A 115,343-nucleotide genomic window follows, 5' to 3' on the forward strand; every position below is an offset into this window, starting at 1 on the left:
CCAATACTGTAATCTCTTTGAGTACGCTTTTCCTTTTTTAATTCTTGATCTTTCATAATATAAGTTGAGTAATTGTCAACTTATTTCAGGACGGGACAAAAAAATAAAAAAAGCCTCATCAGTGATGAGGCTTTTGTATGTATTGTAAATAATCTTATTAGATTGTTTGTTCCTGTAATTGAGGTCCTGAAGCAATTAGTTTTTTACCTGCTTCAGTATCACAGTACTGCTCAAAGTTTTTAATGTATCTTGAAGCAAGATCTTTTGCTTTTTCTTCCCACTCGGAAACATTCGCGTAAGTATCTCTAGGATCTAGGATACCTTCAGAAACATTTGGAAGTGCTGTAGGAATTTCAAGATTCATGATTGGAACCTGAGTTTTAGGAGCGTTATCAATAGAACCGTCAATAATAGCATCAATGATTGCTCTTGTATCTTTTAAAGAAATTCTTTTTCCTGTACCGTTCCAACCTGTGTTTACTAAATATGCTTTAGCACCATGCTCTTTCATTTTACCGATCAATGTTTTAGAATACATTGTAGGGTGTAATGTAAGGAATGCTTCACCAAATGCAGGTGAGAAAGATGGCTGAGGTTCTGTAATTCCTCTTTCTGTTCCGGCAAGTTTTGAAGTATACCCGCAAAGGAAGTGGTACTGAGCCTGATCTTCATTCAGGATAGAAACCGGAGGAAGTACTCCGAAAGCATCTGCTGAAAGATAAACAATCTTTTTAGCGTGCCCTGCCTTAGATGGCAATACAATTTTGTTGATATGATAGATTGGATAAGAAACTCTTGTATTCTCAGTGATTGATCCGTCTTTATAATCTGCTACTCCATTGTTAACAACAACGTTTTCAAGAAGTGCATCTCTCTTGATCGCTCTGAAAATATCCGGTTCTTTTTCTTCTGATAAATCGATAACTTTAGCATAGCATCCTCCTTCATAGTTGAATACTCCGTTATCATCCCATCCGTGCTCATCGTCACCGATAAGGTATCTTTTTGGATCTGCTGATAAAGTAGTTTTACCTGTTCCAGAAAGACCAAAGAATAAAGCAACATCACCTTCTTCTCCTACGTTAGCAGAACAGTGCATTGAAGCCATACCTTTCAATGGAAGGTAATAGTTCATCATAGCAAACATTCCTTTTTTCATCTCACCACCATACCAAGTACCACCGATAATCTGTAGTTTTTCAGTAAGGTTGAACATGATGAAGTTTTCAGAATTTAATCCTTGAGCTTCCCAGTTTGGATTCGTCGTTTTAGAACCATTGATTACAGTGAAATCAGGCTCTCCGAAGTTTTCAAGCTCAAAATGAGAAGGGCGAATGAACATATTGGTAACGAAATGTGCCTGCCATGCCACTTCAACAATAAATCTTACTTTAAGTCTTGTATCAGCATTTGTCCCGCAGAAAGCATCTACTACATAGATTTTTTTTGCCTCCGCCAGCTGATTCATCACTAGTTCTTTACAAGACCCGAAAATTTCTGAAGTGGTAGGTAGGTTTACTTTACCATCCCAGAAAATTGTATCTCTTGTAACATCATCCTGAACAATATATCTGTCTTTAGGTGAACGACCTGTGAAAATTCCTGTTTTTACCGATACCGCGCCAGATTCTGTAAGCTCAGCTTCCTCAAATCCCTGATTTTCAGGAGAAACTTCAGCCTGATACAATTCTTCATATGAAGGATTGTATACGACTTCATAGTTTCCTTTAATCCCTAATTTCTCTAAATCCTGGATGATTTTAGTGTTTTTCATTTTACTTATATTTTCTATTTCTTTATTGAGTTCAACAAAAATAATATTAATTATTTGTTAAAGGTGGTTTAAATATACTGATATAAGTCAGAATCACAAATAAAAAAAGGGGCTTGTAATTTATTGATTATAAATTAATTATATCTTGCCATTCAAAAACACTAGTAAAACCCTTCTCCCAAAAATAGTCTTTATAGTCCCCAAATTTGGCACTCATCACGAAATCTCCACCCCATGCCCCCAAACTTTTTACAAAACAAGGGCAGTCTGAGAATAATCGTTCTTTAACTGTAGGAATTTCAAGGAAATCGGAAATTTTTTGCTCATGAATCATCATTAGCTCAGAAAAATTTTGCAATTCATTGCATAACAAAATTTTCTTTGTGATATCTGAAAATTCATTCACCAGTTCCGGAGATTTCTTTTTTGACTTGTAAAAACGGATTCCTTCTCTGCTATCTTGCTTTTGATTTAAGTGAATAAAAATCAATTCATTTTTAAAAGGAGGATTGAAAGTTACCTTCTCATATTTGATTTCCGGTTTACTGCGGAAAAGGACTGCGGATTTTTCTTTTGCGACCGCAATATCGTAGCCACTTCCTCCTAAGCTGATTGAGTTCAAATAAAAAGGATCGATTTCGGACCATTCTGCCAGGTTATTCATTAAGGTAGAACTGCTTCCCAGCCCATAATCTGCAGGAAACTGAAGATTTGTTTTTAAATGGTAAGTACAATCGTTTTTGAATTTTATATCGGAAAGCTGCTGTACATTCTTTAAAGTTTTTAGAATAAACTCAGCGCTTGACGGGATGTTGGCTTCAAGAATCTGCCAATTTTTATAGTCTATGACAACTTTTAGCCATAATTGGTTCTGATGAAAAGCTTCCCAAAGAATCAGGGATTTGCCGTCATTTTTTTCATCAAAAAAAAACTCTTGTCCAAGCTTGGTAGGTACCGCCAGGACAAGAGCTCCGTCTATCGCGAAATATTCTGAAGTAAGCATAAGCTTGCCCGGTGAAAATATCGCGTTCATATTTTTTTATTTTAGATTGCAGAAACAGCGTCTACAGATCCGTCAATTTTTTTGATCAGCCCCTGAAGGGTTTTTCCAGGTCCAACTTCTACAAAATTAGAAGCACCATCTTTGATCATATTCTGAACAGACTGTGTCCATTTTACAGGACCAGTAAGTTGATCAATAAGATTTTGTTTAATCTCATCAGGGTTTGTCACCGCTGTAGTAGTAATATTCTGATATACAGGAATCGTAGCTTTTCTGAATTTTGTTTTCTCAATAGCTGCAGCTAATCTTTCTTGTGCCGGCTGCATTAATGGCGAATGGAAAGCTCCGTTTACAGCCAGTAATAAGGCTCTTTTTGCTCCTGCTTCTTTCAATTTAGCACAAGCTTCCTCTACTGCAGGTGTTTCTCCAGAAATTACCAATTGCCCAGGACAGTTATAATTGGCAGGAACTACAATTCCATTGATTTGAGCACAGATTTCTTCCACTTTAGCATCTTCCAATCCTAAAATTGCTGCCATTGAACTTGGATTTGCATCACAAGCCTCCTGCATAGCCTTAGCTCTTTCGGATACTAATTTCAAACCATCATCAAAAGATAAAACTCCGTTAGCTACCAGTGCTGAGAACTCTCCTAAAGAGTGTCCTGCCACCATTTCAGCTCCAAGACCGTTTACTGCTTTTAATGCTGCTACTGAATGTATAAAAATTGAAGGCTGGGTAACCTCTGTTTTCTTAAGATCCTCATCTGCTCCGTTAAACATAATGGAAAGAATATCGAAACCTAAAATTTCATTGGCAGATTCCATCAGATCTTTGATATCTTTTCTAGAATCATACAATTCTTTTCCCATTCCTACGAACTGAGAACCCTGCCCAGGAAATACAAGTGCTTTCATGTACTGAATTAAATATTATGCAAATATAACTATATTGTTAACAATATACTGTTAAAGAGATATAAATCATTTATGGAACCAATCTGATTACTCTGTATCCAGTATTTACGTAAGCTCCGTTGGCTTTAGATTTTACAAACTCAAATTTTGTTGCAAGCTGGGTCTGAACTTTATTCATCTGCTTAAAGATCTCTCCTTTTTTATTTTCTCTGGTCAGCATATCATTCACCACATCAAAACCTACGATGGCATATTTTGGAGGTGTTTTACAGTATTTTGTTTTATAGGCTGCCAGGATTTCTTTTTCAAATCCTCCGTCAGTATTGATCTTTCTGTCCATCAGGTACACCAGGCTGGCCTGGCTCAGGTCATCCACTTTCTTTTCAAAAATTGGAGAATAGAATAAACTGAAAGCTTTCACTCCCTGTACTTCTTTAGAAAGAGCAATCATTCTGTTGGCAAAAGCCTCTCCCATGCTATCATTATCATTGGCCAGGACTGCAATAACCGGGGCAGATTGCCCAGTCATCATATTCTGATCCAGCTGAATTTCTGCCGGAGAATTAACAATAACAACATTTGGATTTTTAACAGATTTTTCAAGACCTGCTTTAATATAGTTAGCATTTTCTTTCTTAGCATCTGCCACTATATATATTTTCTGATCTGAATATACTCCTTTTACTTCTTCAACAATTTTATCAGCATATGTCTGATTGTTTGTTTCAACAATAATCAGGTTGCTGTAGTTGTATAATTCAGGAGAGTTAGCAAATGGTGCTACAATTGGAATTTTTTGATTTTTGGTAAAATCCAAGACATCAATCACATTAGACTTAAAGAATGGTCCGATAATCAAATCGGTATTGTCCGGATTGATCTGTGTCAGAGAATTTTTAAATGAAGCCTCGTTTCCGGAATCCACTATTTTAATATCCAGTTTCTGACCACCTCGTGCGTTTCTTTCAATAGCCAGTTTAGCTCCGGTTAGAAAGTCTAAAGCCATTCCCCGGTACTGAGTTTCGTTGGTACTGTAACCAAACGGTAACATCAACACCACACTCAAAGCATCTCCGTTTTTCTTTACATAAGCAGGATCCTGCTTTTTGATTTTTAAAACCATTCCGGATTTCAATCCATGTGAAAGATCCGGGTTCAGAGCGATCAAATCATCGATACTCACTCCAAATTTATTAACAATAGAGAATACAGTATCTCCCTGCTGAACAGTATAGGTTACATAATCATCTCCTACAACCACATTGGATGAAGAAGATTTTTCGTTTCCTGAATCTATTTTTGTTTTTGGATTGACAGGTTCAGCAACGGTATCCGTATTTGATTTTTTTATTTTGATGGAATCTCCAGGTTTTAATCCTTTTTCTTCTAATCCAGGATTTAAAGCAAAAAGATCCTGTTGAGTGACTCCAAACTGTTTCGTTATTCTGTAATAATTATCCTTAGCCTGAATTACATATGTTTCCCCTTCTACAGCTACAGCTGGAGGAGTTACAGTAACTTCTTTTTCTACTGGAGTCTCTACCGGTTTTTCAGTAGCAATAACCTGCTGGCTGTCTCCATATTTTTTTATGCTGGCAAGAGGTAATGTGATCTCATCTCCGATTTTCATATGAGAATCCAATTCAGGATTCAGTTTTCTTAAATCGGTTTCAGAGATTCTGTACTGCTTGGTAATCCCATAGATCGTTTGCTTTGGCTGTAAAACAATTTTTCCAAGCGAAGCATTCGTATTGGTTTTTACTTTTTCGGCTACGGCAGTTTTGGTAACAACCGGAGCAGTTACTTTATCTGATTTTATTGTCAAAATATCTCCAATAGCCAATTTGCCGTCCTTAAACTTTGGGTTTAGCTTCAGCAATTCATCTACAGTTATTCCATACTTTTTTGCGATGTTGTAAGGGTTATCACCTTGTACAACCGTATGAGATTTTTGAGCTGAAACTCCCAAAACCATACATAAACTAGATAGAATAAAAAACCTCTTTATCATATTCGATAATTATAATTTACAAAAATACTCCTTTAAAATTAAATGGCAACAATTATTAATTTGGATTCTTGAACCACCATTTCTTCCAAACAATTTTCAAGCCATGAATATCCTTCATCTGAAAAGAATGTACTAAAGTTATATACCCTTTCCTGCCATGTTTTAGAAGGATGTACACTTAAGAACAGATTCTCAAGCCTCTCCAGCAATTCTCCTTGTTTAATTTTTTCAGCATGAAGCAAACGTTTTTTCATTCTTTTAAATGATTTCAACTGTCTCACTTCTTCTGCATTCACAAGGTTTCCGAAAGATTTCTCCGTGATAGAGGCTGTTGCTTTCAGTTCTGAAAAGCTACGAATTAAAAGTTCTTCCTTTTCATCCAGCAACTTTAAAATGGTATTATCATTTAAAATTTTACGGTTGGTAATGATGGTAAAGTTCTGAAAAAAGTCTTCTATACTAAGGTCCAATTTTTCAATTTTCCCCAGTGTTTTTTCTTTCAGGAAAAGCATTGAATTTCTTGGAATCAGAATAGGAAAAGGAATATTAATTGCAGAAAAATAGTCTTTAAGCTCCAGCCAATACATGATTTCGGCATTTCCTCCAATATAAGCCAGGTTTGGCAATACTTTTTCCTGGTATACAGGTCGCATCAAAGCATTAGGACTGAATCTGTCAGGATGATTTTCAAGTTCAGTCAATATTTCTTCCTGTGTCAACTGAATATCTGTGTCTACAATACTATATTTTTGACCGTTATATTCAATCCTATCTCTTGTTTCGGTAAGATAGAAAAGATTAATATCCCGAGGATTTACCTGTACTTTTCCGTATTTCTCCGTGAGAAAATCGACTTTGCTTTTTGAAGTTTTTTGTAAACTGCAGTGGAGAAGCTCATCTTTAAAAACATCTTTAATCTGATTCTTTAATTCTTTAGAATCTCCATCCAAAATCATAAGGCCCCACTCTGAAAAAAGACGATTAACTAATGTTTTAATAGCTTGTGTCAGGGTATTTCCTTGCTTATAGGATTCTTTCAGCATTAAGATCAGCTCGGTACCGAAAACAGAATCTTTAAATTCTTTTTCAAATTCCGAGATAAAAAAGGTATCGGTGATCTGTATTCTTCCTACAGCCCCTCCTGATTTCTCGTGGGTTTCGTAGTAGTTACTTTCAGTTTTAAAATGATTGATCTCCGCAAAATCATGGTCTTCCGAAGCCATCCAATATACCGGTACAAAATTAAAATCCGGAAAATTTTCTTTCAGGTAAGTACACGTCTTAATTGTCTGTAGAATTTTATAGACAAAGAAAACAGGTCCCGAAAATAAATTCAGCTGATGACCGGTTGTAATGGTAAATGTATTGGGAAGTCTGAGATTATCCAGATTTCCCTTTTGTTTTGAAGAAAGCTTGAGATCTGAAAGCTGTTTTTCAAATACATCATAAAGTATTTCCCTCTGCTCGGGTAAGAATAATTCTTTCTTTAGTTCGATCTGATTTCTGAAATGATCTAAAGAAAATGTATGTTTCTCAAAACCCTCAATTTTCTGATTCAAAAAATCTTTTACCAATTGAGGAATGCTTTCTATATCGTTAAATGATATTTTATTAATTGTTTTCAACTTGTTTTGTTTTTAGTTGAACAAATACCACACAATTCCGATATTCAACCTGAAGTCATATACGGGGTAATGCGGAAATGCATATGCTTTGTTACTGGAAATAACAGTTCCCATCTGTTGTCCTTCGATAAAGAAGAACATTTTTTTGACTTTCATATTTACATAAAGGTCTGCAATAGGCTGTCCACCGATGGAAAATGAATTTGCATCAGGCAAAATATACTCATTAAGAATTGGAAAATAATCTCTGGATGCAAATTTAGAGAAGTAATAGACCTTAATTCCTGCCTGAATTTCAGCAGCTTTTTTAAATGCCTGAGTCTGAAAGAAGAAATTAGCTCTTCCGATAAAACTTGGCATCGGAAGCAATTCTTTATTCGTTAATGCATTTTGGAAATGCAGTCTCGTATTTAAATGAAATTTGCCATAGCTGAAGGTTGCATCTCCTCCGATCTGAGAAATGTTCAATGAACTTTCACTTTGTTTTGGATTAGCGTTGCTGTCAAAATAAGTATAGTTATCAATTCTGAAATAGTTTGCGAAAATTTCCGTCTTGAACCACTTCAAATTAATGCTTCCTCCAATTTCCATGACAGACTGATTCTTGGCATTCTCAAGATAATAATTATACTTACCGTAAACTGAAGTGTTTAATAAATAATTAAATGAAGGGTAAGCACTTTGGAAGTTTACTTTTGCGTTGACAAAATAATCTTTTATAGGTTCAAATTTCAGATTGTTCGTCGTTTTAAGATAGCTTTTAAACTGGCTTCCGTTTGAAAATTCTAAAAATGAATTCAACTGTATTTTATCCAAAAGTTTTACCTGCAAATTTCCGACAGCCCCAATCCTGTTTTCTTTAAGCTCATTAGGAAAAGCTACCCCATTGGCAATAACAGTGTTATTAATTCCAAATTTCAAAATCTGATAACGAACCCCTGCATCCAGTTTGAATTTTTCATTATTGAAAACCAAACTTACCGTATTGCTGAAATTCTCTGAATATTTTTTAGTTGCCAAAGGAAACCCATTGACCAATTCTGTGGGCTCTTTATACCAATACTGCTCCAGAGCTCCCTGGTTATAATAATATTTGTTTCCCTGATGAGAAATGGTATGTCGTATGCTGAATGGGAATTTTTCTGCATTGAATGGCGTGAATTGATGACTCAAATAGTATCTTCTATAGGCAAACTGCGAGCTGCTGGAGGCCAAATTAACCTGCATATTTTGCCTGTTATTAGAATTACTGTCTCCATTTTGAAACAGATTATCTTCTACCAGCCCTCCACTTTCCTGATTATTTACATTCTGATGAAGATAATGGGCAAATAGCTCATAGTTTCCACTTTTTGAAGTATAATGTCCTGAAAATATTGTGTTGTTATTTGCCGCTAAGGAATTCCTATAAAATCCCTGAGAGCGCAATCCCATATACTCAATGGCAAAATTGAATCTTTTCCCAATATTCTGGGTATAGGTTGAATTTAATGCAGCACCGTTTTTCATTGCCGTATGATAAATGAATGAGGCGGTAGGTGTTTTTACATCATAATATTTCACATCGTTAGCTCCCAGAATCATGTAAGATTTATTGGAAGGCAGCAAAGATAAATTCTGCTCGGGATTCACCTCAAATACAAGCGGATTAAAACCTGCTCCGATGTTAGCCGGTTGAGCTCTTCCAAAATTATCACGGTTGTTGTACTGTGAAAAAATATGGGTCTTATCAAAAGTCATTACCGTATCAAAAACTTTTTTTTCTGAAAACTGGGTTTGGTATTGATAATCGTTGATGGTAGGTTTAAAAATTTTTAAGGAGTCTTTTTTCCCGGAGTCTATGACCAGGGTATCTTCTTCTTTTTGAGTTGATTTGTTAGGATCTGTTTTATCAACAACCTGAGCTTTGCTCACAAAACCAAAGAAGATGAGTATGAAAAGGATGTACTTCATTATTCATTATTGTACAGCAAAAATAAGAAATAATAAGAAATAAAAGAGGCTATCTCAAAAATGAGATAGCCTCTGCTATAGAATTGTACGATAATTAATAATTGTCGTTTTGCTTAATATTAGGATTAGCCTGGATCGCTGTAACAGGGATCGGCCATTGCCATTTATAACTTCCAGCGTCAAGAGTCTGCTTAACAGCCGGTGCTCCTGTACCGTCAAAAAGATCTCCTTTACCTGATCTCTGAACAGAAAGACCTAATCTTTTCAGGGTGTACCATCTGTCATTTTCAAAGGCAAGCTCTAATCTTCTTTCTTTCAGGATAGCATCTAAAAGAGCCTGTCCTGCTTCCGTTCCCGGAGTAAATGAAGAATGTCTTTCTTGTCTTAATTTATTCAATAAAGTAAGAGCCTGTGCAGGGTTACCTGTTTTGTAATACGCTTCTGCAATATTTAACAATACTTCAGCAGATCTCATGTACTTAATAGGTACCACATTAGAAGGACCTCCGTTACCAGCATATTTTGTTACGTGATTATATTTTCCACCACTGTATACACTGGTTGTAAAATAGGTAGATTTTCTTACATCATCGGCAGTATATGCAGTATATAAATCATAATCTACCACAAATTCTGATCTAAGACTAGGTACTGCCTGATTGTATGCAGATCCTACAGTATTATTAGATTCTGCCGGAGTATTAGACACCTGGAACAAAACACCATCAGTAATCCTGGATAACCCTTCGTTTTCTTTCCAAATTCTGTTAAAGTTATCTAATGTTGTGATACTTGGTGAAAGACCTAACGCTAATTCTCCATATTTGATTGTATTAGCGTAATCTCCTTTATAAAGGTTTACTCTTGATAATAATCCATAGATTGCAGCCTTGCTCATTCTTCCTTTATCAGCATCATTCTGTGTAATATTATCAGCCGCAAATAATAAATCTGCTATGATTTTATCATACACCTGTTCAACAGTAAGATTTCTGGAAGCCGTATTATTTAATGGAGCATATTTTTCTGAATAATAAATTCCAATAGAATTTTTAGCTCCTGCAGATTGTGTAGGAATTTGAGAATATGCTCTTACAATATCGAAGTGAACGATTGCTCTCAATGCTCTCGCTTCTGCTTCTATATTCATTTTTTGTGCACCTGACAATACTCCGTTATTGATATAGGACAACACAAAGTTTGTTCTGCTGATTGCAAGATAAGCTGCACTATACAATCCTGTTGTCTGAGGATTATCTGAAGAAAACTCAAAATTTGAAGCCGCAAAGTTTGAATTTCTTCCTGAAGCCGTACGAATCAAATTGTCAGTAGTAAGGTCACCCATAATAAGCTGGCTACCAGTATCACTGTTATAATATCCAGCTCCTTTAAGGGCAGTATATGCACCATCTAAAACCTGTCTGAATGATTCAGGTCTGGTCATTGCCTGCTCCTGATCTTCATTAATTGACGAGATTTGATCTAAATTTCTATCACAAGACGTCAACGTAACAATGGCCGTTAACGCAGCTAAACTTATTTTTATTATATTCTTTTTCATAAAGCTATTCAATATTAAAATTCTAATTGCAACCCTACCAGGATTGTTCTTACAGCTGGGTAAGTATAAAGGTTGTATGATCCAGGAACAAATAATGCAGTAGATTCACCAGATCCTACTGAAACTTCAGGTTCTCCGTGGAATTTAGTTACAGTAAATAGATTCTGTCCCTGTACATATGCTCTAAGCTTGTTGATAGGTGATCCTTCTCCAAGGAGTTCTTTATCAAATGTATATCCTAATGTAAGAGATCTTAATCTTAAATAATCATTTTTTTCAATCCATTGATCAGAATCGCGCATACCGTTTGAATCTACTTTCTGGAACACATTGGTATCCCCTGGGTTTTGCCAAACATTAGCAGCAGATTGTGCCATGTTTCTCCCTGCAACAGCAAGAGTTGGATCAACAGCAGCAGCGTACATATTGTTATAAGTATATCCTCCCAGCTTGAATGCAAAATCTGCACTGAAATCAAGTCCTTTGTACTGAACTGTAGTTCCGAATCCACCAAAACTTTTTGGGAAAGGAGATTTGTCTGTAATAGGAACTGCGTTAGAAGCGCTGTACACGTTAGTTACATTTCCTGCCTTGTCATAATATAATGCATCTCCGTTATTTGGATCTACTCCTGCGAATCTCACATTGTAGAATACATATGGAGCTTCACCTACTTTAAGATAAGTATCACCTAAGTTTCTTTCAGTTTGACCATCTGCTAACTTATCAAGAGTTGATTTCTGGAAAGAAATATTAGCATGTAAATTCCACTGGAAATCTTTCTTTTTGATGATATCTGCACTAAGTTCAACTTCAAGACCTTTCTGAGACATATCTCCCGCATTGATATACTGGTAATATCCTCCTTCCTGCTTATCTAAAGGTACAAGCTGTACAAAATCTTTTCTCTTGTTCTGATATACTTCAACAGATCCACGGATTCTTCTGTTCATCATGGTGAAATCTACCCCCAAGTTAGTAATCGCATTGGATTCCCATTTAAGATTTGTATTACCGATGATATAACTGCTTTGCGCAAATGTACCAGGATAAGAAGCACCATTAGCACCATATAAACCGTAGCTGATATTGTTTACGTTATAATAATCAGGAAGAGTTCCGTCATTACCTGTAGTACCATATGATCCTCTAAGCTTTAAGTCATTGATAAAGCCTCCTTTCATAAATTCTTCTTTCGCAATATTCCAAGCAGCACTTGCAGACCAGAATACACCGCTCTGATTATTTGCTCCGAATCTTGATGAAGCATCTCTTCTTAATGATCCTGTTACAAGATATCTACCTTCATAGTCATAATTTAACATCCCTGCTAAACTGAATAATGTATTTCTAACCTTAGTTCCCGTAAACGTATTTCTTTCTGAAGGTGTAGTAATAGAAGGAACGTTTAATACCGGAGATTTCAATCCATAAGCACCACCATTCAGTGTTTCAGAGAAGTTATCGTTATATTCTATAAATCCTAAGAAGTCAAAGTTGTGACTTCCGTATGATTTTTTATAGTTGATTGAGTTATTCCACGTATAGTTAAACTGATAGAATGAATTTTTGTTTAATGCTCCTGTAGGAACTTTGTTTGTCGTTAAATCCAGATTTGATCCTTTTTTCAACCACTGAGTTCCCATAAACCAATCAAAAAGTCCGTTGAAATTGGTTTTAAATTTCAGACCATCGATAATTTTATATTCCGCAAATAAGGTTACCGGAATTCTCAGTCTCTGATCATCCAATCTGTAGTTACGAATCTGCTCTACAACATTGGACCCTGCTCTCATGGTTTGATTATAACTTCCATCCGGGTTATAAACAGGCTCATATGGAGCATATTTATACATTGCCCCAAATGGGTTTTGTGTATTGTTTCTATCTCTGAAGTTCTGAGTTTCCTGGTATTGAACTCCAAGGTTAATTCCAACGTTCAGTTTTTCACTCAGCCTATTGGTAAAACCGAAGTTACCTGTATATCTTTTAAGTCCGTCAATATCTCTGATGATCCCATTATCAGAATCATATCCTAATGAGTAATAAAAAGTACTTTCTTTAGAACCCCCTTGTGCACTGAACAAATAAGACTGAATAGCAGAAGGCTTTAACAGGTCTTTTTGCCAATTATGATCATATGCAGCAAGTCTATCCATCTCTTGCTGAGATCTTGGCTTAAATCCTAAATACCCTAGTTGATTCTGAAAGCCCATTAGCTCTCTTGAATTCATCATGGTATAATTATTGTCCTTCAATCTTTCACTGAAACCAAATTTAGTTTCAAATGAATAACGTGTTTTTCCAGCTTTTCCGGCCTTTGTAGTCACTACAACAACTCCATTGGCTCCTCTTGCACCATACTGAGCAGTAGCTGCAGCGTCTTTAAGAATTGAAATAGATTCTACGTCTGCAGGGTTAATTGCACTGAATTGTCTTGCTGTCATGTACATCCCGTTCACCACATAAGTAGGATCTGTAGAACCACCGACACCACCAATACCTCTTACCTGAATTGTCGCAGCGGCACCTGGCTGTCCGGTACTACTTTGTACAAACACCCCTGAAGCTCTACCTTGTAAAGAGTTACCGATAGAAGTAGTAGGGCTGTTTCTTCTGATTTCATCTCCACCTACTACAGCCTGAGCCTGAGTAATTTCATCCGCTTTCTTCTTCTGATACCCTGTAACGACTACTTCTTCAATCTTCGTTTCATTTGAATCAGAGTCTTTTGTTGTTTTTTGCGCAAAAGCTGTTTGCCCTAAAAAAAATAAAGCCCCAACACTTAATACTCTTAGTTTCACATTCATATTAACAAATTTTATTAATAAATTTTAAGGCGACAAATATGTTAATAAATATTAACATTCACAAGCTTTTGCCCTCTACAGGCCGTTTCCGACACATTAACCCTGTTTTTTTTATTGAAAAAAAATTTTAACTATTGATAATTTATGTTAATTATTTTTTGCAATACAATAATTTATTAAGAAAAAAATAAATATAAATGATGCTTTTGACGATTATAAAATTTTTTGAAATATTATGCGTTAATTAATAAAATCCTAAGACAGATTAAAAACAAAAAAATATATACTTTATTTATAGCATAAGAAGAAATTAAAAACAAAAAAACCTGCTTTTAGCAGGTTTTTCTTTTTTTGAATAATTAATTATTATTAATAACCAGGATTTTGTTGAATACCTGGATCAATATTAATTGCCTCTTGAGGAATTGGCCACTGCCACTTATGGCTTGAAGCAGGAAGGCTTAGCATTACTGCAGGATTTCCAGCACCATTTGATTCTGGTCCAAAGTTAGATCTTTGAATTGGAAGACCAAGTCTCTTTAATGTAAAGAATCTGTCCGTTTCAAATGCCAATTCCAGTCTTCTTTCCAGCATAATTGCATTCCAAAGAGTTTGTCCGGCTTCTGCACCAGGTACAAATCCAGTATATCTCTGCGCTCTTAATGTATTCAATAATCCTAAAGCTCCGGCTTCATTTCCTTTCTTAAACATTGCTTCTGCAACATTTAAAACAACTTCAGCAGTTCTTAAATACTTCACATCTACCGCTTCAATTGGCTTATTAGCAGCCTGCTTGTATTTAATAACGTTATTATAGGTTTTTGTAAGAAATGGAGAAGTCATAATATAAGCGCTTTTTCTAATATCCGTAGGAGCAAATTTGGTATAAAAATCATAGTCTACTACATACTCTGATTTAATTTGTCCGCCAACAGTTTGATTATAAGCCGTACCTGTTTTGATATTTTCAATACCTGAGTTAAGTATTTTAAATAATACTCCGTCACTTGACGTGTCATTCCAGATATCTTTAAACGTGATAATAGTTCCTACATTTGGGCTTAAAGCTAAAGCTTTTTGACCCCAAAGAATAGCATTATCATAATCACCTTTGTACAAATATACTCTTGATAACATCCCTTGGATAGCAGGTTTTGTAAGCTTACCTGCATTACTACCACTCTGCGTAATATTTTGCTCTGCAAAAAGCAAATCAGCAATAATTTTATCATATACCTGATTTACATTCAGGTTTCTGGGAACCATCTGGAATGGATCAAACTTTTCTACATAGGCAATACCTATCGAAGTACCTGCATCAGCAGATTGCGTAGGGATCTTACAGTATCTTCTTACAATATCAAAGTGAGCTATGGCACGAATACCTCTTGCTTCCGCCTCAATATTACTTCTGAATGCACCTGGTGTTAGGTTTCCAAGTTTATCAAGAACTACATTAGCCCTTGCAGCCACTGCATATCCTGCCCCAAAAATAGAAATAACTGAATTATTATCTCCCGCAAAATTGAAATTATACGCATCATTATTAGATCTTCTTCCCTGAGGATTCTGAATTAAGTTATCCGAAACTACGTCAGGAACAATGATCTGACTGTAGTCCTGTTGATAATATCCCGAAATCTTAAATGCATCATACGCATAGTCCACACCTTTTCTAAAATCATTTTCAGATTGATAATAGTTTTCTAAAACCAATCTATCATTTGGCATAACCGTCAATTCATCTGTACAAGATGCAGCGGTAAAAGCCAACGATGCAAATAATACTATTCTTACTATATTTTTTTTCATGATAAAATTGAATTAGAAGTTAACTTGCACTCCCATTAGGAATGTTCTTGTATTTGGATAATTGTATAAACTGATAGACCCTGGAATAAACGCTCCATTTGCTTGCGTTTCAGAAGCTAAAGCAATTTCAGGATCCCCTGTATAGTTAGTCCAAAGCGCTAAGTTCTGACCAGAACCATATACTCTGATGCTATTTACAGGAAGGGACTCACCTAAGAATTTCTTATCGAAAGTATATCCGATCTCTACTGATCTCAATCTTACAAAATCTGTTTTCTGTAAAAATGCATCTGTAGATTGAAGCCCATTAACATTTGGCTTAGGTAATACATTGGTATCTCCCGGTTTCTTCCAGTAATTAAATGCATCTGTGCTTAAGTTTTGATTATACGCAGAGAAGTCAGAAAGGTTTTGAGCCATAATATTGTAGCTATATCCTCCAGTCTGGAAAGAGAAATCTGCATTTAAATCAAATCCTTTGTATCTGAATGTTGTTCCAAAACCACCATACGCACTTGGCAAAGTAGATTTACCTGGCAAGAATTGCGCGTCACTTGAATTGTATACATTGGTAACTGAACCATCCAGTTTGTAATACAATGCATCTCCGTTCGTAGGATCTACACCTGCACTCTTCACCATTTTAAATATAGTAGGTTCGTCACCCACACGCATAAATGTTGTACCATCTAAACTAAGCTGAGTATTACTTCCATACAGACTCTTTACATTATATTTAAGCATGGAAATATTTCCTCTCACAGACCAGTCAAAATCTTTACTTCTGATGATATCAACATTTAGCTCAGATTCCAATCCTTTAATTTCAATATTTCCCGCATTGGTTACACTTGACATTAAATACCCACCTCCTGTGAATGGAGTATTACCAATTGCATATAGAAAGTCTTTTCTGTTATCCTTAAATACCTCGGCAGTTAATTTAATTCTGTTGTTCCACATCACAACATCCACCCCTAAGTTTTGAGATTCTTTTCTCTCCCACTTAAGATCGTTATTCCCAACAAAATTAGAAGGACCAGAGGTTGGATCCGTACCATAATCACCAGAAACTACAGAAATAAGGTTTTGGTAATCTAAAAGAGCAGATACGTTACCTGTTGTACCAATACTATATCTGAATTTAATATCATTGAAGAAAGGAACATCAAAGAAAGATTCTTTTGCTACATTCCATGCTGCTGAAGCAGACCAGAAGTTACCATATTTTTGATTTGTTCCTAGTCTTGAATTTCCATCTCTTCGGATAGATCCTGATAATAAATATCTGCCAGCATAGTTGTAGTCAATAATTCCTAACAAACTTACAAATCTTGTCGAGGTTGTGTTACCTGTAACCGCAAATGGAGTAGAAGCAGAACCAACATCAGTAACATCAGGTCCTAACATTACTCTTTTCGTTCCTGATAAACTTCCAAAATCCTCCTGATTATATTCAAACATTGCAACAGCAGAAATTTTATGCTGTCCAAAAGACTTTGTAAAATCCAATCTGTTGTTAAATACATAACTCCAGTAATCACTTCTCGTATCTCTAATACTTCCATCAGGGGTACCATATACTTTAGCAATCTCGGAACCTTTTCTAACTATGTATTTATTTTTTCTAACATCATAGATACCTCCGAAAGAGGATTTAAATGTAAGCCCTTTAAAAAATTCATAGGTACCAGACACTTGTCCTGTCAATCTTGTTCTCCAGTCTGTAGTTACCTCATTTCTTCTAAGGTCAACTGGGTTAATAGAGTTTGTGGTCGGATTAAAAGAACCATTCGAATTATAGATAGGTTCATATGAATTCAATGTATAAAGTGAATAAAATGGACTTAATGCATTATAAGAATATCTTTGATCCTGTGTTTTAACGTTAGTAACACCAAAATCAAATGCTAATTTCATCTTGTCAGAAACCTTTTGGTCAAAATTAAATCGACCACTATATCTTTTAAAACCATCAAGTTCCTGTAAGATACCAGAATCTGTATCATATCCTAAAGAGGCATAGTATGAATTAGTATCACTCCCTCCTCTTACCGATAGATTATGATATTGTATGCTAGAGTTTCTTAAGATATCTTTTGACCAGTCGTGATCCTGTGCCATTAATTCCGCAGCTTCTGCAGGTGTATAAACTGGATTAGGATTCACTCCCACTCCGGACATCTCATTCTCAAACTGAATTTTCTGAGCAGTATTCATCATTGTGAAGTTGACATCTTTTGGCTTATATGCAAAACCAAATCTTGTATCATAAGTGATCGCCGGTTTTCCTGATTTACCTCTTTTTGTAGTAATCACCATAACACCATTCGATGCTCTAGATCCATATTGGGCAGTTGAAGCTGCATCTTTCAACTCCGTAACGCTTTCAATATCTGAAGCCGGAATCGAGTTGAACTGACGTTGAGTCATATAAACACCATCCACAACAAACAATGGATCTGATGCTCCTATAGTAGCAGAAACATTGACAGCTCCTCTAATTCTGATAGATCCTGGCTCACCTGGCTTACCAGAATTGGTAGACACCTGCAAACCTGACATCTTACCCTGAAGCATGTTTGTAATACCGGTACTTGAAGCTGACATTCTAGTAAGCTCATCACCGCCCACTACCGAAACAGCTTGGGTAATTTCTTCTCTTTTCTTCTTTTGTACCCCAACTACAACAATCTCATCAATTACTTTAGTTTTTGCTGTATCTTTTTTTGTTGTCTGTGCAAAAGCAGTTTGCCCCAAGAAGAACAAAGCCCCTACACTCAATACACATAGTTTAACATTCATATTAACAAATTTTAATATATTTTAGCAACAAATATGTTAATAAATATTAACACTAGCAAATTTTTCACATTGATAAAATAGTACATTTTTAACAATTCACACAACATTGAGCTTAAATTATAAACATTTAATAATTTTTAACGTAAAAAAATATATAAAAATTAAAATACATTCAAAATATCACATGTTAAACAATTAATTCACAGTTTATTTTTTTTTATTTATAATGGTTCTAAATTATTTTGTTATTAAAAACCGCTTTTTTTGAAGATAAAATGACTACAAAATAGCAAATTATCCTTCCTGACACCACGTTTCCAATACATTACATAAAACCACAATCATCAGCAACAAAACAAAAAACAAGAATATCTGAGAAAAACAAAAGGAATAAATACAAAATAATGAAACCTAATAATTCACCGTATGGTTAGCTATAAAAGCAAGTTACGCCATTCAACAAGCATAAAACCGACTCATTCCGCTTCATCTATCCACGCTCATCGATTAAATAAAAAATAAATCAATAAGCAATTTATGGTTTATAAAATTAACTACACCGATTTCATTTGAAACAAAATAGCACAAAAAAAACTGCCGTTTCTCTGAAACGGCAGTTTTATAATATATCTATTTATGATATTATTTTAGCTTCTTTTTAACAGCTACTTCTTCATAAACTTCAAGAATATCTCCGATTTCAATATCGTTATATCCTTTCAGGTTCAGACCACATTCGTAACCTTTGGTTACTTCCTTCACGTCATCTTTGAAACGCTTCAAGCTTTCAAGCTCTCCGTCAAATTTAACAATACCATCTCTTAATACTCTTACTTTAGAGTTTCTGGCTACTTTTCCTGAAAGAACCATACAACCTGCAATTGTTCCAACCTTAGAGATTTTAAATACCTCTCTGATCTCTACATTACCGATAACCTGTTCTTTAATTTCAGGAGAAAGCATACCTTCCATAGCTTCTTTCACTTCTTCTATCGCTGCATAAATTACAGAATAGTTTCTGATCTCAATTTCTTCTCTATCTGCAAGATCTTTAGCATTTGCACCAGCTCTTACGTTAAATCCGATAATGATAGCATCTGACGCGGCAGCCAAGTTAACATCAGATTCTGTAATCTGACCTACTCCTTTATGAAGGATATTAACATTAATCTCACCTGTAGATAATCTTTGTAACTGATCAGATAGTGCTTCCACTGAACCGTCCACGTCACCTTTCAGGATAATATTTAATTCCTTAAAGTCTCCTAAAGCAATTCTTCTACCTAATTCTTCAAGTGTAGTATGCTTCTTCGTTCTGATCGAAAGTTCTCTCTGAAGTTGCTCTCTCTTATTAGCAATAGTCTTAGCTTCACTTTCATCTTCATATACCTTAAACTTATCTCCCGCTGTTGGTGCTCCGTCTAATCCTAGAATAGTTACAGGAATAGATGGCCCTGCCTCTGTAAGGTTTCTTCCTCTCTCATCAAGCATTGCTTTTACCTTACCGTGGTTTTTACCAGCTACTACATAATCTCCAACTCTTAAAGTTCCGGTCTGTACCAACATAGTGGCAACATATCCTCTTCCTTTATCTAATGAAGCTTCGATAACAACTCCCTGAGCATTTCTATCCGGATTAGCTTTTAAATCCAGCATTTCTGCCTGAAGTAATACTTTCTCCAATAGAACATCCATATTGTTACCAAATTTTGCAGAAATTTCCTGCGCCTGAACATTTCCTCCCCATTCTTCTACAAGGATATTCATCCCTGAAAGCTGTTGTCTGATATTATCAGGGTTTGCACTTGGTCTATCTACTTTGTTTAATGCGATAATCATTGGTACTCCTGCTGCCTGAGCGTGAGAAATAGCTTCTCTTGTCTGAGGCATTACATCATCATCAGCTGCAATTACAATGATAGCAATATCCGTAATCTGAGCACCTCTTGCTCTCATCGCGGTAAATGCTTCGTGACCTGGTGTATCTAAGAATGTAATTCTCTGACCGTTTTCCAATTTCACATTATAAGCACCAATATGCTGTGTAATCCCTCCGGATTCTCCTGCAATTACATTTGTTTTTCTGATGTAGTCAAGTAATGAAGTTTTACCGTGGTCAACGTGTCCCATTACCGTAACGATTGGAGCTCTGCTCACTAAATCCTCTTCATTATCAACTTCATCTTCGCCTTCGCTTTCTTCAAGATCAGCATCAGAGAATTCAATTTTATAACCAAATTCATCTGCTACTAATAATAAGGTATCAGCTTCCAATCTCTGGTTCATGGTAACCATTACCCCTAATGAGAAACAAGCAGAAATAACTTCTGTTGGCGAAACATTCATTAAGCTGGCCAATTCACCTACTGTAATGAATTCCGTTACCTTAAGAGTTCTGTCTTGTGCTTCAAGCTCTTGCTGACGCTCATCCTGCTCTCTACGGTACGTTCTCTTATCTTTTCTGTGTTTAGCAGATTTAGACTTACCTCCTTTGTTAGTAAGTTTTTCAAGAGTTTCTTTAATCTGGTTTTTAACTTGTTCGTCAGTTAATTCAACTGGCATAACTCTTTGACCAGGTCTGTTGTTTTGGCCTCCTTTCTTGAAGCCACCACCTTGACCCTGACGGTTTCCTCCACCTTGGTTGTTTCCAAAACGGTTTCCACCTCCCTGACCACCTTGTCCTGGGGGACGGTTTCCTTGACCTCCCTGACCTGGAGGACGGTTTCCACCTTGTCCGCCATTGTTGTTATTCTGACGGTTTCCTTGGTTTTGACCACCCTGGTTGTTATTATTTCCAGAATTCTGATTATTCCCTTGGCCTTGTTGATTATTATTCGGACCGCCGGGTTTTTCAATTCTTTTTCTTTTCTTTTTTGCTCCAGAACCTGGTTTTGGCGCAAACTGAGTTAAGTCTATCTTTTCTCCAACGATCTTAGGACCGTCAAGCTTCTGATAAACAGTCTCAATCTTTTGTGGTTCCTGAGACTCCGGTTCAGCCTCAACTTTAGGAGTTTCCACTTTTTTCTCCTCTACAACCGGTTTTGGAGTTTCTTTTATTGGTTCCACAGGTTTTACTTCTTCTTTTTTCTCCTCCATTTTTGGTTTGTCTTTTTTCACAGGTCTATTTCTAGATTCTATCTGAGACAAATCAATCTTATCCAAAACTTTAAATTCCTGCTTTTCAGGCACTGTTTTCACTTCCGGTTCTTCTTTCACTATTTCTTCTTTCTTTTCTTCAACCGGTGTTACTACAGGAGCAGCAGGGGTTTCTTCAACTTCAGGTTTACTAGGTTCTAAATCTATTTTACCTAAAATTTTAGTTTCTGGTTTATTAGCTTTAGCTCTTATCACTTCAGGGGTTTTCTTTTCTTCAATTTCCAGCTTTTCTTCCGGAACTTTAGTAATCACCACCTCATGGGAAGCTTTTCGCTGTTCGCCATCCTTGGCAAACTCAGCTTCCAATGCAGAATATGCCGCTTCTTCTAATTGAGCGTTAGGATTGCTTTCAACTCCAAATCCCCTCGATTGTAAAAATTCTACTAATCTGGACATCGAAATATTGAATTCCTTAACCGCTTTATTTAATCTAATTTTTGGCATTTATATTATTTACTGTTTTTTAATTTTTAAAATTAAAGTATTTCCTTTTTACTGTTTATTAAAATTTATTTAAATCTTAATCTTCAAATTCCTCTCTCAGAATACGTTTTACCTCTTCAATTGTTTCTTCTTCAAGGTCAACCATATTTAAAAGACTTTCAGTTTCTTTATCCAATACTGATTTTGCAGTTGTAAGTCCTACTTTTCTAAATTCATCCAAAATCCACTGCTCGATATCGTCATTGAATTCTCTTAATTCAACATCGTCATCCTCGCTAGCTTCTCTGTATACATCAATCTCATATCCTGTCAACCAAGAAGCCAGTCTGATATTTTGACCTTGTTTTCCAATTACTTTAGAGATTTCCTCAACCGGAGTATATACCAATGCATAGTTAGTATCCTCATTGATTTCAATCTTATTAATTGTAACATTTCCTAAAGCTCTCTTCACCAAAATCTCAGGGTTTTTAGACCACTGAATAACATCGATGTTTTCATTTCTCAACTCTCTTACAACCCCATGAATTCTAGATCCTTTCACACCTACACAGGCACCTACAGGATCAATTCTGTCATCATAAGCATCTACTGCAATTTTTGCTTTTTCTCCAGGAATTCTAACGGCCTTTTTCAAGATGATTGTTCCGTCCTGAATTTCAGGAATTTCCAGTTCTAGTAACTTTTCAAGAAACTTAGGTGCAGTTCTGGAAATAATAATCTGTGGTTTAGAACCTTTAAAGTCTACTGTTTCAACAATAGCTCTGATATTCTCACCCTTTTTAAAGAAGTCGGATGGGATCTGATTTTCTTTCGGTAAAATAAATTCATTCTCTTCATCATCCAACAAAATCACGTGCTTATGACGGATGTGGTGAATCTCTCCTACAACTATTTCCCCGATTTTATCTCTAAACTGTTCATACAGCATTGCATTATTATGCTCCTGAAGTTTTGTAGCCAAAATTTGCTTTAGGGTAAGAATATTTCTTCTTCCTAACTGTGCAACAGGAATTTCCATTGTAAAGTCTTCTCCTACTTCAAATGTAGGATCTATTTTTTTAGCCTCAGAAATTTCAATCTCCAGATCATCGTCTTCAGACATTTCGTCTTCTACAATTGTTTTATTTAAAAATATCTGAAAATCTCCTTTATCAGGGTTTACAATCACATCAAAATGGTCATCTGAATCAAATCTTTTTCTCAAAAGTGTTTTCAGTGAGTCTTCAATAATTGCCATAAGATCAATCTTACTGATCCCTTTTTCGTCTTTAAAATCACCAAAGGATTCAATCAACGCTATATTATCCATCTATTCTTTTTTCTTTTTTAAAATTTAATTACTGCCAATGCTTTTTTGATCTCAGAGTAAGGAATTTCTTTCTCCTCCTCTACATCAACCTTCCCTTTTCCGATATCCTTCGGCTTGCGATACCGTAGAACAAGGGTGATCTTTTCTTCATCTACTTTAGATAATTCTCCTTCAATTTTAGAAGAGTCCTCCAACATAACCTCAATCTCTCGTCCTAAATTCTTCCTGAACTGTCTTGGGATAGACAACGGCTCACTAAGTCCTGCAGACATCACCTGAAGGCTAAAATCATGCTCCTCACGGTCCATATTGAATTCCACCGCACGGCTTGCATCAAGGCAATCTTGCAAAGAAACTCCATTGTCACCATCTAAAATCACTGTAATGTCATCCCCTGCAGAAAATTTAAGATCAATAAGAAACAGATCTTTTCTGGTCTCAAGGAATTCATTTAATAATTCTTCAATTCTTTTTCTAAACTCCATACATTGTTTTATCTTGATTTATAGTACGAAAAAAGGCTTTCTTTCGAAGCCTTCTCATTTTTCCCGTAAATCCATTGCAAATATACGCTTTTTTTCTAAAAAAGCAAAATTATCTTATTATCAAGCAAATAGCACAAATTCTATTTACATTAAATTAAACGAGCATATGAAAGTATTTTTATTATTTTTGTCTTGAATTTTAAAAACCAAACATTTTGAATATAACGATTGTAGGAACAGGTTATGTAGGGTTAGTTACAGGAACTACTCTGGCAGAACTTGGCAATTCAGTATACTGTGTTGATATTGATGAAAAAAAAGTTGAAGGTATGAAAAACGGTGTAGTTCCCATCTATGAGCCGAACCTTGAAGAAATGTTTCTAAGAAACATCCAATCTGAAAGATTATTTTTCACTACCAATCTTAAAGAGGCCTTAGATAAAAGTGAGGTCATTTACCTGGCACTGCCTACCCCTCCCGGTGAGGATGGATCAGCAGACCTTTCCTATGTTCTCCAGGTAGCCAATAATATTGGTGAGATGATGACAGAATACAAAGTTATTGTCAACAAAAGTACGGTACCCGTAGGAACTGCTGATAGAGTAAGCAGCGTCATATCTTCCAAAACAAACATTCCTTTTGATGTAGTTTCAAATCCGGAATTTTTAAGAGAAGGTTTTGCCGTGGAAGACTCCATGAACCCATCAAGAGTGGTTGTAGGAGCAAGCTCCGAAAGAGCTAAGGACATTATGTCTAAAATTTATCAACCCTTTACCAATACTGGGATTCCGATCATCTTCATGGATGAAAAATCATCAGAACTTACTAAATATGCCGCTAATTCATTCTTGGCAGTAAAAATTACTTTCATGAATGAAATTGCCAACTATTGTGAAAAAGTAGGTGCAGATGTAGACAAGGTAAGACTGGGAATGGGAAGCGATGACAGAATCGGACACCGGTTTTTGTTTCCGGGTATCGGCTATGGGGGAAGCTGCTTTCCTAAGGATGTAAAGGCACTTATCAAATCCGGAAAACAGGAAGATTTCAACTTCCAGATTTTGGAAGCTACAGAAAATGTAAATACGACACAGAAGGTAATTCTGGTTTCTGAGATAGAAAAATATTTCGGAGGAAATATTAAAGGCAAGAAAATTGCTATATGGGGGTTAGCTTTTAAAGCCAATACGGATGACATTCGGGAAGCCTCCTCTTTAGATAATATTGCCCTGTTATTGGAAAAAGGAGCTGAAATCATAGCTTATGATACTGTGGCAGAAAGCAACGTACAGAAACTTATTGGGGATAAAATACAATATGCAAAAGGAATGTATGATGCTCTGGAAGATGCGGATGCCCTATTCATTTCCACAGAGTGGCCTGAGTTTAAAAATCCTAATTTTGAACTCATGTCGAAAAAAATGAAGAATAAAGCTATTTTTGACGGTAGAAATATGTATCCGCTAGAAGTTCCTGAGCAGAATGGATTTTACTATAAAAGTATAGGAAGAAGAACAATTTTAAAATAGACAAAATGAAAAATATAATTATTACTGGAGGCGCCGGATTTATCGGTTCACATGTTGTAAGAGAATTTGTAAAGAACAACCCGGATAGCATGATCATCAATCTTGATGCTCTTACTTACGCTGGAAATTTAGAAAACTTAAAGGATATTGAAAACGAACCTAATTATATTTTCGAAAAAGCTGACATTACAGAACCTGAAGAGTTAAGAAGGGTTTTTGAAAAATACGATCCTGATGCGGTGGTACATTTAGCAGCAGAAAGTCATGTAGACAGAAGTATTACAGACCCGATGGCTTTCATTAACACGAATGTAAACGGAACAGCCAACCTTCTTAATCTTTGTAAGGAATTCTGGACTTTAAACCCGGATCATACCCATGGAAGATTTCCGGATGAAAAAAGAAAAAACTTATTCTATCATGTATCTACCGATGAAGTATACGGTAGCTTGGGAGAAACAGGATTCTTTTTAGAAACCACATCTTACGACCCACAATCTCCCTATTCTGCATCAAAAGCAGCGTCTGACCATCTGGTAAGAGCTTATGGTAACACATATGGAATGCCTTTTATCGTGTCGAACTGCTCTAATAACTATGGTCCCAATCACTTTCCTGAAAAGCTGATTCCTTTATGCATTTCAAACATCATTAATGAAAGACCTTTACCTATATATGGTGATGGAAAGTATACAAGAGACTGGCTCTTTGTAATTGATCATGCCAGGGCTATTCAGCAGGTATTCAATGAGGCAAAAACAGGAGAAACCTATAATATCGGAGGATTCAATGAGTGGCAGAATATTGATCTGGTAAAAGAACTTATCAAACAAATGGACGCTAAATTAGGAAAGCCTGAAGGTCATTCTGAAAAACTGATCACTTTTGTAAAAGACAGACCTGGTCATGACAAACGTTATGCTATTGATGCTACCAAACTTAATAAAGATTTGGGATGGAAACCTTCAGTAACATTTGAAGAAGGTCTGGGAAAAACGATAGACTGGTATCTTGAGAATAAAGAATGGCTTGAAAATATAACCAGCGGAGATTACCAAAAATATTACGAAAAACAATATAACTAGTATCCATACACCAAAGGAACTACGTATGAAATATAATCAGACCACTCTTCTATATATTCTATTAAGAAGATCTAAAAGAGTCTGATTCTATTTTATAAAAAGCATAGAAAAACAGGTTGAAAATCCCTGAACTGGTGATTTAAAATCATACAGACTATGCAGTAGAGAACATAAAAAAATAAAAAGATGAAAGGAATCATATTAGCCGGAGGATCCGGAACAAGACTATACCCTTTAACCATTGCGGTAAGCAAGCAGCTAATGCCTGTTTACGATAAACCCATGATCTACTACCCTCTTTCCACGCTTCTTTTAGCAGGAATTAAGGATATATTGATCATTACTACTCCTCACGATCAACCTGGATTTATCAAGCTTTTAGGTGATGGGTCCCAGATAGGATGTAATATAGAATATGTTGTACAGCCAAGTCCGGACGGGCTGGCACAAGCTTTTATTCTCGGTGAGCAGTTTATCGGCAACGATCCCGCAGCATTGGTTCTGGGTGATAATATTTTCTACGGTTCTGAGATGGGAACTTTATTAAAAAACAAAACCAACCCTGAAGGAGGTGTTGTTTTCGCATACCATGTAGCAGACCCGGAAAGATATGGTGTTGTAGAGTTTGATGATGACTTTAAAGCAATATCTATTGAAGAAAAGCCTTTACAGCCGAAGTCAAACTATGCCGTTCCCGGTTTATATTTTTATGACAACAGTGTGGTAGACATTGCTAAAAACATTCAGCCATCTGCAAGAGGTGAGCTGGAGATCACAGATCTAAACAATGTTTATCTAAGCCAGGGAAACCTTGAAGTAGGTGTACTGGACAGAGGTACTGCATGGTTGGATACAGGAACTTTTGATTCCCTTCATGATGCTTCAGAATTTGTAAGTGTTATCGAAAAAAGACAAGGCTTCAAGATAGGATGTATTGAAGAAATTGCTTTCAGAAATAAATTCATCAATGAAGAAAAGCTACTGGAAACAGCGGCTAAATATGGCAAAAGCGGCTATGGTGAGTACCTGAAACAGCTTATCCGTAAATAATAAAACAATTTGTAAATCCCACACACTATTGGCTTTATGGCCAATAGTTTTTGTTTATAACAACAAATATCAATATATTAGTTGTTGATTTTCGTTTTTATGTGAACAATTATTCATAAAACGAAGAAATACGGTAAGAATTAATTATTATAAATTTGTAAAAACTTACACAGATGAATGAACCACAGCAAAAGTGGACAGAAACAATTGAAACCAATCACTCTTTATTTGATATCCAGCTTAAAGAAGTATGGAGGTATAAGGATCTGATTTATATGTTTGTCAAAAGAGATTTTATATCAAGCTTCAAACAGACTATTTTAGGACCGATCTGGTTTTTTATTAATCCTATTTTAACCACAATCGTATATCTGGTTGTTTTTGGTGCTATTGCCAAACTACCTACAGATGGCGCTCCACCAATTTTATTCTATCTCGCAGGTGTTACTCTCTGGAATTATTTTTCAGCATCATTACTGGCTACCTCAAGTACATTTTTAGGAAATTCGGCAATTTTTGGAAAGGTATATTTCCCTAGATTGGTCACTCCCTTATCAATTATTATTTCAAACTTCATGCGTTTTTCGGTACAGTTTTTACTGTTTCTTCTCGTATGGGGGTATTATCTAAGCCAGGGAAAGGTACATCCTAACATATGGATTCTGGCAACCCCTTTTCTTATTGTGTTGATGGCTTTTTTTGCACTGGGTGTCGGAATGATATTTTCAGCACTTACGACGAAATATAAGGATCTCAGTATGCTTCTAGGATTTGGAATTAGCTTATATATGTATGCTACTCCTGTTATTTATCCTACCTCAGCTTTACAGGGGATCTTTAAAAAATTAGCTTTCTATAATCCTCTTACAGGCATATTCGAATGTTTTAAATACGCATGGCTGGGGGTAGGTAACTTTTCACCATTAATGCTGGGTTTCAGCACAATAATTATCATCATTCTTTTACTGATTGGAGTAGTTGTTTTCAATAAAGTTGAAAAAACTTTCATGGACACAGTATAAAATGACAATTAACAATTTATTAATCAAAAATCAATTAATATATGCTGGCTTTAAAAGCAGAAAATATATCAAAACAATATCGCTTGGGGCAGGTAGGAACTGGTACATTATCTCACGACCTTAATAGATTTTGGCACAAAGTAAGAGGGAAAGAAGATCCTTATCTGAAAATTGGTGAAGCTAATGATAGAACTACAAAAGGGGAATCTGAATATGTATGGTCTCTTCGTGATATTAATTTTGAAATTGAACAGGGAGATGCTGTAGGAATCATTGGAAGAAACGGAGCTGGAAAATCAACTCTCTTAAAACTTTTAAGTAAAGTAACCAAACCTACCACCGGTAAAATATATACCAATGGGAGGATCGCCTCTCTTCTAGAGGTAGGTACGGGATTTCATCCTGAAATGACAGGACGTGAAAACGTATTTTTAAATGGTGCCATTTTAGGAATGACCCGAAAGGAAATTAAAAGCAAATTTGATGAAATTGTAGACTTTTCCGGGGTAGAACGATATATTGACACTCCTGTAAAAAGATATTCCTCAGGAATGTATGTCCGTCTCGCTTTTGCAGTAGCAGCCCACTTGGAATCTGAAATTTTAATTGTAGATGAAGTTTTAGCTGTAGGAGATGCTGATTTCCAAAAGAAATGTCTTGGAAAAATGGGAGATGTTACGAAAGGAGAAGGAAGAACTGTTTTATTTGTAAGCCACAACATTCTTGCTGTAAAAAAACTTTGTAATAAAGGAATCATTTTAGAAAACGGACAGTTGGCATTTGATGGAAATATTGACAAGGCCATTAAGGTTTATAATAGTGAATCTTTAAACAGGGATACATTTATGAAATGGGAAGAAAATGATGCTCCGGGAAATAGCTTAGCTAAAATCCTATCCATTAAAGCCTTCTGTGGATCCAATGAATTTAATATTAATGAAGATATCACTCTGGAGTTTGATTTTATCAATTTTGTTCCAGGTCAAAAACTGAATATTTCATTTTCTGTTTTCACCGAAGATGAAATCTATGTCCTATCATCTCCAAACATTTACAGACCGGAATACAGTGCTGGAAAACATACTTCTTACTGTACAATTCCCAAAGATTTACTTAATTCCGGGGTATACTACATCAGTGTATTACTTGTTGGAGAAAATTTTACGATTATCACTGAATTAGACAAAATAATCAGATTGGAATTAAAAGATGTATTGGAAGGCAGAAGCGATTATATGGGACGATGGAATGGCGTTGTACGACCAAAACTAGAATGGAAAAATGATTGATCGCGTGAAAAATTTTTTCCGGTCTAAAGAAAAAGTAGATCTTCTTCTTTATGATTCTATATTTCCAAATCCACTTTCAGGATTTAGAATGGCTGAATTTTTGGCTCTTCTCAGTCATTATCAACATTCTAAAATTATTGTTAATCCCACCGATTACGAAGTAGTAGGCCAACCGGATTCTCAGCATTTACTAGACTTAAAAGCGTTAGAAAAAAATTCAGAATTAGTATATCACAAGACCCGATTGGGTTCTGTAGCAGATATATTACATTATGATGCAAAACTTTTCTATTGTGTTTTTCTGAATGTCATATATGATTGTTTGCCATACCTGGAAAAAAATAAAACGGATTTTATTTTCACACTATACCCTGGCGGTGGCTTTAATACCAAAGATGAGTCTTCATTACAAAAATTAAAGAAGGTATTAACCTCTCCTTTTTTTAAAGGAGTGATTGTAACGCAGGAATTCACACGAAATTTCATCATTGAAAAATTGGACTGTCCACAAAATAAAATTCATTACATTTTTGGAGGAATTATACCCCAAAATTCAATCGATATAAAAAGAGAACGGGTTTATAAAAAAGAAGATTCACTGAATATTTGTTTTTGTTCAGCAAAATATATGGCTCAGGGACTTGATAAAGGGTATGACATATTTATTGATGTAGCCAAGATGTTGCTTAAGAATAATTACAATGTGAAATTTAGTGTTATCGGAGGATTTGATCAGGATGAAATACCTCTTGGTGAATATTCTAAAAATTTTATCTTTTACGGCTATAAGAAATATGATGAGCTATCTGAAATCTTTTTAGAACAAGATATAATTATTTCTCCCAACAGACCATTTGTTTTAAATGATGGATCTTTCGATGGCTTTCCTCTGGGAGCGGTTGTTGAAGCAGCCTTAAATGGAGTCATTCCGATTCTAACCGATGAGCTTCAGCAAAATTCCCATTTTACAGATAATGAGATGATTATTATTAAACCTGAAGCAGAAGCAATTTTCCATTCTATTGAAGGTTTGATTAAAAATGAGAAAATTGTACATTTAATGTCAAATAATATTCAGTCGAAAAGTAAGAAAATATATTCTCATGAAAATCAACTCAATCAAAGATTAAAAATTTTAGACATTTATATATGATTAGTGTAACCCAACCTTTTCTTCCTCCACAAGAAGAATATGAAAAATATTTAGATGGCATCTGGAAGCGTAACTGGCTCACTAATATGGGCCCTTTAGCCAGCCAGTTAGAAATGCAGCTTAAAGATCATCTTAAGCTCAACCATTTGCTTTTTGTAACCAATGGGACAGTAGCTTTACAAATGGCTCTTAAAGCATTAGAAATTACAGGAGAAGTTATTACAACTCCATTTTCCTTCATAGCAACCACAAGCACTATTGTATGGGAAGGCTGTACTCCTGTTTTTACAGATATAGATCCTAATTCTTTATGCATAGACCCTTCAAAAATTGAAGATGCAATTACAGAAAAAACAACGGCAATTCTTGCTACCCATGTTTATGGCAACCCCTGTGATGTGGAAGCTATAGAGATTATTGCAAAAAAACATAAGTTAAAAGTGATATATGATGCAGCTCATGCTTTTGATGTAAAAATAAATGGCAGATCTATTTTTGAATATGGTGACATTTCAACATGTTCATTGCATGCAACCAAGCTTTACCATTCTATTGAAGGAGGTTTGATAATTACTCAAAATGCTGATTTACTTAAAAAACTTGCCTCTATCAGAAACTTTGGTATTTCAGGATATGACTCTTTTTCAGAATTAGGAATCAATGGCAAAAACTCTGAATTTCATGCTGCGATGGGATTAGCCAATCTGAAATATATTTCTGATATACACGAAAAAAGAAAAGCATTAACAAGACTTTATGATGAAAAACTGAAGGGATTGAAGGCTTTCAGACCGCGCTGGCATCAAAAAGCTAATGAAAATTTCGCTTATTATCCCATTATTTTAGAAAGTGAGGACTTGTTGTTAAAATTAAAAGCGGAACTGGATAAAAATGAAATCTTTACCAGAAGATATTTCTATCCTAGCTTAGCTTCAGCACTACCTTATCTTTCCAAACTAGAACTTCCTATAACCGAAGACATTTCAAAAAGATCTCTTTGTTTACCTTTATATTATGATCTGACGTTTGAAGAAGTAGATTTAATTTCAAGATTAATTTTAAGAATACAAAATAATTAATTTATGCTAATAATAGGAGCTAAAGGTTTTGCAAAAGAAGTATTAGAAGTTTGTCATCAAAATTCAGAGCTGGACAACCTTGCATTTTATGATGATGTCAATGATGATGTTACCGGTAAGCTTTATGATAAATTTCCAATATTAAAATCAATAGAAGAAGCTGTAGAATATTTTAAGTATACTGATAACAGATTTACTATTGGCATCGGAAATCCTGTTCTTAGGGAAAAGCTTTATAATAAATTTACAGAAATAGGAGGTATTTTTACTTCCACGATAGCAACAACAAGTATTATAGGACATTATGAAAATGTTATTGGTGAAGGATGCAACATTATGCAAAGCACAGTCATTACTAATGATGTTAAAGTTGGCAAAGGAGTAATTATTAATCAAATATCTTCTATAGGACATGATGTTTCTATAGGTGATTTTGTTGAAATTTGTCCCAATGTCTCAATATCCGGAAACTGTTTTATAGGAGATAAAACATTTATTGGAACCAACGCTGTTGTTCTTCCGAAAGTTAGTATTGGAACCAACGTAATTATAGGCGCAGGTTCTGTAGTAACTAAAGATATTCCAGACCATTGTACAGCAGTAGGGATACCTGCCAGAATACTTACTAAAAATTAATATAATGTCAGATCATCCTTTGGTAAGTGTTATTATGATTACTTATGGTCATGAGAAATTTATTGAACAAGCTATAAGCAGTATTATACAACAAAACTATGATGGAAACATAGAAATTATCATAGCTAATGATCACTCACCCGATAATACTGACGAAGTAATAGTGTCTTTTTTAGAAAAAGCCAAGATTCCTGAGAATTTTATTGTAAAATATACCCGACATGAAAAAAACAAGGGAATTATGCAAAATTTTTCATGGGCACTTACTGAATGTCGGGGCAAATACAATGCAATTTGTGATGGTGATGATTACTGGATTGATCCATTAAAGATTCAGAAACAGGTAGATTTTTTAGAAAAAAATCCAGATTATTCCATTCATAGCGGTCTAGCACAATTATTAGACAATGGAAATCTGACTACTTTTATTGGAAATCCACTTCGTAAAAAAACATATGAAATAAAAGATTTTTTTTCGAAAAACAATTTGATTTCCTGCACATGTATGTTTAGAAAAAACAAAATAGACTTTCACTATCTTGAAAATATTTATTTTGGAGATTGGATGGTTTATATAAATACCTTAAACTCATTCCCAAATTCTAAAGCATATGTTTCGGACGAATGTTATTCTGTTTATAGGGTTAATGATATGGGAACAATGGCACAAATAACCGGAATAGGAAATGATGAAAAACACTTTTCACAAATTTTAAGAATACAGCAACTATTTAAAACACGATATACCCCTGAAGATGTTAAATTGATTAACAGATATACATTGAATTTATACGTGTATTATCTGCTACATCACCAGTTTAAAAAAATGCTCACTACAGTTTTGAAAAACTTCAAACTTGTCCGTTTTAACTTTCCAATACGTAAATATCTTTCTTATTTCCGCTATAGAAAACACTTATCAACTCCTAATTAAGTCATTTATGTCCCCATTAATTTCTGTCATCGTTCCATGTTACAATCAGGCTATCTATTTAGATGAGTGTCTACAATCTGTATGGGATCAAACCTATACCAATTGGCAATGTATTATTGTCAATGATGGCTCTACTGACCATACAGAAAAAACAGCAAAAAAATGGATCGAAAAAGACAGCAGATTCATATATGTGTACAAAAAAAACGGAGGCTTATCTTCTGCAAGAAATGCAGGATTGGAAAAGGCTTCAGGAGATTACATTCAGTTTTTAGATTCTGATGATACTATCCATTCGGAAAAGTTTACAAAAAGCCTTTCCTCTGGAACAGAATATTCATTAATGGTAAGCCAGTTTACTATTTACAAAAACCAAACACACTATCCCGGTTACAATCGTGTTAAACAGGACTTTTTAACATTTGAGGGTATTGTATTCGGATGGGATTTAAAATTTAGCATCCCTATTCATTGTTCCTTAATCTCAAAAAACTTACTTGATGGATTTCTTTTTGACACATCTTTAACAAGCTGTGAAGACTGGCTAATGTGGATTTATGTTATGAAGGACCATCCAAAAGTACTTCTCCTAGAAGAACCTCTAGCCCATTACCGTAAAGAAGACAGCAATAACAGTATGTCCTCTGACCTTCATAAAATTCTTCATCAAAGAATAAAAATTCTTCCGATACTGAAGAAATTATATGGTGATGATCTTCATGACAGGTTGGCTTATCACATCATTGAAGTTCGCTCTTCACAATTTATACAGATGAGGAACGAATTTAATAAAGTAACCGGAGGTAAGGTCATTTCCGGCTATCTGGCTTTAAAAAAATATTATTATAAACTTTTTCAGAAAAAATGATTCTATCTGTAGCCCTCTGCACCTATAATGGTGAAACATATATCGCAGAACAGCTGGAAAGTATCCTCAACCAGGAAAAACCGGTATCTCAAGTTATCATCTGTGATGACGGTTCTACTGATGGAACATTGAAAATACTCTCTGAGTATACAGCACATTTTCCAGACATTATCAAGGTCTATCAAAACCCAGAGAACCTGGGTTATATAGGAAACTTTGAAAAAGCAATGAGTTTATGTACTGGAGATCTTGTATTTTTATGTGATCAGGACGACAGGTGGTATAAAAATAAAACTACAGTTATTACCGATAGATTTGAAAAAAATCCCAACATTAACATTATTTCTCATAATATTAAACTTTTTGGTAAAGCCATAGACAGTACAGAAGAGACAACCTATTGGGATATAGAATCAGTTAACCCTGAACAATTTAAACATCCTAGAGATATCATAAAAAGGATATTATACCAGGGAAATATATTTCCAGGAATGAGTATCGCTATTCGAAATACATTCCTAAAGGCTCATCTTCCGTTAAAAAAAATTAATCCGGTTATTATCCATGATTACGAGCTTATGCTCGTAGCCTCTAACAAAGATTCAGTATGGGTAGAAAAAAACATTTTAGGCCAATACAGAATCCATCCGAAACAAAATATTGGATACAAAACTTTTTCCCATTTTAAGAATGAAAAAGAAGCTCTATCCCGCGATTCCCTTTTTACAGTATTCAAGAGATTCTCCTTTGTAAAAGAAACAATCGCTGGACTTAATTTAGATCCATCACTGGAAAACGGATATAAAGCATATTGTCTTCAACAATATAAAAACTATCTTAAAAATCTCCCCCTTTTGGAACGCTGGATAACCAAAATGAAAATGAAATACTATTTTCATATATTTGATTATCTGAAATAACCTATTGGTAACCATAGATAGTAAAATTGTTCCCCAGCCCAACACAATTAATGAAAAGAAACAGCATATGATTATTGGCAACGGTATTATAGCAAATGCAATAAAATCTTATGATACAGCAGATATTGTCTTTTTTGCATCAGGAGTTTCAAACTCCCTGGAAACACGAACATCCGAGTTTGAGAGAGAACTTTCTCTTTTAAAAACAGTACATGAACAAAATAAAGAAAAAAAAATCATCTATTTTTCTACGTTGAGTATTCATGACCAATCCAAACAGGAAAGTCCCTATGTCATTCATAAAAGAAACATTGAAGATTATATAAAAAATAACACTGAAGATTATGTGATTTTGAGAATTGGTAATATAGTGGGTAAAGGAGGAAATCCCAATACGCTTTTTAATTTTCTTAAAACACAGATCACGAACGAAACTGAATTTGCAATCCATAGCAAAGCCAGAAGGCTGCTTTTAGATATAGAAGATATTTCCAGGTTCTTAGAATCACGATGTTTACAAGCGTCCAATAAAATTATCAATTTTTCATTTCCATACAATTTTGATTTAAAAGAAATTGTCATGGCTATTGAAAAAGAGACCCGTCAAAAAGCTCGTTATTCAGAAGTAGATGAAGGGGATTTCTACAAAGTAGATTTTGAAGAGGAAATAATGACATTCTTTTCGGGGATTAGTCCAGAAAATTATCTTGAAAAATTAACTCGAAAATATATTTAAAATGCCTGTTATTCATGTAATTATCGTCACATATAATGCCATGCGATGGGCAAAAAGATGTTTTTCAAGCTTAGAAAACTCTTCATTGCCAATACGATGTATCGTCGTAGACAATGGATCTACAGATGGTACACAGGACTATGTTAAAACCCATTTTCCAAAAGTAGACTTTATACAGTCTCCCAAAAATTTAGGATTTGGAAAAGCCAATAATCTAGGTATTGAAAAGGCATATAAAGAAGGTGCAGAATTCTTTTATCTGATGAACCAGGATGCATGGCTTTATCAAGACAGTATGGAAAAAATGCTAGATATTTATTATCATCATCCTAACAAAGACGAAATTGGGATTATCAGCCCTTTTCATATAGATGGCTCGGAAAAATATCTGGATATTTTTTTAGATCAGTATATCGCTAAGAACTATGAAAAAACCAGACTGATTTCTGATCTTTATTTTCAGACATTGAAACCTTTTTATGAAATCCAATTTGTGAATGCCGCCCACTGGCTGTTACCCAGAAAAACAATAGAGACCGTAGGTGGTTTTAATCCTTACTTTTTCCATTATGGAGAAGATAATGAGTATGTGAACCGCATTCATTTTCACCAGCAGAAAGTATTGATTGTTCCCGGAAGTAAAGTGGTACATGACGGTGTTCAATCACTTAACAAAATAGATCGTACAAAGTATGAAGATGTCCGTATTGAAGTCAATATTATGAATCCAAATCTGCCCAATGCTCTTGAACTTGAAAAAAGAGCCCTTAAACAAAGCATGCTTAAAAATATCATGACTGGCAATATCAGTAAGTATAAACAGCTTTCAAAGAAGTATAAAAAAATTTCCAGAGACGGGGAAACATTAACGGAATTACGGAATCAACTGACCCAGAAAGGTAGTACTTTTCTTAATCTGTCGTAAATTAGCCAATACAAAAAATGAAAATTAATGATGAAAAATAAAAGCCTATGTGTGGAATAGCAGGAATTATAAGCACTAATGCCAGAAATTATCAGGAAGAAATCAAAAAAATGACAGATTCTCTGATACACCGGGGTCCCGATTCTTCGCATTATGAACTTTATGATAATGCAGTCTTAGGCCATCGCAGGCTCTCCATTATAGATTTATCTGAAAATGGAAAACAACCTATGTTTTCTAATACCAAAGATGAATGTATTGTTCTCAATGGAGAAATTTACGGATATCAGGATATTAAAAAGGAATATACCGAATATCCTTATCATGGAGAATCTGATACAGAAGTTATTCTTGCCATGTATCAGAGGAAGCAGGAAAACCTGATCCATGAACTTCCGGGAATGTTCGCGTTTGCCATTTGGGATAATCAGAAAAAACAATTATTCTGTGCCAGAGACCGCTTTGGAGAAAAACCTTTTTATTACGCGATTGGAAACAATAACGAATTTATTTTCGCTTCGGAGATAAAGGCAATTCTTGCCTCTGGTCTTATTCAACCTAAGGTAAGCCCTGACGCCCTCTCCCACTATCTTCAGTATGGATATGTAAGTACCTACCAAAGTATTTACAGTAATATATATACTCTACCTCCTGCCCATCAGCTGATCTGGAAAGAAGGGAAAATTAGTGTATCCCGTTATTACAGTTTACCGGCAAAAGACAGAACGATTAGTCTTTCTGATGCTAAAGAAGAATTTTTGTATCTCCTCAAAAATGCAGTAAAAAAACAGCTTATTGCAGACGTAGAAGTAGGAAGTTTTCTAAGCGGCGGATTGGACTCTTCCTCCATTGTAGCATTGGTAGATGAATTTCTACCTCAGCAGACTACCATCAGTTTTGGATATGACCATAAAGATAACGAGCTGAAATATGCTAAAGAAATTGCAGATAAATATAAAACCAACCACATAGAAGTCCATGAGAAAAAAGAGGATCTTGTCACTTCTCTATTAAAGATCACTCCTTTTTTTGATGACCCCTTTGCAGATGCTTCCTTTATCCCACATTATGAGATCTGTAAAGCAGCTAAGAAGAACCTTACTGTAGTCTTATCCGGAGATGTAGGAGATGAGCTTTTTGGCGGTTATCATTTTTATACCGTTGAAAACAAAATGAAGCAGCATTTCAGTTATAAAAATATAATGGCTCAATTTGGATTAAAATTATATCAAAAGCTGAGAACCACTTCTTTCATTACTCAAAAGAACATACAATATAACTCTATCCTTGATTTCCATTTGAATGCTGTAAGAAACGACTTTAATAAAGGAGAGCGTGGGCACCTCGGTATTTCTTCAGACTATCTGCAGCCTTACAGTTTCGCACCGGATACAGACTCGCTCAATGATATTATGAGAACAGATCTTGAAAACTATGTTCCCGCCAATATGATGGTAAAATCTGACAGGATGGCTATGGCTAATTCATTGGAAGTAAGAACCCCGTTTCTTGATCTGGATTTTGCCGAATTTTGTATACAGCTACCCGATCAGTTGAAATTAAGCAATACCAATGACAAGATTATTCTTCGGGAAGCTATGGGATCATATTGGACTGAAACCATCAGAAAACGTCATAAACAAGGATTCGGATTAGGGGTAAAGAATTGGTTTGCCGAAGAAAATCTCATGAACTTCTCCAATGACATGCTAAAAAACCCTAATCATAAAGTATTTAATTTTATTGATTTTAAAGCAACTCAAAGCTATCTGAATAAAGATGAGAAACACTGGAATCTTTTGCAACTTGCCCTTTGGGCAGATAATAACCAATCTGTACTATAATGCTTGATATTTCTGTAATCATCCCTGTATATAATGCTGCTGAATTTTTAGAAAAATCAGTCATCTCTGCATTACAATTTGAAGAAGTTAAAGAAGTTATTTTGGTTGAAGATAAATCAACCGATGATTCTCTGGAGATCTGTAAACGAATAACGAAAGAACATTCAAGGGTTAAACTTTTTCAGCATCCTGACCAAGAAAATCATGGAGCTGCAGCTTCAAGAAATCTGGGAATTGAAAAAGCCGTAGGAAGCTTTATCACATTCTTAGATGCAGATGATTATTATCTTCCAAATAGGTTCGATGCCGAGAAGACGATCTTTAATGATTCAAAAATAGACGGAGTTTTCAACGCCGTAGGCATTGAATATCTTACAGAAAAGGGAAAACAGGAATTCCAGTCTAAATTCAGTGACAATACACTTACTACCGTCAATTATCCTGCCGAGGGAAAAGAAGTATTCAGAGGACTTTTAGGTTTTACACCGAAAACTTTCGGTACATTCTTCCACCTGAATGCATTAACAATAAAAAAGGCTGCCCTTGAGAAACATTCTTTAAAGTTCAATAAAGTTCTGCGTGTCCACCAGGATTCCGATTTCATCATTAAGCTGGCTTACCACTGTTATTTAAAGTCCGGTATTATAGATCAGGCTGTAGCGATGAGAGGCATACATGATGACAACAGAATTACAAAGATTATAAGGTATTCCCCACAATACAATCAAAGGCAGTATCTTTTCTGGAACTCTTTGTACGAATGGTCTAAGCCATTGCCGTTAGAACCGGATTATGCCCAGCATATCTATCTGCAGAAAAAAGCATTTGAGCTTTCTTCAAAAAAAGGATTTTCAAAAATGACGAGCTTATTGGCCGCTGTTCTTAAAAACCCCAATATATTGCGGACAAAATACAGATTCACCTATTCTCATTGATAGATCTCAATACTCTTCAAATAGTAATAAAATATTAATATTCTGTCTAAAAGGAGTAAGAGATTACTTAAAAATACAAAGCCTCTATTCATATATTTATAGAGGCTTTATGTTTAATATCCGATACATAAAAATTATTTTATTAACGAGATTCACCCTGCTCAGATAATAAGAAATTACATTTTAAGGTTTATTATATTCAAAAAAGCAAATATTTCATTATATCATAATACTAAGGATTGTAAAACTAGAATTAAAAGCTTAAATTTCGTACTTGAAATGGCAGTGTAAAAAAACACAATTAATCTATTATAAAAAGATGAAATGAAGATTTCAGTAGTTATTCCCGTCTATAACGCCGAAAATTATGTCCTTCAGGCAGTGGAATCTGCTCTTCAGTTTGATGAAGTTTATGAAGTAATTCTCGTTGAAGACCAGTCTCCGGACAATGCACTTCTTGTATGTCAGCAGATCGCTGAAAAATATGGTAGAGTACAGCTTTATCAGCATCCGGATAAAAAAAATCACGGAGCGGGCCCAAGTAGGAATTTGGGTATAGAAAAATCAACCGGAGATTTTATTGCATTTTTGGATGCTGATGATTATTTTCTCCCTAATAGATTCGATGCAGAAAAAGAGCTCTTTAAAAATCCAAAAGTAGATGGTGTATATGGAGCACTTGGTGTTCATTACTATTCTGAAAAAGCAAAAAAACAATACTACAGTTTATTCGGAGACAGGCTTACTACTGTTTATAAAAAATATGACACATACAATGTTTTCCTGGGACAGCTTCACATGCTTGGAAGTTTTGGGTTGTTCAGTATTGATACCTTAACAGTCCGCAGAGAGGCATTGGCAAAAAAAATGAATTCGTTATTCCAACCTCATCTGAGAATGCATGAAGACACCGAGTTTCTACTTCGGCTGTCTTATTACCTTAATCTATATCCCGGAATCATTGATCAGGCAGTAGCAATACGGGGCGTACACGAAAATAACAGAATAACGAAAATAAATTCACGGGTAATAAATCCTGCCATATCAAGAACATTGCTTTGGAAAGAGATCAAAACATGGTCAGAAAGTGAAAATGATATTTCTGAAGAGGTGAGACTTCATATTGACAGAATGTATCGCAGCTTCGAGATTGCAAAAGCCCCGGTATTCAAAAAATGGGGGATGATTATCAAATATCTGTTTACAGATTATAAAAGTATAAGATCCGGCCTTTATAATATTAACTTCAGACATTCACTGGTCTGATGGGTGATCCCGGGACGTTCATCTCATTTTACAGACCTATATCTCCACTTTTTTAATTATTTTTTAAGCTACAAGTCTTTATATTTGATTATCTTGCAACATACAAATGATCAAAAAAATTCAGCTAACAAAAAATGAAAATTTCTGTAATAATTCCTGTTTATAATGCCGAAAAATTTGTTTCTCAGGCAGTAGAATCAGCCCTTCAGTTTGATGAGGTACATGAAGTCATTCTGATTGAGGACAGATCTCCAGACAACGCACTGCAGGTATGCAAACAACTTATTGAAAAAAACGACAGAATAAAACTCTATCAACATCCTGATAAAGGAAATCATGGTGCCGGCCCTACCCGAAATCTGGGAATACAAAAAGCTACCGGAGATTTTATTGCTTTTCTGGATGCGGATGATTATTTCCTTCCCAACAGATTTGATGCCGAAAAAGAACTTTTTAAAGATCCAAAAGTAGAAGGTGTCTACGGAGCGCTTGGCGTCCATTATTATACTGAAAAAGCAAAAGAACAGTACTATCCTGTATTTGGGGATAAACTGACGACAGTACATAAGAAACATGGTCCAAAAGATGTTTTTCCAGGGCAGATTTATCTGTTAGGAAGCTTTGGACTGTTCAGTATTGATACCTTAACAATACGAAGAGATGCTCTGGTAAAAAAAATGAATATTTTATTTAAAGCCAGTTTGAGACTCCACCAGGATTCTGAATTTTTATTTCGCCTTTCCTATTATCTGGACCTGTATCCGGGTATTTTAGATAAAGCGATAGCCATGAGAGGAGTCCATGAAAACAACAGGATTACCCAGGTAGATTCAAAGAAGATCAACCCGGCTACCACCAGAGTTCTTTTATGGCAGGAAGTTGATAACTGGGCAAAAAATGAAGAGACAATACCTGACCATATCAAGCTTCATATTAACAGAATGTACAGAAGTTTCAGGATCGCAACAACTCCTGCACCTCAAAAATGGGGAGTGATTCTAAAGCATTTGATCTCTGACTATCCGAGTATACGTTCCGGTATTTATAATATTAATTTCAGAAAAAATTTATTTTAGCGTTTCCCTATTTTGATAGAGTCTGCCATTCTGGAAGTAAAAATTTTGCTTGAATTCCGGTACATATGGTTTCCGTCAGTATACATATACGTTTCGCTCTCCTCTGAAAAATCAAAAAATTTCACATTCTGTTTTCGTGAAATATCCTGTAATAGCTTGCTGAAATGGGGAAATTTTTCATTTTCAATCGCCATAATGCCTTTAGAAGCAGGAATCCGGACCAGATACACCGTTCCTTTAGTTCTTAAATAGTTAATTATCTCATCAAAAGCTCTGAGACGTTCCTGCGACAACTCGGCTTGTTGAGCCAATGCCTGATAGAACACTTCTTTTTTGGTAGTTCTGGCAGCCACAGAATCTTTATGCATATTCACATTAATTTCCATCCATCCGTCTTCATGAAGAAATGAATTGGATTTCCCGACTGCATCTACTCTTTCCGTGTATATTTTGAACCAGCTTCTTGTATAATGTTTTAGCAGGTATTCATAATTGGGTGATCTGTCATAGGTGTACACATCATTCAGCGGAGAATGCTCTTCCGGAAAATCTTTACTGTTCTTAATATTTTTATCCAATGATAAAGTCCATGGACTTACTGTCAGAATGAAAATTCCATTTTTGGTCTCAGGGTCCAACTTCCGTTTTAAAGCTTTAAAGTAGATCTGTCCATAGGGTGACTCAACAACATTGAGAGAGAAATTATCAAAATCCCCGGAAAGTTTCTTTTTTAAAACACTGGGTACAACGGCCTGTGATCCCCTGGAATCCCCCAAAATAATATTCTGGGGCTTTTTAACCGCAAAATGCATATAATTATCATCAGTATTTCCGTCAGCATAACTTCCAAGCACAGCAAATACTGCCACTACTGCCACAAAATAAGGTCCTATTTTTATTAAAAACTTCTTCATGCTAAAACTGAAAATAAATAAATTCATTATTCCCGAAATTGGCATAACGGAGAATGATATAAATAATAACCATATAAAAAATACGTCTCATCCATGGATTGAATCTTTTTATTTCTAATCCGTGAAACCTTTCTCTATTAACCCACTCTACCACAAGCATAAACCCAATCAGCGCCAGGATTTTCACAGGCAATGAATGGGGCAAAGCAAAAATTCCGGTACTGCAAATTCTCTTTATATAATCTAAAGCTTTGGTTACAGATTCTGCCCTGAAAAAAATCCAGGCAAAGCAAGCCGCTAAAAAAGTAATAAAGATTTGGAAACACTCTTTAAAGGAAGGTAATAGCTTTCCCTGTGCTGCTACTTCAATATTCTGACGGTTTTTATTCATTATCAGAAGAGGCATAAAATACAGGGCATTGAGCCCTCCCCAAATAATGAATGTCCAGTTGGCTCCATGCCAGAATCCCGAGACAAGGAAGATCACAAATGTATTTCTGATCTTCATAGAAAGTCCTCCTTTACTCCCTCCTAATGGAATATACAGATAATCCCTGAACCATGAAGAAAGTGAAATATGCCATCTTCTCCAGAATTCGGCAATGTCTCTTGAGAAATAAGGAAATGCAAAGTTTTTCAGAAGCTCTATTCCAAACAGCCTGGAAACCCCTAGCGCTATATCTGAATATCCGGAAAAATCACCATAGATCTGGAATGCAAACAATACAGCTCCTATTACTAAATTTCCAGGGCTTTCCGTCTGATAGTTTGTAAAGATCTCATTCACTAAGGGAGCACAATTATCTGCAATAACCATTTTTTTGAAGAACCCCCAAAGTATCTGACGCATGCCATCCACGGCCTGGTCATAATTAAATATCCTTGTTTTTTGTATTTGAGGTAATAGATGGGTAGCCCTTTCTATCGGACCCGCTACGAGAAGAGGAAAGTAGCTGACAAATACGGCATAATCTGTAAAATTACGTTCCGCTTTAATCCTTTTTTTATAAACATCTATCACGTAAGAAAGTCCATGGAATGTATAAAATGATATTCCAACCGGAAGGATAATTTTAAGAAGCCAGACATTCGCTTTGAAGCCTAATCCTCCAAGAAGTTCGGCAAAGCTCCCAACAAAAAAGTTATAATATTTAAAAAACCCCAGAAAGCCGAGATTGATAACAATACTTAATGTAAGCCAAAATGTAGCTTCCCTTTTATTTTTACTGTTTTCAATCTTAATACCTGAAAGATAATCCAAACCAATAGAAAACATTAGCAAAAAAAGAAATCTCCAATCCCAGCATGCATAAAAATAAAAACTCGCTAACAGCAACAACCTGTTTTGATGCTGAAATTTTTTATTGAAAACAAACCAATAAAGACAGAATACAATTGGTAAAAAGATAAGAAACCCTATTGAATTAAATAACATATTGCCTTTTTAGAAGTTATTGATATTTAAATACCTCCCATAAATCAATAAGCCATCTATATCGATGTTATTTTTTGGGGGAACATTTTTTATTTCGATCATTATGAGTGTTTTAAGTTACATAAAAATAAATATTCTCAACTAATTTTTATTTTTTTAAGATAATCCCTGAGCGGTTTTTCAATAAACTGATAAAATAAAGCAGAAGTAATAATAAGAACTCCCATATAAATCCAGAATATAGTATCAATCCCCAAATTATACTGTTCCAGAATTTCCCTCAAGATATATAAAACAGGGATATGTGTTATATAAACAGCATAGCTTGCTTCCCCTAAATACTCTAAAGGTTTTAATGAAAATATTCTGGTCAGTGTCCCATTATTTTTCGATATCAAAATGATAAGCGGAATAAACAACAGTGCCATCAAACCATTATGATAGAAAAGAGGTACAAAGATCAACGCCAATAGTATCAATAAGAAAATGACAATGACAGGAACATCATAATTCTTCTGCTTATGATTTTTTACAAAAAACAGCCCTGCCAGGTTTCCTACCAGAAATTCATTAATATGCATCAATGGGAAATAATACAGCAGTTCATGACTTTCCGTATGAGGTCCTTCATAATATAAAGAACCAGCATAAAGACTACAAAATACCTGGGTTATAACCCAGATAATGACCGTAATCACCCAGACACTTTTATTTCCTTTAGAATAAAAATGGTTATAGAGTAATGGAAAAATAAGATAGAACAAAAACTCTACAGAAATAGACCAGCCCGGAAAATTCAGGATCATAGCCTCTCCGGGAATCCAGCTCTGAAGCCCCAACAGGTATAAAAAAGCTTTATAAAAACTGAAACCTGAATATCGGGTGATCAGATAAAGTAAAAGCCCCAATACATATAATGGATAGATTCTGGCAAACCGATTTTTGTAATAATCAAAATAGTTGATCCTGTCTTTCTTATGATAGGCTACGATCATGATAAAGCCGGAAAGAATAAAAAAATAGCTTACCCCTACGTTCGCTTTCAGAAAAACATTAGAAATGTAATCTATTTGGTATAGAAACATATCTTTATTAAAATGGGAAATGACAATAGCCATAGCCGCAAGAAACCGGGTAAATGTAATCTGGGTTATCTTCATAAAAACGGCCAAACAGTCATGTTATACATTGTATTTAATGTTTTTTATCCAGAAACCTTACTATATTTTTATTGCTGTAAAAAAGAATCATGAATTATTTTCATTGAATAACCTCTTATACACGCCGTTCTCCATCTTAAAAAAAGAAGGAACAAATTGTCTACTGTACTGCTTATTTAATAAAAACGCCAATATATTTTCCTTCGTATTCTACCACTGTAGTTTCAATATTGTTTTTTTCACAAAAATCCTGATAAGCAGAGTTATCGCCAATATCGTCACTGATAAAAACTCCTCCTTCTCTCAGATGCTTGTAAAGCTCATCATAAGCCCACATCCTGCCATTATAACTCTTATCGGAATCATAGTGGAGAACATCAAAGATCTTATTTTCCGTGAAAATCTTGGGTAAGGATTCCTTGTCTGCAAAACGGAATAATTTCCAACCTCCTTTAAGGTTTTCCGGAACTACATATCCTACATATTGATCACCATCCTGTGCCAGGTAAGGCATATCTGAACTGTATAATGTTCCGTTTCTTTTTACCAATGATAAAAGCGTAGCCAATGAAGACCATCCATAAGCTACTCCAGTTTCTACTACATGCTGAGCTTTAGTAAACTCGCAGGCATAGTAGATAAGCTCTAAAGCTCCTGGCCCACCCATTTTTACAGGGCAAATCCTTTCTTTTTCTGCTGCTGCAGCTAAAACTTCCTGGTAATTGTTACGGAAAGCATCTATTTCAAGCCCAAAAAGCTTAGAAACGGCTTCTTTTTGTGATACTGCTCTTCCAGCGGCCCAGGAATTGGTTTTGTCTTTTCCTTTAAAGGCATTGCCTCTGTTTACAGTATTTTTAATAATTTTCCGGCCCAACTCCGGATAAAGATCAGGTCTTTTTAAATACCCGATAAATGTTTTGAGAACTCTAGTTATTTCACTCACTGTGTTGCCTTTAATTAAAGCAAAAATAAAGATTTTTTTTCATTTATCTAAAAACAGGCTATATTTGTGTAACTCAAAGTGAAAAAAAAAGTTACAATATGCTTTATAATTTTTTTGAAAAAATTCAAAGAAAAAAACAACTGTCTTCTTTAAAAAAGCACCCTAACGTATTTTCCCAGAATATAAGGATTGGTGTAGGCAATCATTTTGTCCTGGATAAAAACTTGAAAAAAGTGAATATTGGGCAGTCAGCAGATTTTAGAAACTATATTTCTATTCTTGTTTTAGAAAATGCCTCTTTACAGATAGGGACTGATTTTTTTATGAATAACTTCTGTTCAATTAATTGTATGGAACATATCTCCATAGGGGATCATACATTATTTGGGGAAAATGTAAAACTCTATGATCATAACCATTGTTATGAAACATCTCCTGAGTTTAAAGTATATCCATCAAAGTTTAATAAAGCTCCTATAAAAATAGGCAGCAATTGCTGGCTTGGAAGTAACGTAACCGTTCTCAAAGGGGTAACAATAGGTGACAACTGTATTATTGGTGCCGGATGTACTATTTATCAGGATATTCCTCCCAATACACAGGTAATCAATAAGCAGGATTTAATTTTAAATCCGCTCTAAAATACCAACACAGATTTTACATAGAATGAAGAAGAAAATCTCCATTATTGTACATAAATTTTTCAGATAATGTCAGAAAACGAAAAAATAAAAGTTCTTTTCAGACACCGGTCTATGGAAATGGGTGGTGTGGAAAAAGTTATATTAAGCATGCTCAATAATCTAAACCCTGATAAATTTGACATCACAGTATGTCTTAATCTCAATCAGGGAGAGCTTAAAGACGAATTTCCCCACCATGTAAAAAAGGTATACCTTGCCGATGGTAAAGAAAGCTTTTCTCAAAATGCACTAATCCATAAATTTCAACTTATCCGCAGGAGGTTAAAACTTTCGCGTGCTTTAAAAGATCACAAAATTTCTGATCGTATATTAGGAAACAAAAAGTTTGATATTGAAATTGCTCCTACTTATGCGGCATTTTCGTCGGTTATCAATTCCAGCAATAAAGATTCAAAAAAAATAGGTTGGTTCCACTCTGAGATCAATGTCCCGGGCATGAAACCTTTAGTTCCGGATATTCTTGAAAATTTCCCACAGTTTGATCATATGATTTACTGCTCACAAAAGATCAAGGATATTATGCATCAGTCTTATCCGGATCTGCAGTATCCCGCTGAGACTGTTGTAATCAATGCTATTCCGATAGAGGAAATTAAAAAGAAGGCAGAAGAAAAAATAGAAGACTTTCCACAGGAAGGGCCCGTTTTTGTTTCTGTAGGCCGTCTCCACAACAGAAAAGGTTATCACAAATTAATTGATGCTCACAAAAAACTGATTGATGAGGGATTCCATCACCGTGTTGTCGTGATTGGAAACGGAGAGGAAATGAAAAATCTGACACAGCAGATTCTCAACAACAATGTTCAGGAAACGTTTATTTTATGTGGGAATAGAATGAACCCTTATCCTTACATTAAAAAAGCAGATTATTTTATCCTTTCTTCAGAATCCGAGGCCTGGCCTTTAGTGATCGCAGAAGCATTAATTCTTCAAAAACCAATTATTGCTACCGATACAGGAGATGTAGGAGTAATGATTAAAGATCGTGAAACCGGTTATCTTATCAATTATGACACGAATGAAATGTATGAAGCCATGAAAACATTTCTAACTGACCAAGAACTTATATCCCATATCAGAAAAAATCTGGAAACCATTGAAGATCAGTTTGACAATCAGAAAATATTCAATGCAGTAGAGAGCATCATCAACGATCTTTACCAACGTTGATTATTGAGCAGAATATCCGCCGTCTACCACAAGATTTGAACCGGTTATCCATTTCGCAGCATCAGAAAGCAAAAAGATACAGGCATTAGCAACATCTTCAGGATTTCCAATTCCAAGAGGATGTTTTTTAAGAATTTCTTCAGCAGCCTCTTCACCAATGTCGGCAAACATTTTTTCCAGAATAGGGGTATGTACCATGGCAGGGCTTATACTGTTGACACGGATATTACTCCTGGAAAGTTCCATCGCCATAGAGCGGGCTCCTGAAATGACAGCACCTTTGCTGGAAGAGTAAGCAGCCTTCCCTATCTCACCGACCATTCCTGCCACAGAAGAAATAAAAACAAAACTAGAAGCTTCGGTTTTATATTTTTTAAGGGACAAAATTTTAGCGATTTCAAATCCTGCAATTACATTCACAGCAAAAATATCATGATACAGCTGGGGAGTATGCTTTTTAAGCGGAAGCGTTTTTTCTACTCCTGCACAATGAATAAATCCTGAAATCTTTCCTATCTGCAACACTTTTTCCGCAATCAGCTCTTCAAGATTATCACTTTGTGCAATATCAGCAATGATAGTCTCCACTTTAGTATGAGGAGCCAGCATTGATACCGTTTTCTGCAGCTCTTCTTCATTTCTAGCGACCAGGATCAGACCTGCTCCGCTATTACTGCATTCTACAGAACAGCTTCTCCCGATTCCGGAAGAAGCCCCTGTAATAAGAATAATTTTATCTTTTAATGAAAACTGATTCATTAATCTTCAAAGTTTTCTTTACCAATAATATCTACAAGATCAGATACTTTTTCAATATCCTTAAATTGTTTTGTATCAATTTTTTTATTGAAATTTTCATCCACGAAAGCAATCACAGAAAGCAGGCTGATTGAATCATAACTTTCCAGTTCTTTCAGGTTAGTATCCAGCGTAAGCGCCTGATCTTCTTCTAATTCTTCTTGCAGTTTTTCTAAAAAAACAGATGTCTTCATATTTCTTATTTTATGTTTATACTTATTAAAAATCTAACACGGTTGCTCCCCAGGAATATCCTACTCCAAAACCTGCCAGTAGAACTTTATCACCTTTTTTCAGTATTCCTTTATCCATCATATTCTTCAAAGCGATTGGAATAGTAGCTGAAACTGTATTTCCGGTTTTCTCCATGTCAATATAGAATTTTTCTGTCGGTATTTTGGTTTTTTTTCTAAGATAATTGAGCATAAAGGAATTAGCCTGATGAAAAACAAAATGGTCGATATCATCCATGGTAAGTCCATTCACCTCCATTGTTTCTTTTACAAGCCCGGGGATATTTTCTATGGTAAAATTAAAAATCTCCGGTCCATTCATATAAAGATTTTCAGGGTCAAACTCATTATCAGGACTCAATTCAAAATCTGTACGGAATGCTCCTTTTTTTACAATAAGGTTTTCTGCACCACTACCATCTGTTCCTAAACAGAATTTGTAATCTCCTGCATTTTCTACCTGCTCAATAATAGTAGAAGCAGAAGCATCACCAAATATGCTTCGGTTTCCTTTATCTTTCGGATTAATATGCTTTGTATATGTTTCAGAAGTGACTAACAATATATTTTTAGCAATTCCGGCAGCTATTAAACCTTTGGCAAATGCCAGGCCATAAACAAACCCTGAGCATCCCAGATTAAAATCCATAGCTCCTATATTTTTTCTCAACCCAAGTTTATCCTGCAAAATACAGGCTGTTGTAGGAAGAAAATAATCCGGACTTTGGGTACAGAAGAGAATAAAATCTATTTTACTCCGGTCATAATTTTCAAAAAGTTTCTCTGAAGATTGTACAGCAAGATCCAATACGGTCTCATGAGCTGCAGAAATATGGCGCTGTGAAATGCCTACTTTTTCATGGATTCTTTCGGAACTCCATTCGGGAAACTCTTTTTCCAAATCCTTGTTGGTAAGAACCAATTCCGGCAAATAATATTCTATTTTGGAAACTTTTATCATATAAATTCTTTTTCTTTGCAAAAGTAAAAAACAAATTTACAATAATGATATTCATATACCGACTAGTACTAAAAATATATTCCGTCTATCATACTTTTCTTAATAAGGCAAGTTTGGAGGCGGCTCAATATCGTGGTATGAAAGTAGGAAAAAATTTCAATATGCCGGACAAAATTTATTTTGGAACGGAACCTTATCTTATTGAAATTGGAGACGATGTTAATATTGCCGCTGGGGTAAGATTTGTTAATCACGGCGGAACAACTACTTTATTGAGAAAGCTTCCCGGATATGAGGATGCAAGAATTTTCGGAAGGATAAAAATCGGAAATAATTGTACCATTGGGATCAACTGTGTGATTACGCAGGATGTACAAATTGGAAACAACTGTATATTGGGAGCTAATTCTGTATTGTCTCAATCTATGCCCGACAATTCTGTTTTTGTAGGAAATCCGGCACAGTTTCTTTGTACAATTGAGGATTATGGCGATATTGTTTTAAAGAACAATCCGGAATACCCTCGGGAACTTGAGAAGGACCGTAAAAAACTGGATGAATATATTAAGGCTAATTTACCTTATAAATTTAAAAAGGCCCGAAGAATCAGATAAACACTCTATACCAAAACACATTTATTAAACCATTGATGAACAACACACCTCAAAAGAAAAAAATCCTAATCAGAATCGGTTCTCTTCGCCATGGTGGAGCAGAAAAGGTTTTGGTCAACTTTCTTAAAAATCTCCCTGAAGATAAATATGAAGTAGACTTACTGATTAATCTCTACACCGGAATGTATATTAAGGAGGTTCCGTCATGGGTAAATCTATACTACCTTTTGAAAGGGGAAATGATCACCACCAACAAACCTCATGAGATTCCTGTAAAAGCTTTCAGGGTACTGTATCAAAAAATGTTTTTATGGTTCCCGTCACTACTCTACAAATTTATTTTAAAGGATAAAAAATACGATATAGAAATAGCTGCTATCCATGGCATGTACAGAGAGCTGCTATCCAGCCCGCAAAAAGATTCAAAAAAAATCATCTGGATCCAGAATGACATCTTTAATCTGAAAGAATACACTCCGGATGTAATCAGACAGCTTTTCAAATTCGACAGAATATTGGTAATCTCCAATAAGCTGAAAGAAGAAATGCAGAAACTTGCCCAAAATGAAAGGGAACAGCAGGCTGTTATCAAAATCTTTAATCCTATTGATAAAGGAGATACTTTAAAAAAAGCAGACCTTCCTATTGACGATTTTCCATTTTCAAAGAATCTTCCCACTTTTGTCACTATAGGGACCGTATATCCACAGAAAGGCTATGACAGGCTTCTGGATGTACACAAAAAACTTATTGATGAAGGGCTAAAACATCAGATCATCATTATTGGTGACGGATTTGATTTTGAGAATATTCAGTCAAAACTTAACCATCTTGAACTTCAGGAAACAGTAAAAATGCTGGGATTCAGAAATAATCCTTATCCTTATTTGAAACAATCAGATTTTTATGTCATGTCATCAAGGCATGAAGGATTTCCTACGATTATTGCGGAAGCCCTTATCCTTAATAAACCTGTAGTTTCTACGGATGTATCCGGAATCAAGGATCTTCTGCAGGAGGGAAAACTGGGTATCATTACTCCCAATTCGGAAGAAGGAATCTATGAAGGAATGAAAAAATTCCTCCTGAATAAGGAGCTTGCCAGCCAGTATGAAAAGGAAATTGCAGCAGCAGACCTTCCATTTGTGCTTCAGAAATCGGTAGCGCATCTTCAGGAAATTATTGATGAAGTATAAAATATTTTGTTATGCCAGACTACACAGCAATACAGAAAGATTTTTACAGGGAAAGCGGCAAATGGCTTTCTACTTTTGAAATTTGGAAAAAATGTATCAATCCTAATCTCCATTATATTTATCTATTTAGAAAAGCTCAAAAAAGTAATAAAAAAGCTATTTCCGGACTATTCTGGAGAATTGTTTTGAGGCATTTTCAAATAAAATACGGCTTCCAGATCTACCCTGAAACTGAAATCGGGGAAGGATTATATCTGGGGCATTTCGGGGCACTGGTTATCAATCCTAAAACCAAAATTGGAAAAAACTGCAATATAGCACAAGGGGTAACCATCGGGCAGCAAAATCGTGGTAAGAACGAAGGTTTTCCAGTGATTGGTGATGAAGTATGGATTGGGCCCAATGCAGTGATTGTAGGGAGTATCAACATTGGAAACAATGTATTGATCGCCCCGAACTCATACGTCAATTTTGACGTGCCTGACGATTCTATGGTCATGGGAAACCCTGGAAAGATTTACCCTACCACAGAAGCGACAAACGGTTATATCAACAATAAAGTTTAATTGGCCGCCCCATTCTTTTTGTTAATAAGATATGCTACCAAAAGATTGGGAAGCCAGCATAACCAGGCTACAGCAATGTAGGAATTGTCCGGATCCTGTGTGATACTCTTTAAAATGGGAAACCAGACTCTTAATGTTACTGCAGCAAAGGTACAGGCATAGCTGTATACCATGAATTGTTGATGCTTTACTACGTTACCTTTGGTTATATACACTACTGCTGCCAAAGTTGTGATCAGCCAGATAATTCCCAGGCAAACAAATCCGACACATGACACAATTCCTCCGTTAGCATACACTCCCATATAAATTGCAGAAACGGAACTTATCAGCACTGCGGCTACGTAGAGTTTTCCAATGACTCTGTGCGTCTTTAAATATTTATTTCTGAACTGGCTTCCAAACTGGCGCCAGCCAATGAAGAGGGAAATTCCCCCAAAAATAATATGCGCAAAAAAGGCAATTTTCCAGATTAAGTTTTGAAGCACCTCCAATGATTTGGAACCCAGAAAAGTGTTTTTGTGTTCAACAAAAACATAAATTAAAGGATAAGCACCAATAAGCAATGCAAAAATAGATAGGATAACAAATAAGAATCTCTTCATAACAGTTGATTAAATTTTCTGTAAAAATGAGGATAAAGAAAGGCTCAACTGTTCCAAAATGAAAGATGAAACATATATTATATCACTTATTATGTGACACTTACTCTTCTAATGTAAGATTTTGACTTTTTAGAAACTCTCTTGGAGAACAATTCATATATTTTTTAAAATTCCTGTTAAATGAGGTCTTAGAATTGAACCCGCTTTCAAAAGCCAGTGATAAAATCGTGTACTTTTGGTTTTCAGGAAGCATGGCTATTCTTTTAAACTCCTCAATCCGCTGTCGGTTGATATAGTCATAAAAATTTTTATTTTCCAACGAATTAATTGTCTGGGATAATAGGTTGGGATGAACATCCAACAGCTGCGCCACATGATTCAGATTCAGATCCGGATCTTTATACAGCTTTTCGTACTTCATCTTAGATACCAGTTTTTCATAAATAGCCTGTATAACATTATCTCCCGGAGAGTTTTTCTGATACTTTGCCACATTATGATCAGCTTCTTTTTCACCGGTAACATCAACGGCAATCGGTAAATCCAAAATACCCACACGACTGATACCGAAATAAGCTGCAACCAGAATAAACAAAACAACCATGGAAAAAATAAGAATATCATTCCTTATGATCACTGCAATCCATATGAATGCAATCCCAATAATCAGATAATAGGACCAATTCAGGTTAATTTTTTCAGTATTAGAGTATTGATCGGAAATTTCTTTTTTGTATTTCCTGACTGCCAGAAGACTTAAGCCCACATATAAAATTCCGGATAAAATCATTAAAAATTTGATAACATCACTCAACACTTCATATCCCTTACCCTTATTCTGATAAACCGCCATCCTATCCTGTGGAGGCAGCATCAGAAATTGAAGTAAAATCATATAAATCATCAAAACAGGCACCCAATGCAGTATCCACATCTTTTTACCCGTATTCCTACCCGTCAGGCTCAGAATATACAGATACAACATCGGACCATGCATGAAAGGAAAAGGAATTTCAAATCCGATGAGATAAGGGAATTTTAAATAACCCCCCGAGCGGAACAACACAAAGAAAACAAGATGTATTCCTATAATCAGAAACCAAAAGGCCAAAAGAAAATCTACAGTTTTCTTTTTCTGCTTTCCCAATATTAGAAAAGATGAAAAACAGGCAATAACAATTCCTGCCCAATAAAATATGCCCAGATCGAAATCCTCCATTGAAACTATAAGGTTAAAATCAGGACCTTAATTTATTCATTTTTCCACAGTAAATGATTATTTATTTTGAATATACTGATTCACAGTTCTTATGAACAACAGAAAATTTTAAAAATATTTTAATCTACATTTCTCAAATTCTAATTTATACTTTGTAATTTTATCTTAGTTATTTAAACGTTTGAATTATAATAGTACCAACACTTACTGTAAGACAAAGTATACCGGTTTATTAGACATGATTTTAAGCATATTTTAATATTAAACTTTGTTAAAACTGGTCAATTCTTCTGCAAAAAGTATATTTTTGTACGATTATTGATTTAGTCTATTGATTTTGAAAATAATTTAAACGAAATAAATAATTATAAACTTTTAAAAATTTAAAATTATGTCACAATCGTACGAAGTTATTTTTGAAAACAACAAAAAATGGGTAGAATCCAAAGTATCAGAAGATCCACACTTCTTCGAAGAGTTGGCAAAAACTCAGCATCCTGATTATTTGTATATCGGATGTTCAGACAGTAGAGCCACAGCGGAAGAACTGATGGGTGCAAAACCGGGCGAAGTTTTTGTTCACAGAAATATTGCCAATGTTGTCAACACTTTAGATATGAGCTCCACAGCTGTAATCCAATATGCTGTAGAACATCTTAAAGTAAAACACATCATAGTATGTGGACATTACAACTGCGGTGGTGTAAAAGCAGCGATGACTCCTCAGGATTTGGGATTATTAAATCCATGGCTGAGAAACATCCGTGATGTTTACAGATTGCATCAAGCTGAACTTGATTCTATTGAAGATGAAGACAAGCGTTATGACAGACTTGTTGAACTTAATGTTCAGGAGCAGTGCATCAACGTAGTCAAAATGGCCTGTGTACAGGAAAGATACATCTTAGAAGAGTATCCTGTAGTGCACGGCTGGGTATTTGACCTTAGAACGGGTAAGATCATTGATTTGGAGATTGATTTTGAGAAAATCTTAAAAGACATCCAGAAAATCTATAACCTTACGAGTTCAGACTGGGTCATGAGCAGAAAAACAAAGTAGTTTTTCTAAAAAGAATGTGAAATGAAGTTCTGGAGTATTATTGTATTAACGTTTTTTCTAAATTTTACAGCGCTGCCAAGCATAGCTGCGGTTGCAGGCTGGGATATTTTGAGAACCAATATAATAGTGAACGAAGAAGAACCGCATTCTCACCCATCTTCTTTTATTGTTTATGAAAAAGCTATTCCGAAAACTTTAAATGTATTCGATTATCTGAAGTTTTCGGAACCTGATTTTCAGGGAATGTCTTTTGTACTGGTAGATGATTCTTTTCATCTATCCCCTTTCCTTAGTATATTTTCTCCTCCTCCGGAAGCTTAACTCCATAGTTAGATTTTTTTGATACCTATTCTCTATCAACTTTTTGATATTGAATACACACGTACTTTAAAAATTAAAAATTTTTCAACTTTTATAACAGACTTATTTAAAGACAAATAAGCCGGTTATTTCTCACAGCTTCACATCATGAAAAAGACATCATTAATAGGAGGAATTAAGGAGAATATTCCTTCAGGACTCGTGGTATTTTTAGTGGCACTCCCACTATGTTTAGGAATTGCGTTAGCTTCAGGTGCTCCCCCATTATCCGGTATTATTTCCGGTATTGTAGGGGGTCTGGTCGTAGGATTCCTTAGTAATTCAAATATTTCAGTCTCCGGACCTGCTGCAGGTTTAACGGCTATAGTGTTAACAGCCATAACAGATCTTGGTGCATTTGAACTCTTCCTTTGCGCAGGAATCATTGCAGGGCTGATTCAATTAATTCTGGGATTTGTAAGGGCTGGAAGTATTTCCAACTATTTCCCGAATAACGTTATCGAAGGAATGCTTGCCGCCATAGGAATCATTATTATTTTGAAACAGATTCCACATGCCTTAGGATTCGATAAAGATTATGAAGGACATGAATCTATTTTTGACAATGGCTTAAACTTCGGATATTTTACTGAATTATTGGGAGCCATCCAACCCGGAGCTATCATTGTTACTTTAGTTTCTGTTGCCATTCTTATCGCATGGGATAAAATTCACGTACTGAAAAGGATGAAAATGCTTCCAGGAGCATTGGTTGCAGTAATTGCAAGTATTATTCTAAATCAACTGTTTAAGATGGCAGGAAGTTCTTTGGCTATTGAAACTCAACATTTGGTTTCTTTACCGGTTCCTCAGTCTTTGGAAGATTTTAAAAACCTGATTGTCACTCCTGATTTTAATGGTTTTACCAATCCGAAAGTATGGATCGTAGGAGCTACTATTGCTATTGTTGCATCTATTGAAACCTTACTTTGTATTGAAGCATCAGATAGATTAGACAGACAGCGAAGAATTACGGATACTAATCTTGAGCTTAAAGCACAGGGAATAGGGAATCTGATCAGTTCATTTATTGGTGGTCTTCCTATGACGTCTGTTGTGGTAAGAAGTTCTGCCAATGCAAATGCAGGGGCAACTTCTAAAATATCAGCTATTATCCATGGACTTTTCTTACTAATCTGTGTACTTTCTATACCTGTCATTCTTAATCTAATTCCATTAGCTACTTTGGCTGCGGTATTAATTTTAGTAGGGTATAAACTGGCAAAACCAGCTACATTTAAACATTTCTGGCATTTAGGAAAATTCCAGTTTATTCCATTTGTAGCCACTGTTGCAGCTGTTGTAGCAACAGATCTATTAAAAGGAGTAGGAATTGGTCTTGCTATCTCTATCTTCTATATCCTTCAAGGAAATATGAAAAGAGCTTATTATCTAAGCCGTGAAAAGCTGGATGATGCCGATGGGATCAACATCAAATTAGCTGAGGAAGTTTCATTTTTAAATAAGGCAGCTATCAAAAAAACACTTAAAAATATTAAACCCAATTCTACGGTAACCATTGATGCAAGAAGTACTTCGTACATTGCTACTGATGTACTGGAAATGATTCAGGACTTTGCCAATATCCGTGCAAAGGAACAGGATATCATGGTAGAACTTTTGGGCTTCAAAACTTCATACAGAGATTATGAAAGAAGTGAAGATTCCCATATTCTGGTTACCCATAAAAGAGCAATGTAGTCTCATTACTCATCAACTTTTTTAAATTTAAAAAACAATTACATACTATATGAAAGCACATACATACGAAACCCAATCGACGATTACTCCTGAAAAAGCATTAGATTTTTTAAAGGAAGGAAACCAAAGGTTCGTAAACAATCTGAAAGCTAACAGAGATCTGCTTGAGCAGGTTAATGCTACACGTGAAGGACAATGGCCTTTTGCTGTAGTTTTAAGCTGCATAGACAGCCGTACTTCCGCAGAGCTTATCTTTGATCAGGGATTAGGAGATGTTTTCAGCATCAGAATTGCAGGTAATTTTGTTAACCAGGATATTCTGGGGTCCATGGAGTTTGGCTGTAATGTAGCCGGCTCTAAACTTATCGTAGTATTAGGTCATACTAAATGCGGTGCCTTAAAAGGAGGTCTTGATGCAGCCCAGATTGAAGGTCTGGGAATGGATAACCTCAACCATCTTATCAATCATTTTGACCCTATCATTAATCAAATCATTGAGGAAAACGAAGAGCGTTCATCAAAAAACAGCTCACTTTTGGAGAGACTTAATCAGCAGAATGTAAGAAGTGCGATCGAAGATATCCGTAAGCAAAGTTCAACCCTTCGAAACCTTGAGAATGAGGGTAAGATTAAAATCGTGGGTGCAAACTATAACGTTGAAACAGGATCTGTAACCTGGTTATAGAAGATTAATATTCTTGTAGAGGTAGGTAGATCTTACCTCACTAGCAACTATAATAAAAGGCCATCGAGTTTCGATGGCCTTTTCATTTTATGTATGCTCCTCAATACAGAACCTTATTTCCCGTTGAATGCAGACATGGTATTATTCAATCCTGCAAAAACAAAGGAAAGGCTTGCCTTAGAGAACGTTTCAATTCTTTCGGGAAGTTTCTCTGCTTCTTCTCCACTCCACGTACCCAATACATAATCTACCTGACGTCCGGCAGAAAAATCGGCAGAAATTCCAAAACGGAGTCTTGTGTAGTTTTGCGTCTGTAGTACTTCATTAATATTTTTAAGTCCGTTATGTCCGGCATCAGAACCTTTTCCTTTCATCCTCAACGTACCGAAAGGAAGCGCAAGGTCATCCGTTATAATCAGGACATTCTCTAGAGGGATATTTTCTTTCTGCATCCAGTATCTTACAGCGTTTCCTGAAAGATTCATATAAGTATCCGGTTTCAGTACAAAAACCTTACGCCCTTTGTGCTTACCTTCAGCCATCCACCCAAAATTGGCCGTGTTGAAAGAAACATCAAGTGTCTCAGCAATCTTTTCGGCTACTTTAAATCCTATATTATGACGTGTATTTTCGTACTCTGAGCCTTTATTTCCCAGCCCAACTATTAAATATTTCATCAGAAATTTTTTGCAAAATTAAGAGATAAAAAATAATAAACTCAACCTTTGGAAGGTTGAGTTTATATATTATTAAAAATAATGTTATTGCGGTTTGTAAATATAGTTTACTCCATATCCTTTTGTCATATAAGTCTGTGGATCATAAACGTAATTTGTACTCTTTACAATCGGGTTAGGGATAGGTGGAGTAAGATCTGTAAACGACCATCTCTTAGGATTGTTCGGAGACAATATAAGACTTTCTTTATCATTAAGATCTGTATTTAAAAGTCTTGAAATCTTGTATGCCAATGGTAATAATGTGAACGGACTGATCTCATTATCATAAGCATAATATTCATAGCTATATTTTGTAGTAACAGCTCCCATTACTCCTCCGGCCATAGGACCGTAATGTCTTATTACTTTGGAAACATTGTCTCCAGAATAGGTATAAGCTGTTTTTGAGAAGTTATCATAAGCAAATGGCGTTCCTGTTATATCCGGACCTGTTCTCATAATGATAGAATCCAGTTTTGCAGTCGCTGCACTATACTTCACGCCATAAAGCGATTTTGTTTTTCTGAGAAGTGTCTGTGGTCCCGGAGTAGTAGCCGGTGGAACAGGTGGAGGTCTTCTGAATATAGAACGGTTTTCAGAAATCATTTCCAATCTTCCGGTATTTCCATAAGTAAGCAGTCTGGTAAAAGAAACACTATCCTTATCCAGTTTTCCGTTTCCGTCAAGATCCAGGAATCCGTTAAAGACAATCTGGCTGATCTTATCTCCACTATACATTACATTAGTGATGGATGCACTATCTGTGATTACTGTATTCACAAGAAGTCCACCATAATGATATTCTGCTAATGTATCTTTATCTGTAATTTCTTTATATAATGCTCGGGGACCGTTTAACCCTCCTGTATTATTCAGATCTATTAGTGGATTTCCTTCTTCATCCACTAAATTTTTGCAGGAATACACTGAAGAAAATCCTGCTATTAATAAAATAAAATAGAAAAGTTGTTTCATTTCCTGGTAATTGATTATTTTTTGACAAATATAATTTTTTTTTGCATAAAAATTATATTATTATTTATATTCCAATAAGATTAATAATTGAATTCTTTTACAAATTTTTATAACTATAGGTCAGTTTTTGATTTTTCTCAATCACCGGATATCCCTGATCATAGGTATAACTTTGTATCGTATTAACTCCAGGAGCCGGCGCTGGCATCTGAATATACGTTGACGTAGGGTTGTTTGGAGACATTCTGTAGAAATTGATCGGATTCATCAGACCTCTCATGATAAAAAACACTTTTGGAAGTGTAGAGAAAGGGCTTTTCTGAGAATCGTAATTTTGAAAACTATAGACCGTTTGAACAGCTGTAGTCATGTCGGGAACACCATTGATATTCAGGATTCCTTTAGAACTCGTCACCTTAAAAATATTATCTCCGGCATATACAAAAACGTTTTCTACGAATACATTGTAGGCAGATATCCCCCCTGCTTTTCTTTTTTCAAGAATCTTGGTAAGTTTTCCTGCTACATCATATGTAAAAGCATAATCACTGATGTATGATGTTCCGGCCAATGAACCTGTTGCCACACATGAAGCATTATAAATCTGTCCATTAATATCCGGAGTTACATTAAACTCATAAGACAAACTTCCTGGAGTCTGGCTTGCAAAATTAATTTTAGTGATTTTTTTATTGGTATTGTAGGTTAACGTACTTGTATAATTGGCGTTAGAATTATCATCTTTAAAAACAGCTTGATTTAAAACTCCGGCCGCTGTAATATATTCTTCCTGAGAAACATTATCCATACTGATCTTTTCCAGGATTTTTTTAGGGACAGCTCCTTCATCAGGATTTGGGATTGATTCTGTAGGGTCAGATGTTGTATTGCATGATGCTAATACTCCTAAAAGGGCAACTCCTGTAAATATTTTAAGAAAGTAATTTTTTATCATAGAAAAATTAGTTTTAATAACGCCAAATATAATTCAATTTTCGATAACAGCATACACTCTATTCGAACAAATTCACAATAAATGGACTTAAAAACAAAAAAAATCTAAAAACATAACGTTTTTAGATTCTTAATTATTATATTTTCATGAAAATTAATAAGGCTGTAGTACCGACGTTGTCAAAACGGACTGTGCCATATCATTATTCAGTACTGCAGTATCCACGGCTCTTCCTATTCCCAGTACCGGTATTGGTGTACCACTTAGCGTACGTTTAATACAGGCCACTTTTACCACATATTTGTTTTTGGGAGTAAGATTAGAAAGAGTGGCATTCAGATTAAAAATTTTATAAGCTCCTGCGCCTCCCAGCAATACATCTGTTCTTACAGCTCTCAGTCTGTCATCTACAAAAATCCCACACGCAAAACTTGCCGAGCCTTTTGCTGTTTTCTGAACAGTAGTTTGAAATGAGAATGTTACTTTATTGTTTCCATTGGTTACGGAGAAATTATCTAATGCCGTTGGCAGTACGGTCCAATCTCCGGCTAAAGGATCACCTTCGTTATAAGGAACAGCTGACCCGCTGGAGCTAAAAGAAACCCCTGTCTGATCTGCTACGGTATTGATAGAAAACACAGACATACTTCCCTGCCCATCAGCAATTTTAATGGCTTTCCAGTCATTGGTTGCCATCGTTGAGTTGTTATGAAAGATATCTCCACTCGTTCCTGCAGAACCTTTTAAAAGATCCGTACCTCCTGTTCTTAATTCTTTTCTGACATTTAAATCTCCATTCACATCAAGTTTATTTGTAGGATTTGGTGTATCGATGCCCACTTGTGCATTCATCCATACAGCCGCCAGTAAAAGAGATTTTATAAAAAATATTTTTTTCATGATTTGATTTAGTTTATAATCGGGTTAAACACCTCAGGAACCTCATATACATCTACTTTCAGAGAAGACTGTGCAATAAAGCTGTTGATATTAGATGCTGCATTGATTCCGATAGTAAGCGTTTTACCTGATGCACTCCCATAAGATGCCAGTCTTGCACATCCTACACTTACCGTATGAGTTCCTTTTGTAAGGTTTTCAACAATTCCGATCTGGGTATGGGTAAGGAAAGGCTGTAGAGAACCAATAGCTTTCAGATTTCTCTGTCTCAGATTCACTAATTTATCATCCACAAAGATTCCACAAGCGTAGTCTATCGAAGTATCGGTAGCCCCATTTGCATCAAAATTAGCCTGTACTACCGTTTCAAATTGAAAATAAGCTTTGCTGACTGTACTGTAGACATTGATATCCTGTGAAAGCCCTGCAATTTTCTTGAAGTTACTCAAAGTACCATATTGCGTACCTTTATTAAAAACACTGCCTCTGGAAGTTGTTATATTAGACTGTTCATTATAACTAAACCTGATTCCCAGTTTATCGGAAAATGAATTATTAAAAATCAGATAAAATTTGTTCGGTTCATATTCAGGAATACGAAGGGTTTTCCAGATTGGAGGATATCCTTCACCCTGTGATACAAGTAACTGGTCATTATTTCCTTGAGATAAAGAATTATCAGAAGAGTCATACACCGCAATTTTATCTCTTAAATTAAGGTCTCCATTTACATCAAGTTTTGCTTTTGGAGAGTCTGTATTAATTCCCACCTGAGCAGACAATAATAATCCTGCCGGAAGAAGTAAAGTCAATATTATTTTTTTCATCAATTGTTAGTTTTTATAGCTTACAAATTCAATCACATCCATTTTCATCGTAGACTCCAGTGTAAATGCATTAGATACTCCATTGGAATCCTGTACATTTCGTCCTATCGTAAATTGTGATGAAGTACTGGAAGCATCAATTTTTCTGCATGCAATTTCAATTTTATGAGCACCTACAGGTACATTTTGCTCAGTATAATTAAGGGTGAAAATATAGTCCTGGATACCTCCTTTTTCAGAATTATTATTAGATTCTATTCTGTCAGGACGGACAGCTACAAGCTTTCCATTTCTGAATACCCCACACGTAAATCTCACATCATTGATCACAGTAGCTGTTGGCGATTTCATTTCAACTCCTGTCTGGAACTGATAGGTTAATCTGTTTCTACCATTTTTTATGGTAAAATTATTTTCAAGACCTGAAATCTTTACCCATTTACCTTTAGTACCATCAGTGATATTGTCTCCTACACTATTTTTAAAAATATTATCTCCTGCAATACCATTGGTAAGGGTGGTGATACCCACCTGATCTGACGACAAATACGAATTGATCAATTTGTATTGTCCCTCTTCCATAAAGGAAACATTCAACGACTTCCAAACAGGAGATTTACCCTCTCCCTGAGAAACTAAAATCTGCCCGTTCAATCCGGCATCACCTGCCTGAGTGGAGCTTCCTCCTACTCTAAGTTCTCTTCTTAAAGTAGTTTTTCCATTCACATCGAGAGTTGACTTTGGTTTAGGTGTCCCGATTCCCACCTGTGCGTTGGCATAGAATGAAAGAAATCCAGCAACGAAATAAATAGTTTTTTTCATAATTAAGGACTGCAAAGGTACAAATTAAGAACTACAAAAACCTCCACCACACATCCCTAACACCATAGAAATAAACACATTACACCATAGAATTATTCGCACATAAAAGTAGAATTATTACTACACAAGCATACTTTATCTGCTTCTTCTGGAACACGCCGCTTCACAACCTCCTTCTACAACGAGGCTTGCAGCTTTATTTTTATCATTAAAAAGTGATATTATATTCTCTAAAACCGCTTTAACTCTCTAATTAATGAATATTTTTAATCAGAAAGCTGACAACAATCACAAAAAAACATATAAAAACTTAAGTTTCTATATGTTTTTTCAGCTCCCGGAGAAGCTTTATCATTTCGAAAACCGGATCTTACTGATGTTCGATAATCGCTTTTAATAACAGATTAACCTCATCTACATTTTTCACTCTTTCCTTTCTCATCATGAGCTGATTACCTTCTTTTCCTGATTTTTCTTTAAGCTGAGCTTCAGCGGGGTTTCGGGTTAAATAATTAATGATATGTCTGAATCTGTCTGTCTGGTAAAATTTATCCTGAGGATTACCCGGGAAATATCCTAAAAACACACCGTTTTTCATCACAATCTTTTCAAAGCCTATATCTGCAGCCAGCCATTTTAACGCAACACTTTTCAAAAGGTTTACCGCTTCTTTTGGAAGAGCTCCAAAACGGTCTATCAATTCAAGTTCAAATTTATGGAGATCCTGTTCATTAGTTATTTCCGCAATTTTCTGATACAATAACAGCCTTTCTTCCGTATTGGAAATATAAGAATCCGGCAGCATAAGTTCAAGATCTGTGTCGATATTGACATCCTTTACAGACTTGAACAGCTTCTGTCTGTCCTCTTCATTTTCAAACAGGTTTTCAAAGTCTGCATCGTCTTTAAGTTCTTCAAGAGCTTCCTGCATTAATTTCTGATAGGTCTCAAATCCCATCTCATTGATGAATCCGCTCTGTTCCGCACCCAATAAATCTCCGGCTCCACGAATTTCAAGATCCTTCATGGCAATCTGAAAACCACTTCCCAGATCAGAAAACTGTTCAATAGCTTCCAGACGTTTTCGGGCATCAGAAGTGATCATATCGTAAGGTGGTGTAATCAGGTAACAAAATGCTTTTCTGTTACTTCGTCCCACCCTTCCTCTCATCTGATGAAGATCTGCCATTCCGAATCTTTGCGCATCATTAATAAAAATAGTATTGGCATTCGGAACATCCACTCCACTTTCCACAATTGTTGTAGAAACCAACACATCGTATTTCCCTTCCATAAAGTCCAAGACATTTTTTTCCAGCTGCTTACCTTCCATCTGTCCATGTCCGGTAATAACTCTGGCATCGGGAACCAATCGCTGGATAAGCCCTGCAATATCTTTAAGGTTTTCAATCCTGTTATTGATGAAATAGACTTGTCCGTCTCTCTGAAGCTCATAGGAAACAGCATCACGAAGAGTTTCTTCATTAAATCCGATCAACTGAGTATCAACTGGCTGCCTGTTCGGCGGAGGGGTTTTAATGACCGACAAATCTCTGGCTGCCATTAAAGAAAACTGCAGTGTTCTTGGAATAGGAGTAGCGGTCAAAGTAAGGGTATCAACATTACTTTTCAATGTTTTCAGCTTATCTTTTACCGAAACACCAAACTTATGTTCTTCATCAATGATCAGTAATCCTAAGTCTTTGAATTTCACTGAAGCGCTTACCAATTGATGAGTTCCTATAATAATATCTACTTTTCCATTTTTTAAAGCATCTAAAGTCTCCGATTTCTGTTTCGCAGTTCTGAAACGGTTGACATAGCCAACATTTACAGGAAAATCCTTCAGTCTCTCTTTAAAACTTCTATAATGCTGAAATGCCAAAATAGTTGTGGGCACCAATATAGCGACCTGTTTTCCATCTGTGGCCGCTTTGAATGCTGCACGAATGGCCACTTCAGTTTTTCCAAAACCTACATCACCACATACCAGCCTATCCATAACCGTATCAGCCTCCATATCTTTCTTCACATCAAATGTTGCTTTTTCCTGATCCGGAGTGTCTTCATAGATAAAACTTGCTTCCAGCTCATTCTGCAGGTAAGAATCCGGAGTATAAGCAAAACCTTTAGCCGTTTTTCTTTGGGCGTATAATTGTATAAGGTCAAAAGCAATCTGTTTTACTTTTGCCTTTGTTTTCTGTTTTAAAGATTTCCAGGCAGGAGAACCCAGCTTACTCAGAACCACTTCCTTTCCGTCAGGACCATTAAATTTTGAAATCTTATGCAGTGAGTGAATGCTGACATACAGAAGATCTCCGTTTTTATAAGTCAGCTTAAAACATTCCTGAATCTTACCGTCATTGTTCACCTTTACCAACCCCATAAACTTCCCGATTCCATGATCGATATGAGCGATATAATCACCAATCTTTAAAGACATCAGGTCCTTCAGAGTAAGCTGTTCAGACTTGGCAAATGTATTTTTGGCCTTATATCTCTGGTAACGGTCAAAAATCTGGTGATCTGTATACACCAGAAGCTTATGTCCATTATCTACAAATCCTTCATGAAGTTCAGATTTAAAGCTTTTAAATGGAAGTTCATGCTCCAGTTCTTCAAAAATAGATTCCAGTCTTTCCTTTTGTTTTTCTGTTGAAAAAGATATCCATGTATCAAAACCTTCGCTTTGTTTTTCTTCGAGATCTTCAATCAACAATTCAAAATTTTTATGGAAGGACGGCTGCGGGAGCTGTTCTATTTTTATTTCGGAAATATCTTTCAGCCCTTCTATGGTTATGCCACCAAAATCAACAGTTTTAAATTTTTTATAATCAAAAAGAAACTCCTGATCTGAAATGAAAAGCTCCTGAGGAGCCCTATGGGCAATATCCTTATTTAAAGTATCATATTTCTCTAATGCCTTCTCGTAGAATATTTTAATCTTCTGCATCCCCACCATCCCATTTCTGGAAACAATAAAACTGTCCTTTGGTAAGAGCTGTAATAATGACACTCTACTTCCTGTTACAGAAAAATTCATATTGGAAACCAACTGAAGTTCTTTTACTTTATCCAGAGAAAGCTGGGTTTCTATATCGAAGGTTTTAATACTCTCTACTTCATTTCCAAAGAAGGTGATCCTGTAGGGCTTTTCATAAGAATAAGAAAACACATCTACAATTCCCCCTCTCACAGAAAACTCCCCAGGCTCCGAAACAAAGTCAGTCTGTTGAAAATGATAATGATTAAGCAGCTCATCAATAAAATCAAAATCCAGCTGATCTCCTACTTTTATGTGATGTGAAATTGCTTTAAAATCTTCTTTCTTTAATACCTTTTCAGATAAGGCTCCTGCGTAAGCTACAATTACTTTTGAAGACCTTCCTGAGTTGAGTTTATTTAAAACTTCCGTTCTCAATACCAAATTGGCATTTTGCGTTTTCTCCACCTGATAAGGCTCAAGATGGGTGGCCGGAAAATACAGCACCTTTTCTTTTCCCAAAAGATCTTCCATTTCTGCATTCGCATACAAAGCATCTTCTTTATCATCTACCAGATAAAGAATACTTTTCTTTTGAACCAAAAAAAGTTCTGCAACAAAAACAGACACCGAAGATCCAGCACTCCCTTTCACGGCAATATGCTGGTCATTTTCTAACTGGATAAAGATTTCTTTCCCAAATTCCTTTTGTAAAAGATCGGGAAGAAACTTTTCATTGACGGATTTTAACTGCATAAATAGTAGTAATATAAAACGACAAAAGCGATTTCGGGAGTTTTCCGAAACCGTTTTGAGCTATACAAAGATAAGAATAAATTTTTCTTCAATATAAAAACCAATAGATGTTCTAATTTAAAATGAGGCTATTAGGCTTTATAAATCTTAATTTTTACTAATTTATTTAATTACCCGTTAAAAAAAATCAAAAAAATTCCCGTGGCATAATGTTTGGAATTTTACCTTATAACCCAACACTAAAGAATAATATTATGAAAAAAGCAATTAAAATTTTAGGAGTTTTTATGCTGTTTGTTTTTACAGCATTATCGTTTTCGTCGTGTAGCAGTGATGATGATCCTACGAACAACGACTTCTTCGCAGGAACCTATAAAGGGAAGATCTCTTATAACGACGGAGGGTCTACCAACATCAGTACTGATAATGGAAGTGTATTTGTAACCAAGATCGCCAGCGGCACAAAGTATAATTTCTCTTTTTCAAGTGGCATTCCCGACCTCAACGGAATCGAGTTTGAACAGAAAGGAGATCACACCCTTGTCATGATTGGCTCTACAGGAACATCATATATAAGAATTGACAACAATGAATTAAAGATTCTATACCTTAAAGATGGTAAGACCTGGACCGCTAATTGTACCCGATAAACATTTCATACTATAAATTATATTACAAAAACCTGTTTTCAATGAAAACAGGTTTTATTATGGAGTCAGAACTGTTTTAATTTTTTTTTAAGCTGTAATAAACTTTAGTTAAGTTTAAAAAACTAAAAATTTCCAGCCCGCTTTTTGCATACCTTTAAGTAACAAAAACAAACAGTATTTCTATGAAAAAATTATTCTCAGCAATGTCACTGATCCTAGGACTAGGACTTGCTACTGCCCAGCAGACAGCTCCCGCTACAAGTACCACAGCTCACCAAACGGTAAAAACAGTAAAAGCGACTAAACCTGTTGAAGTAAAAGCTGCAAAACCCGCTGAAATAAAAACAGCAAAACCTGCTGAAGTAAAACCAGCTCAGCCTGCTGCCAAAATGAAAAAAGACGGGACTCCGGATAAAAGATACAAAGACAATAAGCATCTAAAAAAAGACGGAACTCCGGACAAAAGATATAAAGTAAACAAATAAGCACAACATTAACATATATAGTTGTTATTTTCATAATCAAATTTCGAAATGCCGATGAACAAGTTTTATCGGCTTTTTTATGTCATGCTTTGTAAAAATTGTTCCAGATTCTCTACTTAATTTATAAATTTGGAGCATGTTAAACTTCTTCAAGAAAAATGCAGCGCTTATTTGGGCAAAAAAACATGTTCAAAAAGCAGGGGAATTCAAAAAAAATGCGGAGAAAAATCAGGAAGATCTATTACTTTCTCTTACACATACTGCTCAAAAAACACTTTTTGGACGGGAGCATGACTTTGAAAACATTCATTCTGTAAAAGATTTTCAGGATAGAGTCCCTCTTGCGGATTATGAAGACCTAAAACCTTATATTGAAAGAGTAAAAAAGGGACAGGCCAATATACTCTGGACAGACACTCCGGAATATTTTGCAAAAACTTCCGGAACAACTTCCGGCTCTAAATACATTCCTATTTCTAAAGAAGGAATGCCATTCCAGATTGCTGGAGCTCAGAGTGCCCTTTTCCATTATATTGCTCAAAAAAATAATGCGGACTTCGTAAACGGAAAAATGATATTTCTACAGGGAAGTCCCGAGCTGGAAGAAGTTTTTGGCATAAAAACAGGGAGATTATCAGGTATTGTGGCCCATCATATTCCAAGCTACCTTCAAAAGAACCGCCTACCCAGCTGGGAAACCAATATTATGGAAGACTGGGAAGCCAAAGTAGATCAAATCATCAAAGAAACCGAGCGTGAAAACATGACTCTGATCTCAGGAATTCCGCCATGGTTGATTATGTATTTTGAAAAATTGACCGAAAAGCATGGGAAAAAGATTAAACAACTATTTCCTAACCTTCAGCTTATTGTTACCGGAGGAGTCAATTATGAGCCTTACCGTGATAAAATGGAAGACCTCCTGGGAGGTAAAGTAGATATTATCCAAACCTTTCCGGCTTCCGAAGGCTTTTTTGCTTTCCAGGATGATTATACCAAAGAAGGATTGTTACTGCTGACCAATCATGGAATTTTCTATGAATTTATTCCTCTTGAAGAATATGGCAAACCTCATGCACGAAGACTCACATTACAGGAAGTTGAACTTCATAAGGATTATGCCCTGATCCTGACTACCAATTCCGGTCTGTGGGCATATTCTATTGGTGATGTTGTAAGATTTATTGATAAAAACCCTTACAGAGTTCTGGTAAGCGGAAGGACCAAACATTTTACTTCTGCTTTTGGTGAACATGTGATTGCTTTTGAAGTGGAAGAAGCCATGAAAGCCACATTAGAAAAGTTTCCTGCACAGATTACAGAATTTCATCTTGCCCCACAGGTCAATCCTGAAGAGGGTCTTCCCTACCATGAGTGGCTTATTGAATTTGAAAAAGCTCCTGATGATCTGGAATTATTCAGAAATGAACTTGACCATCAGCTAAGAAATAGAAACAGCTATTATGATGACCTGATTTCAGGGAATATTTTACAAAAGCTATTCATTACAAGGCTTGGAAAAAATGCATTCCATGAATATGCTAAATCTCAGGGAAAATTGGGAGGGCAAAACAAAACTCCAAGATTGGCAAATGACAGAAATATTGCAGATTTATTAGAAATTTACAAACTTTAAAGATATTTTTTCAATTCCAAAAACGTATATTCGAAAAAAATTATAAATTTGAAAAACTAAAAGAAAATAATGAAAGCATCTGTACTGTTAAAATCGTCTTTATTAACCTCTTTATTTGTCATTTCATCTTGTGCTACCACAAAATACAGCGAAGATATTTCCAAAAACAACTACTCTAATCTTCAGGCAGGAAAAATGTACGTTGTTCAAATGAGAGATGGCTCTCCAAAACAAAAAATCCTGTTCAGAAATATTGTGGGTGAAAATCTGGTAGGGACAGCCGGCAAAAAAGACAGTACAGAAGTAATTATTCCTAAAGCTAAGGTAGCTGCCGTAAAGGACAGATCAAAAGCAAGAATTGCTACCGGAGCAACGATCATAGGAGCAGCCGGAGTTGCTGCCATAGTACTTAGTGCAACAAGAGCCGACTAAAATAGATTTTATCTTTCAAGATATATTTAATTTATCTTTTAAAAATCAACATATGAATAGCCTTAAATAAATTTTTAGGGCTATTTTTGTCCATGATTTCCTTTACTCCGTTACAAACCTTAAAAAATATCGAATTCAGAAATCTCCTTACAGGACGATTTTTCATTGTTTTAGCATTTAGAATGCTTGCCACCTTATTAGGTTGGTGGGTATACCAGCTGACTAAAGATCCATTTTCAATAGGCCTTATTGGGTTGTCAGAGGTTATTCCTGCGGTGAGCTGTGCCTTGTATGCCGGCCATGTCATCGACATGAATGAAAAAAAGCGTCTTCTTCTGATTTGCAATTATGCTTATATTTTCCTGATCGGGCTTCTTCTTATTCCTGCATTTCTTAATGTAGAAATGCACTTCACAGGCCATCAGATCACCTATTTCATTTATGGTGTTATCTTCTTTACAGGGATAGCAAGGGCTTTTATTGGCCCTATCGTTCCATCTATGATTCCCAGGATTGTAAAAAAAGAAAACCTTCCGAATGCTGTTACCTTGAATCAGGCAACATTTCTGATCTCTTCTGTCTGTGGCCATGCCATAGGAGGTGTTCTTATCGGGTATGTAGGAGTAAAGTGGACATTAGTCGTTATTTTATCTTTAATTTTCATTGCTTCCTTATTTTTCTGGCAACTGAACAAACAATACTCTGAAAATAAAAAGGACTCAGTAAATGTGGTGGAAAGTATGCGTGAGGGAATTTCTTATATTTTTAAAACTAAAGAAATTTTAGGGGCCTTATGTCTTGATATGTTTGCGGTACTTTTCGGCGGTGCTGTTGCTATGATTCCCGTATTTGCTACAGATATTCTGGATTCGGGAGCGGAAGGTTTCGGATTACTGAATGCGGCTTCGGATATAGGTTCCATGTGTATCATTACTATTTTAGCTCTTGTTCCTTTACGAAAAAACCAGGGGAAAATTCTTCTGGTAGCTGTTACAGGATTTGGGCTCTGTATTATTGGGTTCGGATTATCCAAACTTTATTGGATATCATTTATGTTTCTGGTGATGAGTGGAATGCTGGATGGAATTTCTGTAGTGATCAGGGGAACCATTGTCCAGCTAAAAACCCCGGATCATATTCGTGGGCGTGTTTTAAGTGTCAATTCAATATTCATTATGTCCAGTAACGAAATGGGACAATTCGAAAGTGGGGTAATGGCCAAAGCTTTAGGAGTAGTACGCTCTGTAGTATTTGGAGGAACCATGACCGTTTTGATTGCCCTTCTTGTAGGAAGCACTAATCCCAAACTAAGAAAAATGCAATACTAGTTTATCTCCTTCCAAAAAAATAATAATCCGAGGCAAAAACTTAACCGATTTCTTATTCTCTTGCCAACAAATTTGTGTTTTTATTAGTAAAATTTTCTTTAAACTAATGAATACGCACAAATAAATTCATTCGTTCTATCAACAATGTAAACATTTGGCTAAAATACTGATTATTAAATAACAAATAAGTATTTTAGCTTTGTTAGAATATAATAATTGAATGTATGATTTATAAAATATTGACTGTTGTTTTAATTGGGCCATTAATCAATATAGCCTCTGCAGAAATACATCCTTTCCCTTCAAAATCTGAAAATATTGAAAGATTTTCTTTAAATGTATTATCTATAAATTGAACAGGTAGGGATATATTAAAATTAAGATAAAATATAATCGTCTTATAATTAAAAAAATAAAAGCAAGGAAATCTGGGACATGGTAAAGAACAGAAAACATTCTGTTTTATGATTCCAAAAGTATTTTACCCAATACAAGACTGATGAACACCACCAAAACGACAACAAATGAAAAAAATATTATTTTTTTTAATTTTCAGTATATCACAAGCATTGTACTCACAATCGGATTGCATTACAGCGATCCCAATATGTGGGAACTCTAATATTTCCTATACCCCATCCGGCCCCGGAAATATTCTGGAAATCCTCAACCAAAACGGAGGCTGTTTAAGCACTAATGAAAGGTTTACAGTATGGTATACCTTTAGTGTATCCACTTCAGGCACCCTTGCATTTACAATCGTACCTAATGTTCAGACAGATGATTATGATTTTGCAGTCTATGGGCCTACCAATGGAGGATGTGCTGCTCTGCAGACTCCCGATCATATTTTTGTACAACCCTTAAGATGTAATTATTCAGGTACAAGTGGAGATACAGGACTCGACCTGACTCTAAATCCACCTGCTGTATTCCCTGTCAATCCTCCGGGACAGACATCCAGTATGAATAATGGCAAATGGAGCCCTTATATCAATGCGCTAAGTGGAGAAACATACTATCTGGTTATTGATAATTACAGCAGGTCTACCAATGGTTTCTCATTGAACTGGACGGGTACTGCAAGCTTAGAATCTGCATTTAACAATCCTACTTTATCCCCCAACCCATTTGTCACTCCGGGAATTCCTGCTGCAGATCCTACAGAACCAAGTACGGTTATGGTATGTGGACTTCCTACTCAATTTAATTTCCTTACTCTGAGTGCAGGAATTATCAACGGGAATAGCAGCAACTTTCAGGTAACCTACCACAATAATACCAATGATGCTCTTACGGGTGTCAATCCTCTGACAACAGCAACTGTAAATGCAACGACCACCTATTATTACAGAATTGTTTACCGTGATCCATCCAATCCGGACAATCCAATGAACGGTTGCTTTATCAATGGAAAATTCAAATTTGTAAATGCAAGCATTACGGCTAATAATGTCACCTTACTTTCATGTAACAACAATGGGGCAAGTTCTGCAAAGTATGATCTTACCACAGCCAATGTATTTGGTGGTGCAGGAGCAGTGATTAAATACTACCCTACTCTTGACGATTTGAATGCCGGAACCAATGAAATTACAAGTCCTACCAACTATATTTCTCCGGAAACAACAGTGTACGCAAAAGTAACTTCCGTATTCGGGTGTACTGCTACTGCTACCATCAGGCTGCAGTTTCATCCGACAGTAGTATTGAAAGATGCTCAAATGGAAAATTGTTATATCCCTGATAATGTATCTTCTTCTACTTTTGACCTTACTCATGCAGATATTGGTGTTCCCAATCCACTCCCTGCAGGAAATGTTTTAAAGTATTACAAAACAATGAATGATGCCTTAAGTCAGTCTAATCCAATTGCTATTCCTGATGCTTATCTTTCAACAAGTACAATCGTCTATGCAAGGGTTAACAATGCTCAGCAATGTTTTGCCATTGCAAAAATTACATTAATGGTTCTTCCACCGGTAAAATCTACCGTTCTGAAAGACAAAGTGATCTGTACTGAAGCAACAACAACACTGGATGCAGGACCTGGATTTGACGGTTATGAATGGAGTACCGGAGAAACAACACAAGTCATTAACAATGTAGGAATAGGAACATATTGGGTAAAATTGAAAACAGGAAAATGTATTACTCCTCAGGAAGTCCATGTGCGCCCTAGCCTACAGCCAGTGATTTCGAATCTTGAAATAAGCAATAACACCATCAAGGTTACTGCTACAGGTGGAGTTCCTCCTTACCAGTTTTCTATTGACGGAATAAACTGGCAGGAGTCCAATTTACTCACAGGCCTGCCAAGAGGCGAGAACGCGGTGTATGTAAAAGATTCTTTCAACTGTACTCCGGTTCAGGTGACCGTTACGGTTCCTAACCTTATCAATGCAATTACTCCTAACGGAGATAACGTCAATGATGTTATTGATTATTCAGCTTTAGCTTACAAGAAAAATCTGGTATTCATCGTCTATGACCGATACGGAAATAAGCTTCATGAAGCTAACAAAATCAGAAACTTTACATGGGATGGAACTGCCTTCGGCAAAAAAATAGCTACCGGAACCTACTGGTATACTATCTCATGGAACGAAAACGATAAAAATAATACTGAAACCAAATATTCAGGATGGGTATTGGTGAAAAATATAGAATAATTTTTATTGACAACCTTATCAAAGTCACCCCGGTCCGGGGTGATTTCTTCAGATTTTTCCTAAAATTCCTATGATGATCGGTACTATTGAATACTTTTTTTATCCTTACTCCAATCAGATATAAAAATATAAATGCGGATTTTATCTTTACCAGCTAAAATATATTCATACGAGGTTTCGTTTCATCTCAAAAACAACAAATACAATATTACATACCAAATTCCGTTTTCTTTAAATATATCTCAAAATCTTTAATTTAACATTATTTATTTTCTATATTTGCTGATAAAATATCCCCTTATGAATAAACCTTTACTAATTTTATGCTTTTTAATAGCAAGTTTTGGAGCACGGGGCCATACTGCTGTAGATAAATCCCCACAAAACACTGATTTACAAACCGATAAAACAATATCTTTTGACCGGTCTTTAATTTCAATCCTCCATTTAGAAAATGCGTTATATCAACTGAATTCAAGCAGGACAACATAGAAATAAACAGACCTCAAAACTCAATTCCCTCCAAGCACTCAGATGAACAATTGACCACTTCCGACATACAACCGGTTGGGGAAAAAAGCTAATTTAAACCTAAACAATAGATAAGGATTGAAAATTCTAAACTGATCAAAATGAAAAAATATCTACTGATTCTAATATTATTTATTACTCAGGCCGTCTCAGCACAACAGGATTGTATCACAGCACTTTCTGTTTGCGGAAACTCTGACATATCCTACATTCCTGATGGACCGGGAATCCAGGAATTACCTGAATCAAACTGCGGTACTTATCAAGAAAGATATTCTGTATGGTATAAGTTTACCGTAGCTACTGCAGGAACTTTAACTTTTGCTATCACACCGGCTACCAGTTCTGATTATGACTGGTATGTATGGGGACCTAATATAACATGTGCCAACAAAGGAAATACAATCAGATGTTCAACACCAGGTGGGACTGGAGCTACAGGTCTGAATATGACCTCAACTGATCCTTATGATTACTTTGGGCAGCCAGGTTCCAATGCTGATGGCTGGGCAAAATATATGGATGTTTTACCAGGAGAAACTTACTATCTACTCGTAAACAACTATAGCTTTAACATCACGGGATTCTCTTTAACATGGGGAGGTACTGCGTCTTTGGCTTCTCCATTCAACGATCCGGCACTTACGCCATTCCCATTCATCACACCTGGAGTTCCTAATGCCAACCCAACTGATCCAAATGAAGTAGTTATCTGTACCGATCCGGCTGTTTTTGACTTTAGTACTTTAACTGCTGGTATTGTTAATGGTAATGCTAACTTTTTTGTGACTTATCACACCAGTCAAAATGACGCCCTTGCAGGAAACAACCCAATTTTAACTCCTCAAACTGTAAATACAACAACTGTTTATTACTACAGTATTCACTATGAAGATCCTACCGATCCGAATAACCCGATAAATTCATGTAGGCAAATTGGTAAGTTTAAATTCAAGCAAGGAAATATTACTGCTACCGATGCCACACTAACCATGTGTAACAATAATGGTGTAGGTACCGCAACTTTTGACCTTACCACAGCCAATGTCTTTGATGACCCGGCAGGTACAGCGATAAAAAAATATTATCCTACCATGGCTGACCTTAATGCAGGAACCAACGAAATTACAAACCCTTATGCTTATTTATCTTCAACGAATGTAGTATTTGTATCGGTAACTACTCCTCAGGGATGTTCGGACGTAGCACAAATCAATCTTAATCTTTATGCTGTCGTTGTTGTAAATGACGCCGAGCTTAGAACATGTTTTATTGAAACAAATCCTTCTACAGGGTCATTCAACCTTAACAATGCATTAGTAACCAATCAGCCAGGTGCTATAAAAAAATATTTCCCATCATTCACTGATGCCATAGATCAGACTAATGAAATATTAAACTTTACAGACTATATTGCTCCCAATGGTGTAATCTATGTAAGAGTATCTGACAACCGAGGCTGCTATTCTATTGCCAAAGTTACTCTAACAGTACTTCCTCCTGTAAAATCTGATATTTTAGCAGACAAGATCATCTGTATGGAAGATACAACAACGTTAGATGCGGGACCTGGATTTAAAAGCTATGAATGGAGCACAGGAGCAACTACTCAGTCCATTTCTAATGTAGGAGTAGGTACTTACTGGGTAAAACTGAAAACCGGAGACTGTATTGCTTTACAAACTGTAAAAGTATATCCATCGGAACAGCCGGTAGTAGCGAGTATTGATATTTCAAACAGTACTGTAAGCATCAATGTTATAGGAGGAACTCCTGCTTACAAATATTCTATGGATAATATCAACTGGCAGGAATCCAATACATTCACCAATATCTCAAGAGGAAATCACAAAGTATATGTAAAAGATGCTTATGACTGTGATCCCATTGAAATTTCTGTGGTTGTTCCTAATCTTATTAATGTTATTACTCCAAATGGAGATGGGGTAAATGATGTAGTAGATTATTCTGCAATGGCGGATAAACAGAATCTTATATTGAATATCTTCGATAGATACGGAACTAAAATCCATCAGGGAGACAAATCTAACGGATACAAATGGGATGGAACTATTGCCGGTAAAAAAATTCCAACAGGAACATACTGGTATTCTGTAACCTGGAGTGAAAATGATAAAAAGAATACTCCTTTCAAATTCACAGGATGGATTATGGTAAAAAACAGAGAATAATACACTGATTACTTAGTGATTAACCCAACAAACATATTTCAAACTCAGGATAGGGATTCTATTCTGAGTTTGTTTTTTTATTCCCATAAATATTGGATCAACAACAATATTATTTTTTTACGTAACAAACCATCACTTTCTTTAAATATATCTCAAAATCTTTAATTTAACGTTAATAATTTTTTATATTTGCTACACAAAATATCCGCTTATGAATAAACTTTTACTATTTTTATCTTTTACGTAAAAAACAAAGAGCACCTTCCAACAGAACTGCTCTCATTTTGTTTTTTAGCCCCTTCAATTTTGTTTTAAAAAAATCATTTCAACAATGAAAAAATTACTACTTATTTTAATTTTCTTTATATCCCAGGCGTTTTACTCGCAATCGGACTGCGTCACGGCAATCCCAATATGTGGGGATTCTGATATTTCCTATACCCCATCAGGAATTGGGAGTATCCTGGAGGTCCTCAATCAACATGGAGGATGTTTATCCGTAAATGAAACTTTTACAGTTTGGTATACTTTCAGTGTATCCACTTCAGGCACCCTTGCATTTACAATCGTACCTAATGTTCAGACAGATGATTATGATTTTGCAGTCTATGGGCCTACCAATGGAGGATGTGCTGCTTTGCAAGAGCCCGGCACTAATATTTTCCTCCAGCCTTTAAGATGTAACTATTCAGGAACCGGCGGAGATACAGGACTCGACCTGACTCTAAATCCACCTGCTGTATTCCCTGTTAATCCTCCGGGACAGACATCCAGTATGAATGCTGATAAATGGAGTCCTTATATCAATGCAGTAGCAGGAGAAACCTATTATTTAGTGATCAACAACCACAGAAAATCAATCAATGGATTTTCAATGAAATGGACAGGAACAGCGAGCTTAAGCTCAGCATTTAATGATCCTACTCTCACACCTAACCCATTTGTTACTCCGGGAATTCCGGCTGCAGATCCTACAGAACCAAGTACGGTTATGGTATGTGGACTTCCTACTCAGTTTAATTTCCTTACTCTGAGTGCAGGAATTATTAACGGAAACAGTAATAATTTCCAGGTAACTTACCATGATAAAATCAATGATGTTCTTACAGGTCAAAATCCGATTACCACAACCACTGTAAATGCAACGACCATCTATTATTACAGAATTGTTTACCATGATCCATCCAATCCGGACAATCCAATGAACGGTTGCTTTATCAATGGAAAATTCAAATTTGTAAATGCAAGCATTACGGCTAATAATGTCACCTTACTTTCATGTAACAACAATGGGGCAGGTTCTGCAAAGTACGATCTTACCACAGCCAATGTATTTGGTGGTGCAGGAGCAGTGATTAAATACTATCCTACTCTTGACGATTTGAATGCCGGAACCAATGAAATTACAAGTCCTACCAACTATATTTCTCCGGAAACAACAGTGTACGCAAAAGTAACTTCCGTATTCGGGTGTACAGCTACCGCTACCATCAGATTGCAGTTTCATCCGACAGTAGTATTGAAAGATGCTCAAATGGAAAATTGTTATATCCCTGATAATGTATCTTCTTCTACTTTTGACCTTACCCATGCAGATATTGGTGTTCCAAACCCACTCCCTGCAGGAAATGTTTTAAAGTATTACAAAACAATGAATGACGCCTTAAGTCAGTCTAATCCAATTGCTATTCCTGATGCTTATCTTTCAACAAGTACAATCGTCTATGCAAGAGTTAACAATGCCCAGCAATGTTTTGCCATTGCAAAAATCACATTAACGGTTCTTCCACCGGTAAAATCCACCGTTCTAAAAGACAAAGTGATCTGTGCTGAAGCAACAACAACACTGGATGCAGGACCTGGATTTGACGGTTATGAATGGAGTACCGGAGAAACAACACAAGTCATCAACAATGTAGGAATAGGAACATACTGGGTAAAATTGAAAACAGGAAAATGTATCACTCCTCAGGAAGTTCATGTGCGCCCTAGCCTACAGCCAGTGATTTCGAATCTTGAAATAAGCAATAATACCATCAAGGTTACTGCTACAGGTGGAGTTCCTCCTTACCAGTTTTCTATTGACGGAGTAAACTGGCAGGAGTCTAATTCATTCACAGGGTTACCAAGAGGGGAAAATACGGTGTATGTAAAAGATTCTTTCAACTGTACTCCGGTTCAGGTGACCGTTACGGTTCCTAACCTTATCAATGCAATTACTCCTAACGGAGATAACGTCAATGATGTTATTGATTATTCAGCTTTAGCGTACAAGAAAAATCTGGTATTCATCGTCTATGACCGATACGGAAACAAGCTTCATGAAGCTAACAAAATCAGAAACTTTACATGGGATGGAACTGCCTTTGGCAAAAAAATAGCTACCGGAACCTACTGGTATACTATCTCATGGAACGAAAACGATAAAAATAATACTGAAACCAAATATTCAGGATGGGTATTGGTGAAAAATAAAGAATAAATTTCATTTATAACCTTATGAAAATCACCCCAGACCGGGGTGATTTTTTTTATCAACATAATGAACCTCCTGTTTACAGTATTTTCATGACAACTGATAATAATTTGTTGAATACTATTTTTTAATTATTTTCTAAATAAGCTATCTTTGCACCATGGCGCAGAAAGAAACATTATCATCCTTAACACACGGAAACTTTGCAAAAGAGCTGTCTATTGCGGATGGAAAAATGCCACCCAATGCAGTGGATTTCGAAAGACTCGTTATTGGAACTTTTTTGATTGACAAAAAGGGGTTGGATCATTCCATTGACCTCCTTACTCCTGAAGTGTTTTATGATCCGAGACATCAGGTCATCTTTTCCGCGATTTTAAAACTCTATGAGGGTAACCACCCTGTAGACTTAATGACGATTATCCAGGATTTAAAAAAAGTGGATAAGCTTAGCCAGGCAGGAGGAGACCATTATATTATAGATCTTACTATGGGTGTGAGTTCATCCGCTCATATTGAATACCATGTTCGTGTCATTCTTGAAAAATATATTTTAAGAAGTCTGATCAATGTTTCTGCCAATGTGATTGATTCTTCATACAAGGAATCTACTGACGTTTTTGAACTTTTAGATAAAGCCGAACAATCGTTTTTTGAGATCACTAACGGAACGATTAAAAAAGGATTCGACACCGCAAATTCATTAGTAAAACAAGCTATTGATACTATTAAATCCTTAAAAGATAAGGAAGGACTTTCCGGAGTTCCTTCCGGTTTCAGAGATATTGATAAAGAAACCGGGGGATGGCAGAATTCCGATCTTATCATTATTGCTGCCCGTCCCGCGATGGGTAAAACAGCATTTCTTCTTTCAATGGCAAGAAATATTGCAGTAGGTCACAAGATCCCAATGGCTCTTTTCTCTCTCGAGATGGCCTCGGTACAGCTTATTACCAGAATGATTGCATCCGAGACTAAAATTTCATCCGAAAAATTAAGAAAGGGAACTCTTGATGATGAAGAATGGCAAAGACTGTTCTCCAATGTTTCCGAATTGGAAAATGCTCCTTTATATATTGATGAAACGCCATCACTTTCAATCTTTGATTTCCGTGCGAAGTGCCGAAGGCTGGTTATGCAGCACGGAGTAAGACTGATCATGGTCGATTACCTTCAGCTGATGACAGCCGGAAGCAGTGGGAAAGGTGTTGGAAACCGTGAACAGGAAATCTCTATGATATCACGTTCATTAAAGGCGATTGCAAAGGAATTAAATGTTCCTGTTATTGCACTGTCTCAGCTTTCCAGAAGTGTGGAAGCCCGCCCGGGAAAAAGACCTCAGCTTTCTGACCTGAGGGAATCCGGAGCTATTGAGCAGGATGCAGATATTGTATCTTTTATCTTCAGACCTGAATACTATAAAATTACAGTTTGGGATAATGACGATGAAGGACAGGAAACTTCTACAGAAAATCAGGCCGAGCTGATTATTGCCAAGCACAGAAATGGTGCAACGGCTGATGTCAGATTATCTTTCCTGAAGCATTTTGCAAAATTTGGTGATATTGAAGCGGCATTTGATGGTGCCGGTGGAGGTTATCCTTCGAATTTTAGCTCCCCTGATCCAAGCGGCTTCGATAAAATTAAAACCACTATCCAGCCTGGCGCAGCATTTGATCTGCCGGATAGTTCAAAACTTTCAGGATCGTCGATGAATGATTTCGATGACGATGATGATTTTCCGTTTTAAGACCCATGCTTAGCCTTAGAAAGCAAATCAATTTAAAAAGATCAATTTGAAAATCGAAATTTATACGGACGGAGCCTGCAGTGGAAATCCCGGAAAAGGAGGATATGGCATTCTTATGCGTGTTCCCGAAAAAAATTATCAGAAAACATTCTCCATGGGTTTTCGAAAGACGACCAACAACAGAATGGAACTTCTGGCTGTAATCACAGCCCTGGAAAAATTAAAGTCTACAGAAAATGACATCCATGTCTATACAGACAGTAAGTATGTAGCAGATGCTATCAATCAAAACTGGATTACAGGATGGATAAAAAGAGGATGGAAAAATGTGAAAAATCCTGATCTTTGGAAAAAATTCATTGAGCTTTACAACAAGCATCAACCCAAGATGCATTGGATAAAAGGGCACGCAGGGCATTTTGAAAATGAGCTTTGCGATAAGCTGGCCGTTGCGGCTGCTGCTTCCCAAAATCTGGAAATAGACTCCTATTTTGAAGGCCTGGATAGCAATTCCCTATTTTGATTCAATCAACATAAATTCAACCGCCCGCCGAAAACATTCATTATTACCCATAAATTTATACCATATTTTGAATAAAATATATAAATTTTAACAAAATTAACATTAAATACATATTATTTATCTGGGATTTAATATCTTTACCTATTAATTAAAATTCCCATTTAAATGAATAAAAATTTATTTTTTTTCCTTACCCTTCTACTACTCTGTTTATCGGGAAAATCTTTCGCCCAAACTTACCAGCTTACCGGAAATCCAATTAACACTACAGGATGGACAATGGTTTCTCCCACACAGGTAAACGGTGATTTTATTCAACTCACTCCTGATACCAATAACCAATCCGGATCAATCAGACTGAATGATCCTATTAACCTGAAATACTGTGACAAGTGGAGAGTAGAATTCGACTTTAGAATGGATTCTAACCAAACTTCCAATGGAGACGGTCTCGCTTTCTGGTACCTGGCCAATCCTCCGGTTGCAAGTGTACTGGGCTCCGGTCTTGGAGTTTCTCAAAATGCAGTGGGTTTTATTGCAGGATTTGATACCTACAACAATACAACTACTGCTACAATGAGCAAGGTTCATGTTGCTTACGGACAGGTTACCAATACAACCGATACAAATAACGTAGAGTTTTTTAATGTTCCGGGAAGTTCTTTTCACTCACCGGATATGAATACCACGCTACCTTTTCAAGGCACCACCTTTAAACATGTTGAAGTAAGTGCCCAGGTAGATCCGGCTACTCCTACCAACTGGATTGTCAGTATAACCATTGATGGCACTTTAATTTGCAATCAGTCTTTTGCTCCTTCCGGCACTGCCGCTGCAATGACGGTAGGTTATTTTGGTTTTTCAGCTTCTACAGGTGGAGCAAGATCAAGACATTCTATTAAAAATGTAAAAATCTATACGGATAAAGTCTCTATTTTGCAGAACTCTGCAACTCAGTCTTTTTGCCCCAATCCAACTACCGGATATGGAAATGTAAATTTAACAACATTCAATTCTCAATTTGTCAGCAATCCTGCCAACTACACTTTCACCTATTATCCTCTTGGCAGTTCTACTCCTATTGCCACTCCCACTAATTATCAATTCAACGCTAACACCACCGTTACTGTGGTCATCAAAGATAATGCGGGAATATTATGTGATAATCCTGATGCCCGTATTTTATTGGTGCTGGCTCCATTTAAAGCAGAAGACAAAACACTTACAGCCTGTAACAACAACAAAGCCGGCACGGCAATTTTTAATCTGACTACAGCTAATGTAACAGGTGTTCCCGGTTCTGTAAAAAAATACTATAAGACACTAAACGACCTTAACGCTGACATCAATGAAATTGCTTATCCTGATAATTATTTATCAGCTCCCGGAACGGTATTTGTAAAGGTAACGACTCCACAGGGATGCGTGGGCACAGCAAAAATAACCCTTGCCTTCTATCCTGAAACAGAAGTTAAAGAAGCGAGTCTCCGGTCCTGTTTTATTGAAAACAATATCACCAATGCCCAGTTTGACCTTACCACAGCTGATGTTACTCCACTAACAACGGCAAGCAAAAAATATTACACCACCTTAAACAACGCATTAAACGGAACCAACGAGATTGTAAACATTCTTCAATACATCTCACCAAGCACTACTGTTTATGTAAAAGTAACAGATGCTAACGGCTGCTTTGCTATCACTAAAATTAACCTCATCGTACTGCCACCTGTTACATCTGCTGTTCTAAAAGACAAAATAATTTGCATAGACAGTAAAACAGACTTAGATGCCGGGCCAGGCTTTGATGGATACCTATGGAGTACCGGAGCTACAACTCAATCTATAAAAGATGTGAATGCAGGACTTTACTGGATACTTCTGAAAACCGGAAACTGTATAACCAAGCAGATTGTAAAAGTAATTCCTTCTGCAAATCCGGTTATTTCAAGTATTGACATCAATAATAACAGCATTACTGTAAATGTATCGGGAGGAACACCTCCTTATCAATATTCTCTGGATGGCAGTACATGGCAGGATTCAAATACTTTCACAGGGCTACCAAGAGGTGAAGTAAAGGTTTTTGTAAAAGATTTCTACAATTGTACTCCTGTCGAAGTACAGATCACAGTTCCGAATCTGATCAACGCAATTACACCTAATGGAGATAATATCAACGATGTTATTGATTATTCTGCACTGGCTTATAAAAGAAACTTAGTATTCATTGTCTATGACCGATATGGAAACAAGCTCTATGAAGCCAACAAAATAAGAAACTTCCAATGGGATGGTACTGCTTCAGGGAAAAAAATCCTTACTGGAACTTACTGGTATACTATTTCCTGGAATGAAAATAATAAAAACAATACTGAAACCAAATACTCAGGATGGGTATTGGTAAAGAACAGAGAATAAATTTTAAAAAACAAAACCACCTCCTTAGAGGGGTGGTTTTGATATTGAAAGCAATCTATTTTTAACAAAAAAACTGTACCATGCTATTTTCATTGTAATACAACTAATAATATCACAATCCATCCACTATGAAAAAACATATACTCATTTGTTTATTAGCCTTTCTACTTGGGCTACCTCCAAAATTATTTTCACAAACCTATCAACTTATAGGAAATCCGGTTAATACAACCGGTTGGAATCTTGTTTCAGACGCTATTGTAAGCACAGATTTCATAAGGCTTACAACAGACCAGACAAGTAGATTTGGGGCTATAACTTTGGCAGATCCCATTACCTTAAGCTACTGTGACAAATGGAAAGTAGAATTTGACTTCAGAATTGACGGAAACGGAACAACACAGTTTGGAAGAGGTGACGGATTCACATTCTGGTATCTTGCTAATCCACCCACAGGTTTTGTATCAGGAGGAGGATTAGGAATTCCAGCCAATGCATCAGGACTGATGGTAGGATTTGATATTTTCAACAATACCACCGAAGGGCAGATGAGCAAAGTACATCTTTTATACGGTACTAACAATACTGCCGGCAACAATATAGAATTTAACAATACACCTGGAAGCACCTTTCATTCACCTGACCTCAATGCTACCCAACCTTTTGTAGGTGACACTTATAAACATGTGGAAGTGAATGGAGAAACAGATCTTACCAACCCAACCAATTGGATCATCAAAATAAAAATAGACGGAGTACTTGTTGTTGACCAGTCTTTTGCGCCTTCCGGTGCCGCAGCAGGAATGTCACAGGGGTATTTTGGATTTTCTGCAGCAACAGGAGGGGCCAGCGCTAGACACTCTATTAAAAATGCAAAAGTATTCGTAGATAAAGTTCCTATATTAAGCAATACCGTAACTCCTTTTGTCTGCACCAACCCAGCCACAGGAAATGGTGTTGTTGACCTTACTTCTTATAATTCTCAATTTGTAAATAACCCCGGAAATTATATTTTCACTTATTATATTTTAGGAAGCCCAACACCTATTGCCAATCCTTCAAGCTTTCAGTATTCAGGAAATACAACGATCAAAGTAATCGTGAAAGACCCTACCTCCACTCTTTGTGATAATGGAGACGGAATCATACAGCTCAATCCCACACCATTTGCTGCAGATAATGCCAGTCTTACAGCATGTAATAACAATAACGCCGGTACCGCTACCTTTGACCTCACTTCAGCAACGGTAACTTCTATACCCGGTGTCCTTAAAGAGTTTTACCCTACCCTGTTTGATATGAACGCGGGAACCAATCAAATAACTAATCCTACAGCCTATGCTTCTCCTGCTGCAACCATCTATGTAAAAGTAACTACTCCCCAAGGCTGTGTAAGTTCTTCCAAAATCACGTTGAACATTCACCCTGTAGTTGTTGTTAATGATGCTGAAATAAGATCCTGCTTTATAGAAAGCAACCCGTCAATGGCTTCATTTAACCTTACCGGAGCCGTAGTGACTACCCAAAATGGAACTACAAAAAAATATTACCCTTCATTAACTGATGCTATCAATGAAACCAATGAAATAAACAACGCATCTACTTATATAGCCCCTACCGGTGTTATTTATATCAAAGTTTCGAACTCGAACGGATGTTATGCAATCGCTAAAGTGAACATCACCGTCATACCACCCACCTTTTCTCCTATTTTGGAAGACAAGATTATATGTATAGAAAACAAAACGACTTTAGATGCAGGACCGGGATTCAAAAGCTATGAATGGAGCACGGGAGCCACTACACAGGTTATCAATAACGTAGGAGTAGGCACATATTGGGTAAAATTAAAAACAGGAGACTGTATTGCCACCCAAACTGTAAAAGTATACGCTTCCGAAAACCCGGTAGTAACCAGTATTGATGTATCAGGAAGAACAGTCACAGTATACGTTAACGGAGGAACTCCTCCCTACCAGTATTCTATGGATAATATTAACTGGCAGGATTCCAACGTATTTACCAATATAACCAGAGGTGAGGCTAAAGTTTATGTAAAAGACAGCTATAACTGTACTCCTATTGAAATTGCTATTACTGTACCTAATCTCATTAATGTAATTACCCCTAATGATGATGGCGTCAATGATTTCGTAGACTATTCCGCATTATCAGGTAAACGAAATCTTGAAATATCAGTATTTGACCGATATGGGTACAAAATATTCCAGGCCGATCAATCTAACGGATACAAATGGAATGGAACCATCCATGGAAGCAAAAAAGTTCCTACAGGAAACTATTGGTATTCTGTAACATGGAATGAAAATAACCAGAAAAACACGCCGATAAAATTCTCCGGCTGGATCATGGTTAAAAATAGAGATTAAAAAAATTGATCTATACTAAAAAAATCACTCCCGATAAAGGAGTGATTTTTTGTATTATTTAAGAGGATATATTTCATTATAAACCCATTTTATTCATATTCAATTCTTAAATTTGCCTTATGAATTATTTGGAAGCTTTGAGCAGAAGATATTCTGTTAAAAAATTTAATCATCAGGTGATTCCTCAGGAAACACTTTATAATATTCTTGAGTCAGGAAAACTCTCTGCAAGTTCACTTGGACTTCAACCCTATAAAATTTTAGTTGTTGAAAGTGAAGCTATGAAACAGAAACTGATTCCGGCTTTCTATAATCCATCACAAATCTCCACCTGCTCCCATCTTATTGTAATCATTTCAAAAAAGACAATTGATGAGAGCTATATCCGGGGATATTTCAATCATATTTCTGAGGTAAGAGAAACTTCTCTTGAGAAACTTGAGCCATTCAAAAACAGTATCAATCAGCATATTGTACAGAAAACACAGGATGAAATTTTCAACTGGGCAGAGAAACAATCCTATATAGTACTGGCTAACTTAATGTATGCAGCCGCTATAGAAAATATTGACTCTTGTCCCATGGAAGGTTTTCGACAGGATATCATAGAAGAAATTCTTAGTATAAATCCTGAAACAGAAAAAGTAACCGTTACCCTCGCTTTAGGTTACCGTTCTGAAGAAGATTACTTCCAACACATGAAAAAAGTAAGAAAACCAAACGAAAAATTGTTTAAATTTATGTAATATTTAAACGATTGTACCTAAAGCAAGCATATGATAAAAGCGGATGTATTAGTAATCGGTTCCGGCATTTCCGGACTTTCCTATGCCATTAAAGTTTCTGAACAGCTCCCTGATGCCAAGATTATTATCGTAACAAAATCTGACGAAGACGAAAGCAATACCAAATATGCTCAAGGCGGACTTGCTGTGGTTACAGATTTTCAAAAAGATAATTTTGAAAAGCATATTGATGATACCATGAGGGCCGGCGATGGAGAAAACAAACGGGATGTGGTAGAAATGGTAGTCAAGGAAGCTCCTGCAAGATTCAATGAAATTGTAGAATGGGGCGCCCAATTCGATATGAAAAACGGAAAATTTGCTTTGGGAAGAGAGGGAGGCCACACCGAAAACAGAATTGTCCATCATAAAGATATCACCGGATTTGAAATTGAAAGGGCTTTATTGGAAACAGCCAATAACAGTCCCAATATTGAAATCTTAGACCATCACTATGTTATTGATATCATTACCCAGCATCATGTTCCCGGAAAAGAACTGAACGAAGGAGATATCCATTGCTATGGTGCTTATATTCTGGACGAAAAGTCCAAAACAATCAAAAAGATAACTTCCAAAATAACATTGGTTGCCACCGGAGGTGCCGGACATGTTTATAAAAACACCACCAATCCTAAGATTGCAACAGGAGACGGAATTGCTTTCGTTGCCCGTGCCAAAGGAAAGGTTTCCAATATGCAGTATTATCAATTCCACCCTACTGCTTTATACAGTAAGATTGACGGAATGTTATTTCTTATTTCCGAAGCCGTAAGAGGTGATGGTGCAAAATTAAGAACAAAAAGAGGTGAAAAGTTCATGCAAAAATATGATGAACGTGAAGAACTTGCCTCAAGAGATATTGTTGCCAGAGCTATTGACAACGAAATGAAAATTTCAGGGGACGAATATGCAGGCCTTGACTGTCATGAGATGAACCAGGAGAAATTTCTGGAGCATTTCCCGAATATTTATAAAAAGTGTAAAGATGAAGGAATAGATCCGTTCACTCAATTGATTCCGGTTGTTCCGGCTTGCCATTATCTGATGGGAGGAATTGAAGTAGACAGAGACGGACAATCTTCTATTAAAAATCTTTTTGCCGTAGGGGAATGTACCAATTCCGGATTACACGGAGCCAACAGACTAGCCTCCAACTCCTTACTTGAAGGACTTGTTTTCGGGCATAATGCCGCGATGAAAACAATGGAATTACTGAATGAAAATAATTTTAACTTTGATGATCTAAAAGCTGTTCCTGAATGGAATGAAGAAGGAATGAAAATCATGGATGAAATGGTAATCATCAGCTACCTTAGAAAACAACTCCAGGAAATGATGAGTGACCTGGTAGGAATTGTGAGAAGCAACAGACGTCTGAATATGGCACTACAGAAACATCAGGAAATTGCAGCTGCTGTGGACGAGATCTATCACTACTCTATTCTCTCTCCCCAACTCTCAGAATTAAGAAACTTAACGACCGTTGCCCATCTTATCATTACCCAGTCTATGGAAATGAAAGAAAACAAAGGTGCATTTTATAATAAAGATTTAGCTTAAACAGCATACCATAATGAAAAGACCAAGTTACGTTACCGATAAAGCATTAAAGACATTTATAAAAAATGCGCTGGAAGAAGATATCCAGGATGGCGATCACTCCACTCTTTCCACAATCCCTCAGGATTTGGAACAAAGTGCTAAACTTCTGGTAAAACAAGACTGTATCTTAGCAGGTGTGGAACTGGCAGAGTTTATTTTCAACACATTTGATAAAAATTTAAAAGTTGAAGTCTTCCTTAAGGATGGTGACGCTGCAAAAGTGGGAGACATCGCCCTTATTGTAACCGGAAGTGCCAGATCTATTCTTTCTACCGAAAGACTGATTCTTAACTGCATGCAAAGAATGAGTGGTATCGCCACTCTTACTCATGATTGGGACTCCAGGTTGGTAGGTACAAAAACTAAACTTCTGGATACAAGAAAGACCACTCCCAATTTCAGAATATGTGAAAAATGGGCTGTAGCTATTGGAGGCGGAACCAATCACAGATATGGGCTTTATGACATGATTATGCTCAAAGACAATCATATTGATTACAACGGAAGCATTACCAGTGCTGTAAAGATGGCAAAGGATTATGTTAAAAAAACTAAGAAAAAATTAAAAATTGAGGTGGAAACCAGAAATCTTAAAGAAGTTCAGGAAGCCATCAAAGCAAAAGTAGACAGGATCATGCTTGATAATATGAATGTGGAGACTATGAAGCAGGCCGTGGAAATGATCAATGGGTCATGTGAATCGGAAGCTTCCGGTGGAATTACCCGCGATATGTTAAAAGAAATTGCCTCCACAGGAGTTACATTTATCTCTGCCGGAGCCCTTACACACTCGGCTGAAAATATAGATCTGAGTCTCAAAGCCGTGAAATAGCGTTGTATTTTTAACAAAAACAACCCTGCTTTGTTAAAAATACAATAACATGACTTTTTTCATACAAAAATTCAATTTTTATTTATAATATTGATAATCAAGTACTTAATATTATTAAGATTGATTAAAAATTAACATTGAGTTAATAATAGTTAAATTTTATTTTGCGAATTTTGCAGAAAATTAAATCTAACTATTACTAACGATTATGAAATTAATCAACAAATCGATACTAACTGCGGTTATTACTTTATCTACAGCTAGTGTTTATTACGCTCAACAAGTTCAGGACACAGCGAAGGCGAAGTCTAAAGATCTTGAAGAGGTTATTCTGAAAGGTGTAACTGATATCGCAAAAGATAGAAAGACGCCAGTAGCAGTTTCTACAATTAAAGCTGCACAAATTCTTGAAAGACAAGGAAATCAAGAGCTTGTAGAAATGTTAAACACTACTCCATCTGTATATGCTACAAAAGGGGGTGGAGGTTTTGGAGATTCTCAGATCACAATGCGTGGTTTTGAATCCAGAAACATAGCAGTAATGGTAAACGGTATGCCTGTTAACGATATGGAAGGTGGTACCGTATACATGTCAAACTGGACAGGTTTATCTGATGTAACTAGTACAATGCAGGTACAAAGAGGTCTTGGTTCTTCTAAATTAGCGATTGCTTCTGTAGGAGGTACAATGAACTTCATTACACGTTCTGCAGATATGAAACAAGGAGGAGCTGTAAGATTAGGTATTGGTAATAACGATTTCTTAAAAACTTCATTTGCTTATAATACAGGTAAGTCTGAAAACGGTTGGGCAGCATCATTCTTGATGGCCAGACAAGCAGGAGGAACTTATGTACAAAATACAGATTACGAATCATATACGTATTTCTTCGCATTAGGTTACCAGCCAAGTGCAAAGCATAATTTACAGTTTATGATGACTTCTTCTCCACAGTGGCACGACCAGAGATCTTGGGCGCCTACTATTGGAAACTATATCAAATACAATCCGGACAATGACGGAACACCATACAGACAATATAACTCTGACTATGGGTACTATACTTCAGCAGATGGAACAAGAACCAACATAGCTAATGCTATGAACTACTATTCCAAGCCTGTAATGATGTTGAACTGGGATTGGACAATCAGCGACAAGTCTACTTTAAGTACGGTTGCCTATATGTCTAATGGACGTGGTGGTGGTGCCAGAAACCTTGGTAAAGTAGGAAACAAGTCAATCACGGACCCAAGTTTCATCGATGCAGAAGGTCACTACAATTATAACACAATTTTTGCCGCTAACGCAGCTGTAACTCCAACGGTAGGTGTTGCCGGAAATACATTAGTACGTAGCTCAAGTGTGAACTCTCACAACTGGTATGGTATTTTGATGAACTTCCAGCACAAAATCAACGATAACTGGAATTTCTCAGTAGGTACCGATGACAGATACTATTACGGATACCACTACCAGGTAATTTCTGATTTATATGGAGCTTCCGGTTATACTGATGCAACTAACAAAAACTTACCTACCAATAATATTGTACGTAACACATACGATTACCAAAAATTAAACTGGAATCCTTTCGGTGGATCAAATGCTCCTATGGAAGACAGAGTAGCATTCAGTAATGATGGTGAAGTATTATGGTACAGTGGTTTCGGACAGGTAGAATATTCTACTGACAAATTAACGGTTTATGCACAAGGTTCCATATCCAACCAAGGATATCAGAGAATTGATGACTTTACAAAACCTGGAACAGTTCAACAAGGGCAGGCAGTAGACAGAAAAACAGGATTTAAAAACCTATTTGGCTACAACGTTAAAGGGGGTGCCAACTATAATATTGACGCTAACAATAACGTATTTGCCAATATCGGTTATTACAGCAAGCAGCCTTTAATGAGTGCAGTATACCCAAGTAACCAGCAAGTAGTTAACCCTAACTTAACGAATGAGAAAATTTTCTCTGTTGAATTAGGATATGGTTTCAAAACGGCTAACTTCAATGCAAAAGTTAACGTATACAGAACTGAATGGAAAGACAGATGGTTCAGAAGAGGAGGTGTAGACTTCGGAAACGGAATCAGAGGATATTCTGAAATCAGTGGTATTACTCAACTTCACCAAGGGGTAGAAGCTGAAGCAACTTACAGAGTAAACAGATTCTTAGAACTACAGGGAATGTTCTCTTGGGGAGATTATCAATACAAAGGAAACGGAACTGGATCTAACTTCCAGGATGACAATACACCTATCCTAACTAACGGAACTAACACTTCTACTCTTTATCTGGATAAAGTAAAAGTAGGTGGTACTAACAACAGTATTCCACAAACTACTTCTTCACTAGGATTTACAGTAACTCCAGTTTCTGATCTTAGAGTATATGGTAACTGGCAGTATGTAGGAAAAGTATATTCTGCAATGAATATGAATGACTTTGTAACACCAGGAAACGAAGCTTTGAAATTACCTGATTTCAATTTATTCAATGTAGGAGCATCTTACAAACTTAAATTAAAGAACCAAAGCCAATATTTCACTCTTGGTGTAAACGTATACAACTTGTTTGATACTACGTATATTCAGGATGGTGCAACTAACATCAAAACAACTGATAAAATTAACCCATCTGCTAAACCTGGTGCCGCTGATTATGGTGTTACTTATGAACAAGCAGGAAGAGTTTATAAAGGAATTGCTGACGGAAACAGAGTTTATTTCGGATTTGGAAGAACTTGGTCTACAAGCTTATCATTCAATTTCTAATAAATCATAATATTAGATTTTATAAATATGAATCCCGGCTTTGAGCCGGGATTTTTGTTATCTTTGTGTACAAAAAAATAGGATTATGGATTTTTACAAGATTTTTCTTAGTGCACACAAAGGATTTGGATACTTAGAACTCCTTTTAGTTGCATTATTTATCATTGCACTTTTAGCTACTATGTTCGGGTACAGTGGAAAAGTGAACAAGTTTTTAAAGAAAACCACTTTATTCACGATGATTTTCTTTCACGTTCAGTTTTTAATAGGAATATGCTTGTTATTCATATTTTCTCCAGGTTTCAAAGCTGCCTTAGATGCAGGAACCTTAATGAAGGACGCTTACAGCAGACAAACATTTGTTGAGCACCCTTTTTCTATGCTTATTGCCGCTGTATTGATGACCATTATCAATAAAAAGGTAAAGTCCAACGATACGATCTCTTTAGGAATCGTAATTATGGGATTGATTGCCGCAGGTTTATTTGCATTTGCCTTCCCTTGGACAAGAGTTTTTGGGGCATAAAATACAATACGGAAATTATACATTATGCGTTATAATTTATAAATAGTTTAATCTTTAAATTTTTAATTAAATCAATGAAAGTAGCTGTAGTAGGTTCAACAGGAATGGTTGGACAAGTTATGCTTAAAGTTTTGGAGGAGAGAAACTTCCCTGTAACAGAATTAATACCGGTAGCATCCGAAAGATCTGTAGGCAAGAAGGTGAAGTATAAACAGAAGGAATTTACGATTGTAAGCATGAAGGACGCTATAGCTGCCAAACCGGATATTGCGATCTTCTCTGCCGGAGGTTCTACATCTCTTGAATTTGCTCCTTTATTTGCAGAAGCAGGAATAACAGTAATTGATAATTCTTCTGCCTGGAGAATGGATCCTGATAAAAAATTGGTGGTTCCTGAGATCAATGCTGATGTTTTAACAAAGGAGGACAAGATTATTGCCAATCCAAACTGTTCTACCATTCAGTTGGTTATGGTTCTTGGGCCATTGAACAAAAAATATGATTTAAAAAGAGTAATTGTTTCTACTTACCAATCTGTAACAGGAACGGGAAAAGCTGCGGTTGACCAGTTAAATGGCGAGATCAGCGGTGATGATTCTGTTGCTAAAGTATATCCTTATCAGATCTTTAAAAATGCATTGCCACACTGTGATGTATTTGCGGAGGATGATTATACTAAAGAGGAAATTAAATTGATGAAAGAGCCTAAGAAAATTTTAGGAGATGATACATTCAATTTAACAGCAACAGCCGTAAGAGTTCCGGTTCAGGGAGGTCACTCAGAAAGTGTAAACATTGAATTTGAAAACGAATTCGAGCTGGATGAAGTAAGAAAAATTTTATCTGAGACTCCGGGAGTAGTCGTAATGGATGATGTGAAAAACAACCACTATCCGATGCCTCTGTACTCGGAAGGAAAAGACGAAGTTTTCGTCGGAAGGATAAGACGGGATCTCTCACAGCCGAAAACGCTTAACCTCTGGATTGTAGCAGACAACCTAAGGAAAGGAGCGGCAACCAACGCCGTGCAAATCGCAGAATACCTTGTAGCAAACAACTTAGTATAAACTAACAAAATAAAAAAGAGTCTCAAATTGAGATTCTTTTTTTTATCAAACTCCATATGAATACCCAGAAAAACACTCATCAAGAAAAAATAGGCTTCCAAAAGATCATTGCTGTCTTTGGAGTGATCCTTTTTGTTGGAAAAATTATTGCCTGGAAATTGACCAATTCCGATGCCGTATTTTCTGATGCCATGGAAAGTGTCGTCAATGTTATCAGTGCATTTATGGGCCTTTACTCCCTTCATCTTGCCGCAAAGCCTAAAGATGAGGATCATCCATACGGCCACGGGAAAGTAGAATTTGTCACCTCCGGGATAGAGGGAGCCCTTATTGCCATTGCAGGGATTATGATTATCTATGAGGGCATTCATAGTCTTATTGTAGGCAAAACACTGAGCAAAATTGATTTGGGAATATGGATCATTGCCGCTACTGCCATTATTAATTATCTTTTGGGATATATTTCGATAAAAAAGGGAAAAAGGGAAAATTCTCTGGTACTGATTTCTTCCGGAAAACATCTTCAGTCTGATACCATTACCACTCTGGGCGTTGTTGCCAGTTTAGTGATTGTTTATTTCACTAAAATCTATTGGCTGGATTCTGTGGTCGCACTATCTTTTGGACTTTATATCATATTTGTAGGCTATAAAATCGTGAGAAAATCTTTAAGTGGTATTATGGATGAACAGGATCCTGAAATATTAAATCAGGTCATTAGAATCCTTGAAGAAAACAGACACATAGAATGGATTGATGTACATAATATGAAAATCCAGCAATTTGGGGCCTCCCTTCATATTGATGCCCATATTACCCTTCCGTGGTACTATGATCTTCGTGATGCCCATAGTGAAATGGAAAAAGTAATTATCCTTCTTGCAAAAAATATGAAACGCAGTATTGAGTTCAATTTCCATATGGATGATTGTAAACCGATTTCATGCCCGGTTTGCCAGATCAAAGACTGCCCTGTCCGCGAAAAGGATTTTATAAAACGTGTAGAATGGACACCTGAGAATGTAACCAGTGTAGACAAACACACTGCAGAATAGGAAATAAAAAGACTGATTTCTTACCCCTGTTTATTCATTTGCTTTCTATAATAAAATATAGGAACCACCAAAAGTATAATCAAAGGTTGGATCACAAACCGTCTCATATAAAAGGAGAAAAGATATCCTATCCCAAACTTGTCATGGATACAGTATAGATAGACTGGAAAAGTAATTACAAAAACAATACTCATTAAAATAGCCCCCTGCAATGTCCATTGTCTGTTTTCAAATAATCCCTGAACGATCAGGCATGAAAAAAGAAGATTTAAAATAAACCTGAACAAGTATCCTATGATCAATCTTCCCCATTCAAATTCCGGGAACTCAATATTTTTATTGGCTTCATGAAAATACGTAAGAAAAGGATCATAAAATAGAGTATCCTCAAGCACTCTTATTCCTATAAGACCGCCAATACCGAGTATAACCAGAAACCAGTTAAGAATTTTCATTTTGTAAAGCAAAGAATTTAATCCAGATTAACCAAAGCACCACAACACTTCCATAAATTATAGCGGGAAAAATAAAATCATGGAACATCTTCCCGTATTCAGGATAATCTGACATGACAATATTTAATCCAACAATTCTCAGTAGATTCATGATATAGAGTAAAACCAACCCTACTCCCACAAAAACAAAAGTTTTCGCTCCTTTATAAAAAGCAAAAACAAAAGACATAAATAAAATGATGACAGAAATAGCATTACAGCCCTCCACCATTCTTGTTACATATTGTCCTTTTACATAAAACCAAACCTGTTCATTTTTCACATCATCATAAAGAGCAGTCTCGTAACCTCCTTTATTTTGAAGATATGTGACCTGATTTCCTATCATTCGTGAAAAAGAATCCAATCCGTGATCTTTCTCACTGTTAAGATAAAACTGATAGGCAAAAAGCAACACCAGATAAACGATGATGAATCGCAATAAAATACCTAAAACCGGTTTGAAATCTTTTAACATAAATACAAAGATAAAAATTAGGCCGTAATAACCTGAGCCCTAATGAAAAAAGTTAAGATGGGAAGCTATTTTAATCTCATGTTTCCAACTCATGTTAAATTAGTATATTTGTTTTTATATTATGACTTCTGAAAACGCAAAACGATTTTTTGAAAACCATTGTGGTAAAAAATCTTCCGAATTCGTCACATTAGCTCAAAGCGGCTCTGCCAGGGTAAATTTTCTGGCCATAACCGACCTTGAAAAGTACATCATCACCTACAATGAAAACATTCCCGAAAATGAAAGTTTCCTTTACTATTCCGGTGTTTTCTCTGAACTACACCTTAATACCCCGCATATTTTAGCTGTTTCGGATGACAGAAAAATGTATGTACAGGAGTTTTTGGGGGAGCAAACCCTTTCGGAGGTGATTACTAAAGAGCAGCTTTCGCCCCGGGTAAAATCATTTGTAAAACAGACTTTGGAGCGGTTATTCAGACTCCAGATTCAAACCCAGGGAAAAATTGATTTTACAAAAACTTTTGAATATGAAAATTATGATGAACTTCCGGTCATTCATGATTTATATTATTTTAAGAATTTCGTGGCAGATGTGTTGGAGCTGGAGTACAACAAATCTACCCTACTGAAAGAATTCAAGCAAATTGCTTTCCTTATTGAGAATCTGGAACCCAAAGGAATCATGATCCGTGATTTTCAGGCCAGAAATATTATGGTGAATGAGAAAAATGAAGTTTCATTTATTGATTATCAATCTGCCATGAAAGGCCCATTGATGTATGATGTCATCTCCTTTCTTTATCAAGCTAAAGCCGATTTCCCTGAAGACTTCAAAAATGAAATGCTAGCATATTATATTCAGCAGTTTGAAGATCCGGAAACAAGAATTCAGCTGCAAAATTCTGTGAAACCTATTCAGATGATGCGCTTTTTACAGGTTTTGGGAGCTTACGGATTCCGGGGATTAATCCAAAGGAAGCAGCATTTTTTGGCAAGCCTGGAAAAAGGGATCAAAAATATCGCTCAGTTTGCTGATTTCTGGGAAGAGATGAAAAATTATCCGGAACTGAAAAAGGTCATTCAACAGTTGTCTCTTGAAAAATCAAAAATAAAAATTGAGGAAATACTAAACTTGAATCATTAAGAATACTTTATTTTTTGGATTGATCAAAATCTTACCTTAAAAACTTAAAATACCTTAGTGGTAAAAAAATATAAAAAAGAAGAAAAATGTTACACATAGACATACACAGCTTTTCGTACAAAAAAGGAGGAATTCCAAAAGATCACTCCGGAAACGGAGGAGGTTTCGCCTTCGACTGTAGAGGAATTTTAAATCCCGGAAGAATTGAAGAATATAAAATACAGACCGGAAACGATATTGGAGTTCAGGAATACCTGGAAACAAAGACAGAAATGCCTAAGTTTTTAGAATTGGTAAAGTCCATCATCTCTATCAATATCGAGGATTATCTGGCAAGAGGATTTGAAAACCTTCAGATCAATTTCGGATGTACCGGAGGCCAGCACCGATCTGTATACTCCGCCATTAAAATTGCAGAATTCATCAAGGAAAAATATCCTGAAGGAACAGAAGTAACCCTTCACCATGATGAGCAACCTCAGCTGAACAATGGTAATCAGTAGTGAGCAATAAGTAATACCTTTATTACTTATTCCCTATTTTCTATTACCCATTACATATCACTCATTACCTATACTATTATGAAGGCTCTTATTTTTGCAGCAGGAAAAGGCACAAGGCTTAAACCGTTTACAGACCATCATCCGAAAGCTTTGGCAAAAGTGAATGGTATCCCTCTTTTGGAAAGAAATATCAAATATTTAAAAAGTTTTGGAATACAGGATTTTGTGATCAACATTCATCATTTTGGAGACCAAATTGTTGATTTTTTACATAAAAATAATAACTTCGGTTGTAAGATAGAAATATCTGATGAAACCAATGAGCTATTGGAAACCGGAGGCGGCTTAATTTTTGCTAGAAAGTTTCTTGATCATGGTGAAGATTTTTTAATCATGAATGCTGATATATTAACCAATATAAATATCAATACATTGGTAGAATATCATAAAAAGATAAAAGATTTTGCTACTTTAGCAGTTTCGGACCGTGAAAGTTCGAGAAAACTCCTTTTCAATGATGAGATGGTTTTACGTGGCTGGCTGAATGTGCAAACAGGAGAGCAGAGGCTGGCAGAATTCAATAAAGGATTTAAAGCCCTTGCCTTCAGTGGTGTCCACTGCATCAACCCTCTTATCTTTGAAAAAATAAAAAGAACAGGCAAATTTTCTGTTATGGAAGAATATCTGGATCTGATGCTGACCGAACATATTCACGGTTTTGTACATGACAGTATTCTCGTAGATGTCGGAAGACCGGAATCTGTAATAGAAGCCGAAAAACATTTTAAATAATTTTTTGCAAATGGAAATTGACGGAACCAGGGATGAAAGTTTAGTAAATCCAGAGCTTGACATAAACGAAACTAAATTACTTAACAGTTTCAGACAAAAAACATGGGACGAAACAATCGCTAAGGACAGCTGGATGGTTTTCAAAGTCATGGCTGAATTTGTAGATGGCTATGAAAAGCTGGCTAAGATAGGCCCATGTGTTTCCATATTTGGTTCTGCCCGATTGAAACCGGAAAGTCCATACTATGAAATGGCTGTAGAAATTGCCGAAAAGATCACCAAATTAGGGTTCGGAATTATTACCGGAGGAGGTCCCGGAATCATGGAAGCAGGAAATAAAGGTGCTTTCAATGCTAAGGGAAAATCTATCGGACTTAATATCGATCTTCCTTTTGAACAGCATTTCAATCCTTATATCAATAAATCGTATTCTATGAACTTCGATTACTTTTTCGTGAGAAAAGTAATGTTTGTAAAATATTCCCAAGGCTTCGTGGTGATGCCAGGTGGTTTTGGTACTTTGGATGAGCTTACAGAAGCAATGACCCTGATTCAGACCAATAAAATCGGAAAATTTCCAATTGTTCTGGTAGGAAGTGAATTCTGGAGCGGATTGCTGGATTGGTTCAAAGCAACCCTGCTAAAAGAAGGCATGATTGCCGAAGATGATCTGGATCTTTACAGAGTGGTAGACACTGCAGATGAGGCCGTAGCGCATATTAAAGCATTTTATGATAAATATTCTGTAAATGTTAATTTTTAATTGGCATATTATTTGTGACTTATAACTAGCAAGTATGATTGTAAATCTATTAATTAAGATGAAAAAACTTTTATATATATCAGGAATTTTAACATTTTTTGTGTTAATGAGTTTTATGTATGTAGACTTTTTCTCTTCAATGACCAAGGTTGATTATATTGATGGAAGCAAGACATTGAAGTTTACCACAAAAATGAATACAAGCCATATCTCTGATGCTATTAAAATAAATCCTAATACAGCAGGATTTGAGGCTGAAGTTAAAAAATATGTGAATAACAATTTTGATGTATTTGTCAATGGTGCTCCCAAAACAATAACTTTCACCGGAAGTCAGGTAAGTGGAGAAACTGTATGGGTGTATTTTGAAACCGGAGGAGTTTCAGATATCAACACCTTAAAAATTAAAAACACGATCCTTCTAAGCGCCTTTCCTAAGCAAATCAATCTGGTGAACATTGCCTATAAAGGCAGCCAGAAAACGATGAACTTCCAGAGAGGAAAAGAAGTGAACGAGGTTTCTTTTTAAAAGAATTAAATTTAACCAGTATAAAGGTATCCTAGAAGTTAAGCTTTTAGGATATTTTTTTGCATTAAAAATCACTACAAAGGGATTAATACGTAAAAATACTGACCGTAAATTCCGCACTTATACGCTAACACAGGTCTTTTTAACGTCCTACATTTGTCATGTAATTACAATGTTGAAGCCGATATCACATAAAAAACGGGGCGGAATCTGAAAAGCCAAACGAGTAAGGAAAACAAATCATTAAAAAACAAATCACATGGACACATCACAATTAGCATCAAGTCAGGAAATAGACATTATGGTTGTCATTGACACGGATTACGTAAAAGAATACATGAAATCAAATAACCTTACCCCTTGTACAGATGACATTACTAAAGCGGTACCTATTGATCATGCAGGAAAATATATGATCGTTCCCACTACAAACGTTGCCGGAGGCCAGGCAACAGGAGACTTAAACTTCACAGCAAGAGCCGGAGATACTGTATGTTTCAGAGGCTGTTCGATATATCAGAACTCAGATGATGCTATTATTATCTACAAAGTTCAAAACTATGCCGGAGTGGATGTATTCAATGGTAACCCTATCCAATATGAGGGGGTAGACAGAAAACAAGCGGCAATACCCGACCATACAAAAGCCGATGGCCTTCCTGCTTTACCTGCCAACGTTCTTTTTCAAAGTTTGGATGCAAGGATAGGTGGCACCGGACAGGGAAGCTATTATATTTATTTTGCGTTATATACCTTAGATCCTAAGAACAGTGACAAACAAAATCTTTACAGTTACTGTCGTTGGGACCCAACCATTACGGTTAAGTAGTACCTATTATTTTATATGGCATAAAAAAGCCGGCTCTTATGAGCCGGCTTTTCATATCATAAGCAATGATTATTGTGCTTTTATCTTGAAATCATCTACCTCCCACGTTGCTGCGGCAGCAGTAGTAGAAGTATATTTAAATGCGATTCTTACATTTTTTCCTAAGAAAGCGCTTAAGTTTACATTACCAGACCCAACCCAGTCACCGAATGCATTCGCATTGGTATCTAAAGTAGCCGGTAATAATGTCCATGTTGTGGTTGCTGGATCACCGGTATAATTATCTGTAGCATATACCTGTAAAGCATTTCCTGCATATCTTACGTCTGTTGAAAAGCTTACTGCAGCTTTAGTTTTTCCAACCAGACTAACTGCTTTGGAAATCAACCAGTCTTCATTCACAATGTTATTTCCGGCACCTCCGGCATTACCATTCATCATGGCATAATAATTCTGCCCGTTTCCTTGGTTAGATGTCTGCCAAACCTGAGGCCCGGTCACATTTTTCACGGTCCAGTCTGAGCTGAATCCACCTGCTGCAAAATCATCGCTGTATACAACCGGAATAGGGGTATATACACTACCGTCACATCTTGGTGCATCAAAGTCTATATTTGCCAGCTTAGTAATCCATAGCTGATAGGTTCCATTATAGATACTTAAAATAGCATAGGCATCTCCTTTTCCTCCTTTTACTTCATATCCACCAGGTTTGATCGTTCCAAAACTAGCCTGACCGCTAGTTCTTAAAATCACTGTATTTCCTGAGCAATCCTGAAGTGTTCTGCTTGTTACAGCATTACCATCTGTTAAAGTTCTTCCCAGATCTCCATCAACAAACTGAAGATCTTTAATTTTGATCCATCTTCCAACATCACCTGTTGTTAGCTGGGATATTGTTTTCTCGGTAGGCACTACCGGTCTTGAAGCCGTATTGCTATCGAAGAAATATTTGTACATATCTACCTCCTCTATCTGTCCGAACTGTGTATTGTTACTGAATAAAGATCCTAACTGAACTTCTCCGTTTACACTTCTTACATACAGATTTTTAAGTTTGATATTCACATCTTTACCTAATCTGAATCTGCTGTCAAGATACAGGTTTGTTTTATTCATGTTTATTCTGATTCCTCCTGTAGCATCTTCTACATATACATACTTATAAAGGTTTCCTGTTTCATCATTAGCTACCACCTGAGCTTTAAGATAAGAATCTGAAGTGATCTGTACCCAGTTTGTAGTTCCTGCAGCCAGTTGTTTCACATCAGCAACGGTTTTAGCCGTAAGTGAACCTGGATTAAAGTCACATGGTCCTTCTGTAAGCCCGTCTAAACGTGGGAATTTCTTCATATCAAGATCTTCCGACTTGTTTACATATAACTGATACGTAGTCGTATTTCCAGATTGGAATTTACTGTAAATTCCAACAAATTTACCATTACCGGAAGGAAGAAGCTGACCTGCAAATGCTGCAAATCCACTGTTTCTTACCACCGCAGTTTTTGCATATTTTCCAGCTGCCCATCCTTCACCTATTGTTTTATCCACCGTTACTCCATTAGGTGCATAGGTAGTACATAAAGCTCTCGCATCAAATTCTACATCATTTACCTGGATCAGACATCCGAAATATTGATCATTGGCAGGAACCATGTCAGCCAGTTTCATTATTTTCGGTACAATCTTTCCTTTCGGAGCACAAGATCTGAAGATATGTTTTCCAACAAGTTTTTCAGGAATTCTTGATACAGACGAAGCAGACGTTTCGGCCCCTGTTTTCACACCAAGCTGTACAAGGCTTCCGTAAGCCCCTACAGCAAGTCCGTTAAGTTTGATATATACTTTTGATCCCTGAGGATATTTGGTATAAGTACTTACTGCATCTACACTCACAGTAAACCCTTGTGTAGGATTTTCCAGTGCATCCTGAACGTAGATCGTTTTATAAATATTTCCTGTTTCATCCGTAGAAGAAACATATCCCACCAAATATAAGTCGTCAGCCTCATTATTGGGAGTGGTGTCTTCCGGAAAGGCATAGGTTACATTATTCTGAAATTTCGCTTTTACGTCAGCAAAAGGCATTACAATCCCGTTTTTATCGGCACAGTCGTAGCCGTCAAGATTGGGCTGATCGTATTTATCATCATGCACACATCCTGTCGTTATAAACAAGGAAGCTGCTGTGATAAAAATATATTTTAAAATTGAGTTATATTTTTTCATTGTAGTCGTTTTAGAATCTTAAATAAACGTTAGTAAAGAAAGTGATTCCTCTGTCATACCAAAGTTTTGGTCCAAAATAAGGAGTTTCTCTCTGGGCATCGGCAAGTGCATCACTAAAGTTCACATTTCGTCCTTGTTCAAATCCTCCGGTTACATAATTTCTGTTGTTCAGGATATTGTTTACAGAAACACTGATTCCCATTCTGTATTTTCCAAACTGGAAAGATTTACCGGCATTGGCGTTCAGCATAAACTGGTTATCGAATTTCTTCTGCTTGGTAATAAGCTCAATCAGTTCAGGAGTTACTCCGGCAAAAGGATCATTGGTCTGTGGATCCGTATACATATAAGGAGTCTTGTTCAACGCTGAGAAATCAAGATACTGATCCATCAGATAGTTCGCAGATGCTCCTACCCACCAGTATTTCGGAGAATTATATTTTAATCCGAAAGAGAATGCTTTTTGTGGTGTTCCGGCTACTTTATATCCTTTAACATTAGCTTTACCCCAAACGTCTGTTCCTCTAAATCCGTTTAAGTCATCAAAAGTAGATACTTCAGGATTGTTCGTGTATTTGTATTCTCCTACACTGGCTACCCCTACTGCATTTAATGTAGGTGTGATTTTAACATCAAAACCTAATTCAAGTCCCATGTATCTTTTATTAACTCCGCTCATTGCTTCATTAACCAAAGTACTGAAAGAATTTCCCAGGGTACCGTCATTTACGTCAGCATAATATCTTGAAATTTCAGTAGCGTTTTGAATCGTCGTTAAGTACCCCGATAGTCTCAGTTTTAAAATCTGTCCTCTCATCACATAACTTAGATCATTAGAATTGATCATCTGGTTACCCACTCCCGGCGTTTGGTAATCCACCATTCTTGGGTTGATATAGATTTCATTAAGCGTAGGTGCTAAGCTAAAGAAAGCTCCATTATAAACAATAAAGTTTTTACCATTGATTTTATAGGTAATTTTACCTTTAACCCCAGCATCTAAAGCATCATATACAGAACTCTTACCTTTAGAATTATCTCTGAATCTGGCAATTCCACTTCTGAAATTTCCTTCTCTGTACGCTTCGGAATAAGATGAGAAAACGGAAGCAACAACATTCCATTTGTTAAAATCTATTTCAGAAGAGATGTTCAATGAATAATGATTCCTAGTTAATTCGTAAGAATACTGGGTTCTGTCTCCTTCTCTTACTTCTGTATTTCCATTATCAGCATCATACTTTGCATCTCCGTTGAATGCATTGAGATTATTGGCAAAATTAGCTCCCAGTAAGTCTTTAACTCTTCTGAAGTTATCAGATTTTAAATTCTGATAGTTGAAGTTTACGTTCAATTTCCAATTATCTTTCAGCCTTGTATCAAAGTGAGATGAAAAGTTGAACGTTTTATCTTTATTAACGTCTTCTACAATAGTATACACAGCCCCTCTCGCTTTTCCATCACCATCAACAAGGTTAAGGCGGTTGGCATTATAAAGAGAGTTCCAGTCTATTTGTGACTGCTGTCTGAATTCATCGGCAGAAAGAAGTCCGTAGCTTGGTAATTTTCTGTAATAAGTAGGGTTTGGATCCGGAGCATGGAACCAGTCTAGTCTGCTTCTCGCATCGCTACCAAACTGATAAGATACAGTGTTTGTCCAGTTTGAATTTTTTCCTACTTTCAGGTAATCTGTTAAGATGAACATAGGTTCAAAAACATTCCTGATTCTGGAGTTTCTTTTTTCTCCATCCTGCCATCCCCAGTATGAGTTATAATTTTTACCCATCAGGTCATACACCTCCTGAGTATTCGGAGCATTGGAAGCCCTGTAGGTCGGAGATCCGAAAGCAGTTAGGTTTATAGAGTGTCTATCTGTAAATTTTTTCTCAATAGAAGCAAAATAAGCATAGGCATCCTGATAAACTCCATCAATGATGGCTCTGTCTCCCCATCTTCTGCTTGCAGAGACAGTTACAGCCCATCCGTTTTTAGTAAGCCCTGACGAATAGGTAGCCATAGCTCTGTGCAGGTAGCTTCTGTTCGTAAATGAATAGGCTAATGAAGTTTGTTTTCTATAGCTGGAAGCTCTGGTATTATAGTATACTACCCCACCTAAGTTTCCAAAAGTATATTCTGAAGGTGTAATATTGTCTACATTCTCATAAGGATATCTGGTCACATCATTCATCCCTCCCCAATTGTTGAAGTCTATTCTTCCGTCATCATTCTTAGACATGGATACTCCGTTAAAAAGAACATCTTCAAATCTGTTGTCTACCCCTCTTGGTCTGAACCAGTAAGCACCGAGTTCAAAAGCAGAAACATTCTGAAAAGCATCTCTTCCTGAGCTTAAAAGTCCTACAGTAGGCTGCATAGATGAGCCTCCGTCCTCAGAATCACTGGCAGAGTCATCAATGACTATAACTCCTGCGTCTGATCCCAAAGTGTAATTAAGTGTAATAACACCTAAGTCTTTTCTCTTCTCATTTGCAGCTACATCAAACTCTAAGATTTTTGATTCAAAGTTTGGTTTTGCCACTGTAATAAGATAGTGTCCAGGTTTTAAATCCACAAACTGGAAGTACCCAATTTTATCCGCGGTCACGTCGTCGCTGGATTGTGCTAGATCTACTTCTGCTTTCTCTAAAGGCTTACCATCCTGATCCTTAACATACGCATACACAGTGGTTTGCGCAAAGTAAAAAGATGCAGGCATTAAAGTAAATAAAGAGATTAGGGATAGTTTTTTAATCATAATAAACTTATTTTTAACTCCTTCTTTATTTAAGGGGCAACAAATTTAGAACTATTTTCATTAACTCAAACATTTTTAGTTCTTTATTCTATTAATTTTCCTTAACACCCCACTATTATCATAAAAATATATGCTAATTTTCATCAATTGCGAAAAATACAATAATACTATTCTTTCTATTTAAATTTACGTTAAAAATGAAGGCCATTTACTATAGATTACATAATGAATACGGATGTTGGCAAAATTAAATCCATAAAAAAATGAGCGCTTCACAAAGCTCCTGTTTTAGCTTTCCACCTTATTCTTAACTTTTTATTAAACTAAACTCAAATTATTTTAGTCTTTATTCTTATATAAAATTAGTAATTTTACCCCCTCAATTTTTTGAATATACTAAGAATATGAAAAAATATTTAATCATTGCCGCCCTGTTTTGCTTCAGCTCTGCTTTCTCACAACAGAAGCAGGTTAAAAGAGCAGCTATTGCCTTCCTCAATGTAGAAAACCTTTGGGACACCATTCCTTCTGCAGACTATATTGATGGAACTTTACCTCTTTCCAATCCTAAATTTCACAGAAGTGTACCTGTAGATTCTTTAAAGTTTCTTGAAACGACAGAAGACTATAAAGGAGAATGGAGCGATGATTTGTTAATTGGAAAAAAAGTGATCAGAAAACAGTTTTTATCTGAGGACTTTACAGCCAACAGCCCTAAAAGATGGGGAACAAAGTATTATAATCAAAAACTAGCCAATGAGGCAAAAGTGATTTCGGAACTAGGGAGACAGTATACTAATGACAACCCTGCAATCTGCGGATTAATAGAGGTTGAAAACAGACAGGTTATTGAAGACTTAATCAAACAACCTGCTTTGGCACGAAGCAATTATGGAATTGTTCATTTTAATTCTTATGATTTCAGAGGGATTGATGTAGCCATTATTTATCAAAAAGGAAGATTTTCTCTGTTGGATTCTTATAAAAAAGAGATTAAAATTTACGATGAAAACGGGAAAAGAGAATATACCAGAGATATCGTTATAGCTATTGGATTATTGGATGGAGAAAAAGTAGGTATTTTTATGAACCACTGGCCATCCAGAAAAGGTGGAGAAGCAATTTCTCTTGCCAAAAGAAATACAGCTGCTACTGTACTGAAAAACGAAATGGATAAAGTAACTGCTGAAAATCCGGGAATCAAATTATTCTCCATGGGTGACTATAATGATGACCCTGTAAGCCCGAGTTTGAAAAAACACTTAGCTGCAGTAGGCGATCCGAGTGAGTTATCAGATAAGACTCCTTATTATAACCTGATGTACAAATTATATAAGGCAGGTGTTGCTTCACTGGCGTACAGAGATGCTCCAAACTTGTTTGATCAGATTATTGTTTCAAGAAATCTTTATTCACCGGAAAAAATAACGCCTACCTATACCATCTATAAAGCAGAGATCTATGCACCTGCTTATCTTGTAAACAAAGAAGGACAATGGAAAGGATATCCGTTACGTTCTTGGGATGGAGACCGGTTCACAGGTGGATACAGTGACCACTTCCCTGCGGTTTCTGTAGTTCAGAAAGAATATATTAAAAAATAAATACAGAAAGGCACTCTTATTGGAGTGCTTTTTTAGTATAAATATTGCATCATGAAAAATTTTGTTTTACTACTGCTTATGGCCATTCTTCCATACAGTTGTTATTCTCAGAATAATCCTAAAAATAATAAAGAACAAACCACCGAAATGAAACCGTCTAAAAATGAAGACGGAGAATGGGATATCGTTGTAATAGATACCCAGTTTGATTATTTTTTGAACGCGATTGCCAAACCTATGAATCAGTATTCAGAATCGTATCTGAAAAATAAAAATACATTTTTAGTCAATGAATGGAATAGTTATTATAACACTGGCAAATACAGAAATGTTATAGAATCAGGAATAGATTATGACCCACGGGAAAACTACGGGATAAAATTTGAATATAAACTCTATCAGGTCTTTGCATATGTAAAGTGGAAGTACGGCCTCAAAATGAATGGGCTGTCCGGAAGCGACGGAGCTAGATAATACACATTAAAAAAAGGTTCAGAAGTTTTCTGAACCTTTTTTATTAAATCCAATCTATTATACAGTATATCATATAAACATTAGGATAAAATTCATAAATTATTTACAAATTCACTTTAAGTTTTATCTATATTTGCATATCACTGAATCTTAATTTTCAGTAACTAATCACCTATAAAAACTAATTTAACTCATGAAGAAAATGCTCTCAGCACTATCTGTGCTATCCGTATGTTTGCTAAGCGCTCAGCTTTATATCCCGGGAACCCCCTCTGTTTCAACGAATACGAATGTAGGAATTAACACTGCATCTCCACAAGGGTCTTTAGACATTAATGCTAATGGAAATATTCCCGTCATAAGAGGAAACGGCGGGTATATCCCAACTGGTCTAAGGTTTATTGATGATTCTTACACTCAGCAGGGAAATGTAAAAGAATGGGCTATATGGAAAGGAAATCAATGGGCAAAAGGATTGGCTTTCATGAGGTATGATGCTGTAGACTACTGTGCAACAGGAATTTGTGATGCTCCATTATTCCTTCATGACAATGGAAATATTGGAATGGGTTCCTTAAACCCGGATGCCAAGTTAACTGTAAAGGGAAAGATCCATGCCGAAGAAATAAAAGTAGATCTTAACGTACCTGCAGATTATGTATTCCAGAAATATTACACAGGAGCTTCCAGCTTAAAACCGGAATACACAATACCTACACTTGAAGATGTAGAAAAATTCACCAAGGAAAACAACCACCTTCCCAATATTCCATCAGCAAAAGAAATACAGGAAAAAGGACTCAATGTAGGAGAAATGTCAAATTTACTGCTGCAGAAAATTGAAGAGCTTACGCTATATACCATTGAACAGAATAAGCTGATTAAAGAGCAGCAAAAGAGAATCGAGGCTTTAGAACAAGCTAAAAAATAACCTATACAGTTATTATTTATGAAAAAAATTCTAATACTATTAACCTTGTGTTTTGCCGTAATTCAAATTACCGCACAAAGTTATGAAGAAACTTATCTGAAAGATGAGAAGAAAAGGCTTGATAAAGTAGCTCTTGTTGAAATTGAAATTGAAAACTTTATCACTCAGAATATCAATACATTTGATTTTACAGCAGTCATCAACTCTGTAGATACTACCAATAAAGAAACCGGCCAGCCACTTTCTGCTTCGGATTATGCCACTGCACTTAATACCGCAAAGCGTCAAAAGCTAAGAAATGAATATTTCAAAAAAAATCCAGAAAAAGTAAGTCTGTATTTCGCACAGGTTCTTCAGCAGTGTACGAATGGAGGTTTTGAAGATAACGGAGGTTCTACAGCAGGCTATGGATTTGCCAGTGATGTATATGATCAGTCTACCTGGGCACAGTACACACTTACACCGACCACCGTGGTCAATCCTGCTCCCAACTCCAATGTTACCTTAGTAGATGCCGGTTCTGCTGATCCTAACATTCCAAGTATTCCAAGAGTATATTCCGGAAAATATGCCATTAGGCTCAACCAACCTACCAGCGTATTGTCCAGAAGGGCGTCATTGCTAAGACGACAGTTTATTGTCAATGAGAGGAGTATCAGCTATGCCTATGCTTTATTTTTCCAAAATCCTGCAGATGGCGGCCATACCCAGGATACAAGATATCCCTATTATCAGGTAAGGCTGAGAAACAGCAGCGGTAATATAGTCTACCAAAGAACCGTTGACGGAGTCTCCAATCCTATTTTCAACTATAATCCTTCCAACAATATTTTATACTCCGGATGGAGATGTGAAAACATTGACACTTCACAATATATGGGACAGTTTGTAACACTGGAAATCATTATGTCAAACTGTGGAAATAGCGGCCATTATGGATATGGTTATTTTGATGATTTCTGTGGGTTACCTCCTAACTGTAATATCCCTAGTGTTGGAACAATCAATCTTCATCCCCGAAGCCAAACAGGATGTCCTGAAGATCCTATGTATATCACGGGTAACTACCAGCTTCCTCCTAATGCAACGTTTCAAATGCCTGGAGCCGGTATCAAGCTTGACATCCTCGAAGCGAGCACAGGAAATCTTGTTACGACGTTAACGTCTCCCAACTTTCCGAGTACTAATAATTTCAGTTTCTACGTAAGTAGTTATTCCTTTTATCCTTCAGGGATGACCTCTAATACAGAATTCAACTTTAGAGTAAGAATGATTTATAATACGGGAGGAATTAACCAGCCGGAGGTTTCGGCTAACCATACCAACCCTCCAGGTCCTGATGTTTCTTTTAAAAACTGCAATAGCCCATGTTTTGAAGAAATGTATATCAACGAAAAGGTGGTTACCTCTCAGACTTTTCAGGCAAGTGGAGGAATCTACGCGAGCTCACAGATATATCCTAACCTCGAGGTCACCTACAGAGCGGGGTATCAGATTCAGCTATTACCGGGCTTCTACACTACCGGACAAGATGTGGGTATATTCCATGCTTATATTGGCCCATGTGAAGACAACAATACGTTTACTAAAATCCCTCCGGTAAATTCAATGGCTAAGGCTTCTGAAACTCAGATATTACCTGCAGAGATTAAAATTCATCCTAATCCTGCCTCGGGATATTTTAAAATAAGTACAGGCAGCGAGAAACTTCTTTCATGGGAAATGTATGACCTCTCCGGAAAGATGGTACTGAAAGGAACTACTTCTGATGCAAATGTTCAGAATCTCCTAAAAGGCAATTATTTCTTAAAAATAAATCTTGAAAAGAGACAGGTGAGTAAAACCGTCATTTTAAAATAATACACAACAAAAAAGGTTCAGAAATTTCTGAACCTTTTTTGTTTATAATAGCTGAAAATTATTTGTTGAATAATTCCTCTACTTTATCCCAGTTTACTACATCAAAGAATGCAGAAACATAATCAGGTCTTCTGTTTTGGTAGTTTAAATAATAAGCATGCTCCCAAACATCTAATCCTAAAACCGGAGTTCCTTTAACGTCTGCAACAGGCATTAACGGGTTATCCTGGTTTGGAGTAGAAGAAACAGATACTGAACCGTCAGCATTTTTCACTAACCAAGCCCATCCTGAACCGAATCTTGTTTTAGCAGCATCAGAAAAATCAGTTTTGAATTTTTCTAAACCACCATAATTTTCGATAGCAGCTTTTACATTTCCTACTGGCTCTTTGCTTCCTCCAGGAGTTAAAATAGTCCAGAATAAAGAGTGGTTGAAGTGTCCTCCACCATTATTTCTTACTGCTGGCTTATCAGTTCCTGTCTGACAGATTTCTTCAATAGTCTTCCCTGCCAGATCAGTTCCTTCAATTGCTTTATTTAAGTTGTCAATATATGCCTGGTGATGCTTTGTATAATGGATCTCCATAGTTTTTGCATCAATAGTTGGCTCTAATGCATCATATGCATATCCTAGTTGTGGTAATTCAAATGACATAATCTTTATTTTTAATGTTATATCCAAAATTAGCCAATATTTAAGGGATTATCAAGGATTGGGGATTACTTTAATAAATCTTTAACATTGATATATTGATTTAGAATGAATTAAAGTTTAAAATAAATTCCCCCATGGAATTATGGAAGGTCTGAAAATGAAAAAGCACAGATCCCAAAACAGGATCCATGCTTTTTCTATTTAACAATAATTAAATTTATTTATTCATAGACATCAGGAATTCTTCATTATTAAGAGTTCCTTTGATGTTCTTATTTACAAATTCCATTGCTTCTATAGGGTTCATTTCAGAAAGATATTTTCTAAAGATCCACATTCTCTGAGAGGTAACCTCGTCAAGAAGAAGATCATCCCTACGTGTACTTGAAGAAATTAAATCAATAGCAGGATAAATTCTTCTGTTAGCAATTTTTCTGTCTAGCTGAAGTTCCATGTTTCCGGTACCTTTGAATTCTTCAAAGATGACCTCGTCCATTTTGGAACCGGTATCAATAAGAGCTGTAGCAATAATCGTTAATGAACCACCTCCTTCAATTTTTCTCGCTGCTCCGAAGAATCTTTTTGGTTTGTGAAGCGCATTGGCATCAACCCCTCCGGAAAGAACTTTACCTGAAGCTGGAGTTACGGTATTATACGCTCTCGCCAATCTTGTGATAGAGTCCAGTAAGATCACGACATCATGTCCGCATTCTACCATTCTCTGAGCTTTGGCAAGAACAAGGTTGGCTACCTTTACATGTTTCTCAGCCGCTTCATCAAATGTAGAGGCAATAACCTCTGCATTTACGCTTCTTTCCATATCAGTAACCTCCTCCGGACGTTCATCAATTAAAAGAACCATCATATATACTTCCGGGTGATTGGCAGCAATAGAGTTGGCGATATCTTTAAGCAACATTGTCTTACCTGTTTTAGGCTGTGCAACAATCATTGCTCTCTGTCCTTTTCCGATCGGTGCAAACAGGTCTACTATTCTTGTTGAAATGGTAGACTCGCTTCCAGCAAGATTAAATTTCTCTTGTGGGAAAAGTGGAGTAAGATATTCAAAAGCCACACGGTCTTTGATAAAAGCAAGATCACGTCCGTTAACTTCCGTAGGTTTTAGCAAAGAAAAATATTTTTCCCCTTCTTTTGGAAGTCTTACAATTCCTTTCACGGTATCTCCGGTCTTTAAACCGAAATTTCTGATTTGTGCAGTAGAAACATACACATCATCAGGTGAAGAAATATAGCTAAAGTCTGAAGAACGAAGGAATCCATAGTTATCCGGCAATATCTCTAAAACACCTTCAATACTTACCATACCATCGAAATGAAATTCTTTCTTATGGTCAGTCTGTTCCTCTGCCTTTTCAGAATGCCTGTTTTGATTCTGATTCTGGTGTTGGTGTTGTTGGTTCTGTTGCTGATGCTGATTTCTATGTTGATTTCCGCTGTTCTGCGGATGGTTGTGTCCTTTTGGGGATCTGTTAGCCTGTTGTTGAGGATTCTTAGGCTTCTCTTCTGCCTGAGCAGGCTCTTGAGATTCTGTATTTTTAGGAGCTTCTGTTCTTTCCTGAGATACTTCGGTATCACCTGTATTTCCAGAAACCCTTTTTCTTTTCTTTTTAGCTTGTGATGCAGCAGTCATTTCTTCTGTTGCTGTTGCTACCACAGCTTCTGCTTTCGGTTCTTCTGTTTTTATTTCTTCAGAAGCGGGAACCGTTTCTTCTACCTTTTGTTCCACTTTCGGTTCAACCGGAGTTTTGGCATTCACTTTTGGCTTCGCTACTGTTTTCTTAGGAGCAGCTTTTCTTGCCGGGGCTTTTACAGGTTTATCTGCTGTGGCCTCTTCCGTATTTGGACTGGTTTCTGTGGCGTTGAAATAATCTTTTGCAACTTTAGGGTTAGAAGCCTGAAAGTCTAGAACTGCAAAGATTTTATCATTCTCATTGCTATTTCTTGCAACTTTAACGCCTAAATCTTTTAAGATTTTCGTCAGTTCCGTTACGGATTTTGACCTTAACGTTTCTATGTTAAACATACTTAATGTAAAAATGTAATTAATTGTGAGTAAGAAAAGTAAGTCCGGTGACTTTGGTTTTCAAGTACATTGTATAATGCAAATCTACACTTATTTTTGAATTGTGCAAAATTTATGTTATTTTTGCCAAGAATTTAATATTCAATGCTACAGAGAATACAAACCATATGGACGTTACTGGCAGTTTTATCTGCTGTTTTTCTTTTCATTACAGGACAGGATGTTGTTATTTTGAACAATATTCCGGTACTCAATATCGGGTGTATCCTACTGGTTTTGGCCGGAGCATTAAGTATTTTTAGTTTTAAAAACAGAAAAAGACAAATTTTGCTGAATACCATCAGCATCATTATAAACGTTTTGTTGATTGGTGTATTGGCGTACTGGCTGCTAAGCTTATCCGGAGGAATTCAATTTCCTGAGAAGGGTATTGAGCCGATTTTCCCATTAATCGCGGTTATCTGTTTGTTTATTGCAAACGTATATATCCGTAAAGATGAGAGGCTCGTGAAATCTGTAGACAGACTTCGATAACCTTACAACGATTTTTTGAGTGAGAACAGCTTCTTTTTAGGAGCTGTTTTTTAATTATCTTTATTTATGTAATTTCATGCAACATTTCAGTTAAATGCGCGACAGATCATATAAATCTTAATTAAAAAAATAATGAAAAAGCTAACCTACCTCGCTCTATCAATGTTCTCTATAAGTATTTTTGCACAGGAAGTTCCACAGGAAAGAGTGAAAACCATCCTTTCCACTCTTGCGTCAGACGAAATGAAAGGACGTGAAATAGGAACTCCCGAAAATGAAAATGCCGCTCATTATATTGCTGCACTTTTCAAAGAAAACAAGCTGGAATACTGTACAGGAAACTCTTACCTGATTCCTTTTGAATACAAAGGCCAAAAAGCATATAACGTATGTGGCATTAAAAAAGGAATATCAGATCAGTATTTAGGATTTTCCGGGCATTTTGATCATATAGGAACCAGCAATAAGAGTGGTGACAATATTTATAACGGCGCAGATGATGATGCCAGCGGCATTACAACTTTGGTAGGCATTGCCGATTATTTTAAAAATAAAAAACCTCAGTTTTCAATGGTTTTCATGGCCTTTAACGGAGAAGAAAAAGGAATGCTCGGCTCAAAAGCAATTTCTGAAGATAAAAATCTGGATAAGATCTATAATAAAATGACAGCTCTTTTCAATTTTGAAATGGTGGCCACTGAATCTCAATGGGGGAAAAATGCATTATATATGACCGGTGACGGTTTTTCAGACCTGGATGAGCTTTTCAATAAAAATGCAGCAAATGGACTGACTATAAAACCAGATCCTTATGCAGAACAACAACTTTTTTACCGGTCAGATAATGTGAGCTTTGTAAAAAAGAAAATCATTGCCCACTCATTTTCAACAGTTGATATGACTAAAGCATCACACTACCATCATGAAAATGACGATGTTACTATTGTTGATTTTAATAATATGACTCAAATCATCAATAACTTTGGAAAAACATTAGATCAACTAAATCCTAAGAATTTTGCTCCAAAATACAATGACAAGGTTACATTTAATTAATCCTAAATAACCGTAAAAACCGCCGGAATGGCGGTTTATTTTTTTATCAAACCTCTTATTTCTTTTCAGTCCTACCGTCCTATGAGCCCCGCATTTTATTCAAAAATAAAAGAGAAAGGTTCAGCGGTGTAACAAAAATCCACTTTTTGAAACATATAAGATAAAGTAAAATAGGATTAAGAACGTCTTATCTTTTAATTTTACGTAATTTTGCTATCCAATTTTTTCATTGAATGAACGAATATAAAA

General features: G+C 36.1%; 93 protein-coding genes (1 of these 93 running past the window's edge). 58 read left to right on the forward strand and 35 right to left on the reverse strand.

What is annotated here, in order from left to right:
• Positions 1 to 157: 157 nt before the first annotated feature.
• From pckA to rimP, 13 genes are all read right to left on the reverse strand, one after another.
• A complete protein-coding gene (pckA, locus tag DRF57_RS01640; protein WP_115916580.1) occupies positions 158 to 1,774 on the reverse strand; it encodes a phosphoenolpyruvate carboxykinase (ATP) in 1,617 nt (538 codons plus the stop codon).
• Positions 1,775 to 1,901: 127 nt separating this feature from the next.
• Positions 1,902 to 2,807 (reverse strand): GYDIA family GHMP kinase, encoded by a 906-nt coding sequence (locus tag DRF57_RS01645; RefSeq protein WP_115916582.1) that lies wholly within the window; start codon positions 2,805 to 2,807, stop codon positions 1,902 to 1,904.
• 11 nt (positions 2,808 to 2,818) lie between these two features.
• Positions 2,819 to 3,694, reverse strand: coding sequence for an ACP S-malonyltransferase (gene fabD / locus DRF57_RS01650; protein ID WP_047484973.1), 876 nt, complete (start codon positions 3,692 to 3,694; stop codon positions 2,819 to 2,821).
• 70 nt (positions 3,695 to 3,764) lie between these two features.
• Entirely contained in the window at positions 3,765 to 5,705 is a 1,941-nt protein-coding gene (locus tag DRF57_RS01655) for a LysM peptidoglycan-binding domain-containing protein (RefSeq protein WP_228450406.1), read from the reverse strand.
• A 38-nt stretch (positions 5,706 to 5,743) separates the two neighbouring features.
• Positions 5,744 to 7,330 (reverse strand): bacillithiol biosynthesis cysteine-adding enzyme BshC, encoded by a 1,587-nt coding sequence (gene bshC / locus DRF57_RS01660; protein ID WP_115916586.1) that lies wholly within the window; start codon positions 7,328 to 7,330, stop codon positions 5,744 to 5,746.
• Between the two features lie 12 nt (positions 7,331 to 7,342).
• Positions 7,343 to 9,283 carry a putative porin gene (locus tag DRF57_RS01665; RefSeq protein ID WP_115916588.1) on the reverse strand — a complete coding sequence of 647 codons (1,941 nt, stop codon included), beginning with the start codon at positions 9,281 to 9,283 and terminating at the stop codon, positions 7,343 to 7,345.
• A gap of 94 nt (positions 9,284 to 9,377) precedes the next feature.
• The gene (locus DRF57_RS01670) at positions 9,378 to 10,844 is read right to left on the reverse strand and encodes a RagB/SusD family nutrient uptake outer membrane protein (RefSeq protein ID WP_115916590.1); all 1,467 of its coding nucleotides are present in this window, start codon (positions 10,842 to 10,844) and stop codon (positions 9,378 to 9,380) included.
• A gap of 14 nt (positions 10,845 to 10,858) precedes the next feature.
• Positions 10,859 to 13,654 carry a SusC/RagA family TonB-linked outer membrane protein gene (locus DRF57_RS01675; RefSeq protein WP_115916592.1) on the reverse strand — a complete coding sequence of 932 codons (2,796 nt, stop codon included), beginning with the start codon at positions 13,652 to 13,654 and terminating at the stop codon, positions 10,859 to 10,861.
• Between the two features lie 369 nt (positions 13,655 to 14,023).
• Positions 14,024 to 15,466 carry a RagB/SusD family nutrient uptake outer membrane protein gene (locus DRF57_RS01680; RefSeq protein WP_115916594.1) on the reverse strand — a complete coding sequence of 481 codons (1,443 nt, stop codon included), beginning with the start codon at positions 15,464 to 15,466 and terminating at the stop codon, positions 14,024 to 14,026.
• Between the two features lie 12 nt (positions 15,467 to 15,478).
• On the reverse strand, positions 15,479 to 18,271 hold the full coding sequence (locus DRF57_RS01685; RefSeq protein WP_115916596.1) for a SusC/RagA family TonB-linked outer membrane protein: 2,793 nt from the start codon (positions 18,269 to 18,271) through the stop codon (positions 15,479 to 15,481).
• Positions 18,272 to 18,913: 642 nt separating this feature from the next.
• On the reverse strand, positions 18,914 to 21,871 hold the full coding sequence (gene infB / locus DRF57_RS01690; RefSeq protein ID WP_047484957.1) for a translation initiation factor IF-2: 2,958 nt from the start codon (positions 21,869 to 21,871) through the stop codon (positions 18,914 to 18,916).
• A gap of 76 nt (positions 21,872 to 21,947) precedes the next feature.
• Positions 21,948 to 23,183 carry a transcription termination factor NusA gene (gene nusA / locus DRF57_RS01695; protein WP_047484955.1) on the reverse strand — a complete coding sequence of 412 codons (1,236 nt, stop codon included), beginning with the start codon at positions 23,181 to 23,183 and terminating at the stop codon, positions 21,948 to 21,950.
• A gap of 17 nt (positions 23,184 to 23,200) precedes the next feature.
• Positions 23,201 to 23,668, reverse strand: coding sequence for a ribosome assembly cofactor RimP (gene rimP / locus DRF57_RS01700; protein WP_047484954.1), 468 nt, complete (start codon positions 23,666 to 23,668; stop codon positions 23,201 to 23,203).
• 215 nt (positions 23,669 to 23,883) lie between these two features.
• On the opposite strand from rimP, the gene DRF57_RS01705 reads away from it, so the two are divergent.
• From DRF57_RS01705 to DRF57_RS01785, 17 genes are all read left to right on the forward strand, one after another.
• Positions 23,884 to 25,197 carry a UDP-glucose dehydrogenase family protein gene (locus DRF57_RS01705; protein ID WP_047484951.1) on the forward strand — a complete coding sequence of 438 codons (1,314 nt, stop codon included), beginning with the start codon at positions 23,884 to 23,886 and terminating at the stop codon, positions 25,195 to 25,197.
• Positions 25,198 to 25,202: 5 nt separating this feature from the next.
• A complete protein-coding gene (rfbB, locus tag DRF57_RS01710; RefSeq protein WP_115916598.1) occupies positions 25,203 to 26,282 on the forward strand; it encodes a dTDP-glucose 4,6-dehydratase in 1,080 nt (359 codons plus the stop codon).
• 186 nt (positions 26,283 to 26,468) lie between these two features.
• Positions 26,469 to 27,332 carry a glucose-1-phosphate thymidylyltransferase RfbA gene (rfbA, locus tag DRF57_RS01715; protein ID WP_047484947.1) on the forward strand — a complete coding sequence of 288 codons (864 nt, stop codon included), beginning with the start codon at positions 26,469 to 26,471 and terminating at the stop codon, positions 27,330 to 27,332.
• Between the two features lie 173 nt (positions 27,333 to 27,505).
• Positions 27,506 to 28,354 (forward strand): ABC transporter permease, encoded by an 849-nt coding sequence (locus DRF57_RS01720; protein ID WP_084086523.1) that lies wholly within the window; start codon positions 27,506 to 27,508, stop codon positions 28,352 to 28,354.
• A 41-nt stretch (positions 28,355 to 28,395) separates the two neighbouring features.
• Complete coding sequence (locus DRF57_RS01725; protein WP_115916600.1) at positions 28,396 to 29,643, forward strand: ABC transporter ATP-binding protein; 1,248 nt, start codon at positions 28,396 to 28,398, stop codon at positions 29,641 to 29,643.
• A 4-nt stretch (positions 29,644 to 29,647) separates the two neighbouring features.
• Positions 29,648 to 30,796: a glycosyltransferase family 4 protein gene (locus DRF57_RS01730; protein WP_157969869.1), complete on the forward strand. Its 1,149-nt coding sequence runs from the start codon at positions 29,648 to 29,650 to the stop codon at positions 30,794 to 30,796.
• Entirely contained in the window at positions 30,793 to 31,875 is a 1,083-nt protein-coding gene (locus DRF57_RS01735; protein ID WP_084086520.1) for a DegT/DnrJ/EryC1/StrS family aminotransferase, read from the forward strand. The genes DRF57_RS01730 and DRF57_RS01735 overlap by 4 nt, the downstream gene beginning before the upstream one ends.
• Before the next feature lie 3 nt (positions 31,876 to 31,878).
• Positions 31,879 to 32,511, forward strand: coding sequence for an acetyltransferase (locus tag DRF57_RS01740; protein ID WP_115916604.1), 633 nt, complete (start codon positions 31,879 to 31,881; stop codon positions 32,509 to 32,511).
• A 34-nt stretch (positions 32,512 to 32,545) separates the two neighbouring features.
• On the forward strand, positions 32,546 to 33,445 hold the full coding sequence (locus tag DRF57_RS01745) for a glycosyltransferase family 2 protein (RefSeq protein ID WP_157969870.1): 900 nt from the start codon (positions 32,546 to 32,548) through the stop codon (positions 33,443 to 33,445).
• Positions 33,446 to 33,452: 7 nt separating this feature from the next.
• Positions 33,453 to 34,313 (forward strand): glycosyltransferase family 2 protein, encoded by an 861-nt coding sequence (locus DRF57_RS01750; protein ID WP_084086517.1) that lies wholly within the window; start codon positions 33,453 to 33,455, stop codon positions 34,311 to 34,313.
• Positions 34,310 to 35,233 carry a glycosyltransferase gene (locus DRF57_RS01755; RefSeq protein ID WP_115916608.1) on the forward strand — a complete coding sequence of 308 codons (924 nt, stop codon included), beginning with the start codon at positions 34,310 to 34,312 and terminating at the stop codon, positions 35,231 to 35,233. Before DRF57_RS01750 ends, DRF57_RS01755 begins: the two co-directional genes overlap by 4 nt.
• A gap of 67 nt (positions 35,234 to 35,300) precedes the next feature.
• Complete coding sequence (locus DRF57_RS01760) at positions 35,301 to 35,969, forward strand: NAD-dependent epimerase/dehydratase family protein (protein ID WP_115916832.1); 669 nt, start codon at positions 35,301 to 35,303, stop codon at positions 35,967 to 35,969.
• A gap of 1 nt (position 35,970) precedes the next feature.
• Positions 35,971 to 36,894: a glycosyltransferase family 2 protein gene (locus DRF57_RS01765; RefSeq protein ID WP_115916610.1), complete on the forward strand. Its 924-nt coding sequence runs from the start codon at positions 35,971 to 35,973 to the stop codon at positions 36,892 to 36,894.
• 47 nt (positions 36,895 to 36,941) lie between these two features.
• Positions 36,942 to 38,738 carry an asparagine synthase (glutamine-hydrolyzing) gene (gene asnB, locus DRF57_RS01770; RefSeq protein ID WP_115916612.1) on the forward strand — a complete coding sequence of 599 codons (1,797 nt, stop codon included), beginning with the start codon at positions 36,942 to 36,944 and terminating at the stop codon, positions 38,736 to 38,738.
• Positions 38,738 to 39,673, forward strand: a complete 936-nt coding sequence (locus DRF57_RS01775; protein WP_115916614.1) for a glycosyltransferase family 2 protein — start codon at positions 38,738 to 38,740, stop codon at positions 39,671 to 39,673. The genes asnB and DRF57_RS01775 overlap by 1 nt, the downstream gene beginning before the upstream one ends.
• Before the next feature lie 324 nt (positions 39,674 to 39,997).
• Positions 39,998 to 40,939 (forward strand): glycosyltransferase family 2 protein, encoded by a 942-nt coding sequence (locus DRF57_RS01780; RefSeq protein WP_115916616.1) that lies wholly within the window; start codon positions 39,998 to 40,000, stop codon positions 40,937 to 40,939.
• Between the two features lie 134 nt (positions 40,940 to 41,073).
• Positions 41,074 to 42,015 (forward strand): glycosyltransferase family 2 protein, encoded by a 942-nt coding sequence (locus DRF57_RS01785; RefSeq protein WP_084086511.1) that lies wholly within the window; start codon positions 41,074 to 41,076, stop codon positions 42,013 to 42,015.
• Here DRF57_RS01785 and DRF57_RS01790 read toward each other — a convergent pair.
• The 4 genes from DRF57_RS01790 to DRF57_RS01805 all read right to left on the reverse strand — a co-directional run bounded on the left by DRF57_RS01790 (position 42,012) and on the right by DRF57_RS01805 (position 46,467).
• Entirely contained in the window at positions 42,012 to 42,929 is a 918-nt protein-coding gene (locus tag DRF57_RS01790) for a hypothetical protein (RefSeq protein WP_228450407.1), read from the reverse strand. The genes DRF57_RS01785 and DRF57_RS01790 overlap by 4 nt on opposite strands.
• A gap of 1 nt (position 42,930) precedes the next feature.
• Positions 42,931 to 44,364: an MBOAT family O-acyltransferase gene (locus DRF57_RS01795; RefSeq protein ID WP_115916618.1), complete on the reverse strand. Its 1,434-nt coding sequence runs from the start codon at positions 44,362 to 44,364 to the stop codon at positions 42,931 to 42,933.
• Positions 44,365 to 44,501: 137 nt separating this feature from the next.
• On the reverse strand, positions 44,502 to 45,524 hold the full coding sequence (locus DRF57_RS01800; protein WP_115916620.1) for an acyltransferase family protein: 1,023 nt from the start codon (positions 45,522 to 45,524) through the stop codon (positions 44,502 to 44,504).
• Between the two features lie 172 nt (positions 45,525 to 45,696).
• The gene (locus DRF57_RS01805; protein WP_084086507.1) at positions 45,697 to 46,467 is read right to left on the reverse strand and encodes a class I SAM-dependent methyltransferase; all 771 of its coding nucleotides are present in this window, start codon (positions 46,465 to 46,467) and stop codon (positions 45,697 to 45,699) included.
• 98 nt (positions 46,468 to 46,565) lie between these two features.
• On the opposite strand from DRF57_RS01805, the gene DRF57_RS01810 reads away from it, so the two are divergent.
• Both DRF57_RS01810 and DRF57_RS01815 read left to right on the forward strand, forming a co-directional pair.
• On the forward strand, positions 46,566 to 47,108 hold the full coding sequence (locus tag DRF57_RS01810; RefSeq protein ID WP_052188464.1) for an acyltransferase: 543 nt from the start codon (positions 46,566 to 46,568) through the stop codon (positions 47,106 to 47,108).
• 69 nt (positions 47,109 to 47,177) lie between these two features.
• Positions 47,178 to 48,341, forward strand: a complete 1,164-nt coding sequence (locus tag DRF57_RS01815) for a glycosyltransferase (RefSeq protein WP_084086506.1) — start codon at positions 47,178 to 47,180, stop codon at positions 48,339 to 48,341.
• Here DRF57_RS01815 and DRF57_RS01820 read toward each other — a convergent pair whose 3' ends face one another.
• The 3 genes from DRF57_RS01820 to DRF57_RS01830 are packed head-to-tail and all read right to left on the reverse strand — an operon-like array spanning position 48,342 to position 50,333.
• Positions 48,342 to 49,100: an SDR family NAD(P)-dependent oxidoreductase gene (locus DRF57_RS01820; protein ID WP_115916622.1), complete on the reverse strand. Its 759-nt coding sequence runs from the start codon at positions 49,098 to 49,100 to the stop codon at positions 48,342 to 48,344.
• Positions 49,100 to 49,333: a phosphopantetheine-binding protein gene (locus DRF57_RS01825; protein ID WP_047484909.1), complete on the reverse strand. Its 234-nt coding sequence runs from the start codon at positions 49,331 to 49,333 to the stop codon at positions 49,100 to 49,102. The genes DRF57_RS01820 and DRF57_RS01825 overlap by 1 nt, the downstream gene beginning before the upstream one ends.
• Before the next feature lie 25 nt (positions 49,334 to 49,358).
• Positions 49,359 to 50,333: a 3-oxoacyl-ACP synthase III family protein gene (locus DRF57_RS01830; protein WP_115916624.1), complete on the reverse strand. Its 975-nt coding sequence runs from the start codon at positions 50,331 to 50,333 to the stop codon at positions 49,359 to 49,361.
• Between the two features lie 161 nt (positions 50,334 to 50,494).
• Between DRF57_RS01830 and DRF57_RS01835 the strand changes: the two genes are divergently transcribed.
• Genes DRF57_RS01835 through DRF57_RS01845 form a run of 3 tightly spaced genes read left to right on the forward strand, consistent with a single transcriptional unit; the run spans position 50,495 to position 52,709 of the window.
• On the forward strand, positions 50,495 to 50,947 hold the full coding sequence (locus DRF57_RS01835; protein WP_241508008.1) for an acyltransferase: 453 nt from the start codon (positions 50,495 to 50,497) through the stop codon (positions 50,945 to 50,947).
• A gap of 35 nt (positions 50,948 to 50,982) precedes the next feature.
• A complete protein-coding gene (locus tag DRF57_RS01840; RefSeq protein WP_047484903.1) occupies positions 50,983 to 52,143 on the forward strand; it encodes a glycosyltransferase in 1,161 nt (386 codons plus the stop codon).
• An 11-nt stretch (positions 52,144 to 52,154) separates the two neighbouring features.
• The gene (locus DRF57_RS01845) at positions 52,155 to 52,709 is read left to right on the forward strand and encodes a serine acetyltransferase (RefSeq protein WP_047484901.1); all 555 of its coding nucleotides are present in this window, start codon (positions 52,155 to 52,157) and stop codon (positions 52,707 to 52,709) included.
• Here DRF57_RS01845 and DRF57_RS01850 read toward each other — a convergent pair.
• Both DRF57_RS01850 and DRF57_RS01855 read right to left on the reverse strand, forming a co-directional pair.
• Entirely contained in the window at positions 52,706 to 53,314 is a 609-nt protein-coding gene (locus tag DRF57_RS01850; RefSeq protein WP_047484899.1) for a DUF2306 domain-containing protein, read from the reverse strand. The genes DRF57_RS01845 and DRF57_RS01850 overlap by 4 nt on opposite strands.
• A gap of 100 nt (positions 53,315 to 53,414) precedes the next feature.
• Positions 53,415 to 54,533, reverse strand: a complete 1,119-nt coding sequence (locus tag DRF57_RS01855; protein WP_115916626.1) for a helix-turn-helix domain-containing protein — start codon at positions 54,531 to 54,533, stop codon at positions 53,415 to 53,417.
• Between the two features lie 391 nt (positions 54,534 to 54,924).
• Here DRF57_RS01855 and DRF57_RS01860 point away from each other — a divergent pair, with 391 nt between their 5' ends.
• The 4 genes from DRF57_RS01860 (at position 54,925) to DRF57_RS01875 (ending at position 58,339) form a co-directional block, all read left to right on the forward strand.
• Positions 54,925 to 55,593: a carbonic anhydrase gene (locus DRF57_RS01860; protein ID WP_115916628.1), complete on the forward strand. Its 669-nt coding sequence runs from the start codon at positions 54,925 to 54,927 to the stop codon at positions 55,591 to 55,593.
• Positions 55,594 to 55,614: 21 nt separating this feature from the next.
• Positions 55,615 to 55,914, forward strand: a complete 300-nt coding sequence (locus tag DRF57_RS01865) for a hypothetical protein (protein ID WP_047484894.1) — start codon at positions 55,615 to 55,617, stop codon at positions 55,912 to 55,914.
• 147 nt (positions 55,915 to 56,061) lie between these two features.
• Positions 56,062 to 57,654, forward strand: coding sequence for a SulP family inorganic anion transporter (locus DRF57_RS01870; protein WP_084086499.1), 1,593 nt, complete (start codon positions 56,062 to 56,064; stop codon positions 57,652 to 57,654).
• Positions 57,655 to 57,703: 49 nt separating this feature from the next.
• A complete protein-coding gene (locus tag DRF57_RS01875) occupies positions 57,704 to 58,339 on the forward strand; it encodes a carbonic anhydrase family protein (RefSeq protein ID WP_047484891.1) in 636 nt (211 codons plus the stop codon).
• Positions 58,340 to 58,452: 113 nt separating this feature from the next.
• Here DRF57_RS01875 and pth read toward each other — a convergent pair whose 3' ends face one another.
• From pth to mfd, 7 genes are all read right to left on the reverse strand, one after another.
• Positions 58,453 to 59,016: an aminoacyl-tRNA hydrolase gene (gene pth / locus DRF57_RS01880; RefSeq protein ID WP_047484889.1), complete on the reverse strand. Its 564-nt coding sequence runs from the start codon at positions 59,014 to 59,016 to the stop codon at positions 58,453 to 58,455.
• 84 nt (positions 59,017 to 59,100) lie between these two features.
• On the reverse strand, positions 59,101 to 60,033 hold the full coding sequence (locus DRF57_RS01885; protein WP_084086498.1) for a hypothetical protein: 933 nt from the start codon (positions 60,031 to 60,033) through the stop codon (positions 59,101 to 59,103).
• 97 nt (positions 60,034 to 60,130) lie between these two features.
• On the reverse strand, positions 60,131 to 60,988 hold the full coding sequence (locus tag DRF57_RS01890; RefSeq protein WP_047484886.1) for a hypothetical protein: 858 nt from the start codon (positions 60,986 to 60,988) through the stop codon (positions 60,131 to 60,133).
• A 153-nt stretch (positions 60,989 to 61,141) separates the two neighbouring features.
• The gene (locus tag DRF57_RS01895) at positions 61,142 to 61,888 is read right to left on the reverse strand and encodes a hypothetical protein (RefSeq protein WP_084086497.1); all 747 of its coding nucleotides are present in this window, start codon (positions 61,886 to 61,888) and stop codon (positions 61,142 to 61,144) included.
• Between the two features lie 8 nt (positions 61,889 to 61,896).
• Positions 61,897 to 62,715: a hypothetical protein gene (locus tag DRF57_RS01900; protein WP_084086496.1), complete on the reverse strand. Its 819-nt coding sequence runs from the start codon at positions 62,713 to 62,715 to the stop codon at positions 61,897 to 61,899.
• A 6-nt stretch (positions 62,716 to 62,721) separates the two neighbouring features.
• Positions 62,722 to 63,537 (reverse strand): hypothetical protein, encoded by an 816-nt coding sequence (locus tag DRF57_RS01905; protein WP_047484879.1) that lies wholly within the window; start codon positions 63,535 to 63,537, stop codon positions 62,722 to 62,724.
• Between the two features lie 370 nt (positions 63,538 to 63,907).
• A complete protein-coding gene (gene mfd, locus DRF57_RS01910; RefSeq protein WP_115916633.1) occupies positions 63,908 to 67,276 on the reverse strand; it encodes a transcription-repair coupling factor in 3,369 nt (1,122 codons plus the stop codon).
• Positions 67,277 to 67,530: 254 nt separating this feature from the next.
• On the opposite strand from mfd, the gene DRF57_RS01915 reads away from it, so the two are divergent.
• The 19 genes from DRF57_RS01915 to DRF57_RS02005 all read left to right on the forward strand — a co-directional run bounded on the left by DRF57_RS01915 (position 67,531) and on the right by DRF57_RS02005 (position 95,417).
• Positions 67,531 to 67,926 carry a hypothetical protein gene (locus DRF57_RS01915; RefSeq protein ID WP_047484875.1) on the forward strand — a complete coding sequence of 132 codons (396 nt, stop codon included), beginning with the start codon at positions 67,531 to 67,533 and terminating at the stop codon, positions 67,924 to 67,926.
• A 182-nt stretch (positions 67,927 to 68,108) separates the two neighbouring features.
• Positions 68,109 to 68,411, forward strand: a complete 303-nt coding sequence (locus DRF57_RS01920) for a hypothetical protein (protein WP_047484873.1) — start codon at positions 68,109 to 68,111, stop codon at positions 68,409 to 68,411.
• Between the two features lie 136 nt (positions 68,412 to 68,547).
• Positions 68,548 to 70,047, forward strand: a complete 1,500-nt coding sequence (locus DRF57_RS01925) for a GH3 auxin-responsive promoter family protein (RefSeq protein ID WP_115916635.1) — start codon at positions 68,548 to 68,550, stop codon at positions 70,045 to 70,047.
• Positions 70,048 to 70,116: 69 nt separating this feature from the next.
• The gene (locus DRF57_RS01930) at positions 70,117 to 70,479 is read left to right on the forward strand and encodes a hypothetical protein (protein WP_084086493.1); all 363 of its coding nucleotides are present in this window, start codon (positions 70,117 to 70,119) and stop codon (positions 70,477 to 70,479) included.
• 92 nt (positions 70,480 to 70,571) lie between these two features.
• Positions 70,572 to 71,807 (forward strand): MFS transporter, encoded by a 1,236-nt coding sequence (locus DRF57_RS01935; RefSeq protein ID WP_084086492.1) that lies wholly within the window; start codon positions 70,572 to 70,574, stop codon positions 71,805 to 71,807.
• Positions 71,808 to 72,331: 524 nt separating this feature from the next.
• Complete coding sequence (locus DRF57_RS01940; RefSeq protein WP_115916637.1) at positions 72,332 to 74,479, forward strand: T9SS type B sorting domain-containing protein; 2,148 nt, start codon at positions 72,332 to 72,334, stop codon at positions 74,477 to 74,479.
• Between the two features lie 632 nt (positions 74,480 to 75,111).
• The gene (locus DRF57_RS01945) at positions 75,112 to 77,202 is read left to right on the forward strand and encodes a T9SS type B sorting domain-containing protein (RefSeq protein WP_047484863.1); all 2,091 of its coding nucleotides are present in this window, start codon (positions 75,112 to 75,114) and stop codon (positions 77,200 to 77,202) included.
• Positions 77,203 to 77,533: 331 nt separating this feature from the next.
• Positions 77,534 to 79,684, forward strand: a complete 2,151-nt coding sequence (locus DRF57_RS01950; protein ID WP_115916639.1) for a T9SS type B sorting domain-containing protein — start codon at positions 77,534 to 77,536, stop codon at positions 79,682 to 79,684.
• Positions 79,685 to 79,838: 154 nt separating this feature from the next.
• Positions 79,839 to 81,428, forward strand: coding sequence for a replicative DNA helicase (gene dnaB / locus DRF57_RS01955; RefSeq protein ID WP_115916641.1), 1,590 nt, complete (start codon positions 79,839 to 79,841; stop codon positions 81,426 to 81,428).
• Positions 81,429 to 81,474: 46 nt separating this feature from the next.
• Complete coding sequence (gene rnhA, locus DRF57_RS01960) at positions 81,475 to 81,951, forward strand: ribonuclease HI (protein WP_047484858.1); 477 nt, start codon at positions 81,475 to 81,477, stop codon at positions 81,949 to 81,951.
• Between the two features lie 165 nt (positions 81,952 to 82,116).
• Positions 82,117 to 84,372 (forward strand): T9SS type B sorting domain-containing protein, encoded by a 2,256-nt coding sequence (locus DRF57_RS01965; protein WP_115916643.1) that lies wholly within the window; start codon positions 82,117 to 82,119, stop codon positions 84,370 to 84,372.
• Between the two features lie 128 nt (positions 84,373 to 84,500).
• Positions 84,501 to 86,762, forward strand: a complete 2,262-nt coding sequence (locus DRF57_RS01970; protein WP_115916645.1) for a T9SS type B sorting domain-containing protein — start codon at positions 84,501 to 84,503, stop codon at positions 86,760 to 86,762.
• 119 nt (positions 86,763 to 86,881) lie between these two features.
• Entirely contained in the window at positions 86,882 to 87,508 is a 627-nt protein-coding gene (locus tag DRF57_RS01975) for an NAD(P)H-dependent oxidoreductase (RefSeq protein WP_047484856.1), read from the forward strand.
• 30 nt (positions 87,509 to 87,538) lie between these two features.
• Positions 87,539 to 89,110 (forward strand): L-aspartate oxidase, encoded by a 1,572-nt coding sequence (gene nadB / locus DRF57_RS01980; protein ID WP_047484854.1) that lies wholly within the window; start codon positions 87,539 to 87,541, stop codon positions 89,108 to 89,110.
• A 13-nt stretch (positions 89,111 to 89,123) separates the two neighbouring features.
• On the forward strand, positions 89,124 to 89,984 hold the full coding sequence (nadC, locus tag DRF57_RS01985) for a carboxylating nicotinate-nucleotide diphosphorylase (protein ID WP_047484853.1): 861 nt from the start codon (positions 89,124 to 89,126) through the stop codon (positions 89,982 to 89,984).
• Between the two features lie 208 nt (positions 89,985 to 90,192).
• A complete protein-coding gene (locus DRF57_RS01990; RefSeq protein WP_115916647.1) occupies positions 90,193 to 92,769 on the forward strand; it encodes a TonB-dependent receptor in 2,577 nt (858 codons plus the stop codon).
• A gap of 85 nt (positions 92,770 to 92,854) precedes the next feature.
• Positions 92,855 to 93,295, forward strand: a complete 441-nt coding sequence (locus tag DRF57_RS01995) for a hypothetical protein (RefSeq protein ID WP_047484849.1) — start codon at positions 92,855 to 92,857, stop codon at positions 93,293 to 93,295.
• Positions 93,296 to 93,369: 74 nt separating this feature from the next.
• Positions 93,370 to 94,362 carry an aspartate-semialdehyde dehydrogenase gene (locus tag DRF57_RS02000; RefSeq protein ID WP_115916649.1) on the forward strand — a complete coding sequence of 331 codons (993 nt, stop codon included), beginning with the start codon at positions 93,370 to 93,372 and terminating at the stop codon, positions 94,360 to 94,362.
• A gap of 56 nt (positions 94,363 to 94,418) precedes the next feature.
• Entirely contained in the window at positions 94,419 to 95,417 is a 999-nt protein-coding gene (locus DRF57_RS02005) for a cation diffusion facilitator family transporter (protein WP_084086483.1), read from the forward strand.
• 20 nt (positions 95,418 to 95,437) lie between these two features.
• On the opposite strand, the gene DRF57_RS02010 is transcribed toward DRF57_RS02005, so the two are convergent.
• Together DRF57_RS02010 and xrtF are read right to left on the reverse strand one after the other, a co-directional pair.
• Positions 95,438 to 95,872: an exosortase F system-associated membrane protein gene (locus DRF57_RS02010; RefSeq protein WP_047484843.1), complete on the reverse strand. Its 435-nt coding sequence runs from the start codon at positions 95,870 to 95,872 to the stop codon at positions 95,438 to 95,440.
• Complete coding sequence (xrtF, locus tag DRF57_RS02015) at positions 95,859 to 96,389, reverse strand: exosortase family protein XrtF (protein ID WP_084086482.1); 531 nt, start codon at positions 96,387 to 96,389, stop codon at positions 95,859 to 95,861. The genes DRF57_RS02010 and xrtF overlap by 14 nt, the downstream gene beginning before the upstream one ends.
• A gap of 121 nt (positions 96,390 to 96,510) precedes the next feature.
• On the opposite strand from xrtF, the gene DRF57_RS02020 reads away from it, so the two are divergent.
• From DRF57_RS02020 to DRF57_RS02045, 6 genes are all read left to right on the forward strand, one after another.
• Positions 96,511 to 97,536, forward strand: a complete 1,026-nt coding sequence (locus DRF57_RS02020; RefSeq protein WP_115916651.1) for an aminoglycoside phosphotransferase family protein — start codon at positions 96,511 to 96,513, stop codon at positions 97,534 to 97,536.
• Between the two features lie 86 nt (positions 97,537 to 97,622).
• A complete protein-coding gene (locus DRF57_RS02025; protein WP_084086480.1) occupies positions 97,623 to 98,039 on the forward strand; it encodes a RapZ C-terminal domain-containing protein in 417 nt (138 codons plus the stop codon).
• Positions 98,040 to 98,117: 78 nt separating this feature from the next.
• On the forward strand, positions 98,118 to 98,831 hold the full coding sequence (locus DRF57_RS02030) for a nucleotidyltransferase family protein (RefSeq protein WP_047484835.1): 714 nt from the start codon (positions 98,118 to 98,120) through the stop codon (positions 98,829 to 98,831).
• A gap of 10 nt (positions 98,832 to 98,841) precedes the next feature.
• The gene (locus DRF57_RS02035; RefSeq protein ID WP_052188461.1) at positions 98,842 to 99,594 is read left to right on the forward strand and encodes an LOG family protein; all 753 of its coding nucleotides are present in this window, start codon (positions 98,842 to 98,844) and stop codon (positions 99,592 to 99,594) included.
• Between the two features lie 58 nt (positions 99,595 to 99,652).
• Positions 99,653 to 100,123 carry a DUF6702 family protein gene (locus tag DRF57_RS02040; protein ID WP_228377469.1) on the forward strand — a complete coding sequence of 157 codons (471 nt, stop codon included), beginning with the start codon at positions 99,653 to 99,655 and terminating at the stop codon, positions 100,121 to 100,123.
• Between the two features lie 259 nt (positions 100,124 to 100,382).
• On the forward strand, positions 100,383 to 100,952 hold the full coding sequence (locus tag DRF57_RS02045) for an AidA/PixA family protein (protein ID WP_047484831.1): 570 nt from the start codon (positions 100,383 to 100,385) through the stop codon (positions 100,950 to 100,952).
• 69 nt (positions 100,953 to 101,021) lie between these two features.
• Here the strand turns inward: DRF57_RS02045 and DRF57_RS02050 are convergent, their stop codons facing one another.
• Positions 101,022 to 103,181: a DUF5689 domain-containing protein gene (locus DRF57_RS02050; protein WP_115916653.1), complete on the reverse strand. Its 2,160-nt coding sequence runs from the start codon at positions 103,179 to 103,181 to the stop codon at positions 101,022 to 101,024.
• Between the two features lie 10 nt (positions 103,182 to 103,191).
• Entirely contained in the window at positions 103,192 to 105,936 is a 2,745-nt protein-coding gene (locus tag DRF57_RS02055) for a TonB-dependent receptor (RefSeq protein ID WP_047484828.1), read from the reverse strand.
• A 404-nt stretch (positions 105,937 to 106,340) separates the two neighbouring features.
• On the opposite strand from DRF57_RS02055, the gene DRF57_RS02060 reads away from it, so the two are divergent.
• From DRF57_RS02060 to DRF57_RS02075, 4 genes are all read left to right on the forward strand, one after another.
• Positions 106,341 to 107,540 carry an endonuclease/exonuclease/phosphatase family protein gene (locus DRF57_RS02060; protein WP_047484826.1) on the forward strand — a complete coding sequence of 400 codons (1,200 nt, stop codon included), beginning with the start codon at positions 106,341 to 106,343 and terminating at the stop codon, positions 107,538 to 107,540.
• Between the two features lie 51 nt (positions 107,541 to 107,591).
• A complete protein-coding gene (locus tag DRF57_RS02065) occupies positions 107,592 to 108,014 on the forward strand; it encodes a DUF6146 family protein (RefSeq protein WP_115916655.1) in 423 nt (140 codons plus the stop codon).
• Positions 108,015 to 108,207: 193 nt separating this feature from the next.
• Positions 108,208 to 108,945, forward strand: a complete 738-nt coding sequence (locus DRF57_RS02070; protein ID WP_115916657.1) for a hypothetical protein — start codon at positions 108,208 to 108,210, stop codon at positions 108,943 to 108,945.
• 18 nt (positions 108,946 to 108,963) lie between these two features.
• On the forward strand, positions 108,964 to 110,805 hold the full coding sequence (locus DRF57_RS02075; RefSeq protein ID WP_115916659.1) for a T9SS type A sorting domain-containing protein: 1,842 nt from the start codon (positions 108,964 to 108,966) through the stop codon (positions 110,803 to 110,805).
• Between the two features lie 58 nt (positions 110,806 to 110,863).
• On the opposite strand, the gene DRF57_RS02080 is transcribed toward DRF57_RS02075, so the two are convergent.
• Together DRF57_RS02080 and rho are read right to left on the reverse strand one after the other, a co-directional pair.
• Positions 110,864 to 111,460 carry a superoxide dismutase gene (locus tag DRF57_RS02080; protein ID WP_047484818.1) on the reverse strand — a complete coding sequence of 199 codons (597 nt, stop codon included), beginning with the start codon at positions 111,458 to 111,460 and terminating at the stop codon, positions 110,864 to 110,866.
• A gap of 217 nt (positions 111,461 to 111,677) precedes the next feature.
• On the reverse strand, positions 111,678 to 113,504 hold the full coding sequence (gene rho / locus DRF57_RS02085; RefSeq protein WP_047484816.1) for a transcription termination factor Rho: 1,827 nt from the start codon (positions 113,502 to 113,504) through the stop codon (positions 111,678 to 111,680).
• Positions 113,505 to 113,648: 144 nt separating this feature from the next.
• On the opposite strand from rho, the gene DRF57_RS02090 reads away from it, so the two are divergent.
• The 3 genes from DRF57_RS02090 to DRF57_RS02100 form a co-directional block, all read left to right on the forward strand.
• On the forward strand, positions 113,649 to 114,038 hold the full coding sequence (locus DRF57_RS02090) for a DUF4293 family protein (protein WP_047484814.1): 390 nt from the start codon (positions 113,649 to 113,651) through the stop codon (positions 114,036 to 114,038).
• 132 nt (positions 114,039 to 114,170) lie between these two features.
• Entirely contained in the window at positions 114,171 to 115,094 is a 924-nt protein-coding gene (locus DRF57_RS02095) for a M28 family peptidase (protein ID WP_047484812.1), read from the forward strand.
• Between the two features lie 233 nt (positions 115,095 to 115,327).
• A protein-coding gene (locus DRF57_RS02100) for an ABC transporter ATP-binding protein (RefSeq protein WP_047484810.1) crosses the window boundary here: on the forward strand, positions 115,328 to 115,343 show its 5' end (the start). It continues 1,823 nt past the right edge of the window; the window shows 16 of its 1,839 coding nt (coding positions 1-16); it begins with the start codon at positions 115,328 to 115,330; its stop codon lies off the right edge, out of view.

It is taken from the genome of Chryseobacterium rhizosphaerae, from assembly GCF_003385455.1.
Taxonomy (GTDB): Bacteria; Bacteroidota; Bacteroidia; order Flavobacteriales; family Weeksellaceae; genus Chryseobacterium; species Chryseobacterium rhizosphaerae.

Excerpts from the sequence above, each read along its gene's own strand:
- pckA (WP_115916580.1), bottom strand. The coding sequence starts at position 1,774 with ATGAAAAACACTAAAATCATCCAGGATTTAGAGAAATTAGGGATTAAA.
- DRF57_RS01645 (WP_115916582.1), bottom strand. The coding sequence starts at position 2,807 with ATGAACGCGATATTTTCACCGGGCAAGCTTATGCTTACTTCAGAATAT.
- fabD (WP_047484973.1), bottom strand. The coding sequence starts at position 3,694 with ATGAAAGCACTTGTATTTCCTGGGCAGGGTTCTCAGTTCGTAGGAATG.
- DRF57_RS01655 (WP_228450406.1), bottom strand. The coding sequence starts at position 5,705 with ATGATAAAGAGGTTTTTTATTCTATCTAGTTTATGTATGGTTTTGGGA.
- DRF57_RS01665 (WP_115916588.1), bottom strand. The coding sequence starts at position 9,283 with ATGAAGTACATCCTTTTCATACTCATCTTCTTTGGTTTTGTGAGCAAA.
- DRF57_RS01670 (WP_115916590.1), bottom strand. The coding sequence starts at position 10,844 with ATGAAAAAGAATATAATAAAAATAAGTTTAGCTGCGTTAACGGCCATT.
- DRF57_RS01675 (WP_115916592.1), bottom strand. The coding sequence starts at position 13,654 with ATGAATGTGAAACTAAGAGTATTAAGTGTTGGGGCTTTATTTTTTTTA.
- DRF57_RS01680 (WP_115916594.1), bottom strand. The coding sequence starts at position 15,466 with ATGAAAAAAAATATAGTAAGAATAGTATTATTTGCATCGTTGGCTTTT.
- DRF57_RS01685 (WP_115916596.1), bottom strand. The coding sequence starts at position 18,271 with ATGAATGTTAAACTATGTGTATTGAGTGTAGGGGCTTTGTTCTTCTTG.
- infB (WP_047484957.1), bottom strand. The coding sequence starts at position 21,871 with ATGCCAAAAATTAGATTAAATAAAGCGGTTAAGGAATTCAATATTTCG.
- nusA (WP_047484955.1), bottom strand. The coding sequence starts at position 23,183 with ATGGATAATATAGCGTTGATTGAATCCTTTGGTGATTTTAAAGACGAA.
- rimP (WP_047484954.1), bottom strand. The coding sequence starts at position 23,668 with ATGGAGTTTAGAAAAAGAATTGAAGAATTATTAAATGAATTCCTTGAG.
- rfbB (WP_115916598.1), top strand. The coding sequence starts at position 25,203 with ATGAAAAATATAATTATTACTGGAGGCGCCGGATTTATCGGTTCACAT.
- rfbA (WP_047484947.1), top strand. The coding sequence starts at position 26,469 with ATGAAAGGAATCATATTAGCCGGAGGATCCGGAACAAGACTATACCCT.
- DRF57_RS01720 (WP_084086523.1), top strand. The coding sequence starts at position 27,506 with ATGAATGAACCACAGCAAAAGTGGACAGAAACAATTGAAACCAATCAC.
- DRF57_RS01725 (WP_115916600.1), top strand. The coding sequence starts at position 28,396 with ATGCTGGCTTTAAAAGCAGAAAATATATCAAAACAATATCGCTTGGGG.
- DRF57_RS01735 (WP_084086520.1), top strand. The coding sequence starts at position 30,793 with ATGATTAGTGTAACCCAACCTTTTCTTCCTCCACAAGAAGAATATGAA.
- DRF57_RS01740 (WP_115916604.1), top strand. The coding sequence starts at position 31,879 with ATGCTAATAATAGGAGCTAAAGGTTTTGCAAAAGAAGTATTAGAAGTT.
- DRF57_RS01745 (WP_157969870.1), top strand. The coding sequence starts at position 32,546 with ATGATTACTTATGGTCATGAGAAATTTATTGAACAAGCTATAAGCAGT.
- DRF57_RS01750 (WP_084086517.1), top strand. The coding sequence starts at position 33,453 with ATGTCCCCATTAATTTCTGTCATCGTTCCATGTTACAATCAGGCTATC.
- DRF57_RS01755 (WP_115916608.1), top strand. The coding sequence starts at position 34,310 with ATGATTCTATCTGTAGCCCTCTGCACCTATAATGGTGAAACATATATC.
- DRF57_RS01760 (WP_115916832.1), top strand. The coding sequence starts at position 35,301 with ATGATTATTGGCAACGGTATTATAGCAAATGCAATAAAATCTTATGAT.
- DRF57_RS01765 (WP_115916610.1), top strand. The coding sequence starts at position 35,971 with ATGCCTGTTATTCATGTAATTATCGTCACATATAATGCCATGCGATGG.
- asnB (WP_115916612.1), top strand. The coding sequence starts at position 36,942 with ATGTGTGGAATAGCAGGAATTATAAGCACTAATGCCAGAAATTATCAG.
- DRF57_RS01775 (WP_115916614.1), top strand. The coding sequence starts at position 38,738 with ATGCTTGATATTTCTGTAATCATCCCTGTATATAATGCTGCTGAATTT.
- DRF57_RS01780 (WP_115916616.1), top strand. The coding sequence starts at position 39,998 with ATGAAGATTTCAGTAGTTATTCCCGTCTATAACGCCGAAAATTATGTC.
- DRF57_RS01785 (WP_084086511.1), top strand. The coding sequence starts at position 41,074 with ATGAAAATTTCTGTAATAATTCCTGTTTATAATGCCGAAAAATTTGTT.
- DRF57_RS01790 (WP_228450407.1), bottom strand. The coding sequence starts at position 42,929 with ATGAAGAAGTTTTTAATAAAAATAGGACCTTATTTTGTGGCAGTAGTG.
- DRF57_RS01795 (WP_115916618.1), bottom strand. The coding sequence starts at position 44,364 with ATGTTATTTAATTCAATAGGGTTTCTTATCTTTTTACCAATTGTATTC.
- DRF57_RS01800 (WP_115916620.1), bottom strand. The coding sequence starts at position 45,524 with ATGAAGATAACCCAGATTACATTTACCCGGTTTCTTGCGGCTATGGCT.
- DRF57_RS01810 (WP_052188464.1), top strand. The coding sequence starts at position 46,566 with ATGCTTTATAATTTTTTTGAAAAAATTCAAAGAAAAAAACAACTGTCT.
- DRF57_RS01815 (WP_084086506.1), top strand. The coding sequence starts at position 47,178 with ATGTCAGAAAACGAAAAAATAAAAGTTCTTTTCAGACACCGGTCTATG.
- DRF57_RS01820 (WP_115916622.1), bottom strand. The coding sequence starts at position 49,100 with ATGAATCAGTTTTCATTAAAAGATAAAATTATTCTTATTACAGGGGCT.
- DRF57_RS01825 (WP_047484909.1), bottom strand. The coding sequence starts at position 49,333 with ATGAAGACATCTGTTTTTTTAGAAAAACTGCAAGAAGAATTAGAAGAA.
- DRF57_RS01830 (WP_115916624.1), bottom strand. The coding sequence starts at position 50,333 with ATGATAAAAGTTTCCAAAATAGAATATTATTTGCCGGAATTGGTTCTT.
- DRF57_RS01835 (WP_241508008.1), top strand. The coding sequence starts at position 50,495 with ATGCCGGACAAAATTTATTTTGGAACGGAACCTTATCTTATTGAAATT.
- DRF57_RS01840 (WP_047484903.1), top strand. The coding sequence starts at position 50,983 with ATGAACAACACACCTCAAAAGAAAAAAATCCTAATCAGAATCGGTTCT.
- DRF57_RS01845 (WP_047484901.1), top strand. The coding sequence starts at position 52,155 with ATGCCAGACTACACAGCAATACAGAAAGATTTTTACAGGGAAAGCGGC.
- DRF57_RS01850 (WP_047484899.1), bottom strand. The coding sequence starts at position 53,314 with ATGAAGAGATTCTTATTTGTTATCCTATCTATTTTTGCATTGCTTATT.
- DRF57_RS01855 (WP_115916626.1), bottom strand. The coding sequence starts at position 54,533 with ATGGAGGATTTCGATCTGGGCATATTTTATTGGGCAGGAATTGTTATT.
- DRF57_RS01860 (WP_115916628.1), top strand. The coding sequence starts at position 54,925 with ATGTCACAATCGTACGAAGTTATTTTTGAAAACAACAAAAAATGGGTA.
- DRF57_RS01865 (WP_047484894.1), top strand. The coding sequence starts at position 55,615 with ATGAAGTTCTGGAGTATTATTGTATTAACGTTTTTTCTAAATTTTACA.
- DRF57_RS01870 (WP_084086499.1), top strand. The coding sequence starts at position 56,062 with ATGAAAAAGACATCATTAATAGGAGGAATTAAGGAGAATATTCCTTCA.
- DRF57_RS01875 (WP_047484891.1), top strand. The coding sequence starts at position 57,704 with ATGAAAGCACATACATACGAAACCCAATCGACGATTACTCCTGAAAAA.
- pth (WP_047484889.1), bottom strand. The coding sequence starts at position 59,016 with ATGAAATATTTAATAGTTGGGCTGGGAAATAAAGGCTCAGAGTACGAA.
- DRF57_RS01885 (WP_084086498.1), bottom strand. The coding sequence starts at position 60,033 with ATGAAACAACTTTTCTATTTTATTTTATTAATAGCAGGATTTTCTTCA.
- DRF57_RS01890 (WP_047484886.1), bottom strand. The coding sequence starts at position 60,988 with ATGATAAAAAATTACTTTCTTAAAATATTTACAGGAGTTGCCCTTTTA.
- DRF57_RS01895 (WP_084086497.1), bottom strand. The coding sequence starts at position 61,888 with ATGAAAAAAATATTTTTTATAAAATCTCTTTTACTGGCGGCTGTATGG.
- DRF57_RS01900 (WP_084086496.1), bottom strand. The coding sequence starts at position 62,715 with ATGAAAAAAATAATATTGACTTTACTTCTTCCGGCAGGATTATTATTG.
- DRF57_RS01905 (WP_047484879.1), bottom strand. The coding sequence starts at position 63,537 with ATGAAAAAAACTATTTATTTCGTTGCTGGATTTCTTTCATTCTATGCC.
- mfd (WP_115916633.1), bottom strand. The coding sequence starts at position 67,276 with ATGCAGTTAAAATCCGTCAATGAAAAGTTTCTTCCCGATCTTTTACAA.
- DRF57_RS01915 (WP_047484875.1), top strand. The coding sequence starts at position 67,531 with ATGAAAAAAGCAATTAAAATTTTAGGAGTTTTTATGCTGTTTGTTTTT.
- DRF57_RS01920 (WP_047484873.1), top strand. The coding sequence starts at position 68,109 with ATGAAAAAATTATTCTCAGCAATGTCACTGATCCTAGGACTAGGACTT.
- DRF57_RS01925 (WP_115916635.1), top strand. The coding sequence starts at position 68,548 with ATGTTAAACTTCTTCAAGAAAAATGCAGCGCTTATTTGGGCAAAAAAA.
- DRF57_RS01930 (WP_084086493.1), top strand. The coding sequence starts at position 70,117 with ATGAAAGCATCTGTACTGTTAAAATCGTCTTTATTAACCTCTTTATTT.
- DRF57_RS01935 (WP_084086492.1), top strand. The coding sequence starts at position 70,572 with ATGATTTCCTTTACTCCGTTACAAACCTTAAAAAATATCGAATTCAGA.
- DRF57_RS01940 (WP_115916637.1), top strand. The coding sequence starts at position 72,332 with ATGAAAAAAATATTATTTTTTTTAATTTTCAGTATATCACAAGCATTG.
- DRF57_RS01945 (WP_047484863.1), top strand. The coding sequence starts at position 75,112 with ATGAAAAAATATCTACTGATTCTAATATTATTTATTACTCAGGCCGTC.
- DRF57_RS01950 (WP_115916639.1), top strand. The coding sequence starts at position 77,534 with ATGAAAAAATTACTACTTATTTTAATTTTCTTTATATCCCAGGCGTTT.
- dnaB (WP_115916641.1), top strand. The coding sequence starts at position 79,839 with ATGGCGCAGAAAGAAACATTATCATCCTTAACACACGGAAACTTTGCA.
- DRF57_RS01965 (WP_115916643.1), top strand. The coding sequence starts at position 82,117 with ATGAATAAAAATTTATTTTTTTTCCTTACCCTTCTACTACTCTGTTTA.
- DRF57_RS01970 (WP_115916645.1), top strand. The coding sequence starts at position 84,501 with ATGAAAAAACATATACTCATTTGTTTATTAGCCTTTCTACTTGGGCTA.
- DRF57_RS01975 (WP_047484856.1), top strand. The coding sequence starts at position 86,882 with ATGAATTATTTGGAAGCTTTGAGCAGAAGATATTCTGTTAAAAAATTT.
- nadB (WP_047484854.1), top strand. The coding sequence starts at position 87,539 with ATGATAAAAGCGGATGTATTAGTAATCGGTTCCGGCATTTCCGGACTT.
- nadC (WP_047484853.1), top strand. The coding sequence starts at position 89,124 with ATGAAAAGACCAAGTTACGTTACCGATAAAGCATTAAAGACATTTATA.
- DRF57_RS01990 (WP_115916647.1), top strand. The coding sequence starts at position 90,193 with ATGAAATTAATCAACAAATCGATACTAACTGCGGTTATTACTTTATCT.
- DRF57_RS01995 (WP_047484849.1), top strand. The coding sequence starts at position 92,855 with ATGGATTTTTACAAGATTTTTCTTAGTGCACACAAAGGATTTGGATAC.
- DRF57_RS02000 (WP_115916649.1), top strand. The coding sequence starts at position 93,370 with ATGAAAGTAGCTGTAGTAGGTTCAACAGGAATGGTTGGACAAGTTATG.
- DRF57_RS02005 (WP_084086483.1), top strand. The coding sequence starts at position 94,419 with ATGAATACCCAGAAAAACACTCATCAAGAAAAAATAGGCTTCCAAAAG.
- DRF57_RS02010 (WP_047484843.1), bottom strand. The coding sequence starts at position 95,872 with ATGAAAATTCTTAACTGGTTTCTGGTTATACTCGGTATTGGCGGTCTT.
- xrtF (WP_084086482.1), bottom strand. The coding sequence starts at position 96,389 with ATGTTAAAAGATTTCAAACCGGTTTTAGGTATTTTATTGCGATTCATC.
- DRF57_RS02020 (WP_115916651.1), top strand. The coding sequence starts at position 96,511 with ATGACTTCTGAAAACGCAAAACGATTTTTTGAAAACCATTGTGGTAAA.
- DRF57_RS02025 (WP_084086480.1), top strand. The coding sequence starts at position 97,623 with ATGTTACACATAGACATACACAGCTTTTCGTACAAAAAAGGAGGAATT.
- DRF57_RS02030 (WP_047484835.1), top strand. The coding sequence starts at position 98,118 with ATGAAGGCTCTTATTTTTGCAGCAGGAAAAGGCACAAGGCTTAAACCG.
- DRF57_RS02035 (WP_052188461.1), top strand. The coding sequence starts at position 98,842 with ATGGAAATTGACGGAACCAGGGATGAAAGTTTAGTAAATCCAGAGCTT.
- DRF57_RS02040 (WP_228377469.1), top strand. The coding sequence starts at position 99,653 with ATGAAAAAACTTTTATATATATCAGGAATTTTAACATTTTTTGTGTTA.
- DRF57_RS02045 (WP_047484831.1), top strand. The coding sequence starts at position 100,383 with ATGGACACATCACAATTAGCATCAAGTCAGGAAATAGACATTATGGTT.
- DRF57_RS02050 (WP_115916653.1), bottom strand. The coding sequence starts at position 103,181 with ATGAAAAAATATAACTCAATTTTAAAATATATTTTTATCACAGCAGCT.
- DRF57_RS02055 (WP_047484828.1), bottom strand. The coding sequence starts at position 105,936 with ATGATTAAAAAACTATCCCTAATCTCTTTATTTACTTTAATGCCTGCA.
- DRF57_RS02060 (WP_047484826.1), top strand. The coding sequence starts at position 106,341 with ATGAAAAAATATTTAATCATTGCCGCCCTGTTTTGCTTCAGCTCTGCT.
- DRF57_RS02065 (WP_115916655.1), top strand. The coding sequence starts at position 107,592 with ATGAAAAATTTTGTTTTACTACTGCTTATGGCCATTCTTCCATACAGT.
- DRF57_RS02070 (WP_115916657.1), top strand. The coding sequence starts at position 108,208 with ATGAAGAAAATGCTCTCAGCACTATCTGTGCTATCCGTATGTTTGCTA.
- DRF57_RS02075 (WP_115916659.1), top strand. The coding sequence starts at position 108,964 with ATGAAAAAAATTCTAATACTATTAACCTTGTGTTTTGCCGTAATTCAA.
- DRF57_RS02080 (WP_047484818.1), bottom strand. The coding sequence starts at position 111,460 with ATGTCATTTGAATTACCACAACTAGGATATGCATATGATGCATTAGAG.
- rho (WP_047484816.1), bottom strand. The coding sequence starts at position 113,504 with ATGTTTAACATAGAAACGTTAAGGTCAAAATCCGTAACGGAACTGACG.
- DRF57_RS02090 (WP_047484814.1), top strand. The coding sequence starts at position 113,649 with ATGCTACAGAGAATACAAACCATATGGACGTTACTGGCAGTTTTATCT.
- DRF57_RS02095 (WP_047484812.1), top strand. The coding sequence starts at position 114,171 with ATGAAAAAGCTAACCTACCTCGCTCTATCAATGTTCTCTATAAGTATT.